This is a genomic window from Nonomuraea sp. NPDC051298, from assembly GCF_055586305.1.
Map to the genome: position 1 here is coordinate 336,071 of NZ_JBVJIM010000001.1, position 109,584 is coordinate 445,654.

General features: G+C 69.0%; 115 protein-coding genes, 6 tRNA genes, 1 pseudogene and 1 riboswitch (1 of these 123 running past the window's edge). Of the genes and pseudogenes, 53 read left to right on the top strand and 69 right to left on the bottom strand.

The window, feature by feature from the left end; all coding sequences use genetic code 11:
• The 18 genes from ACZ6S0_RS01635 to ACZ6S0_RS01720 all read left to right on the top strand — a co-directional run.
• Window positions 1-676, top strand: the end of a protein-coding gene (locus ACZ6S0_RS01635; protein WP_465912660.1) for a phage portal protein. Its footprint begins 707 nt before the window's first position; only the last 676 of its 1,383 coding nucleotides appear in the window; its start codon lies beyond the left edge, outside the window; the stop codon is at window positions 674-676.
• Window positions 676-1,410, top strand: a complete 735-nt coding sequence (locus ACZ6S0_RS01640) for a hypothetical protein (protein ID WP_465912661.1) — start codon at window positions 676-678, stop codon at window positions 1,408-1,410. Before ACZ6S0_RS01635 ends, ACZ6S0_RS01640 begins: the two co-directional genes overlap by 1 nt.
• 367 nt (window positions 1,411-1,777) lie before the next feature.
• Entirely contained in the window at window positions 1,778-2,362 is a 585-nt protein-coding gene (locus tag ACZ6S0_RS01645; RefSeq protein WP_465912662.1) for a hypothetical protein, read from the top strand.
• Between the two features lie 19 nt (window positions 2,363-2,381).
• Entirely contained in the window at window positions 2,382-3,254 is an 873-nt protein-coding gene (locus tag ACZ6S0_RS01650) for a phage major capsid protein (protein ID WP_465912663.1), read from the top strand.
• Window positions 3,255-3,314: 60 nt separating this feature from the next.
• Window positions 3,315-3,875, top strand: coding sequence for a hypothetical protein (locus ACZ6S0_RS01655; protein ID WP_465912664.1), 561 nt, complete (start codon window positions 3,315-3,317; stop codon window positions 3,873-3,875).
• Window positions 3,876-4,000: 125 nt separating this feature from the next.
• Entirely contained in the window at window positions 4,001-4,228 is a 228-nt protein-coding gene (locus tag ACZ6S0_RS01660; protein ID WP_465912665.1) for a hypothetical protein, read from the top strand.
• Window positions 4,221-4,529 carry a hypothetical protein gene (locus ACZ6S0_RS01665; protein ID WP_465912666.1) on the top strand — a complete coding sequence of 103 codons (309 nt, stop codon included), beginning with the start codon at window positions 4,221-4,223 and terminating at the stop codon, window positions 4,527-4,529. The genes ACZ6S0_RS01660 and ACZ6S0_RS01665 overlap by 8 nt, the downstream gene beginning before the upstream one ends.
• Window positions 4,526-4,927, top strand: a complete 402-nt coding sequence (locus ACZ6S0_RS01670) for a hypothetical protein (protein ID WP_465912667.1) — start codon at window positions 4,526-4,528, stop codon at window positions 4,925-4,927. Before ACZ6S0_RS01665 ends, ACZ6S0_RS01670 begins: the two co-directional genes overlap by 4 nt.
• Window positions 4,914-5,510, top strand: a complete 597-nt coding sequence (locus ACZ6S0_RS01675; protein ID WP_465912668.1) for a phage tail tube protein — start codon at window positions 4,914-4,916, stop codon at window positions 5,508-5,510. The genes ACZ6S0_RS01670 and ACZ6S0_RS01675 overlap by 14 nt, the downstream gene beginning before the upstream one ends.
• 143 nt (window positions 5,511-5,653) lie before the next feature.
• Window positions 5,654-5,929, top strand: a complete 276-nt coding sequence (locus tag ACZ6S0_RS01680) for a hypothetical protein (RefSeq protein WP_465912669.1) — start codon at window positions 5,654-5,656, stop codon at window positions 5,927-5,929.
• Window positions 5,930-6,346: 417 nt separating this feature from the next.
• Window positions 6,347-9,322, top strand: coding sequence for a phage tail protein (locus tag ACZ6S0_RS01685; RefSeq protein WP_465912670.1), 2,976 nt, complete (start codon window positions 6,347-6,349; stop codon window positions 9,320-9,322).
• Window positions 9,323-9,338: 16 nt separating this feature from the next.
• Window positions 9,339-10,277 carry a phage tail family protein gene (locus ACZ6S0_RS01690; protein WP_465912671.1) on the top strand — a complete coding sequence of 313 codons (939 nt, stop codon included), beginning with the start codon at window positions 9,339-9,341 and terminating at the stop codon, window positions 10,275-10,277.
• Entirely contained in the window at window positions 10,270-11,478 is a 1,209-nt protein-coding gene (locus ACZ6S0_RS01695; protein WP_465912672.1) for a siphovirus ReqiPepy6 Gp37-like family protein, read from the top strand. The genes ACZ6S0_RS01690 and ACZ6S0_RS01695 overlap by 8 nt, the downstream gene beginning before the upstream one ends.
• Window positions 11,479-11,482: 4 nt before the next feature.
• Window positions 11,483-12,670: a hypothetical protein gene (locus ACZ6S0_RS01700; protein WP_465912673.1), complete on the top strand. Its 1,188-nt coding sequence runs from the start codon at window positions 11,483-11,485 to the stop codon at window positions 12,668-12,670.
• 11 nt (window positions 12,671-12,681) lie between these two features.
• Window positions 12,682-13,746 (top strand): hypothetical protein, encoded by a 1,065-nt coding sequence (locus ACZ6S0_RS01705; protein WP_465912674.1) that lies wholly within the window; start codon window positions 12,682-12,684, stop codon window positions 13,744-13,746.
• A 235-nt stretch (window positions 13,747-13,981) separates the two neighbouring features.
• Window positions 13,982-14,713 carry a peptidoglycan-binding protein gene (locus ACZ6S0_RS01710; RefSeq protein ID WP_465912675.1) on the top strand — a complete coding sequence of 244 codons (732 nt, stop codon included), beginning with the start codon at window positions 13,982-13,984 and terminating at the stop codon, window positions 14,711-14,713.
• Complete coding sequence (locus ACZ6S0_RS01715; RefSeq protein ID WP_465912676.1) at window positions 14,713-14,835, top strand: hypothetical protein; 123 nt, start codon at window positions 14,713-14,715, stop codon at window positions 14,833-14,835. The genes ACZ6S0_RS01710 and ACZ6S0_RS01715 overlap by 1 nt, the downstream gene beginning before the upstream one ends.
• Window positions 14,836-14,966: 131 nt before the next feature.
• Window positions 14,967-15,185, top strand: a complete 219-nt coding sequence (locus ACZ6S0_RS01720) for a hypothetical protein (RefSeq protein ID WP_465912677.1) — start codon at window positions 14,967-14,969, stop codon at window positions 15,183-15,185.
• A gap of 209 nt (window positions 15,186-15,394) precedes the next feature.
• Here ACZ6S0_RS01720 and ACZ6S0_RS01725 read toward each other — a convergent pair whose 3' ends face one another.
• Window positions 15,395-16,102, bottom strand: a complete 708-nt coding sequence (locus tag ACZ6S0_RS01725) for a hypothetical protein (RefSeq protein WP_465912678.1) — start codon at window positions 16,100-16,102, stop codon at window positions 15,395-15,397.
• Window positions 16,093-16,497 (bottom strand): hypothetical protein, encoded by a 405-nt coding sequence (locus ACZ6S0_RS01730; RefSeq protein WP_465912679.1) that lies wholly within the window; start codon window positions 16,495-16,497, stop codon window positions 16,093-16,095. The genes ACZ6S0_RS01725 and ACZ6S0_RS01730 overlap by 10 nt, the downstream gene beginning before the upstream one ends.
• A 149-nt stretch (window positions 16,498-16,646) precedes the next feature.
• On the opposite strand from ACZ6S0_RS01730, the gene ACZ6S0_RS01735 reads away from it, so the two are divergent.
• A complete protein-coding gene (locus ACZ6S0_RS01735) occupies window positions 16,647-17,777 on the top strand; it encodes a helix-turn-helix domain-containing protein (RefSeq protein ID WP_465912680.1) in 1,131 nt (376 codons plus the stop codon).
• Window positions 17,778-17,856: 79 nt separating this feature from the next.
• Here the strand turns inward: ACZ6S0_RS01735 and ACZ6S0_RS01740 are convergent, their stop codons facing one another.
• Window positions 17,857-18,045 carry a hypothetical protein gene (locus ACZ6S0_RS01740; RefSeq protein WP_465912681.1) on the bottom strand — a complete coding sequence of 63 codons (189 nt, stop codon included), beginning with the start codon at window positions 18,043-18,045 and terminating at the stop codon, window positions 17,857-17,859.
• A 198-nt stretch (window positions 18,046-18,243) separates the two neighbouring features.
• On the opposite strand from ACZ6S0_RS01740, the gene ACZ6S0_RS01745 reads away from it, so the two are divergent.
• Window positions 18,244-18,459 carry a hypothetical protein gene (locus tag ACZ6S0_RS01745; RefSeq protein ID WP_465912682.1) on the top strand — a complete coding sequence of 72 codons (216 nt, stop codon included), beginning with the start codon at window positions 18,244-18,246 and terminating at the stop codon, window positions 18,457-18,459.
• A 41-nt stretch (window positions 18,460-18,500) separates the two neighbouring features.
• On the opposite strand, the gene ACZ6S0_RS01750 is transcribed toward ACZ6S0_RS01745, so the two are convergent.
• From ACZ6S0_RS01750 to ACZ6S0_RS01875, 26 genes and pseudogenes are all read right to left on the bottom strand, one after another.
• Entirely contained in the window at window positions 18,501-18,926 is a 426-nt protein-coding gene (locus ACZ6S0_RS01750; RefSeq protein WP_465912683.1) for a hypothetical protein, read from the bottom strand.
• Between the two features lie 123 nt (window positions 18,927-19,049).
• Complete coding sequence (locus ACZ6S0_RS01755) at window positions 19,050-19,358, bottom strand: hypothetical protein (RefSeq protein ID WP_465912684.1); 309 nt, start codon at window positions 19,356-19,358, stop codon at window positions 19,050-19,052.
• Window positions 19,359-19,502: 144 nt separating this feature from the next.
• On the bottom strand, window positions 19,503-20,240 hold the full coding sequence (locus ACZ6S0_RS01760; RefSeq protein WP_465912685.1) for a DUF2637 domain-containing protein: 738 nt from the start codon (window positions 20,238-20,240) through the stop codon (window positions 19,503-19,505).
• 123 nt (window positions 20,241-20,363) lie between these two features.
• Window positions 20,364-20,747: a hypothetical protein gene (locus tag ACZ6S0_RS01765; protein WP_465912686.1), complete on the bottom strand. Its 384-nt coding sequence runs from the start codon at window positions 20,745-20,747 to the stop codon at window positions 20,364-20,366.
• Window positions 20,748-20,841: 94 nt separating this feature from the next.
• Window positions 20,842-21,528 (bottom strand): hypothetical protein, encoded by a 687-nt coding sequence (locus ACZ6S0_RS01770; RefSeq protein ID WP_465912687.1) that lies wholly within the window; start codon window positions 21,526-21,528, stop codon window positions 20,842-20,844.
• 619 nt (window positions 21,529-22,147) lie between these two features.
• Window positions 22,148-22,402: a hypothetical protein gene (locus ACZ6S0_RS01775; protein ID WP_465912688.1), complete on the bottom strand. Its 255-nt coding sequence runs from the start codon at window positions 22,400-22,402 to the stop codon at window positions 22,148-22,150.
• A complete protein-coding gene (locus ACZ6S0_RS01780; RefSeq protein WP_465912689.1) occupies window positions 22,403-22,798 on the bottom strand; it encodes an SLOG family protein in 396 nt (131 codons plus the stop codon).
• 166 nt (window positions 22,799-22,964) lie between these two features.
• A complete protein-coding gene (locus tag ACZ6S0_RS01785) occupies window positions 22,965-23,177 on the bottom strand; it encodes a hypothetical protein (RefSeq protein WP_465912690.1) in 213 nt (70 codons plus the stop codon).
• A 251-nt stretch (window positions 23,178-23,428) separates the two neighbouring features.
• A complete protein-coding gene (locus ACZ6S0_RS01790) occupies window positions 23,429-23,638 on the bottom strand; it encodes a hypothetical protein (RefSeq protein WP_465912691.1) in 210 nt (69 codons plus the stop codon).
• Between the two features lie 363 nt (window positions 23,639-24,001).
• A complete protein-coding gene (locus ACZ6S0_RS01795; protein WP_465912692.1) occupies window positions 24,002-24,661 on the bottom strand; it encodes a hypothetical protein in 660 nt (219 codons plus the stop codon).
• Complete coding sequence (locus ACZ6S0_RS01800; protein WP_465912693.1) at window positions 24,658-25,464, bottom strand: metallophosphoesterase; 807 nt, start codon at window positions 25,462-25,464, stop codon at window positions 24,658-24,660. Before ACZ6S0_RS01800 ends, ACZ6S0_RS01795 begins: the two co-directional genes overlap by 4 nt.
• Window positions 25,465-25,551: 87 nt before the next feature.
• Complete coding sequence (locus tag ACZ6S0_RS01805) at window positions 25,552-25,839, bottom strand: hypothetical protein (protein WP_465912694.1); 288 nt, start codon at window positions 25,837-25,839, stop codon at window positions 25,552-25,554.
• Window positions 25,836-26,087, bottom strand: coding sequence for a hypothetical protein (locus ACZ6S0_RS01810; RefSeq protein ID WP_465912695.1), 252 nt, complete (start codon window positions 26,085-26,087; stop codon window positions 25,836-25,838). The genes ACZ6S0_RS01805 and ACZ6S0_RS01810 overlap by 4 nt, the downstream gene beginning before the upstream one ends.
• Window positions 26,068-26,316, bottom strand: a complete 249-nt coding sequence (locus ACZ6S0_RS01815) for a hypothetical protein (protein WP_465912696.1) — start codon at window positions 26,314-26,316, stop codon at window positions 26,068-26,070. The genes ACZ6S0_RS01810 and ACZ6S0_RS01815 overlap by 20 nt, the downstream gene beginning before the upstream one ends.
• Complete coding sequence (locus tag ACZ6S0_RS01820) at window positions 26,313-26,951, bottom strand: hypothetical protein (protein WP_465913398.1); 639 nt, start codon at window positions 26,949-26,951, stop codon at window positions 26,313-26,315. Before ACZ6S0_RS01820 ends, ACZ6S0_RS01815 begins: the two co-directional genes overlap by 4 nt.
• A gap of 13 nt (window positions 26,952-26,964) precedes the next feature.
• Window positions 26,965-27,162, bottom strand: a pseudogene (locus ACZ6S0_RS01825) (CHC2 zinc finger domain-containing protein); the annotation flags it as partial.
• Window positions 27,163-27,171: 9 nt separating this feature from the next.
• The gene (locus ACZ6S0_RS01830) at window positions 27,172-27,561 is read right to left on the bottom strand and encodes a hypothetical protein (RefSeq protein WP_465912697.1); all 390 of its coding nucleotides are present in this window, start codon (window positions 27,559-27,561) and stop codon (window positions 27,172-27,174) included.
• 103 nt (window positions 27,562-27,664) lie between these two features.
• Window positions 27,665-28,042: a hypothetical protein gene (locus ACZ6S0_RS01835; protein ID WP_465912698.1), complete on the bottom strand. Its 378-nt coding sequence runs from the start codon at window positions 28,040-28,042 to the stop codon at window positions 27,665-27,667.
• The gene (locus tag ACZ6S0_RS01840) at window positions 28,023-28,238 is read right to left on the bottom strand and encodes a hypothetical protein (RefSeq protein ID WP_465912699.1); all 216 of its coding nucleotides are present in this window, start codon (window positions 28,236-28,238) and stop codon (window positions 28,023-28,025) included. The genes ACZ6S0_RS01835 and ACZ6S0_RS01840 overlap by 20 nt, the downstream gene beginning before the upstream one ends.
• A gap of 255 nt (window positions 28,239-28,493) precedes the next feature.
• Window positions 28,494-29,273, bottom strand: a complete 780-nt coding sequence (locus ACZ6S0_RS01845) for a DnaB-like helicase C-terminal domain-containing protein (RefSeq protein ID WP_465912700.1) — start codon at window positions 29,271-29,273, stop codon at window positions 28,494-28,496.
• 3 nt (window positions 29,274-29,276) lie between these two features.
• Window positions 29,277-29,732 carry a hypothetical protein gene (locus ACZ6S0_RS01850; protein WP_465912701.1) on the bottom strand — a complete coding sequence of 152 codons (456 nt, stop codon included), beginning with the start codon at window positions 29,730-29,732 and terminating at the stop codon, window positions 29,277-29,279.
• Between the two features lie 37 nt (window positions 29,733-29,769).
• A complete protein-coding gene (locus ACZ6S0_RS01855; protein WP_465912702.1) occupies window positions 29,770-30,579 on the bottom strand; it encodes a PD-(D/E)XK nuclease family protein in 810 nt (269 codons plus the stop codon).
• Window positions 30,580-30,740: 161 nt separating this feature from the next.
• Window positions 30,741-31,070 carry a hypothetical protein gene (locus ACZ6S0_RS01860; protein ID WP_465912703.1) on the bottom strand — a complete coding sequence of 110 codons (330 nt, stop codon included), beginning with the start codon at window positions 31,068-31,070 and terminating at the stop codon, window positions 30,741-30,743.
• A 190-nt stretch (window positions 31,071-31,260) separates the two neighbouring features.
• The gene (locus ACZ6S0_RS01865; protein WP_465912704.1) at window positions 31,261-31,734 is read right to left on the bottom strand and encodes a hypothetical protein; all 474 of its coding nucleotides are present in this window, start codon (window positions 31,732-31,734) and stop codon (window positions 31,261-31,263) included.
• 167 nt (window positions 31,735-31,901) lie between these two features.
• The gene (locus ACZ6S0_RS01870) at window positions 31,902-32,831 is read right to left on the bottom strand and encodes a hypothetical protein (protein WP_465912705.1); all 930 of its coding nucleotides are present in this window, start codon (window positions 32,829-32,831) and stop codon (window positions 31,902-31,904) included.
• A 189-nt stretch (window positions 32,832-33,020) separates the two neighbouring features.
• The gene (locus ACZ6S0_RS01875) at window positions 33,021-33,206 is read right to left on the bottom strand and encodes a hypothetical protein (RefSeq protein ID WP_465912706.1); all 186 of its coding nucleotides are present in this window, start codon (window positions 33,204-33,206) and stop codon (window positions 33,021-33,023) included.
• Between the two features lie 233 nt (window positions 33,207-33,439).
• Here ACZ6S0_RS01875 and ACZ6S0_RS01880 point away from each other — a divergent pair, with 233 nt between their 5' ends.
• Entirely contained in the window at window positions 33,440-33,568 is a 129-nt protein-coding gene (locus tag ACZ6S0_RS01880) for a hypothetical protein (RefSeq protein ID WP_465912707.1), read from the top strand.
• A 62-nt stretch (window positions 33,569-33,630) separates the two neighbouring features.
• Window positions 33,631-34,365 carry a DUF998 domain-containing protein gene (locus tag ACZ6S0_RS01885; RefSeq protein ID WP_465912708.1) on the top strand — a complete coding sequence of 245 codons (735 nt, stop codon included), beginning with the start codon at window positions 33,631-33,633 and terminating at the stop codon, window positions 34,363-34,365.
• A gap of 52 nt (window positions 34,366-34,417) precedes the next feature.
• Here ACZ6S0_RS01885 and ACZ6S0_RS01890 read toward each other — a convergent pair whose 3' ends face one another.
• From ACZ6S0_RS01890 to ACZ6S0_RS01935, 10 genes are read right to left on the bottom strand one after another with little or no spacing between them, the layout of a single operon-like run.
• Window positions 34,418-36,511, bottom strand: coding sequence for a golvesin C-terminal-like domain-containing protein (locus ACZ6S0_RS01890; protein WP_465912709.1), 2,094 nt, complete (start codon window positions 36,509-36,511; stop codon window positions 34,418-34,420).
• Between the two features lie 3 nt (window positions 36,512-36,514).
• Window positions 36,515-37,432 (bottom strand): dihydrodipicolinate synthase family protein, encoded by a 918-nt coding sequence (locus ACZ6S0_RS01895; RefSeq protein WP_465912710.1) that lies wholly within the window; start codon window positions 37,430-37,432, stop codon window positions 36,515-36,517.
• On the bottom strand, window positions 37,432-39,045 hold the full coding sequence (locus tag ACZ6S0_RS01900; RefSeq protein WP_465912711.1) for an FAD-dependent oxidoreductase: 1,614 nt from the start codon (window positions 39,043-39,045) through the stop codon (window positions 37,432-37,434). Before ACZ6S0_RS01900 ends, ACZ6S0_RS01895 begins: the two co-directional genes overlap by 1 nt.
• Window positions 39,042-41,159: an MGH1-like glycoside hydrolase domain-containing protein gene (locus ACZ6S0_RS01905; protein WP_465912712.1), complete on the bottom strand. Its 2,118-nt coding sequence runs from the start codon at window positions 41,157-41,159 to the stop codon at window positions 39,042-39,044. The genes ACZ6S0_RS01900 and ACZ6S0_RS01905 overlap by 4 nt, the downstream gene beginning before the upstream one ends.
• Window positions 41,156-41,920 (bottom strand): ATP-binding cassette domain-containing protein, encoded by a 765-nt coding sequence (locus tag ACZ6S0_RS01910; protein WP_465913365.1) that lies wholly within the window; start codon window positions 41,918-41,920, stop codon window positions 41,156-41,158. The genes ACZ6S0_RS01905 and ACZ6S0_RS01910 overlap by 4 nt, the downstream gene beginning before the upstream one ends.
• A 5-nt stretch (window positions 41,921-41,925) precedes the next feature.
• Window positions 41,926-42,951 carry an ABC transporter ATP-binding protein gene (locus ACZ6S0_RS01915; protein WP_465912713.1) on the bottom strand — a complete coding sequence of 342 codons (1,026 nt, stop codon included), beginning with the start codon at window positions 42,949-42,951 and terminating at the stop codon, window positions 41,926-41,928.
• Window positions 42,952-42,962: 11 nt separating this feature from the next.
• Complete coding sequence (locus tag ACZ6S0_RS01920; RefSeq protein WP_465912714.1) at window positions 42,963-44,480, bottom strand: ABC transporter substrate-binding protein; 1,518 nt, start codon at window positions 44,478-44,480, stop codon at window positions 42,963-42,965.
• Window positions 44,481-44,506: 26 nt separating this feature from the next.
• Window positions 44,507-45,382, bottom strand: a complete 876-nt coding sequence (locus tag ACZ6S0_RS01925) for an ABC transporter permease (protein WP_465912715.1) — start codon at window positions 45,380-45,382, stop codon at window positions 44,507-44,509.
• A complete protein-coding gene (locus ACZ6S0_RS01930) occupies window positions 45,379-46,299 on the bottom strand; it encodes an ABC transporter permease (RefSeq protein WP_465912716.1) in 921 nt (306 codons plus the stop codon). Before ACZ6S0_RS01930 ends, ACZ6S0_RS01925 begins: the two co-directional genes overlap by 4 nt.
• Before the next feature lie 5 nt (window positions 46,300-46,304).
• Window positions 46,305-47,435: a LacI family DNA-binding transcriptional regulator gene (locus ACZ6S0_RS01935; RefSeq protein WP_465912717.1), complete on the bottom strand. Its 1,131-nt coding sequence runs from the start codon at window positions 47,433-47,435 to the stop codon at window positions 46,305-46,307.
• A 152-nt stretch (window positions 47,436-47,587) separates the two neighbouring features.
• Between ACZ6S0_RS01935 and ACZ6S0_RS01940 the strand changes: the two genes are divergently transcribed.
• Both ACZ6S0_RS01940 and ACZ6S0_RS01945 read left to right on the top strand, forming a co-directional pair.
• Entirely contained in the window at window positions 47,588-48,439 is an 852-nt protein-coding gene (locus ACZ6S0_RS01940) for a phytanoyl-CoA dioxygenase family protein (RefSeq protein ID WP_465912718.1), read from the top strand.
• The gene (locus tag ACZ6S0_RS01945; protein ID WP_465912719.1) at window positions 48,436-49,296 is read left to right on the top strand and encodes a helix-turn-helix domain-containing protein; all 861 of its coding nucleotides are present in this window, start codon (window positions 48,436-48,438) and stop codon (window positions 49,294-49,296) included. Before ACZ6S0_RS01940 ends, ACZ6S0_RS01945 begins: the two co-directional genes overlap by 4 nt.
• A gap of 15 nt (window positions 49,297-49,311) precedes the next feature.
• Here ACZ6S0_RS01945 and ACZ6S0_RS01950 read toward each other — a convergent pair whose 3' ends face one another.
• A complete protein-coding gene (locus tag ACZ6S0_RS01950) occupies window positions 49,312-50,757 on the bottom strand; it encodes an MFS transporter (RefSeq protein WP_465912720.1) in 1,446 nt (481 codons plus the stop codon).
• 88 nt (window positions 50,758-50,845) lie between these two features.
• Between ACZ6S0_RS01950 and ACZ6S0_RS01955 the strand changes: the two genes are divergently transcribed.
• The 3 genes from ACZ6S0_RS01955 (at window position 50,846) to ACZ6S0_RS01965 (ending at window position 52,401) form a co-directional block, all read left to right on the top strand.
• Complete coding sequence (locus ACZ6S0_RS01955; RefSeq protein ID WP_465912721.1) at window positions 50,846-51,319, top strand: MarR family winged helix-turn-helix transcriptional regulator; 474 nt, start codon at window positions 50,846-50,848, stop codon at window positions 51,317-51,319.
• Between the two features lie 266 nt (window positions 51,320-51,585).
• A complete protein-coding gene (locus ACZ6S0_RS01960; protein ID WP_465912722.1) occupies window positions 51,586-51,939 on the top strand; it encodes a DoxX family protein in 354 nt (117 codons plus the stop codon).
• Window positions 51,940-52,095: 156 nt separating this feature from the next.
• Window positions 52,096-52,401, top strand: a complete 306-nt coding sequence (locus tag ACZ6S0_RS01965) for a hypothetical protein (RefSeq protein WP_465912723.1) — start codon at window positions 52,096-52,098, stop codon at window positions 52,399-52,401.
• Window positions 52,402-52,434: 33 nt separating this feature from the next.
• Here the strand turns inward: ACZ6S0_RS01965 and ACZ6S0_RS01970 are convergent, their stop codons facing one another.
• Together ACZ6S0_RS01970 and ACZ6S0_RS01975 are read right to left on the bottom strand one after the other, a co-directional pair.
• Entirely contained in the window at window positions 52,435-53,808 is a 1,374-nt protein-coding gene (locus ACZ6S0_RS01970; RefSeq protein WP_465912724.1) for a ZIP family metal transporter, read from the bottom strand.
• Window positions 53,808-54,890 carry a multicopper oxidase domain-containing protein gene (locus tag ACZ6S0_RS01975; RefSeq protein WP_465912725.1) on the bottom strand — a complete coding sequence of 361 codons (1,083 nt, stop codon included), beginning with the start codon at window positions 54,888-54,890 and terminating at the stop codon, window positions 53,808-53,810. The genes ACZ6S0_RS01970 and ACZ6S0_RS01975 overlap by 1 nt, the downstream gene beginning before the upstream one ends.
• A gap of 260 nt (window positions 54,891-55,150) precedes the next feature.
• Between ACZ6S0_RS01975 and ACZ6S0_RS01980 the strand changes: the two genes are divergently transcribed.
• The 6 genes from ACZ6S0_RS01980 (at window position 55,151) to ACZ6S0_RS02005 (ending at window position 61,392) form a co-directional block, all read left to right on the top strand.
• Window positions 55,151-55,600, top strand: coding sequence for a cupin domain-containing protein (locus ACZ6S0_RS01980; RefSeq protein ID WP_465912726.1), 450 nt, complete (start codon window positions 55,151-55,153; stop codon window positions 55,598-55,600).
• Between the two features lie 372 nt (window positions 55,601-55,972).
• Entirely contained in the window at window positions 55,973-57,244 is a 1,272-nt protein-coding gene (locus ACZ6S0_RS01985; RefSeq protein ID WP_465912727.1) for an Nramp family divalent metal transporter, read from the top strand.
• Window positions 57,245-57,342: 98 nt separating this feature from the next.
• Entirely contained in the window at window positions 57,343-57,681 is a 339-nt protein-coding gene (locus ACZ6S0_RS01990) for a hypothetical protein (RefSeq protein ID WP_465912728.1), read from the top strand.
• Complete coding sequence (locus ACZ6S0_RS01995; RefSeq protein ID WP_465912729.1) at window positions 57,678-58,826, top strand: oxalate decarboxylase family bicupin; 1,149 nt, start codon at window positions 57,678-57,680, stop codon at window positions 58,824-58,826. Before ACZ6S0_RS01990 ends, ACZ6S0_RS01995 begins: the two co-directional genes overlap by 4 nt.
• A gap of 296 nt (window positions 58,827-59,122) precedes the next feature.
• The gene (locus tag ACZ6S0_RS02000) at window positions 59,123-60,190 is read left to right on the top strand and encodes a HesA/MoeB/ThiF family protein (protein ID WP_465912730.1); all 1,068 of its coding nucleotides are present in this window, start codon (window positions 59,123-59,125) and stop codon (window positions 60,188-60,190) included.
• Window positions 60,187-61,392 (top strand): hypothetical protein, encoded by a 1,206-nt coding sequence (locus ACZ6S0_RS02005; protein WP_465912731.1) that lies wholly within the window; start codon window positions 60,187-60,189, stop codon window positions 61,390-61,392. Before ACZ6S0_RS02000 ends, ACZ6S0_RS02005 begins: the two co-directional genes overlap by 4 nt.
• On the opposite strand, the gene ACZ6S0_RS02010 is transcribed toward ACZ6S0_RS02005, so the two are convergent.
• Both ACZ6S0_RS02010 and ACZ6S0_RS02015 read right to left on the bottom strand, forming a co-directional pair.
• Window positions 61,334-61,825: a cupin domain-containing protein gene (locus ACZ6S0_RS02010; RefSeq protein WP_465912732.1), complete on the bottom strand. Its 492-nt coding sequence runs from the start codon at window positions 61,823-61,825 to the stop codon at window positions 61,334-61,336. The two genes, ACZ6S0_RS02005 and ACZ6S0_RS02010, sit on opposite strands and share 59 nt — an antisense overlap.
• A 122-nt stretch (window positions 61,826-61,947) precedes the next feature.
• Entirely contained in the window at window positions 61,948-62,706 is a 759-nt protein-coding gene (locus ACZ6S0_RS02015; protein WP_465912733.1) for a thioesterase II family protein, read from the bottom strand.
• Window positions 62,707-62,954: 248 nt separating this feature from the next.
• Here ACZ6S0_RS02015 and ACZ6S0_RS02020 point away from each other — a divergent pair, with 248 nt between their 5' ends.
• The 3 genes from ACZ6S0_RS02020 (at window position 62,955) to ACZ6S0_RS02030 (ending at window position 66,132) form a co-directional block, all read left to right on the top strand.
• Window positions 62,955-63,929 carry an AraC-like ligand-binding domain-containing protein gene (locus ACZ6S0_RS02020; protein WP_465912734.1) on the top strand — a complete coding sequence of 325 codons (975 nt, stop codon included), beginning with the start codon at window positions 62,955-62,957 and terminating at the stop codon, window positions 63,927-63,929.
• Between the two features lie 167 nt (window positions 63,930-64,096).
• Entirely contained in the window at window positions 64,097-64,492 is a 396-nt protein-coding gene (locus ACZ6S0_RS02025) for a hypothetical protein (protein WP_465912735.1), read from the top strand.
• A 353-nt stretch (window positions 64,493-64,845) separates the two neighbouring features.
• Entirely contained in the window at window positions 64,846-66,132 is a 1,287-nt protein-coding gene (locus ACZ6S0_RS02030; RefSeq protein WP_465912736.1) for a HAMP domain-containing sensor histidine kinase, read from the top strand.
• An 11-nt stretch (window positions 66,133-66,143) separates the two neighbouring features.
• Here ACZ6S0_RS02030 and ACZ6S0_RS02035 read toward each other — a convergent pair whose 3' ends face one another.
• The 3 genes from ACZ6S0_RS02035 to ACZ6S0_RS02045 all read right to left on the bottom strand — a co-directional run bounded on the left by ACZ6S0_RS02035 (window position 66,144) and on the right by ACZ6S0_RS02045 (window position 70,399).
• Window positions 66,144-67,430 (bottom strand): ArsB/NhaD family transporter, encoded by a 1,287-nt coding sequence (locus tag ACZ6S0_RS02035; protein WP_465912737.1) that lies wholly within the window; start codon window positions 67,428-67,430, stop codon window positions 66,144-66,146.
• 220 nt (window positions 67,431-67,650) lie between these two features.
• Window positions 67,651-69,453, bottom strand: coding sequence for an alkyl/aryl-sulfatase (locus ACZ6S0_RS02040; RefSeq protein WP_465912738.1), 1,803 nt, complete (start codon window positions 69,451-69,453; stop codon window positions 67,651-67,653).
• Between the two features lie 97 nt (window positions 69,454-69,550).
• Entirely contained in the window at window positions 69,551-70,399 is an 849-nt protein-coding gene (locus tag ACZ6S0_RS02045) for an alpha/beta fold hydrolase (RefSeq protein ID WP_465912739.1), read from the bottom strand.
• Window positions 70,400-70,482: 83 nt separating this feature from the next.
• On the opposite strand from ACZ6S0_RS02045, the gene ACZ6S0_RS02050 reads away from it, so the two are divergent.
• Complete coding sequence (locus ACZ6S0_RS02050; protein ID WP_465912740.1) at window positions 70,483-70,824, top strand: ArsR/SmtB family transcription factor; 342 nt, start codon at window positions 70,483-70,485, stop codon at window positions 70,822-70,824.
• Window positions 70,821-71,210: a VOC family protein gene (locus tag ACZ6S0_RS02055; protein WP_465912741.1), complete on the top strand. Its 390-nt coding sequence runs from the start codon at window positions 70,821-70,823 to the stop codon at window positions 71,208-71,210. The genes ACZ6S0_RS02050 and ACZ6S0_RS02055 overlap by 4 nt, the downstream gene beginning before the upstream one ends.
• A 3-nt stretch (window positions 71,211-71,213) precedes the next feature.
• Here ACZ6S0_RS02055 and ACZ6S0_RS02060 read toward each other — a convergent pair whose 3' ends face one another.
• Window positions 71,214-71,834 (bottom strand): hypothetical protein, encoded by a 621-nt coding sequence (locus tag ACZ6S0_RS02060; protein ID WP_465912742.1) that lies wholly within the window; start codon window positions 71,832-71,834, stop codon window positions 71,214-71,216.
• Between the two features lie 319 nt (window positions 71,835-72,153).
• On the opposite strand from ACZ6S0_RS02060, the gene ACZ6S0_RS02065 reads away from it, so the two are divergent.
• Window positions 72,154-73,587: a serine hydrolase gene (locus tag ACZ6S0_RS02065; RefSeq protein WP_465912743.1), complete on the top strand. Its 1,434-nt coding sequence runs from the start codon at window positions 72,154-72,156 to the stop codon at window positions 73,585-73,587.
• 48 nt (window positions 73,588-73,635) lie between these two features.
• Here ACZ6S0_RS02065 and ACZ6S0_RS02070 read toward each other — a convergent pair.
• The 9 genes from ACZ6S0_RS02070 to ACZ6S0_RS02110 form a co-directional block, all read right to left on the bottom strand.
• Window positions 73,636-73,709 (bottom strand) — tRNA-Leu (locus ACZ6S0_RS02070).
• Between the two features lie 117 nt (window positions 73,710-73,826).
• Window positions 73,827-73,902, bottom strand: a tRNA-Pro gene (locus ACZ6S0_RS02075).
• Window positions 73,903-74,143: 241 nt separating this feature from the next.
• Window positions 74,144-75,214: a mechanosensitive ion channel family protein gene (locus tag ACZ6S0_RS02080; RefSeq protein ID WP_465912744.1), complete on the bottom strand. Its 1,071-nt coding sequence runs from the start codon at window positions 75,212-75,214 to the stop codon at window positions 74,144-74,146.
• Between the two features lie 18 nt (window positions 75,215-75,232).
• Complete coding sequence (locus tag ACZ6S0_RS02085) at window positions 75,233-76,228, bottom strand: ribonucleotide-diphosphate reductase subunit beta (RefSeq protein ID WP_465912745.1); 996 nt, start codon at window positions 76,226-76,228, stop codon at window positions 75,233-75,235.
• 15 nt (window positions 76,229-76,243) lie between these two features.
• Complete coding sequence (locus ACZ6S0_RS02090; protein WP_465912746.1) at window positions 76,244-78,412, bottom strand: ribonucleoside-diphosphate reductase subunit alpha; 2,169 nt, start codon at window positions 78,410-78,412, stop codon at window positions 76,244-76,246.
• A 122-nt stretch (window positions 78,413-78,534) separates the two neighbouring features.
• Window positions 78,535-78,732: riboswitch (cobalamin riboswitch) on the bottom strand.
• A gap of 4 nt (window positions 78,733-78,736) precedes the next feature.
• Complete coding sequence (locus tag ACZ6S0_RS02095) at window positions 78,737-79,678, bottom strand: Bug family tripartite tricarboxylate transporter substrate binding protein (RefSeq protein WP_465912747.1); 942 nt, start codon at window positions 79,676-79,678, stop codon at window positions 78,737-78,739.
• A gap of 137 nt (window positions 79,679-79,815) precedes the next feature.
• Window positions 79,816-80,598 carry an SAM-dependent methyltransferase gene (locus tag ACZ6S0_RS02100; protein WP_465912748.1) on the bottom strand — a complete coding sequence of 261 codons (783 nt, stop codon included), beginning with the start codon at window positions 80,596-80,598 and terminating at the stop codon, window positions 79,816-79,818.
• Window positions 80,599-80,658: 60 nt separating this feature from the next.
• Window positions 80,659-82,479, bottom strand: a complete 1,821-nt coding sequence (gene glmS, locus ACZ6S0_RS02105; RefSeq protein ID WP_465912749.1) for a glutamine--fructose-6-phosphate transaminase (isomerizing) — start codon at window positions 82,477-82,479, stop codon at window positions 80,659-80,661.
• A 12-nt stretch (window positions 82,480-82,491) separates the two neighbouring features.
• Window positions 82,492-82,767, bottom strand: coding sequence for a hypothetical protein (locus ACZ6S0_RS02110; protein WP_344873640.1), 276 nt, complete (start codon window positions 82,765-82,767; stop codon window positions 82,492-82,494).
• Between the two features lie 244 nt (window positions 82,768-83,011).
• On the opposite strand from ACZ6S0_RS02110, the gene ACZ6S0_RS02115 reads away from it, so the two are divergent.
• The 5 genes from ACZ6S0_RS02115 to ACZ6S0_RS02135 all read left to right on the top strand — a co-directional run bounded on the left by ACZ6S0_RS02115 (window position 83,012) and on the right by ACZ6S0_RS02135 (window position 85,596).
• Window positions 83,012-85,126, top strand: coding sequence for an N-acetylmuramoyl-L-alanine amidase (locus ACZ6S0_RS02115; RefSeq protein WP_465912750.1), 2,115 nt, complete (start codon window positions 83,012-83,014; stop codon window positions 85,124-85,126).
• Window positions 85,127-85,224: 98 nt separating this feature from the next.
• Window positions 85,225-85,296: transfer RNA gene (locus ACZ6S0_RS02120), tRNA-Gly, on the top strand.
• Between the two features lie 15 nt (window positions 85,297-85,311).
• Window positions 85,312-85,382, top strand: a tRNA-Cys gene (locus ACZ6S0_RS02125).
• Window positions 85,383-85,430: 48 nt separating this feature from the next.
• Window positions 85,431-85,502: transfer RNA gene (locus tag ACZ6S0_RS02130), tRNA-Gly, on the top strand.
• A 19-nt stretch (window positions 85,503-85,521) separates the two neighbouring features.
• Window positions 85,522-85,596, top strand: a tRNA-Val gene (locus ACZ6S0_RS02135).
• Window positions 85,597-85,829: 233 nt separating this feature from the next.
• Here ACZ6S0_RS02135 and ACZ6S0_RS02140 read toward each other — a convergent pair.
• Window positions 85,830-86,222 carry a nuclear transport factor 2 family protein gene (locus tag ACZ6S0_RS02140; protein WP_465912751.1) on the bottom strand — a complete coding sequence of 131 codons (393 nt, stop codon included), beginning with the start codon at window positions 86,220-86,222 and terminating at the stop codon, window positions 85,830-85,832.
• Between the two features lie 340 nt (window positions 86,223-86,562).
• Between ACZ6S0_RS02140 and ACZ6S0_RS02145 the strand changes: the two genes are divergently transcribed.
• The 3 genes from ACZ6S0_RS02145 to ACZ6S0_RS02155 all read left to right on the top strand — a co-directional run bounded on the left by ACZ6S0_RS02145 (window position 86,563) and on the right by ACZ6S0_RS02155 (window position 89,648).
• Window positions 86,563-88,083 carry an N-acyl homoserine lactonase family protein gene (locus ACZ6S0_RS02145; protein ID WP_465912752.1) on the top strand — a complete coding sequence of 507 codons (1,521 nt, stop codon included), beginning with the start codon at window positions 86,563-86,565 and terminating at the stop codon, window positions 88,081-88,083.
• Entirely contained in the window at window positions 88,080-88,745 is a 666-nt protein-coding gene (locus tag ACZ6S0_RS02150) for a TetR/AcrR family transcriptional regulator (RefSeq protein ID WP_465912753.1), read from the top strand. Before ACZ6S0_RS02145 ends, ACZ6S0_RS02150 begins: the two co-directional genes overlap by 4 nt.
• A gap of 93 nt (window positions 88,746-88,838) precedes the next feature.
• The gene (locus tag ACZ6S0_RS02155) at window positions 88,839-89,648 is read left to right on the top strand and encodes a membrane protein (protein WP_465913367.1); all 810 of its coding nucleotides are present in this window, start codon (window positions 88,839-88,841) and stop codon (window positions 89,646-89,648) included.
• A 219-nt stretch (window positions 89,649-89,867) separates the two neighbouring features.
• On the opposite strand, the gene ACZ6S0_RS02160 is transcribed toward ACZ6S0_RS02155, so the two are convergent.
• Window positions 89,868-90,179 (bottom strand): DUF6401 family natural product biosynthesis protein, encoded by a 312-nt coding sequence (locus tag ACZ6S0_RS02160; RefSeq protein ID WP_344873630.1) that lies wholly within the window; start codon window positions 90,177-90,179, stop codon window positions 89,868-89,870.
• A gap of 203 nt (window positions 90,180-90,382) precedes the next feature.
• Here ACZ6S0_RS02160 and ACZ6S0_RS02165 point away from each other — a divergent pair, with 203 nt between their 5' ends.
• Window positions 90,383-91,282: an SDR family oxidoreductase gene (locus tag ACZ6S0_RS02165; protein WP_465912754.1), complete on the top strand. Its 900-nt coding sequence runs from the start codon at window positions 90,383-90,385 to the stop codon at window positions 91,280-91,282.
• 60 nt (window positions 91,283-91,342) lie between these two features.
• Window positions 91,343-92,770, top strand: coding sequence for an NAD(P)/FAD-dependent oxidoreductase (locus tag ACZ6S0_RS02170; RefSeq protein ID WP_465912755.1), 1,428 nt, complete (start codon window positions 91,343-91,345; stop codon window positions 92,768-92,770).
• A gap of 67 nt (window positions 92,771-92,837) precedes the next feature.
• Here the strand turns inward: ACZ6S0_RS02170 and ligD are convergent, their stop codons facing one another.
• From ligD to ACZ6S0_RS02185, 3 genes are all read right to left on the bottom strand, one after another.
• The gene (ligD, locus tag ACZ6S0_RS02175) at window positions 92,838-94,028 is read right to left on the bottom strand and encodes a non-homologous end-joining DNA ligase (protein WP_465912756.1); all 1,191 of its coding nucleotides are present in this window, start codon (window positions 94,026-94,028) and stop codon (window positions 92,838-92,840) included.
• 71 nt (window positions 94,029-94,099) lie between these two features.
• Window positions 94,100-94,849 carry a crotonase/enoyl-CoA hydratase family protein gene (locus ACZ6S0_RS02180; protein WP_465912757.1) on the bottom strand — a complete coding sequence of 250 codons (750 nt, stop codon included), beginning with the start codon at window positions 94,847-94,849 and terminating at the stop codon, window positions 94,100-94,102.
• A gap of 96 nt (window positions 94,850-94,945) precedes the next feature.
• Window positions 94,946-96,619, bottom strand: coding sequence for an acyl-CoA dehydrogenase family protein (locus ACZ6S0_RS02185; protein ID WP_465912758.1), 1,674 nt, complete (start codon window positions 96,617-96,619; stop codon window positions 94,946-94,948).
• 31 nt (window positions 96,620-96,650) lie between these two features.
• Between ACZ6S0_RS02185 and ACZ6S0_RS02190 the strand changes: the two genes are divergently transcribed.
• Window positions 96,651-97,370: a PaaX family transcriptional regulator C-terminal domain-containing protein gene (locus ACZ6S0_RS02190; RefSeq protein WP_465912759.1), complete on the top strand. Its 720-nt coding sequence runs from the start codon at window positions 96,651-96,653 to the stop codon at window positions 97,368-97,370.
• A 33-nt stretch (window positions 97,371-97,403) separates the two neighbouring features.
• Here ACZ6S0_RS02190 and ACZ6S0_RS02195 read toward each other — a convergent pair whose 3' ends face one another.
• The 3 genes from ACZ6S0_RS02195 to ACZ6S0_RS02205 all read right to left on the bottom strand — a co-directional run bounded on the left by ACZ6S0_RS02195 (window position 97,404) and on the right by ACZ6S0_RS02205 (window position 100,761).
• Entirely contained in the window at window positions 97,404-98,432 is a 1,029-nt protein-coding gene (locus tag ACZ6S0_RS02195) for a hypothetical protein (RefSeq protein WP_465912760.1), read from the bottom strand.
• 185 nt (window positions 98,433-98,617) lie between these two features.
• Window positions 98,618-100,015 (bottom strand): glutamate-cysteine ligase family protein, encoded by a 1,398-nt coding sequence (locus ACZ6S0_RS02200; protein ID WP_465912761.1) that lies wholly within the window; start codon window positions 100,013-100,015, stop codon window positions 98,618-98,620.
• Between the two features lie 35 nt (window positions 100,016-100,050).
• Window positions 100,051-100,761: an SDR family oxidoreductase gene (locus ACZ6S0_RS02205; RefSeq protein WP_465912762.1), complete on the bottom strand. Its 711-nt coding sequence runs from the start codon at window positions 100,759-100,761 to the stop codon at window positions 100,051-100,053.
• Between the two features lie 103 nt (window positions 100,762-100,864).
• Here ACZ6S0_RS02205 and ACZ6S0_RS02210 point away from each other — a divergent pair, with 103 nt between their 5' ends.
• Window positions 100,865-101,695, top strand: a complete 831-nt coding sequence (locus ACZ6S0_RS02210; RefSeq protein ID WP_465912763.1) for a helix-turn-helix transcriptional regulator — start codon at window positions 100,865-100,867, stop codon at window positions 101,693-101,695.
• Between the two features lies 1 nt (window position 101,696).
• Window positions 101,697-102,734 carry a zinc-dependent alcohol dehydrogenase family protein gene (locus ACZ6S0_RS02215; protein WP_465912764.1) on the top strand — a complete coding sequence of 346 codons (1,038 nt, stop codon included), beginning with the start codon at window positions 101,697-101,699 and terminating at the stop codon, window positions 102,732-102,734.
• Between the two features lie 3 nt (window positions 102,735-102,737).
• Here the strand turns inward: ACZ6S0_RS02215 and ACZ6S0_RS02220 are convergent, their stop codons facing one another.
• Window positions 102,738-103,223 carry a carboxymuconolactone decarboxylase family protein gene (locus ACZ6S0_RS02220; RefSeq protein WP_465912765.1) on the bottom strand — a complete coding sequence of 162 codons (486 nt, stop codon included), beginning with the start codon at window positions 103,221-103,223 and terminating at the stop codon, window positions 102,738-102,740.
• Between the two features lie 174 nt (window positions 103,224-103,397).
• Here ACZ6S0_RS02220 and ACZ6S0_RS02225 point away from each other — a divergent pair, with 174 nt between their 5' ends.
• Window positions 103,398-104,003 (top strand): response regulator transcription factor, encoded by a 606-nt coding sequence (locus tag ACZ6S0_RS02225; protein ID WP_344873605.1) that lies wholly within the window; start codon window positions 103,398-103,400, stop codon window positions 104,001-104,003.
• A gap of 51 nt (window positions 104,004-104,054) precedes the next feature.
• On the opposite strand, the gene ACZ6S0_RS02230 is transcribed toward ACZ6S0_RS02225, so the two are convergent.
• From ACZ6S0_RS02230 to ACZ6S0_RS02240, 3 genes are read right to left on the bottom strand one after another with little or no spacing between them, the layout of a single operon-like run.
• Complete coding sequence (locus ACZ6S0_RS02230) at window positions 104,055-106,061, bottom strand: prolyl oligopeptidase family serine peptidase (RefSeq protein ID WP_465912766.1); 2,007 nt, start codon at window positions 106,059-106,061, stop codon at window positions 104,055-104,057.
• The gene (locus ACZ6S0_RS02235) at window positions 106,058-107,779 is read right to left on the bottom strand and encodes an ATP-binding cassette domain-containing protein (protein ID WP_465912767.1); all 1,722 of its coding nucleotides are present in this window, start codon (window positions 107,777-107,779) and stop codon (window positions 106,058-106,060) included. The genes ACZ6S0_RS02230 and ACZ6S0_RS02235 overlap by 4 nt, the downstream gene beginning before the upstream one ends.
• Entirely contained in the window at window positions 107,776-109,578 is a 1,803-nt protein-coding gene (locus ACZ6S0_RS02240; protein WP_465912768.1) for an ABC transporter ATP-binding protein, read from the bottom strand. Before ACZ6S0_RS02240 ends, ACZ6S0_RS02235 begins: the two co-directional genes overlap by 4 nt.
• Between the last annotated feature and the right edge of the window lie 6 nt (window positions 109,579-109,584).

Sequence of the window (109,584 nt, forward strand, 5' to 3'; positions counted from 1 at the left end):
GAAATGGGCGGTAGGGCTCCCGCTGGAAGAGGACGAGGACGGCAAGCCGAAGCCGCCACCGTTCGAGGTCGCGCTAGACAAGATGATCCATTCGGAGGACCCGAACACCAAGTTCGGACAGTTCTCGGTGGCGGACCTGTCGAACTACGTCAGGCTGATCGAGGCGCTGATCCAGCACATCGCCGCCGTGTCTCGGCTACCCATGCACATGATCTTGCAGCAGGCGGGACAGCCGCCGTCTGGCGCGAACATCAAGAGCGCCGAGGCGGGCTTGGTCGCGAAGGTGAAGCAGCGTCAGCGCTCTTATGGCGAAGGCTGGGAAGACGCTATGAGGCTGGGCTTCGCCGTTAAGGGCGACCCCCGGCAGAACGCTTACACGGCCGAGACGATTTGGCGTGATGCCGAGTACCGGTCTGAGGCTGAGCACATCGACGCGCTTCTGAAGCTGAAGACGCTCGGGGTTCCGCTGCGCCAACTCTGGCAGGACGCCGGTTACAGCCCGAGCCAGATCGAGCGGTTCGAGGCGATGAAGACTCAGGAACTACTAGACGAGCAACTACGCCGTGACCTGGGGATCTCTCCCTCTGGGGAACAGCCGGCCATCCCCGCGGGTGACGACTCCGACGCTCCTAGTGAGTCAGGGCAGTCACGTAAGGCAATCGCCGAGGCTGCCTGATGGCCATCGTTGATGACCTGGCGCGCGTCCGGTCGGCGCACAGTCGAGCACGCGCCACGCTGCGCACGAACCTTGTCCGGCGCATCGTCGATCTCTGGCGGAACCTGGGCTCGTGGGACCGCGCGGACATCCCGCGCTTCGCTCCCCCGGCCGCCCGGCTCGTGCGGGCCGGACAGCTCCAAGAGGGGCGGCTAGCTGTTGGCTACATGGACCGCGTCTCCCGCATTCGGACGGGCCGCCCCTCCCCTACCGTCCCTATCGATCGCGTGCCCGGCCGCCGTGGCGGCGTCGAGCTGGAGACCGTGTACACGCGCCCGTTCGTGTGGACATGGACAGAGATGGGGCAGGAACACACGCCCCTAGCTGAAGCCGTCGATCTGACGGCCTACCGGCTAGAGAGATCCGTCGAGGCAGATCTACAGATCGCATCCCGCAATACCGCCGATGCCGTCATGGAAGCCGACAGGCGAGTGACCGGTTACCGGCGCGTCCTATCCGACAAGCCGAATCATTGCGACCTCTGCGTCATCGCAGCCACGAACACGTATCGCAAGCGTGACCTCATGCCGATCCATCCGGCATGCGGCTGCACCGTCGAGCCGATCTATTCGAGCGACGACCAGGACGCGGAGCTAGACCGGCGCGTCGCCGAGGCATACGAACGCGCCTCGAAGGACACCAAGATTCGCGTGCTAGAACACGTCGAGTACGGCCCCTATTTGATCGCTTCGTAACCCCATCACGGAAACAGGGCACCGGAGACCCGGCGGGGGGACGGACCCGCTGCACTTCATCCCCAACTCTATGGTCCGTTTCGCCCGGATGGCCGCGTAGCTAGCCAGCTCCTCATCAGACGGCTCCGTCTGCGCGCTAGCCGAGACTTCGGGACGTGTGCCAACTGATGCAACTACGCCAGCGACGTCCGTAGCTGCCGATATTGCAGCAAGGCAGACGCCGATGACCGTGAGCACCGCCAACTGTTCCGGCACTAACGCAATGCCCCCGCGCTCGCTGCGGCGATGACGACCCATCCCCGCATTGTAGACGATTTCCTCCCCCGACATGGGGGTTTCTTCCCTTTCCGACATGGAGCACTTTCGCATGCCCGAAAACGACACCACCACCACGACCCCCGAGAACGACACCACGACCACGGCCCCCGACACGGGAACCGAGACCAGTGATGTTGCCGCGCTGACGGCAGACAGGGACAAGTGGAAGGCGATGGCCCGCAAGCATGAAGCGGGTTTCAAGGACATCACGAAGAAGTACGACCAGCTTTCGGCATCCCAGATGTCCGAGACCGAGAAGGCTATTGCCGAAGCGGAAGCCCGGGGCCGGAAGACCGCTTCCGACGACTTCGGCGTGCGGCTTACGACCGCCGAGCTTGAGAAGCGCGCGACTAAGGCCGGTGTCGAACTTCCGGATGCCCAGTACATCAACCTTCGGGCGTTCACGGGCGACGACGGCGAGCCGAACGGCGATGCTATCGACGGCTTTCTGAAGACGCTGCCGAAGAGCGGCAAGCCTGCTTTCGACCAGGACGTTTTTAACAAGACCGCCGGTAATCGCGAGGCGAGCAAGCCGCGACAGCTCACGTATGCCGACATGCAACGCATGACTCATGAAGAGATCAACGCGGCCCGCATCGCGGGTCAGTTCAACGACCTACTTGGAATCGAGTAACCCCTAGGAGGGCTTCCTTTTGGCTATTTTCCCTGAGCCGGGTAACCGCGAAAATCGCTTTATCCCGGAGATGTGGACCGCCGGCGTCTGGGTTGAGATGCGGTCCCGGCTTGTCCTTGGTTCGGACCTGGTTTGCAACCGGGACTGGGAAGGCACCATTCGTGATGCCGGTGACTCCGTTCGCATCCCGACTGTGACCGACCCGGAGATCGAGGACTACGATCCCACGGTCGGTTTCTCCGGCGATCCTCAGGAGATGTCCGGGGGTAAGCGGACTTTCGAGATCACGGAGTCTAAGGCTTTCCGCATCCGCGTAGACGACATCCACAAGGTGCAGTCGCTCATTGGCGGCAAGTACATGCACGAGGGTACCCAGCGCGCCGGTAGGCGCCTCGCCGAGGCTGCCGACTCGTACGTGGCCAACCTGCTGGTTGCGGCTGCGACCGCCCGGGGCGGCGCGCACCTACAGGACATCGATCTAGGCGTGACCACGGATGCCCTCTACGACCAGTGGATCGCCATCAAGGTCGCGCTCGACAAGACGGAGACCCCCGAGGAGGGGCGTTTCGCGGTCGTGTCGCCCGAGCTTCAGGGCCGACTACTGCGCGATGACAAGTTCATCGACGTGTCGCGTTTCGGCTCTGACGAGCCAATCCGGAACGGCGTCATCGGTAAGTTCCTGGGCTTCTACATCCACAAGACGAACGCGCTTCCGACCGGTGTTCACCTGGTCGCGGGTCACCGCATTGCGACGACTTTCGCCGACCAGATCGTAAAGACGGAGAACTACCGCAGCGAGAAGTTTTTCGCCGATGTGGTTCGCGGCCTCCACGTGTATGGAGCCAAGATCATGCGCAGTGAGCACATCGCCGTTGGCAAGATCCTTCCGTAACCAGCCGTCCCAAGGGCGCCCTTTCGGGGGCGCCCTTTCCGTCTCCTATCGGAGGTTAATTTGCTAGCTGAGCTAGCCGATATTGAGGCGCGGCTAGGGCGTGCGCTGTCGCCCGACGAGGCGAACGCGGTTACCGCGCTGATTGAAGATGTGTCCGGGCTTGTGACGGCCTATTGCCGTCGAGGCTGGGCGATCCACGTAGACGACGAAATCGAGCTGGAAGGCTGGGCAGAGCGGAAGTTGGAGCTTCCGGGCACCCCGGTAATCCAGGTGTCGCGCCTATCGATCGACGGCAGAGACGTTGCCGAATACAAGTTGGTCCGGAACACGCTGTGGCGGCGTTGGGGATGGCAGAAGTATCCCGGCAGTGCCCTGCCTTCCAAGGTGCTCGTGACGTACACGCACGGTACCGGGGCCGTTCCTGCGGACGTTAGGGCAGTGGTCTGCAATGAGGTTCTGAGGGTCCTTGGAGTGGAGCCCGGTAAGACTTCTGAAACAGTCGGCGATCACTCAATCGCGTATGAGGCTGGAAGCGGCTCTATTGGCCTCTCGCGGTCCGCGAAGGGTTCCCTAAATCGTTTCCGCCGCAAGGCCGGTTCGATCCCCCTGCGGGCAGCGTAGGGGCGGCTGTGGGGCTCTACAGAGATTCCGTCGCGGTGCTCCGAGCCGAGTTGGAGACAGACACGTACGGCGAAGCCCGGGATTGGGCGAACGCCCGAACCGTGTACACGGCTCTCCCCGCGAGTGTGCAGCCGGTCAACGACCGCCCGGCGCCGCCCGACCTCGATCTCGACCGGGAAACGGGCATCACCGCCTACCGCGTGTACACGCCCCGGCAAGCCGACATCCGCGTGTCCGATCGAGTGCGCTACGGCGGCCAGCTCCACGAGGTGACCGGCGTTTCGCTCGTCTGGCCTGCCGTCACGGGTCGCAACTCCTACACGATGGCGACGATTAGGCGGGTCGATGGCTGACGTAGATGTCGATGTGTGGGAGTTCAGACTCCCCCTACTTGCTCGCGATAGGCGTGTCGCGAAAGAGCTGCTGAAGGTCGCGAAGGACGTCGGGTTAGAGGCGTACGACATCGCCCCCAAGCGCTATCCCCTGCACGAATACGCGGCCAGCATCCGCGAGGAAATCGCGCTCGACGCCACGGGCGAACCTGTGGCGTACGTGTCCGCAGACAAGGACGCAATCAAGGTCGAGTTCGGCACCGAGGACACGCCCGCCTTTCGCCCCCTTGGTAAGGCCCTGGAGAACAAGCGCATCCCATGATTTACGACCCTTTGGCGGTCGCGTGCGCACTACTGAGGGCCGGTATCGCCGATGTTCCCGTGGCAGCCGATCTCATCGGCCACCAGGCCGGTACAGCTCGCGTGGTCGTGTCCCTGCTCAGCGTTAGCAACGTATGGCGGAACCGGCTCGATCGTATCCGCCTCGACGTGAGCGCCTACGGCTCGACGAAGGCCACGGCGCTTTCAACCGCGATGAGAGCCCGGCATGTGCTTCTGCACGACGGTCCGAACTTCAGCCATGACGGCGTCGCTATCGCCGACGCGAACAACGACGTTGGGCCGCAGGACATCAGCGACAAGACGAGCCGCGAACACCGCTTTGTGATGTCACTCGATCTCTACATGTATATGAGGAGCTTGCCTCTTGTCCAAGATTGATTCCGATTCCATCCGGTTCGCGCCGAACGGGCGCGTTCTCGCGACTGCGACCAATACCCCGATCCCCACGATTCCCCAGACCGTCGAGCTAGCGTTCGACGACGCTACCCCGATCAGCGGTTGGGATGACCTGGGTTATGTAACCGAAGACGGCGTAACCATTACGCCCACGCTCACGACGAGCGCTTTCCCGGTATGGCAGTCGAACGCCCCCGCGAAGATCACCGTTACCGGCGCCGGTCTGGATTTCCAGTTCGCTCTAGCCCAGTGGGACAAGGAAGCTACGGAGCTGTTTTTCGGCGGCACCTGGGGTGCTAAGGACGTCGCTACCGGCCTAACCAAGATGACCATTCCGTCGAACCCGGCACTACGGGAAAAGGCGTTCCTCATCCTGTGGGGCGACCTCGACACCGTGAACGGTCTCTACGTTCCGCGAGCGTCGATCTCCGATCGAGACGGCCTATCCATCGGCAAGACCGACCCGTCGATTCTGAACATGACGTTCCAGTCGCTAGACGCTTCCGGCAAGCTCGCCGACGTCGTGACTACTGCCGACATCAACGGCGTTGGCGGCGGCGCCTAACCTTCCCGTTCTCATCACTCTCCGCGCTGGCCGGCTGTCAGGCGCATCGCGCCCACCTGCGGTTCCTTGAACCGCGGCTCAACAGCCGGCGACTGCGGAGCGTGATCTCTACCCCCTCTTGTTGGCTATAAGGAGTTTCACGCATGACTACGGCTAAGGCCGCCACTGCTGACACAACCGGCGAGAGCATCCCGGTTGACTATGACGGCACCGTGTACACGGTTCCGGCCCCGATTGAGTGGGACATTGATGTCCTCGACGAGTTGGACGCGGGCCGCTTCACAAAGGCCCTGAAGCTCGTCCTGGGCGCCGATCAGTACGACGCTTTCAAGGCCGCGAAGCCCCGGAAGCTCTCCGACGCCGTGGCGCTCTGGCAGGAGATCTCGACCGCTTGCGGCGTGGGCAGCACGGGAAACTAGTCTGGCTCGCCCGCACCCTGGGCGAGCACTTCCCCGCCGTCGAGGCGGACCTACACCGGTACTACCGGATAGACGTCTTGGACCTGTACCGAGGAAAGCTAAGCGTTCGCAAGCTGCTCTCCCTCCTCCACGGCTTGCCCCGGGGTTCGGCTCTGCACATCGCCCTATCGGGCGATGAAGCGACGTGGAACCCCAGTGACTATCTGCTAGCCACAATGGTTGACCTACTCCAGGTAGCCAACTGGCTTTTTGTACAGGCGAATTCCAAGAAGGGAACACGGAACCCCTTCCCCGATCCGGTGGAGCGTCCCGGACGGAAGACAGCCGAAAAGGCATCCGATCAGACACCAAGGCGCTTCGCTTCCGCAGGGGAGGTGAGCGCCTTTATTGCGCGTGTGACTAGGGGGCACTGATACCTTGGCTCAGACCAAGGTCGGTGAGGCTTTCGTTGAAATCCGGCCGCGAATCGCGAAGGACTTCGGCAAGCAGCTTCGCGACCAGCTAGAAAGGCAGCTTAAGCCGGTTACCGGCGATCTGGGCCGGAACATCGGCGATTCGCTGGGCGACAGCATCGGCGAGAACTTCGCTTCCCGGTTCGGGGACCACGCCCTAGCGGCGTTCAACGATATTGAGTTCGCGGGCAAGGGCTCGATCATTGGCCAGCGGCTCGGCGACGAGTTCGGCGACGGCTTCAGCGATCAGGCCCGGGAGCGTATCTCGGGCTTCGGTCGTGACATCGAGGTTGACCTACGCGCGTCCTTCACGCGCGTCTCTGAGAGCGCTTCTAAGACCGGGCGGGATATCGAGGGGAACCTAACCAAGAACCTATCCGTGGCGCTCTCTGGCGCCCGGAGCCTCGCTACCGGCTTCGGCCAGCTCGCGTCTAGCGCTGTCCTGACGACGGGGAGCCTTGCCGCTACGGCGGGCGCTCTCGGCGCCGCCGCTCAGGCTGCGCTCTCGCTGGGTGCTGCGCTGGCTCCGGCCGGTGGCATCATCGCCGCCTTGCCGGGTGGGCTCGCCCTGGGCGCTGCCGCGCTTGGGACGCTCAACATCGCCCTTAATGGCGTCGCGAAGGGGTTTGCAGCCGCCGCTTCTGGCGACATGGATCGCTTTGTTGAAGACGGCAAGGATCTCTCCGTCGTCGCGTCCGCCGTGGCTTACGAGCTATTTCAGATGGCCCCTGCCTTCCAGGCGATCAAGAGCGAAGTTCAGGATTCGTTCTTCCGCCCGCTCGTCGGGGAGATGTGGGATCTCCTCCCCGCGATCAATGCCCTCAAGGCGGGCATGGTCGATGTGTCGAGCCTCTTCGGTGAGGCTGCCTTAGAAGTCGTCAAGTTCGGCCAAGACGTTCAAACCGTCTCGGCTATCGAAAACATCTTTCATTCCCTCCACGATTCCGTTTCCGAGGTCGTTCCTGAGCTAGACATCCTCCTCGCGGGTTTCCGCGATCTGAGCGTCGTTGGGGCCGGTTTTCTGTCCGGGCTTGCTCCAGGGATCGCCGATGGGGCTAACCAGCTTGGTTGGTTCGCGTACAACGCTGCCGCGTCCGGCGATGCCCTTGGGTGGATGGAGAACGCCCTTGTCGTCTTCCGGCAATTGGGTGCGATCGTGGGCGATGTCGGGGGCATCGTTTCGGGCGTATTCCGTGCCATGAGCTTGTCTGGAAATGACGCCCTGGGCGTCGTCGGCAGGCTCGTAGACGGGATTCATGGATTCGTTGATTCGGCCGAAGGCCAGCAGATCCTTGTTAACGTCTTCACTACGCTTTCGCAGATTGGCTCAGCGCTACTTCCGGTCGTTAAGGCTTTGGCGTCGGGTTTCGGGGCTCTGGCGCCGACCATAGGCCGGATTGCCGAGCTGGTAGGGCCGATCTTAACGACGGCCATCAACGCGCTTGTGCCTGGTCTTGAGGCGCTTGGGCCTGGCCTGGTTCGGCTCTTTCGGGAGCTGGGTGACGCGGTGTTCATTCTCGCGGAGTCCGGCGCGCTGGAGTCCGTTGGTAACGCCCTAGCTCTGTTGCTGGCGGCGATCTCGCCGATTCTTACGCCTCTTTCTCAGCTTGTCTCGCTGCTGCTCACGGGCTTGTCTTACGTCATCACGACGTGGGTAGCTCCCGCCCTGTCTAAGCTTGTCGGCTGGATTTCTAAGGCCGTCGAATGGCTAACCAGCGAAGGGCTTTCTGAGGACACATGGCTAAGCCGTGTGCTCAAGTTTTTGTATGAGACTGCGGCTCCGCTGGTCGACCAGGCGGGCGCGATCATTTCGCGCGTCTTCGGCGACATCATGGCTTGGGTTCAGGAAAACGGAGCGACCTTTGAAGAATGGGGCTCTAAGCTCCAGTCCATTGTGTCTCGCGTCGGCGAGATTATCGGCGGCGTCTTCGAGTTCATCGCATGGGCTTGGGACAATTTCGGCGGCCCGCTGCTCAACATCGTTTCCGGCGTCTTTGACGGCATTCTTGGCGTAGTCGATGGCGTACTACAGGCCGTGCATGGTGTCATCGAGTTCATCCTAGGCTTGATTACCGGCGACTGGGAACGCGTCTGGAACGGCGTTAAGGAATTCGCCGAAGGGCTTTGGAACGGCATCGTCGCCATTGCAGAAACCATCTGGAATTCCCTGGTCGAACTACTCAAGGGGATCTTTGACGCCTTCGGCCTCGACTGGGAAGACACATGGAACAGCGTCTCAGATTTCTTTGAGGACATCTGGAATGGGATCGTCGATTGGATTTCTGATCGGGTAGACGATATCGGAGGCATTCTCGACTGGTTCGGCTCGCTTCCAGGCAAGTTCTCGGACTGGTTTGGCGACGTCTACGACGGCATCAAGGACATCTGGAATGACGTAGTCGATTGGCTAGGTGGCGTTCCAGGCAGGATCACGGGCATTTTCCGAGATGCCGGAAATTGGCTGTACAACATCGGCCGAGACATCATTCAAGGTCTTTGGAGTGGTGTCACCGAAATCTGGAACACCTTTATCGGCTGGTGGAATGACGCGATCGGCGGCATTGAAGAACTAGCCCGGAAGATTCTCGACATGAACTCCCCGTCTCGCGTAATGCGCGAGATCGGTAAGGGTGTCGGCGAAGGTATGGCGCAAGGCATCGAGGCATCTACCGGCCTTGTGGACAAGGCCGTCACCGGGCTCGCCCAGGGCGTGACGGATGCGTGGGGCTCGCCCGAACTGGTCGTTCCGGCGTGGGAAGTACCTGATGCGGCATTGCGCCGACCTGCGGATACGCGCTCCGCGGGCGACGGACTGATCACGGAGGGTTCAGCCGGCCGCTACGGAGCGGTGAACGTGACCCTCAACGCTGCGCCGCAGATCCCGAGCGAACGCCAGATCGTCGATGCGCTCGGCTACGCCGATGCGCTCTACGCCACCTAGAAAGGGGTGAGCCACCTTGACCGATTGGCCGCGTACCACTGTCGAGCTGGCCACCCCTCAGGATGTGGCAGCCGGTACCGGGGGCGTGTACACGTCTTCGTACAACCTGACTTCCGGGGAACACGGGCTCTACGTGCTTCCCGGGATGAAGGGGTTCGACGCCCCCAACTACACGCTCAGCTCTGACGAGCTGCCCGCCCTCGACGGCGCGTACCCGCGCGCCGTCCGGGCGACGGCCCGTGAGCTGTTCCTGCCGGTCTATCTGGAGGCGCCCGATCGTCCTGGCCTGCTGGGGCTGAAGCGGACCCTCCTGGCGGCGCTCAACCCCAAGCGTGGCGCATGCCGCATCACCCTCACAGAGGGGGACGGTAGCCGCCGCTACATTGACGCCCACTACGTCGATGGCGCCCGAGGCGACGAGGGCACGGAGGTTGCCGGGTTCGCATGGCTCAAGTGGGGCTGGATCTTCAGGGCGTTTGATCCCTATTTCTACTCGGGAACGCCTCAAGTCATCCGGTTCACTGCCGGTGCCCTCGAACTGTATCCGTTCTTCGGCGAAACGTTCCTGGGCCGCCCCTTCATCAACAAGTCGCACAGCCTCAACGGCTCGTCGAACATAACCATTACCGGCGACGAAGACACGTGGCCTGTATGGACTATCCACGGCCCTGCAAGCGGAATGACGTTCACCCGGAAGGTTCCGGGGCAACCGGATCAGGCGTTCTCTATCAACACGAGCCTTTCCGCATCACAGGCGTTGATTGTCGATACGCGCCCGCGCTTCAAGTCCGTCAGAGACGCCGAGACGGGCGAAAACATGTGGCGGCATCTAGGCCCTTCCCCCCACTTGTGGCCCATCTCCCCCGGCCCTAACGAAGTCGTGATTCAGGTTGACGACGTGGGCGCCGAAACGTCGGTGAACCTCTCCTACTCTCCAAGGTATCTGAGTGCCTAGGTTCTACATCGAGGCGCGCGACCGCGTCTATAACCGTGTGGGCGTCGTCGAGCAATACACCAGTCTCGATCTGATCTCCCGCTTTAATGCCATCGGGTCTTGGACCCTTTCAGTACCCGCTGATTCGAACGAGGCGGCCGTCTTACAGCCGGGCGGGGGAATCATCGCCTGGATTGACGGTGTGGCCCTACCGGTCATGTCAGGGCCGATCACGAGCATCACGCGGGAGTGGTCCGCCGACCAGCCCGGCAAAGGCCAAGTCGTGTACACGGGCCTGTCAGACGAAACCCTGCTGTGGTCGCGGGTCACGCTGCCCGTGCCCGGTGCCTCCATCGGCAATCAGACGGCGGACCGCTACTCGTACACGGCCACGGCCGCCGACGCGCTTCGCCAACTCGTCAACGTCAACGCCGGTCCCGGCGCCCGGTCAGACCGGATCATCGCGAACCTCGACGTGCCACCACAGAGCTTCGGCCGATCGGTGAGCGTAAGCACACGGTTCGACGTGCTGGGCGTGGCACTTCAGGAGATCGCCGCGAGCGCGGGTATCGGTTGGCGGCTACGCCAGGGCACAACGAACCGGCTCAGCTTCGACGCCTACACGCCCACGGTCCACAGCGCCCCTGTGACCTTCAGCTCCGAGGCGGGCACGCTGGCCAGCTACAGCTATCGCCTGACTGCGCCGACTGCTAGCCGAATCGTTGTTGCCGCCCAGGGCGAAGGGCGCAACAGGTGGCTCGCCCAGTACGACGACACCAGCTCGGACCCTTTCGAGTGGTCGAGCACTCCCCTAGAGCGGTTCGTGGACAGGCGAGATATCCCCGTCGCCCGGGGCACGACCGGCGCCCCGGTCAATCCTGAAGACAACCAGCCTGCCGACGCGGAAGCGCTCGCCCAGCTCGACCAGGCGGCGGCGGAAGCCCTCACGGAGGGACGTGCGCTCGGCGAGCTGTCCGTGACGCCCATCGACACAGACACCCTTCGGTACGGCGTGCATTACCAGGTGGGCGACGTGGTCAACGTGGACGTTCAAGGCCAGGTCGTCACTGACGTTCTGCGGGAGGTTCGCCTTACCGATGGAACAGACGGCCCGCGCGTGCAGCCGGTCATCGGCACTGACGGCGCATCGGCAACCCCGGGGCTCTATAGGGAAGTTCGCCGTATCTGGAATTCAATTCGCAAGCTAGAGGCGAGAAGGTAGAGCGTTGGCAGAGCGTAGTTATCCATTTGATGGCGGTCAGGGGGCAATCCTCTCTGAGGCTGACTGGGAAGCCATGGCGTCGGCATGGCAGGATGACGGCATTATTGGCAATCCTGCTGACGGGCGCCTGCTGGTCTCCTCTGACGGTGTTTCCGGCAAGCTGAAGGTGACGGCAGGTCGAGCCGTCGTCCGAGGCTTCCACTACTCGCTAGATGCCGATGTGGAAATCAATTACGCCCTAAACACCGACGCCACGCTATCCAGGCCCGATCTCGTGGTGTTGCGCCTCGACCGTGGCGTAAACAAGGTCAGCATTGAAATCAAGCAAGGCGTTCCCGGGGGTTCGACGCCCACCCCGACGACGTCAGGACCGATCTATGAACTGATGTTGGCGGTCGTCACCGTCCCGGCTAATTCCGCCGTGGTTTCCCCGTCTGGCGTGACAGACCTCCGCGATTTCGTATCGAGGCGTATCCGTGTCGCCAGGAACGGCAGCGCGGCACTGTTCGAGGCGGGGACGCTGTACTACGACAGCTTGAATGGACGCCTACGCGTACGTACTCCCCAGCCGGGGAATTTCTCCATTATCGAGGACTACCCGCTTCCCCGGTCGGGGGAAGTCGTTCCGCTGGCGGTAGCGAACTCCAGCGGTTATCCGAGTGGGGTAGTCGCGGGCACAATCGTATGGGACCAAGCCCTAGGCAGCCTTGTTGTATTGACCGACGCGGGATGGGTGCCTGTAGGTGGCAGCGTAAAACTGGATGCGGCTAAGCGGAGATCGGCTGATCTCATCGTGGCTGCGGCTGCAACTACGACAGACACTTTGCTGACCATCCCGGTAGATAGGGGCGCTTACCGTTTTGAGGGCGTTGTCTTCTACCGTCTGACGGGGACAGCCCCGTTCACGTTCTCGGTGCGGGTCGACACCCCGTCTGCTGGTACGGGCGGCTACCTCAAGACGGCGTTTGAATACATCTCGACGTCTACGGCGGCGAACCGGACGACCTTCATTGTCGCTAGCCCGTCACAGTCGGTTGGTGCGCCAGCATCGGCAACCAATTACAGCCTCCGCGTTTCCGGCATGTTTTCTAACATTGCTGGCAGCGCCGGAAATGTGTCTCTCTCTTACGTGAACCCGAGCGCTGCGCTAACTATCGCGTCGGGCAGCTATCTAACCGTCCGCGAATTTTAGAAGGTAGCGCGATGGCAGAACGTTCATACCCGTTTGATGCCGGTGAGGGTGCCGCCCTTACCGAGGAACAATGGTCGTATATGGCATCTGCGTGGCAGAGCAACGGCGTTGACGCCCCCGGCCCTATCGGCTCGGCGTTGCAAGCCGTCGCTACCGGCCAGCCGTACACGCTGACGGTCCGCGCTGGACATGCGCTCCTGGCGGGCTTCCATTACCACTTGGACGCGGATAAGACGATCCTCTTTGACGAGAACACGACCACGAGCAGCCGCGTTGACCGACTGGTCTTGCGCCTCGACCGTGAGTCGAACACTGTCGCCCTGGTGGCGAAGAAGGGCGTCGGCGGGGGCTCTATCACTCCCCCGCCCATTGATCGCTCGTGGACATCGCCGGAGGTTCCTATTGCGATTTTCACGGTCCGCGCGTCGAGCAATGTGGTGGTGTCGGCGGACCTGACGGACGCCCGTGAATTCGTCTCCTCCGGCGTTCAGATGCTTTCCCCGGCGTCGGCCTCGACCGGCGCCCGCCAACTCGGTACCGGCGAGGTGGGCTATGACCCGGTGTCGGGCCGCTTCTACGCCAACAGCGCGACGCACGGCAGGCTGGAGTTCGGCCAGCCACAGCCCGCCCCGCCGACTATTGAGCAGCTTCTAGCACCCATGCCGCGCGTCAGCGTGACGGGATTCCTTAACACTCCCAATCAAATCGTTCCGTGGTTCAGTGAGACGTTCGACGTTGGGTCGATGTGGAGCGCCCTGAATTCTACGAAGTTCCGAATCCCTAAGGCTGGACTCTATGCGATCACGGTAAACGTTGATTTCACGGGCAGCAACCAAGAGGGGTACTGCGCAATTCAGGTTGACTTTACCCGGGCCGGACGGTCTACGCGGCTTATGGAGAATCCGTTTTGGAAGCCGGGCGCGACGGACCATTGGGGAGCAGTTCTCACGGGAGAGCATCAACTCATGGTTGGCGACGAGATCACCGTATTCACGTACGTTAGCAACCCCAGCGTCAATCCGTCGCCTAAGTACCTGACTATTCGCTGGGTCGCACCACAGGCCGGACAGGGGTAAGCATTGACCGACGAGCCGGGGTTCATGGTAACCCTGCGACACGTGTACGAGGAGATGCGCGATCTAACCTCAGAGGTCCGCATTCTCACATCGGAGTTGAAGGAATCCAGGCGAACCGACGAGGACCATGAGCGACGCCTACGGGTCGTTGAACGTTGGATGTGGGGTTTGCCTGTCGCATTCCTGACCGCTGTAGGCGGCCTGTTGATGGCCCTTTTGAAGTAAGGAGTTTTACGTGGCTACGGCTACCGAGGTACGCAAGATTGCCCGAGGCGAGATCGGCTATCGGGAGTCGGGCACGAATCGCCAAAAGTTCTCCCCAGCCGTTCCCGGCCTTGAGTGGAGCCAGAATCAGCCGTGGTGCCACACGTTCATCTCGTGGCTTTTCCTGCGGGCGAAGGATCCTGGCATCGCTCCGGTAACCGCCTCATGCCTCGCGGGCGTGCGCTGGTTTAAGGATCGCGGCCGGTGGCACACGTCGCCGAAGGTGGGCGATGTCGTGTATTACGGGCCGAATGGCGGAACGCATGTTGAGCTAGTCGTTGAAGTGTCCGACACGCACATTACGACCGTGGGCGGTAACACGTCGGGCAGCCTCGACGGCACCTATTACAACGGCGATGGCGTCTATGAGAAGGACGTTGAGCGGTCGTCGAGCCGTATCTACGGCTACGGGCGCCCGGCCTACGACGTGGGCACCTCGACGACCAAGCCGAAGCCCTCGACCTCGACGGCGGACGTTCCGAAGTATCCCGGCTTCTATCTGCGGCGCGGCTCTGTCGGTTCCGCCGTTCGGGTCTTCCAGGCCCAGATGCGGGCGCGTGGCTGGAACATCGACGTAGACGGCATCTATGGGGCCGACACGGAGAAGACCGTGCTCGCCTTCCAGCGGGAGAAGGGATTGGAGGCTGACGGCGTGGTTGGCCCTGCAACGTGGCGGGCCGCATGGCTCGCGGAGGTTACCTAATGGTTCATCGTTCCCCGGGCGGGCGCGTGCGGCAGCTCGTCATCGTGGGCGCCCTGGCGGGCGTCCTGGTGGGCGTCGCCCTGGCGGCGCTCGTATGGGCTCTCGTGTCGCTCGCGACTTAGCCCGTGTACACGCCTTTGATCACTGTGCGCATCAGCCGGCCTTTGGCCGCGGTTCGCAAAACCCCTGCTCCGCGCGATGCGGCAAACAGCCGGCCAGCGCGGAGAGTAACCAACAAAGGATGGATTGAGACATGACCGAGGACAACAAGCGCGCCCTCCGTACCGCCCTTCAGACGCTCCTAGGCGTGGCTGCGGCGCTCCCCCTGATCGTCGATGCGTCCGGCGTGCCCGAGGCGCTTCCGGGCGTTGCGGGCGCCCTGGCGGTCGCGGCCGGTATCTCCCGCGTGATGGCACTCCCGGCTGTACAGAAGCTGCTCCCCTCTTGGCTGCGCACCAACGCGGCCGAGTGAGCCTGTGAGCCCATAACAGAAGCCCCCTAAGGTCCAATGACCTTAGGGGGCTTTTCTGCGTTCTGGAGACATTAGGGAGCCCCCGACCAGAGCACCCTCTTGCGGCTGGGATGTGGGCCGCGAAAGGTGGGCAGGAACCGGGCACGCGGGGGCTCGTCTGCCTGTCTGGTCGGGGGCCGTCGGCACCCCAGCTAAGAGCGGCACCGTACTTAGCCGGGGGCGTCTGTGGTGGGTCTCATGCCGTGCAACTCGACCACTTGGGACGTGGCCAACGCGTATGCCTGGTAGCGAATGGCGTCCCACGCAACGAACACGTTGTGATCAGTCAAGACGGGCAGAATTGGATCGATCCCCGGCGCGTACAGATCCGCGAGCGCGCCCGCGCTCGCGGACGACGCGACGGTGTAAAGGGCGAAATTGTCGTTGAGCATGGGGCACTGTGCCAGAGCCTTCGGAATGCAACTCCAGCAGGTTGGCGGGGCGTTGGTACGCCCGCTGTCTGGGCCGGTGCGCTCGAACGCCGTCCTGGTCAACGCCCACGGGATTCGCCCTGTCTTCGGGTCCTTGGCCGGTTCACCACACACTTGACACAAGACCTTGTCCATGCACCGCCACTGGCGCAGCCTGTTCAGCTTCCGCATGCGCTCAGGGCCGCGCCGGTCAGGCTTGTCTCGCAGGTCCTTCACCCGGCCGAGGAGAATGCCATGCATCCAGTCACGATGGTGCGGCTTGCCGTAGGTCAGCCGGTATTCGTGGTTGCGCCACTCGAAGTAGATCGGATCTTCTACCAGCTCGTTGGCGTAGGCGATGGTGTACGGAACGATCGTGTAGCCGCGCACGTCTGAGCCTGCTCGCGGGGTTTCCTCGATCACCCCGCTCTCAACCGCGCGGTTAGGCGCCGATGCCGTCACGCGCATGCTTTTGCGTTCTGTGCGACGAGCAGGCCCACGCTTTGCGGCTGGGCTGCTGGGACGACTTCTACCCTGCTAGCCTGCGGCTCGTTGTCTGCCCCGACGCTCGGCAGCTCGACCATGTAGCTACCGGAACGCGGCCCGATGGACACCGTCGCCACCTTCCAACCAGCGTCGGCGAAGATGGTGAGCTGCGGCGGATGCCACAGCGTTTCGGCGCTGCCGTAGGGCTTGATCTCGCGCCGGTCGGCACGACGCCTGATCAGTTGCGCGTGGATACCGCGTGCCGTCAGATGCGTGATGACGCGGTTAAGGGCAGCGTTCTGCCCTGTGGCCTCTTCCTCGGTGATCGGCTGACAGAGCAGGTCAGCGTCCGATCCTGTTGTGTGTGTGCCCGCCATGCCCTCGACGGTAGGAACCGCGCAGGTCATTGCGGAGGAGCCAACATGTTGCCCCCCGTGGGGGCCAAGGGGGGGCCACCGCAGCCGCAATGCGCCATATGCGAGTTGTGCAAGCCTCCTGACCGGATCTTTGGATGCATACTCAGCTCATGGAGCTTGGCGAGCTAATTCGGGAACTGCGTGTGCTACACGGCTGGTCGCAGGCGCGGCTTGCGGGCAGACTGTGTGAGGTTTCGCGGGTCGCGACCGTCACCCGACACGAGGTGTCTCGCTACGAGAACGGGAAGCGCCACCCCGGTCCGTTCTGGCTGAAGCACCTAGCTACCGTGCTGGAGGTACCCCTCACAGCATTGGAGGCTGGCCCGGTGGAGCGTCGAGATTTTCTAACGAGCCTCGCAGGAGCTGCAATTGCCCCGGTCGCAGCATCGGATCTGATCGAGTTCGGTTTCGGCGCGGCCTTGGGTCCGCGCCCGGACCTCGACGCGTGGAAGGACAAGCTGGCTGTCTACGGCAGCGACTACATGTCCCAAGGCGCTGCCGACATCCAACGGCGCCTTGCCGGTGACCTTGTGGTTCTTCAGCAGCAGGTTGACAAGCCGGGCATGTGGGAAGTGGCTTCCCGCTTGATGACCTTGTACGGCAAGACGTTTCCTGGGGCAGACGGCTCCAAGGCTGTCAACTGGTACACGATGGCCGCGACCGCTGCGGACAGGTCTGGCGACATGGATTCCCGCGTGTGGGTCCGTGGACGCGCGGCGATCGCTCTCGGGTACGAGGGCGCGTCACTGGCTCTGGCCGACGCCTTCGCGAATCAGGCCCTATCCGTCTCTGACAAGCCTTCCCTTGGCCGTCTCAACGCGCTCATGGGCAAAGCCCATGTCGCGGCACTTCGAGGCGATCGCCGTACCGCGCTTGCCCTGGCGGAAGAAGGCCGCAGGGTCTTCGACCTTGCGGGCTCTCATGAACAAGAGTCGGACTACGCGGTTCCGCTCTGGCGCATGAACGTCTTCATGAGCTTGCTCGCTGCCCGGCTTGGAGACGAGCGTCTCGCCCTGACCGCTCAAGAGGTAGCGAACAAGAACCTACCGGCGTCACTGCCCCGGTTCAGAACGCATCTGGAGATGCACCAAGGACTCATGTTGGTACGGGCAGGGGACAAGGCCGGGGGCATCACGCACGCCCGGAAGGCCCTTGCCGAGTTGCCGCCCGAGAAGCACAGCCTGACCCTGCGCATGCTGCTACACGAGATCGAGGGACGCAGGTCAACTCCCGGAGGTTGATCACGCTCGGTGCTGGCCGGCTGTTTGGCGCCGAGTGGGCGACCAGGGCAAATACTTCCGCGGTCGCTACTGATCGTGTTCATGGCCGTTTGTGGCTCAGCCCGACGATCGTCAGCCCAACTCCCGCGACGGCTATGAACGTTGGCCCCGCCCAGGCTGCGGCGGCCAGCGCTTCGGCCTTGGTGTCTATGAGGACCAAGAGCGCAGCCAGCAAGGCCGCGATGGCCGCGATGCACAGCGAGATCCCGACATGCCAGCGAATACTCATTGCCATACCTCCGAGGGGGAACCCGCCCATTCCGGCGAACGGGTCTGCGAAGACTCTCAGGTGTAGACCCGCCGAAGGTCACCCGAGACGCGTTCTGTGGATAGCGCGCTGTGCTCACGGTAGGCCGCTGCCCGCCTAGGTTCGGTGCAAGGTCGGGTCTACCCGAAATGTACGGTTGGACCGGTACAGTCCCGGATCATGAGCTACCCACAGCATCCCCAGCACGGCCGGTACGGGCCGCCCCAGCCGCGCAAGAGCGTGACCAAGCATCGCGGCTTATCGGCCAAGAGCCACACGTTCCACCTGATGCTGACGATCTTTACCTGCGGCGTCTGGGGTCTGCTCGTCTGGCTCCCCCTCTGGATCTTCCGGCTGATCGTCCGCCGCAAGCAGGTCACGCGCTACAAATACTGACACGACAAAGCCCCCGCCGTAGCGGGGGCTTCTTTATGCCTCTATGCCTGGCGGCTCAGTTCCTGCCTGAAGTCCACCCAGAACGAGAACGGGGCGCGGCGCTCGCCCTTTGCCCGGAAGAGTGCCACGAGCGCATCTGTTGCTTGCGGGCGGGTTTCTGCGGCAATGCCGTAATTGGCTACCGCCCACGCGGTGAATTCCGCGTCTTCCTGTGCGTGGCGTTCGGCGCGCTTCCTTTCAGCCTCGCGACGCGCTTCTACCTGTGCAGCCTTAACGGCTTCCTTGACCTTCCGCTGGGTCCACCCGGTCGCCTTAGCGGAGCAGCCCTCGCCGAAGTATTCGGCATCCATGTCGTTGCCCTCCGCGTCGAGGGCGACCATGATGACGGTGTTCTTGAGTTCGACCCGCCCGCAAAGATCACAAGTGGTTACGTCGTCTGTGGTCCCCTGCACCCGGTAAACCTTCATTGCGCTTCCCTTCGGCCTTGCTTCCTGCTGACGAGAGAAAGCTATCAAAGCGTGTACACGTTTTGCAAGTTGGTTGCAGAAACAGGGAAGCCCCCGCCTGGATGGCGGGGGCTTCGAACGGGGCTAGTCGAGGATCGACATGATGGCCGCGTACCCGTGGAGCAAGCACAGGTTGCCCCTGTGCGGAATGTAGGTAGCGGCGCTCATGCGGCAGTCGAGCAAGGTCACGCCCCACTCGTCGATTTCGATGCGCTCGCCCTCGCACATGACGTGAGCGTTCGCGCGGCTCGTCTCGAATGCGTGTCCACATCCGAAGCAAACCTGAAACCACGAGTAGTGCCCGGCCGGAATCACGTATCGAGCGCGCGTTCCGCAGTCGATGTGATCGACCTCGATCGTGACCTGAATCCCGGTCGCGATGTTGCGAACCAACTTGGCTCCTTCCCTCGAATCGGCGCTTTCGCGCCGTTCCTGCTGACGAGAGAAAGCTATCAAAGCGTGTACACGCTTTGCAAGTTGGTTGTGATCGACACAAAGAAGCCCCCCGGGAAGCCCCGAGGGGTTTGTGAGCGGTTTCTAGGCAGCGCTGGCAGTCATGCCCGGAAGCATGTTCGGCGAGGCTTCAGCGGGCGTTGCGGGGTCGCTGAGACCCATTTCCAGCTTCGCCTTAGCTAGAGCCGCACGGCGCGTGCGGTCCACGAGGTTCGGGAGAATCGAGGCGAGGCTTTCCCCAGTAACCTCCGAGATGTCGTCGAGGGATTCGAGGTAGCTCTTGACCGCCTCGACATGCACGGCGGCAACGCCCACGGTTCCCGTACGCGGGGCGCGCGGCTTCCGCTGGGGCTTGGGCTCCTCGACCTCGACCGGCGCCGGTACCGGCGCCTCCTCCTCGACGGCCTGGCGCTCGTCGTCGAGCTGGGCCGCCTCGATCGATGCCCGACGAATCATGTGCATCAGAAGCTCGAAAGCGATTGTGAGCGTTACGGCCGGAAGGGCGGCGATGACCGCGCCGACAGGGCCGTTCTCGATGCCGTGAAGGACGTTCGCGCCGAGGGTGAGGGCGATGCCGACCACGAGCGCGACCCATGCCAGCCAACCGGCCTTACGACCGTTCCGGGCAGCGTCGAGCTGCACGACCGACGCGACGACCAGCAGGCCATCAGTCACAAGCGGCACGAGCCGGGCGACCATGCCGCTTTCCCCATAGCGGATGGCGACTTCGTAAGCGTGGCTGTAGGACACGACGGCGGCGATACCTGCCAGGACCGACACGCCGATGTATGCGGCGCCCCGGATGATTCGATCTACCCTCATTGCGCTTTCCCTTCCATGATCCTGCTGACGGAAGGGAAGCTATCGCGCGCACACCTGTATTGCAAGTTGGTTGTGTCGGATTCTCCGGTATCCCGCCCGAGACGAGGGCGGGGCCGGACATCGCTAAAGGCCGTGTGCGGCCTTGTAAGCGTCTATGACGGCCCTTCGCAGGCGAGAGTTACCGGCGACCACGTAACGCTGTTCCCCCGCCCGCTCGTTCTCGGCAAGAGCCCATGCGCGTATCTCTGTGGCGCTTGGTTCGCCCTGGCTATCCTGCGAGCCTCCTCGCGACCTACGCCGACCGATTGAAGGCGCCTCGACGACGCCCACGGGTTCGGCTACAGCGTCGAACGCGTCGAGCATCTTGCGGACAGGCTTCCCGTGTTTGTCGCAGGCAAGCGCCCTCTTTCCGTTGATCACGATTTCATCGGTTGACTCGACTTCTAGCCCATCCTTTTCTGCTGCGCAGTAGTCGCAGAACTTCAGCTCAACAACCCTGATCGGCATAACGGAACCTCGCTTCTCGTTGTGACTGGCACGCATCGTAGCCGACAAAATGGCCAAGCCCCCTGGTTTCCCAGAGGGCTTGGATAGAAGATATCTAGACGGCTTGCATCTCGTTCCCGAACGGGCACGAGGGGAGCCCGATCTCAATCCACTTCCGCGACGTACGAGCCTGGTAACCCTCACAGTCGCAGCCGGGCGCGATGCACCTCAGGAGTACGTGACGGTTCGTCTGCGCCTTAGGGGCCGACGACGCGGGCGGGAGAGGGATCTCCACACCCCCCGGCAACTCGATCCCGCCCGGGGCCGGAACCTTCGGCGCCGTCCGGCCGACCAGGATTTCGCGGTCAAGCTGGCCATGCGGATACTTGCCCAGCGTGTGAGCGATCAGCATCAACTCTGCGGCGAGCTGGAGCCCGGCGTGAGTCGCCGTCATCGGCCCTTCGAGCCCAAGGCGGGTAGCAGCTTCGGCAAACGGCCCCTTGTGCCCGTTCTTGCAGTCGTCGGCTGCGTGAATCAGCTCATGTACGAGCGTGGACAGAACCACGCCCGTGTCGCCAATCTCCGGAGAGACATAGATGTGGTTCACCCTGTCTGCGGAAACCCACGAGGCGTAGCAGACGCCCAGGATGTCAGCGTTCTCCGTGCCCCGGCCGTCCGCGCCGTACCCGACCGAAACGTGAACCTTCTTAGGGAGGGGGAAGCCGACCTGTTCAAAGCGGGGCCGGAAGACCTCGATGGCCTTGATCAGCCAGGCTTCGCGGGTCTTCGTAAGGTCCTTCATGGTGTTTCCCTTCGGGCTTTCCGAGGCTGCTTGCCCCGGTTCCTGCTGACACGGGAAACACTATCGGGCCGTGTACACGCTTTGCAAGTTGGTTGTTGATGGACGCCTGCACCGCACAACCAACCTGTCAATAGCTGGGCGTGGCCTTGACCTGCGGCGATGTCGGCCGCGGGGACAGCCGGCGGCCTGGGCACACCCACTTGCACCAGGGGCGGGGCTTATTGACGCGGGAAAGCAGAGAGCCCCCGGGGCGAATGGCTTTACCGGGGGCTCTCGGGTTGCGGTGTTCTAGTGTCAGCAGGAACACGCCCAAGGGAAGGGCTGCCGCAACGTGTTCAGGCTATCAGTCTTCGGGGTGTCCGGTCGGCTGTGCCGCAGGCCAGTTAGGCGGCGTTGGCCGTCGTCGAGGGGTCATGTACAACCTTCTGGAGCCCGTACTCCCTCACGAGGACATCCCAGGGAACATTCCGATATCTCTCCCCCAGCTCCGTGCATGCCCACCCGCCGCCGCCAGGGCGGCGCTGCCATGCATCCTCGTCATCGTCGAGGATCACGGCCCCCTCCGGGGGCTCTGGGGGCGTGATCGTGTCATGGCCGCACGTGGGACACGTCCCGGCTTTCATGCGCTTGCCTTCCTGTAGATCATGCCGACTAGGCCGTCATCGTGTACTAGCTCACGGAGAACCACGCTCATGTCGCCGACGCTGTGAGGGACGTGCATAAGAGCGGCGCTCGCCTCGACTGTGCGAGCCCCCTCGTGGAGCCACGCGGAGTATTCAACGGTGCCGTCCGAGTAGGTCACCAGTTCGACGCGGGCACGGCCGAGGGGGTGAGCGTAGAGAACCTCTTCGCTAACGACTTCCACGCGATCCACTTATGCGACTTCCTTGTCTGTGATGGTGTGCGGCTCGATCGGAATACCCGCCTCCCCCGCGAGGCGGACCGTTCCAGCGGTCCCCCGGCTGTTGTTTCGGTTGAACGCGATCACGAGATCGGCGCCTGCCGCGACCATGCGGGCGTTTCGCTCGGGACCGGCCTTCCGGCCTTGACTCCAGTCGGCTTCGAACATTTGTTCTACCACATGCAACCCGAGGTCGCGGGCGAGGCGGCACCAGATGGAGGCGATTGCGTCGGCCCCCGTGGGACAACCGCCATGAGCCACCGTGAGAGGTGCGCCGTCGAGCTGGGCGACGCGATAGGCACGATCGAGGGACTTGCACACGGCCTTGATGTCCGGCCAGTCACGCGAGCCGGTAACGATGACCTTCATCCTTCGCACGCCCACTCACTTGCGGTCACTTCGCGCCACATGAGAGTCAGGCCATAGCGGAGGCAGTAGATCTCTACGATCTCGCGGTCGTGACCCGCCACAACGACCAGACCACCCGGGCTTGCCGCCCCGTACTCGACCGTTTGCGTGTACGTCTTGAACGCGCTCACCGGATGCCCGCCGTCTCGGCTACCGCCGTGAGGTCGTCGATCAGCTTGTTCAGGTCGCCGAGGCGGATCATTTCCCGCTGGCGAGCCATGTACGACGGACCGTGAACGTACGTAAAGCGGACGACGACCACATGCGTTCCGTTGCGCGTCTGCCCGGTCGCCGACTCGACACGTTCGGCAGGGTCACCATAGAAATCGGATGAAGTCAAAGCGTGTACACGCCTTTCGAGACATGAGGAGAGAGGGGCCGCCGTTCGCAGCCGACATCGTCAACCAACTTGCAAAGAGACACTAGCAGAACCGGCCGACCAAAACGGGACTTTAGTGCCCTCATCCGAAAACGAGATGCCACAAGCAGCCGACGACCGCCAGGGCGGCAAGCACGGGCACCACGACAAACGCCAGACAGCCTGCCACCGGGCCTGGCTCCGGCTCGCGATCAAGCTGGTCCGGCAACGGCTCACTCATTGGCATCCTTCACGTACTCCGGCGTGACGTCTTCCCAGACCGTCACGGCTCGATAGACCCGAATCGGCATGACTTCCCACGGGTTCGCCTTCCGGTAGGCAACGGCCTTCCGGACGCTAGCGGGATCGTCATAGACGTTGCGATGATTGACCGCGTTCGGGAACACGCGGAATGTCTGGGCGGGCAGCTTGTGATCCGTCATCCGGCCTCACCTCTCGTCAGTTCCTTCGGACCCCAGGTAAGGGGGTTCATCCACCACGGCGGGTTATCCGTCGCGCCGCATGTGAGGCACATCGACGGCATCCATTCGCCGACGACTTCCGGGATATACCGGTCGGCGGTCGCGTAGTGCCCCGGCTCTATCAGGCAAGGGCTTCCCGGATGGCCTGGCTTCCACCATGCGTGATCCGGCATGCATGGCGGAATCACCACCATCGCGACCAACGGCGATTCCACCGACGCCATGCGTAGTGGATCGGAGGGAAGGCGAAGAACACGATCCCAGCCGGTACGGCACAAATCACGATGACGCCCAGGGCGACGGCAAGGCCGTCGAGAAGGCCGCTCATTCCCCGTCCCTATCCCCGTGCGTGATCGCCTGGGCGCGGGCGTTGCTGATCGCCCTCCGGGAGCCCGGCCCGTCATGCACGACAGCCGGCCGATTCACCACACGGTTTAGTACCTCTGTCAGGCGCTCTGTCGCGCGGCGCGCGGTGCGCTGCTCACTCTCGCTAAGCGGCGTCCATCCGGCCTCGACCAGCTTTCGGCGCTGCTCGGCGTCGAAGCTCTCGGATTCCGCTCGACGTATGAGGATGCGTCGCCAGCTATCCGGAATGCCGTCGAGCGCCGCGTGTAGATCCCACAGGGACACACAGACGTTCCCCCGATCCGGCGCCGACACATAGCCGTCCTTCGTGGGCGCATTAAACGTGATGCCCACGGATTCCACAGCGAGCGCTAGCAGGACCCGAACCTCTTCGGACGTGTACAGGTAGCGGGCGGTTCGGTAGACGTAGTCATTCCGCTCACGGGCGCAGTAGGCCACGGCCTTTCGAGTGAGGAATGACCTCAGCTCCTCTTCGGTCAACGCGTTGTAGTCGTCGGGCCGTGTACACGCGACGAGTAGTAGTTCCTGCTGGATGTCGTCGGCACCCATGAACGGCCAATCGCGGGCGACATTCCGCCCCACGGATTCCGCCGTAGCCGTGACTAGCTCATTGATCAACTCCAAACCTTTCCGTCCGCAATGAACGACCCATTGCCGTCCATCGGAATCACTTCCGGCCTAACCCGCTTGCCCTCGACGTAGAGCATTCCGAACCCCGATTGCCAGTTCGCGGTCACGAGTCCGAGGTATTCCGCCTTACGCATGTCCATCAAGTTGCCGACTTCCATGCCCCATCGAACGGAATTGCGCGACGTGGTACCGACCGTGTGAGGCATCAGCCCTAGCCGATGTGTGTGCCCCATCACAACGGACCGGTGCAGCCGGTCAACGAACTTCTTCGCGGTCCCTCCGGGAACCGTCACCGTTCGAATCTTGTCTAGGTGGCCGTGCATCGCCGTCCAACCGGGGGCGATGTTGAGGCTTCCCCGGATGATGTTGATTCCGTGGGAGTCGAAATCAAGTAGCGTCTCGACGTTGAAGGCGTTCGATTTCGCGAGCGCGGGCGCCCACCTGGCGTGGTATCGCCTTGGGTTGGCGTCGTGGTTTCCCTCGACGAAATCCACGGGGCCGTCATAGCCGCGTCGCAGGTCGCCCAGGAATCGCCTGCCTTGCTCGCTCTCGCGGAATACATCGCTCTCGTATTCCGCCCGTGTGTCTTTGCTCCAGCGTGACGGGCCTGCATAGTTCATGAAGTCGCCGATGATGACGAGCCGATCGGGCTTGCTCGCATGGATGTACCGGTGAAGGGAGTTGACCTGTCGCGGGTTGTGTAGCGGAATCTGGGCGTCGGGATAGATCAGGATGCGCTGAATGGTTAGCTCCGGTTGTTTCTCAAGGCGATGATGGCTAGGACCACGCACAGTGCAATCACGGTGGCCGTTACGTCGTTCATTCCGTCTTTCGGAGGGGAGCGCCGGGGGCGCCCGGAGGCGCCCCTCGACGGCGTGCTAGAAGCGCGGGAAGTGCCCGCGAGGGTCGGCGCCCGGGAACGGCGGCGTCTTCGGTGCGCCTTCAGCGGCGGCGCCAAGGGACAGAAGAACGAGGATCATCGCGACCAGGGCGTCAAGGCCGGTCTCGTCGGCGTCTTCCCACTTGTCGGCCGCGAGGTTCACGAGAGGCTCGATGTCGGCTGGAAGGTTCTCCAGCTCCGCCACGCCGATAGCGTCGGCAATGATGGCGTTCCTTATCAGCGCGGCAAGCGTGCCGGTGTGCTTGCCCATGGCCTCGAAGCTCACAGGTCGAATCCCTTCTTTAGTGCGCGCTTCACCCGCTTGATGCGGATGTCGAGCATGACGCCGTAAACGATGAGGTCTTGCGCCTCTTCGCCCGCCCAGTCGAGTAGTTGGGCGAGCGTCATTCCCTCGAATTGCTGGGTGTCGCCCTGGTCGTACTGCTCTTTGCCCGCGCTGAGAACGCGCGCCCGCGCGGAGCGAATGGCGTCTTCTACGGCTTCGGCTAGCTGGTCAGAGGTAATGCTTAACACCCTCTCCATTGGTCGCCTGAACGTGCTTCAGGGCCGCGTTCCAGCCCTCTTTGAAGGACTCTTCGCGGGCGGTCTCGAATAGTTCCGCCGTGAGGATCACGACGGCCGTTCGCTTGCTATCCATCGGCGCCCAATCAATACGTGCCTGCGTTCGCAGCAGGTCGAATACTTCGCCCCAGGCGGCGGACCACTTAGCTACACGAGCTTGATAGAACTCTTCGAAGGTCACGCCATGCCGACCTTCCGAAGTAGGGCATCCTGGCCTTCCGCCAGGAACAAGCTGTTTGCGTCGTGGCCGTCCGGCCAAAGGATCGTGCGGAGGTTCGGAAGGTCGCGCGCCATGCGCTCCCCCAATTCGGCGCCCTGGCCTTTGTCGTCGTTGTCCGCGAGGTGAAACACCGTGTCGTATTGGCGTAGCGGCAATGCCCATTCCGAACGCCACGAGCTGACGCCCGGTAGGCCGACAACGGGCAATCCGCACTGGGTGACTATCCACGTATCCGGCTCGCCCTCGACCGTGAACATGACGCTGTGGTCTTCTTCGAGTACCCGCGTGTTGTACGGTCTCGGGATGTCGCCCGGGACGGATAGGAACTTCGCCCCGTCGCCGTCGCCCAGCCTCCGGAATCGGAGCTGTAGTGTCATCGCGTCGGGGCTCAGGTACGGAATTGCGATGCGTCCGACGTATTTCTCATGCCCCGGCATCGAATCTGCGACGTAGCCCAGCCGAAAAGATCGAATGCTGTCCGGTGTCAACCCCCGTTGCATCAAATACTCTTCGGCGGGGCTTCCGCGCATTGCCCTTTGATACTGCCGGGTGCTCTGTGCCAAGAATTCCAGTGAGGATTTCGACGGCACCAGCAAAATCGCAACCCTCTTTCCACATCACTAGCGAATAGGTGTCGCCGTGCGCTTCGCACGCGTGGCATTTGAAAGACCCGCGCTCCGTCGAGACGGAGGCGGACGCGGATCTATCGTCATGAAATGGGCACTTCATCGGCGCCCATTTATAGCCCCCTGGTACGTAGTCCGCGCCGTAGTGCATGAGGACTTCCTCTATGGCTTGTTCAGCCATAACGGCCGGTTACTGCTCCTTGGCTTCTGCATACGCGAGAGCCACACTCCACGGCTTGCCAGAGTCCTGCCGCCCCTGCGCACGTCCGGCAAAAGCGCGAGTCTTCTCGGAAAGGTTGGGGAAAAGCCGGTAGATCACGCTCTCGGCATTATCATCCTCGTACTCCCTGAGCTTTTCCAAGGGAACCCCGAGGCGGTAAAGCGCAGCGCCGATCAAGCAGCCGGGAGAGAGCGTGCTCTCATCGTCGGCGTCCGTGTGGACGTAGAAGCACGTCGTCGAGCTGGCCGCCGTGGCGGCCATGTGCGCGGGAACCTCGTACACGCGATCGGGGGTCTCGGCTACAACCGCCTCAAGGGCGCCGATCACCAGAGCGTCGGTCACGATGGGAAGGGTGGTCATGGGGCTCTCCGATTCCAAGAGATGGTTACTCTCCGCGCTGGCCGGCTGTTTGCCGCATCGCGCGGAACAGGGGTTTTGTGAACCGCGGCCGAAAGGCCGGCGACTACTCAGCGTGTAGCCGATACTCGATCTCCTGCATGTGCAGGGCGATCGATGGGAGGATTGCTCGCCACTCCGCGAGCGTCAGAACGACGTACGCTTCGCTGATGTTCTTGCGTGGCGCCTTGACGATGACGGCGCCCAACTTGCGCCCGAGGCGGGCCTTTATCGCCTTGATCTGTTTGGCGTACTCGCTAAGCGTGATGCGCTTCTCTGCCTTGCATTCGTGGGGGATCGGGATGGACGATTTGAGGTCGCCCGCCCCGAAGTCCACGCTTCCGACCCGATCGAAATCCGGGATGGTCTCGGCTAGGTAGTCGGCTGCAAGCCGCTCGAAAGCCGTTCCCTTCTGTTTGCTCGGGTTACTCATCCTGTCCGTCATCCGGAAGCGGTATCAGCGCCATCGCGACCACGTCATGGTCGAAGACGTTGATCTGGTCGCCGTCGTTGTCGATGAACGCGTACGCGCCGCTAGGAAGCTCGGTAAAGCTTCCGTCCTCGACCGCCGTCCAGCCGATGTGCTTGATGTAGATGTGTGTGACATGCTCGTAGTCGGGTTCCGTGCGGATCTTAGGCACTCGCCAACTCCTCTTTCTTCTGCTTTCTCCGAAGGTCTGCGCGGTAGCACCGCTCACACAGACCGTGGGCTTTGTGGATGCCGTTGCATCCGGGGGTGTCGCATTCGCGCCATTCCTTCGGCTGCCCGTTCGACGACAACGGGAAGCATCTCCCGTACCGGGACATGTGCCGCTCGTGGGTTGTGCAGAAGCCTTTCCACTTGCGAGTGTTCATGCATTCGTCGTACGCGCAAAGCCGCATGGAATGGAACCGCCTTAGTCTGTGACTTGCATCCGCGCTAGATCGGAGTTGAGCACCACTCGATACCGCCCAGCCGGATCGGGCCGACCGTGGCGGTTCTTCCCGATGACCACGCCAAGCTTTCCCTCCTCGGGCCGAAACAGGTTCAGCACCAGAGAGGGTTTCTTACTGATCTTGCCTTTCAGGGCTGACAGTGGCGGCGGCTGCGCGCCGTCGTCGTATTCGCCGGTCAGGTGGTGAAGGGCGATAACACAGGCGCCGGTTTGCCTCGCGAGATCCGCGAGGTAATCCATCACGCTTTCGAGGGCGACGTGTCCGCGTTCCTCGACATCCGGCGTAACGTCGCCGACGTTATCGACGATTACGTTTTCCGGATAGCTGCCGTAGACGTACGCCCATGACTTCACTTGCGCCTCGATCAGGTCGAGGCTGGGCGATGAGTCGAAGCACCAACGAAGTTTTCGAAGCCCCGCCAACTTGCTATCGAGGTACCGGGTATTACCCGCCTCGACCATGGCGGCAATCTCGTGAACCTTCCGGCCGGACAGCATTGCCGCCGCTCGTTCGTACTGAGTTGCGGCGTCACTGTCGGCGCTGAAATACAGGGTCGGTACCTTGCTGGCTACTGCGAGCGTGAGCGACAGGGCGCTTTTGCCGACTCCCGGCCCCGCCGCGATCAGGTGCAACTGACCGCGACGGAACTCAACCCCTTCCCGCGAGAGTTTGCGGAACGGGTTCGGGAGTACGGCCCCAGCTTCCCCGGCTTTCGCTCGGGCGCGCTGGATCGTGTACACGGGTTAGGCGCTAACGCTCTTACACCGCGTCGGGTCGTCGCGTCGGGCGGGGCAGCCGTAGAACGCCGAGTAGTTATTGCCAGCCTGCGACACACCAGCCTTGACGTATCGCATGGTGCCGTGCTGGCAGGCGGGCGGGCCGTCGTTACCGGGGGGCGCCTCGTCCGGGAACGGGGCATCTTGACCCTCGTACGTGGGCGCCGGTCGAGCTGCGGGCCGCGCCGGTCGAGCCGGGGCGCCCTGGGCAACTCTCTCGGCCCCAAGCTCACTCTTCAGCAGAGCGAACATCCGGACGGTCCTCACGGCCTCACCAAGGGCGAGCCCAAAGTCTTCGTCCACCTCCCGAAGTTCAGCGAGGAAGTCCGGAGCCGAGTTCGCCCGGACATGGAATAGGCCGACCTTCCGGCCCTGGGTATCGGTCAGCTCCAGATCGAGGGCGTATGGGTAATCCTCAGCCATGTAATCCTTTCGTGACAACCAACTTGCAAAGGTTGGGCTAAAAAAAGGACCGGTCGCTGCCCATCACTGAGCAGTACCGGCGCACGCCGCATGTCTTACAGTGGTCGCCCGGGTTGGGCAGGTAGTTACCCGCCTTCTCCGATCGGTCCATCTGCACGAACCATCGTGCTACGTCTTCACGAGCGAAGTTGCGTAGCGAGATAGCGTCTGTCGGCGCATTGTTCTTGCACATGAAGTAGTCGCCCCACATCGGGCGTTCGCCAAGCAAGTCCTCGACAGCTACCGCGTAGACGGCTAGCTGTATCGGGCTCGTCGGCAACCTACTTCCGGTCTTGATGTCCCGAACGAGTAGGCGCCCGCGCCGGTCGGCAAGGATCAGGTCTATCGACCCGATCACGCGAACGCCGTTGAGATCGACGGAGAACGGAACCTCAGTGCTCGGCTCGCCCGGCTCGTACTCGATCGGCGTGAGCCGATCCTGTAGAGCGTAGGCGATGTACCCGGCAACCTGGTCGGCCCCGCGAACCATGCGGTTCTTCAGGTCCGTGTCCGGCTTCGTTCTGCCGGGCGCCTGCCACTGAGACACGTCCGGCTCGACGGCTAACGCCGCCTCGATCTCTCGTTCCCAAGCGTCGTAGTACCAGACTTGGGCCTGCTCGGGACTGTGCGTCCTGTAGGTGCGCTCCCAGTGGCTCACTGCCTCATGCACCGCGTTGCCTTGCGCGAACCAGGCAGCGGGCGTTTGAGGCGCTTTCGCGACCCGTTCGAGCCGGAAAGCCTCGCCGCATGAGGCGTATGAAGTGAGCTGGGAGACGGATCGATGATCTGTCGTTGTGCTTCCCCGCATTGTCCACTGTTGAGTTATCAAGCGACTGCCCAGCCGGGTACCGATACCAGGTGAGGGATAGTTTCCCCGGCCGGGCAAGTCCACCCTACGGGACAACCAACATGCAAAGTGGCGTTGTCACCCCCACATCCTTACGGGGGCGTTCATGCTGGTCACTCCTCTTAGGCACCCACTAGATCGCAGTAGCCAACCGCCAGTTGCGCACGCGCGACCGGACACGTGGAGCACGTCTGCGTACACATGAGCCACGCCTGGTAGTAGGCGTACGTGAAGCCGTCTTCTTCGTCGTCCGTGTGCGCCCCAGTCCAGAACGCATCAGGCGGCATGTGCTCAACGATCGTTTGCCCCGCCTCCCTCGATGCTGGCAGTCGCAGCCGATACTCAACCTCGACGCCATCGGGGTAGAAGACCTCAACACGGCGAACGCCACGGGGGAGCAAGGTTTCCCTCACTTTGAGGACATCTAGGGGGTTCTCTGGTCCCATCGGCATGCCTTAACTCTCGGTATCCCTGACTGAGGGTAATCACTGTAGCCCCAAACGCCCCATAAATGACCATTGCCCTCACAGGGTGTTTCCAGGAAGCACAGAACCGGCCCGCTAGGGCGACAGATGCAACCGCGCCAGGACACACAAAAGGCCAGGGTCGGCGGTCCCTGGCCCGTGTGCGTTTCCTCGATAGCTACTTGCGCGCGCGCCTCCGCACCGGCTCGCCCGTGGCCCTTCGCAGGGTCTTTCCAACGTGCGTCTCCTCCGGCGCCAGGTCCGTCGTAAAGGCATAGAATCCGCCATCCGGGGCGATGTCGGAAGGCCCCTCGTTAGGGTCGTATCCGACGTCCTTACCCGCGTCGATCAAGTCTTGCGCCCAACGAATCGCACCTACGCGCCGGTACGCGTCAACGGGGAGCTTCTGTGCCATCCGGGAAAGATCCCGCAACCGTTGCGCGGGCATCGTCAGCTTGTGCGCCTCCGCGAGTGTCCATGGAACCGCTTCGCCATGGTCAGCTTGCGTCTTTGCAAGCCCCAGCTTCTTTGCGTACAGGGCGACGGTGCGATACGAGCAGGGCACCTCCTTGGCTATGTCGCCGTAGTTGAGGCGTCCTTCCCTAAGCAATGCCTCCAGCCGCTCACGATTGAGCCCACTGTGGTACGCCATCGCTTCTCAGCCCTTCCAAACTCGCGGGAACCGCCACGGCCAGCGGGGGGAAGTTCCCATCTATGATCACGCATTACGTCTCTCTGTGTCTACCAACTTGCAAAGTGTATCCAGAGTTACGGGTGATCTAGCTCACGCCGTGACAACCCCCGCCGTGGCGGGGGCGTCTAACTCGCTTTACTCCATCCGTGACGGCGGCGAAGCTCAGCAGCGAGACGGCTCCCAACACCCTCGACGGCACCGGGCATTTGGTGCATCGGCGCGGTCTGACAGGACTTGCACAGTCCGGGCGTGCGACCGGGGCGCTGGCACGTGGGGCACTCCGTGAGAGGGCGGATGACAGTGACCGGCTTCACAGGGAGACGGGCGGGCATCCGCTTGGTGAGCCGGTCGCGCACGAACCCCACAGCAGTCCGGATGTCGTCAGGCACCCACGAGGTAACGGCGTGAATGATCTGGTCGTCGCTGGCGCCACGGTCGCGCCACTCGGCCACGAGCGGGAGGACTCTGCCCATCTCGGCGAGACCGATCGTGAGACGCGGCTCCATGCGTCCGATGCGCGCCACGAGGGGAGCGCAGGCAGCCTGCTTGTCCTTGATCGAGGCTTCATCCCCTCCCCCGTCCTTCGGCGCCTCGTTAGCGCTCTCGGAGACGTTGGCGGCCATCACTGGGGGAAGGGGGGAGGTTTCTTTCTCAGGAGTTTCTTTAACGGGGTTCGTTCCCGACGCACCGATGTGCGGCTGACCGATTCCCGGCAGACCGGGAATCGGTACGACCTGCGGCGATACGGTGGCCGGCGAATTCTGGGGGATGTCGAACACGGCGGTAGTGGTCCGGACGGCGCCCCGGTCGTCGCGGGCTGTCATGCGAACGTAGTAGCCGAGACTGACCAGTTCGTCGAGGGCGTCAGCGACGGCCTTCCGGCCCACGCCGGGGTTCTCGTCGGCCAGCTTGCGCACGTCGATCTTGTGCCCGTCTTCCAGCGACAGGAGGTAGACGAGGATTCCCCGGGCGGTGAAGCTCAGGCGCTTGTCCTGAATCACCTCGTTGCCAAGGACCGTGAAGAACCGATCACGGGGGGTACGATAAACGCGCATTCGGAGGTAGGCCCTTCGCGTGCGAGGGCCCCGGGGACCGGCCAAGGAACCGGGGCTCTCTCTGGTGGTACGCGGGCGAACCTACATTGCACGTTGGTCGCTTTGCAAGTTGGTCGCCATGGGCACACGACTTGCCTAAGGAACGCGGAAAGCCCCGACGTAGCAGGGCCTGAGCGGTGTTACCGCAGGTCAACAACTGGGTGTTTGACCTTGGATGTACCAGATGTTCCCCAGCGCCGGCAGGGTCAGCGCGGGCACCGCCACCGGCCACTGCCGCTTCAGCTCCAGGCAGTAGAACCGCAGCGCGAGCAGCACCGCCGACCTGCGGACGGACGAGGTGCCCGCGGAGACCTGTCGTGCACCGAACGCAGTCATCCGCCCTCCCGAACGCCGATACCCACCGTGGCCATGCTGCCGCAGGGAGTACGGACGGATCCAACGGTTTTCCGCCGCCCGCCGGGCCCGCCGTCACACCCGCCGCGGGTCCCGCCGCCGCGCCCGATCCCCGGCCTCCCGGAATAGGGCGTCGGCGGACGCTGTTGACGCCGGACAAGTTTAGATTTCAACTTTCGAGCGGAGTCGTCATGGCAATCGCCTTCATGTTGGTCATGAGTCTCATCGTCGGCGGCCTCATGACCGGCGCGGTGGCCGCCCTGGTGCTGACCGGCATCAGGGACCGGCAGTGGCCGGTGCTGCGGCGGCGGCGCGTCGTCTACCGCGGCTTCGTGCCCCGCTGACCCCGGGCACGTCTGTCAGGCTGGGTTGACAGCTCTCGTTCTGTCAGCCTAGCCTGACAGGCATGCGAACCATCCTGCCGCCCGCCCCCGAGCCCAGGGGTCCGGAGGCGGCCATCGACAGGACGACGAGGCGCCTGCTGCTGTGCGGTGTGGTCGCCGGCCCGCTCTTCGTCGTCATGTTCCTCGTCCACGGGGCGCTCAAGGCCCACTACGACCCGCTGCGGCATCCGGTCAGCTCGCTGGCCCTGGGCCCGTTCGGCTGGGCGCAGACGGCGAACTTCGTCGTCGCCGGCGTGCTGTCGCTCGCGTTCGCCGCCGGGATGCGGCGCGTGCTCAGAGGCTCTTCCCCGGTGAGGGGGGCGCGCTGGGGGCCGATCCTGATGGGGGTGTGGGGGGTGATGCTGGTCTGCGCGGGGGTGTTCACGACCGACCCGGTGAGCGGGTATCCGCCGGGGACGCCCGACCTGCTCGCCGAGTACAGCGACGTGCCCGCCCTGCTGCACGACCTGCTCTCCATGCCGGGCTTCGCGGCGCTGGCCTGCGCGTGCGTCGTGTTCGCGGTGCGCTTCGCGGGGACGCGGCAGCTCCTGTGGGCCTGCTACTCGGGCCTCAGCGCGGTGGCGTTCGCGGTGACGCTGGAGCTGTCCACGCTCGGGTTCGCCCAGACGGCGTCGCTGGTCGCGTACGGAGGGCTCTTCCAGAGGATCGCGGTCACCATCGGGTGGGCCTGGGTCACACTCCTCGCCGCGCACCTCCTCCGCCGCGAGCGGGACGGTCACGCGGCGGCGTCCGGCTGATCCGGGGTGGCGGCGTGCGCGCCACGCGCCGGATCAGCCGGACCGGCCGTCGTCAGGGCTTGCGGCGCAGCCTGACGGCGTCGGCGATGACGAACCCGTCGGCCGCGTTGCTCAGCTCGACCGAGCCCAGCCCCGCGGTCATGCGGAACGTGCCGAGCGACACCCACGAGCCACCGCGCGGCTCCGTCACCCCGGCCTTGCGCTGGTCGACCCGCACCACCTTGGTCCCGGTCGCGTGCTTGACGGTGAAGGGCGCGTTGCTCGCGCGGTTCTCGTGCGCGGTGTGCGAGACCTGGACCTCGTAGTTGCCGTCGCTCGGCACCACCGGCCGCCACCGGACGACGCTCCCGCCCGTACCCGCGGGCGCCGTACGGTAGTTGCCGCCGCGGTAGCCGGCCACGCCCGTCGCCGCCGACCAGACGCCGCTGACCACCTGATAGCCGAGTTCGTCGTTGTCGACCACCACCTCGCCGGACACGTCGGCCACCGAGGGCGCGTCGATGAGGCTCAGCGTGTCCAGCGAGACCACCCTGCCGCCGCCGCGACCGGCCCCGGACGCGGTGAACCGGACCTTGTGCTGCCCGACCGAGAGGTTGACCTCGCCGAGGTTGGCGACGTCGTAGCCGTCGGCCCGGTCCGCAGTCGTGTCCAGCACCGCGACCGGGGTGCGGGTGCCGTCGACCGTGACGGTGACCAGGCCGCCGTCGGCGGAGCGGAAGTAGCGCAGCAGCAGCTCCTGGGGGCGCGGGTTGACGACGTTCACGGTGTACTCGACGTAGGCGGTGGTCTGGGACGGGGTGAACACGACCCGGTTCCCCCCGCGCGCCACCGGGTCGGCGACGGTGGTCACGGCGCCGCCGGTGGCGACCGCGCCGGTCGACAGGTCCACGAGCTGCTCGCGGTAGTTCGCGCCGCCGGACAGGGTGTCCCGGCCGTTGGTCAGCCAGTCGAGGGAGAACCGGGCGACGACGACCTTGCGCGGGAAGCTCGGGTTGTCGCCGTCGCGGCCGTAGACGAGCACGATCGTGCCGTCCGAGAGGCGGGCCAGCTCGGAGTAGTACGACCGGCCCGGGTTGACCACCCGGCTGTAGCGGAACGAGTGCGCGTCGTCGTAGCTCACCGACACCGTCAGGTTGGTCCGCACCGGCGAGTCTGGGCGGCTGAACAGCACCCGGCCGACCTCCGACGAGCCCGGCCCGCCGCTGTAGCGCAGCAGGCTCGCGTCCACGGCGTTGAACGTGCCGGTGGACCCGTCCAGCCGCGGCGGCGACCAGGTCAGCCCGCGGTCGGAGCTGACCGACACGATCCGCTGCCGGTTCCCGCCCGCCGCGGCGCGGCCGTTGACCAGCACCGTGCCGTCGGAGCGCTGGATCACCCTGGCCTCGTTGATCGGGTACGCGACGGAGACCGGCACCTCGGCGGTCGCCTCCCAGGTCTGGCCGTGGTCGTCGCTGTAGATCGACGCCACGCCGTAGTACCGCTGCTCGACGGTGTTGCCGACGATCACCCGGCGATGGGAGCAGTTGAGCAGCAGCCGGCCGTTGTCGAGCTGGATGCCGTGGCCGGGCCCTGGGCCGTGCAGCGCCCAGTCGTACGGGAAGTGGTCGAACAGTCCGGACAGGGCGCGCGGCTGGCTCCAGGTGCTGCCGCCGTCCGCGCTGGAGACCATGTAGAGGTCGCCCTGGTCGCCGGAGCAGGTCGTGTTCTCCGGCAGCCGGGTGGAGAGCATGTAGAACAGGAAGACGCCGCCGGTGGTCCGGTCGACGACGAACGCCGGGTTGCCCCACGACTGGCCGCCCACCGAGGTCACCAGCGTCCGCGTCGCCTCCCACGTGTTGCCGCCGTCGGGGCTGCGGCGCAGCACCAGATCCCGGGGGCCGGCGTCGCACACCTCGTGCCGTCCCTCGGTGACGACCAGGATGGAGTCGTCGGGCAGCACCGTCAGCCCGTGGACGTGATAGCTCTCCAGGGGGTCCACGGTGTTGTCCCACAGCGTGGTCTCGTCGAAGGTGACCGGCGCGCGCCGCGCGGCCGCCGCGCTCGCCGGTAGGGCGGGGCCGAGCGCGGCGGCCAGTGACGCCGCGGCCATGCCCTTGCCGAACGCCCTGCGGCCGATGCTGATGGACCAGGATTCTGACGGTGCCACGTGCTACCTCCGGGGGAAGAGATGTGCTTCGTCGTTGGCGAGTAAGGCGTTCAGGTCGCGCCGTTCGGCCTCGGTGCAGGGCACGAGTGGCGCGGCCACGTGTGGGGGGCACAGCCCGCGGTCGTCGAGCAGCGCCTTGATCGCGGGCACTCCCGGCCGGATCGTGTGCAGGGCGAGCAGCCGGGTGAGCACGCGCTGCGCCTCCTCCGCGTCGCCGTCCCTGCCGCTCTCGTGGGCCGCGACGAGTTCGACCGACAGGCCCGGCGCCAGGTTCGCGATGCCGGGGACGATGCCGTCGGCGCCGAGGCGCAGCGCCGCGAGCAACTGGGTCTCCGCGCCCTGGCTCACGCCGAAGTCCGGCCGGCGCCTGGCGGCGGAGACGATGTGGCCCAGCAGGTCGAGGTCGCCTGAGCTGTCCTTGATGCCCACCACGTGCGGCATGGCCACCAGCCGGTCGATCGTGTCCTGGCCGAGCGGGTTGCTGTAGCGGGGGGCGTTGTAGGCGACCACCGGGGTGCCGAGGCCGGCCAGGGCCTCGTAGTGGGCGGCGATCTCGTCGTCGCGGTGCCGGAAGTAGATGGGCGGGCTGAGCACGAGCGCGTCGGGCTCGGCCGGAGCGACCGCCGCCGCGCGCTGCCGCGCCTCCGCCGTCCCGGCCGCCGTGACGTTGCACAGCACCGGCCCGCCGGTCAGCTCGCGCCACTGCCCGGCCACCTGGACGGCGAACTCCGTCAGCGCGGAGACCGGCAGCAACGGGCCCTCGCCGTTGCTGCCGAACAGCATCAAGCTGCGCGCGCCCGCCGCGGCGAGCCCGTGGAGCAGCGCCTTCGCCGCCTGTCCCGAGGGGAGGCCCGGCTCGCTCATCGGGGTGACGAGGGGGATCATCACGCCGCCGAGCAGCCGGCGGCCGTCGACCGCCATCAGTACCCCCTGATCTCGGGCCAGGCCAGCTCGACGCCGTCGGCGACCAGCTCGCTCCTGAACGCCCGCAGCCGCGCGCCGTCCGCGTGCACCTGCTCGGGCTCCAGCCCGTGCTCGAGGCAGTGGGCGGCGAGCGTCCCCGCCACCTCGCCGACGTTCCACTCCACCGGGTGCAGGCGGTAGCAGCCGTTGGTGATGTGGGTGGTCCCGATGTTCTTGGCCGCGGGCAGCAGGTTGCGCAGCCGGACCGGCAGGAGCGCGCCGAGCGGGATCTGGAACGGCGAACTGGCGACGTCGATGTACGTGTCACCGCCGGTCGAGGGGTGCAGGTCGATGCGGTACATGCCGATCCCGACCGAGTCGGGGTAGGCGACCGCGCCGGCCTCGCCGCGCACCGCCAGCGACAGGTCCTGTTCGACGATCCGGTAGCGGGCCTCGATGCGCCGCGACTCGCGGATGTAGGGGGCCTTGGCCAGCCCGTCGGTGGTGCCCAGCACGTCGCCGCGCAGCCGCAGCCCCGGCCAGCCGGTGCCGCCGTCCTCGCGCGGCGCCTCGGTCTGCAGCCAGTAGAGCATGCTCATGCTCAGCTCGCGGGCGCCGGCCAGGTGCTTGTCACGCTCCTCGGCGCTGACGCCGATCAGCGGGCCGGGCAGGTAGTCGATCATCGGCCAGTTGACGATCGTGACGTCGCTGGCGGCGAACCCCGGCCGGTACAGGTTGCGCGACAGCACCCGGCGGAACGCCCACAGCTCCTTGTCGCCCGGGTCCGCCCGCTGGTCGGCGACGAACGGGGCCGGCACCGGGTTCGGGGTGAAGGCGCGGGCCACCGTCTCCAGCGTCCTCGGGTCGGGCGCGCTCAGGCTGAGCAGCGGGTTCGGCCACTTCGGCGGCTGGTAGCGGGCCCAGTCCCGGTAGCCCGCGGGCCGGTCGATCGTGTGGTCCTCACCGGCCCGGTGCTCGATCGCGAACACCCAGGAGAACGCCTGCATGTTCGCCGGCTGCGCCTCGTCGGGGGCGCTGGGCTCGCCGGTGTCGTGCCGGGACTCGAAGCCGGTGACGTGCTCGGCGCCGGTGAGCGGCAGCAGGTCGCCCAGCTCCGTGGCGTCCAGCACGTACGGCGCCGCCACCTCCAGCCGGTGCCCGTCCGCCGCCTCGACGGTGACGGCGCGCACCCGGTCGCCGTCCACGGTGGCGCCGACGACCTTGTGGCCGTACAGGATGCGCAGCCGGCCCGCCGACACGTACGGCGCGACCATGGCGTCCAGCACGGCGGCGGCCACCCTGGGCTCGTGGCACAGCCGGGAGACCCGCCCCTCGCCAGGGTTGAGGTCGGGGCGGGCGCGGGCCTCGTCGGTCAGCGGGTACCAGGTCCGGTAGTGGTCCCGGATCGCGTCGCGGAGCCTGCGGTAGCTGCGGGTGCAGCCGAACTGCTCGATCCAGGTGTGCTCGTCCGGTGGCACGCCCTGGCTGGTGAGCTGCCCGCCTATCCAGTCGGTTTCCTCGACGAGAAGCACGGACCGGCCCCTGCGCAGCGCGGCCAGCGCGGCGGCCACGCCGCCGAGTCCGCCGCCGGCCACGAGGATGTCGGCCGTTGTCTCGGATTCCCTTGTCACGCGGGCATTCCCCCATCGTTGTCGTGTCGGTCGTCACGGGCTGTGCCGTCACGGGCTGTGCCGTCACGGGTCAGGTCGTCTCGGGTTATGCGGAAGGGCTTCGGCTCGGCGGAGACCGGCACCCGTACGGGGGGGCCGTCCCCCGGCGGGCTGACGTGGAGATCGCCGCTGCCACGGGCGATCCCAGTGACCTCGCCCGCGGTACGCCGGTAGGCGGTGACGACGACCCCCGGCGCGGCGTCGAGCAGCGGGCGGCCGTCGAGCGTCACGGTGAGCCGGTCGCCGGCGGTCACGGTGAGCCGGCCGTCGCCGAGCGGCAGGTCGGCCAGCTCCGCGGGCTCCCCTGGGTGCGCGAAGCGCCAGCCGTCCTCCCTGGCGTCGGCGAGTTCGCCGTACGCGAGGTAGGCGAGCAGCCCGCCCCAGGCCATCAGCCCGTCGGAGCGCGCCTGGAACGCCCGGACGTCCTCGCCGGAGGTGGCCGGGTAGTTCTCGCGGACGTGGCTGTGCTTGTCCCATTCGGACAGGAACAGCCGCAGCAGCGCGCCGACCAGCGGGCGGGTGGCCTCGGTCAGGTCGTAGCGGCGCAGGCCCTCGATCGCGAGGAACGCCATCGGCGCCCAGATGCGCCCGCGCCAGTACGTCGCCGCGTAGCCGGGGTCGTCGCGGGCCACGCTGGGCAGCGGCGGGTCGCCGCCGAGCGTCTGCGGACGCAGCAGCCGGGCGGCCAGGTCGGCGGCCCTGGCGGCGTCCGGCAGGCCGGCCAGCAGCGGGTAGAGCAGGGTGGGCGAGACATGCGGGTCGTGTGTCCCGTCGGCGTGCAGGTTCCGGTAGCCGCCGCGGCCGGCGTCCCACAGCAGCGGGTCGGCCTCCGCCCGCGCCTTCGCGGCCTGGTCGCGCAGCCGTCGCGCGACGTCGTCCGCGCCCAGCGTGCCGGCGATGGCGGCGAGCGCCTCGGCGTCGGCGATGTGCAGCGCGACCAGCCCGACGTCGGCCAGGTTCATCGTGCGGGTGGCGGGGTCGTAGGCCACCTCGTCGTACATGGGCGAGTCGTCCAGGCCGGACTCCCGTTTCGTCCGGTCGAGGGTGGCCGAGCCTGGGTCGCCTTCGACGGGGTCGGAGCCCCAGGCGAGCAGGCCGTACGGGCCGCGGCGGGCTCGGGGCCACCAGTCGTGCCAGGCCAGCAGCGCGGGGAACGTTCCGGCGAGCAGTTCCCGGTCGCGGGTCTCGTCCGACAGCCCACCCGCCAGGTACGCCTTGCGCACGGTCAGCGCGCCCACCGGGGGCTGCGAGCGGTCGGCGGTGACGCCCTTGTCGTCGGACACGCGGTTGGGGATCATGCCCGCGGCGTCGGCGAAGGGCAGGATCTGGCCGAAGATCTCGCGGGCGAGGTCGCGGTCGACGGTGGAGGCGACCAGGCCGGTGAAGAACGTGTCCCACGCGTGCAGCGCCCAGGTGCCGTAGAAGCCCCTGCGCCGCTCGGAGACGAAGTCCCTGGAGGTCGGCGTGAGCACCCGGCCGAGGTCGGGCGCGTAGATCCGGTTCCAGGTGACGGCCCTGGTGGCGGCGTCGGCGGCGGCGCCGAGCCAGCCGTCCGACCTCGGGGCGGCGCGCTCGGCCCCGGCCCTGCGCCGCGCGAGCAGGGCGGCCACGTCGGCGGCGCCGCCGGGCGTGCCGTGCGGGGCCACCCGCAGCTCGACCCCGGCGGCGAACTCCAGCACCAGGCCGTCGGCCGGCCACGGCTCCTCGCCCGTCCTGACGAGCCCGCCGCCGGTCTCCCGCCAGTCGATCCGCCAGTCGATCCACTGGGCACCGGTGTCGGTGTCGTCCCGGCCGTCCAGCGCCACGAGCACGCCCGCGGTCCCCTCCGCCCGTACGTACAGCTCGTCGGTGGACCCTCCGGCCATGACCAGGTGCAGGCGGCCGTCACCCGCCTCGACGGTGACCTCCGCGTAGTCGCCGCCCACGGTGTGGTGCCCGAGCCTGACCAGCCCGTCGCGCCAGGTGAACCCGTCGAGGGGAGCACCGGGCACGCCGAAGCGGACCCGCAGCCCCGACGGCAGGTGCACCATGCCGGTGTGGGTGGTGACGTCCCACGTGTTCCAGCCGGTGATCATGCTTCTACTCCGATGTCGAGTGCGGCGTCGAGCAGGGCCTGGGTGTACTCGTGCCGGGGCGCGCCGAGCACCTCTCCCGCCGGGCCCTCCTCGACGACGGCGCCGCGGCGCATCACCGCGACCCGGTCGGCGATCTGGTGGACCACGCCCAGGTCGTGGGTGATGAACAGCAGCGCGAGCCGGTGGCTGCGCCGCAGGTCCACGAGCAGCCGCAGGATCTGCGCCTGCACGGACACGTCGAGGGCCGAGACCGCCTCGTCGCACACGAGCAGCCGTGGCCCGACCGCCAGCGCGCGGGCGATGCTGACCCGCTGGCACTGGCCGCCCGAGAGGTCGCCCGCGCGCCGCCCGGCCACGTCGGCGTCGAGACCGACGTCGGCCAGCAGCCGGTGCAGCGCCTCGGTCCTGTCCCCCGGCGGCGCCGTGACCGGATGCGTACGCCACGCCTCGCCGATGAGTTCGGACACCGGCATCCGCGGGTTGAGCGACGACCGCGGATCCTGGAACACCATCTGGATGGCGCGCTGCGACTCCGGCGGGCGGCGACCGGCCGGGCCGAGCGTCCGCCCTTCGAACGTCACCGTCCCGGAGTCCGGCCGCTGCAACCCGACCACGCACCGGGCGACCGTGGTCTTGCCCGAGCCCGACTCGCCCACCACGGCGAGCGTCTCCTCCGGCGCGACCCGCAGGCTGACGCCGTCGACGGCGACCAGGCCGCCCCGGCCGCCGAAGGTGACCCGCAGGTCGGTCACTTCGAGCATCTCGCTCACGGGGTGAACACCTCCTCCGCGAAGTGGCAGGCACTCCACCTGCCCGGCGCGACCTCGCGCGCCTGCGGCACCTCTGTCCTGCACCGGTCCCTGGCCAGCGGGCACCGCGGGTGGAACGCGCACCCCGCCGGCCGGTTCGCGGGCGTCGCGGGCGAGCCGGGCAGCGGGTCGGCCAGCGCCGTCTTGGTACGCACCGCCGGGACGCTCGCCGCCAGCGCGCGCGTGTAGGGGTGCGCGGGACGGCGCAGCACCGCGCCGGCGGGGCCGCGTTCCGCGACGCGGCCCGCGTACATGACCACGACCTCGTCGGCGACGTGGGCGACCACCCGCAGGTCATGGGTGACCAGCAGCATGGCCAGCCCCTGCTCCCGCTGGATCGAGCGGAGCAGGCGCAGGATCCTGGCCTGTACGGTGACGTCGAGCGCGGTGGTCGGCTCGTCCGCGAGCAGCAGCGACGGGCTGCCGGCCAGAGCCAGGGCGATCATGGCGCGCTGGCGCAGCCCGCCGGAGAACTCGTGGGGATAGTTGTTCATCCGCCGCTCGGGGTCCGGCACCCCGGCGCGGTCGAGCAGGTCGATCACCGCGTGCCGCACCTCGGCGCGCGGCCGTCCGGCCCGCCGGAGGATCTCGCCCACCTGGCGGCCGATGGTGATGCTCGGGTTCAGCGCGGCCAGCGGGTCCTGGAAGATCATCGAGATCTGGTGGCCCCGTACGCGCCGCCAGTCGGTGTCGGGCCGCAGGAGGTTCTCCCCGCGCCACACCAGCTCACCGCCGGTGGCCGCGTGCTCGGGCAGCAGGCCGATCACCGAGAGCGCGGTCATCGTCTTGCCGCTGCCCGACTCGCCGATCAGGCCGACCGTGGTGCCCGCGGGCACGTCGAACGACACCCCGTCCACCACGCGGACCGCGCCACCGGCGCCGTCCGGATGGGGCAGGTCGACGACCAGCCCCTCGACCCGCAGCAGGGGTCCGTCCTGCGGCGGATCCGCCGTACCCGATCTGTCTGGTCGCTGCGCTGTCACCCGGCCACCCATCACGCGCCCGCGAGCCGTACGCGGGAGAAGTCGGGCAGTCCGCTCGGGTCGGGGGTGAACCCGGTGACCCGCGCCCGCCAGGAGTAGGCGAGCTGCACCGTCATCGGGTACATGCCGACCGCGTCGCCCCAGATGATCTTCCCGGCCTCGCCGTACAGTTCGGCGCGCTCGGCCTCGTCCGGGCTCTCGCCCGCCTTGGCCAGCAGCTCGTCGAGGTCCTTGTTGCAGTAGCCGGTACGCTTCGCCGCGCACGTGTAGAGCCGGCCCAGGTTGCTGGCCGCGTCGTAGGTGGGCGTGGCGAGCTGCTGGAAGTTGACGTCCCAGTTGAGCGCGAGCAGGTCCTCGGTGAAGACCGCCTTCTCCTTCTCCAGCACGTCCACCTGGACGCCGATCTCGGCCAGGTCGGAGGCCACCGCCTGCACGAACGGCCGGAACTCGGCGTCGGAGAACTGCAGCCGCAGCTTCTTACCGAAGTCGAAGCCGGCGGACTCCAGCGCGGCCTTGGCGGCCTTCGGGTCGTGGCCGACCGGCTGCTGCTTGGCGTAGCCGAGCACCGCGGGCGCCACCAGGCCGTCGGCGAGCGCGCCGGTCTGCGGGTAGAGCTGCTTGATGATCGTGCCGAAGTCGACCGCCTGCCACAGGGCGCGGCGCACCTCGGCGGTCTTGAGCGCCGGGATCGAGGAGTTGAACCACATGGTGAACACCGCGGTGCTCGGCACCGTCTTGACGGTCAGCCCGTCCGTCCCGCTCAGCACGGGGAGCTGGTCGTCGGGGATGCCCCAGACCACGTCCACCTCGCCGGTGCGCAGCGCGGTCAGCCGCGCCGACAGGTCGGGGATGGTGCGGATCTCCAGGTTGCCGAGCTGCGGCCGCTCGCCCCAGAACTTCGCGTTCGGGCTCATCGCCAGCACCTCGCCGGGCGCGAACCGGTTCACGGTGAACGGGCCGGAGCCGACGGGACGCTCGAAGAACGCGGTGTCCTGGGCCGTGACGGCGCGCGGGATGACGTAGAACAGGCCGAGCTTGCGCGGGATCGACGCGTCCGGGGTCGGCGCGGTCAGCTTGACCTGGTTGTCGGCGGCCGCGGTCATCTTGTAGTCGGGGAAGTTGGCGGCGTTCGGGCCGTCCAGCGTCATCATCCGCTCGAAGGAGGCGACCACGTCGGCGGCGGCCACCGGCTTGCCGTCGGAGAACGTGACGCCGGACCGCAGGTGGAACGTCCACTCCGCGGCGGTGGCGCCGGGCTCCCACTTCTCGGCCAGGTCGCCCTCGACCTTGCCGTCGGCGCCGGGACGCACGAGGCGGCTGAAGATCGCCTGCGCGGCGAGCTGCGTGCCGGTCGTGGCGCCCTGGGCCCCGTGCGGGTCGAGGCTCTCGATCGGGTACGTGCCCGCGGCCGTCAGCTTGCCGCCGGCCGGATCACCGCCGCCCCCGCTGCCGCCGGTCGTCGTGGCACAGCCGGCCAGCAGCAGGACGGCCGCCGCCGCGAACGCTGTCATCTTGCGGAACCCAGTCATCGAGTTCTCCTGTCAGGAAAGGGGGGTCAGGAACGGGTACGGCGCTGCCCGTAACGGGCGGTGAGCTGGTCGCCGAGGATGCCCATGTTGATGATCAGCAGGGACAGGGCGATGCCGGGCAGCGTGGAAATCCACCAGGCGGTCTCCAGGTACTGCTGACCGTTCGCGATCGTCTGCCCCCACGACACGGCCCCGGTCGGGAGCCCGATGCCGAGGAAGCTCAGGCCCGCCTCGGCCAGCACGACGAGGGCGAACTCCAGCGTCGCCAGCGCGACGACCGGGCCGACGGTGAAGGGCAGCACGTGCCGGACGATGATCGACCGGACCGGCACGCCCATCACCCGGGCCGCGTCGACCCAGGCCCGCTCACGCAGCGAGAGCGCGACGCCGCGGGTGACCCTGGCGAAGGAGATCCAGGCCGTCACCGACAGCGAGAGGACCACGACGGGGACGCTGCGCGCGAACACCCCGGCGATCACGATCGCGAGCAGGATCGCGGGGAACGCCTGCAGCACGTCGGTGATCCGGGCCAGCACCGCGTCCAGCCAGCCGCGCGCGTAGCCGGCGACGACGCCGATCGTGACGCCGACCAGGCACGCGACCAGCACGGTCGCCAGCCCGATGGTCAGCGAGGTACGGGCGCCGTAGACGACCTGGGCCAGGATGTCCCGCCCGAGCGCGTCGGTGCCGAGCCAGGCGACCCCGCCGGAGGCGAGCGGCGACCCGGGGGCGAGCAGCCGGTCCGTGAGCGGGGTGCGCACCGGGTCGTAGTCGATGACCAGCGGCCCGATCAGGGCCACCAGCGCGTACAGCGCGATCACCACGTACGGCACCCGGGCCAGCGCCCCCCTGCGCCACCGGCGCGTGGCCACCTGCTGGGGCAGAACCGCCGCCTGACTCATGACCTGGCCTCCGTCCGGATGCGGGGGTCCAATCGGATGTAGAGCACGTCGGCGACGATGTTGAGCACCATCACGATGCCCGCGATCAGCAGCGTCACCGCCTGGACGACCGCGTAGTCGCGGTTGGCGACCGCGTCCACGACCAGGGAGCCGAGGCCGGGCCAGGCGAAGACGTTCTCCACGATCACCGCGCCTCCCATGAGCGCGCCCATCTGCAGGCCGACGATCGTCACGACCGGGATGAGCGAGTTGCGCAGCGCGTGCCCGAGCAGGACCTGGCGTTCGCTGAGCCCCTTCGACCGCGCCGTCTGCACGTACGGCTCGCGCATCGACTCCGTGACGCTGCTCCTGGTGAGCCGGGCGACGATGGCGGTGAACGGGAAGGCCAGCGTCACCGCGGGCAGCACCAGGTGCGCGGGCGTGCCGACCCCGGCGCTGGGCAGCAGGCGCAGGCCGAGCGCGAAGGCCAGGACCAGCATGATCCCCACCCAGAACGTCGGGAAGGACTGCAGCGCGATCGTCGCCGCGGACACGACCCGGTCCACCGCGCCGCCGGGCCGGCTGCCCGCGACGAGGCCGAGGGCCAGACCGGCCACGACGGCGATGGCCGTCGCGGTGAGCGTCAGGTCGACCGTGGCGGGCAGGCGTTCGAACACCGCCTCCATGGCCGGCCGGCCGAGCCGGTAGGACTCGCCGAAGTCGAGCCTGAGCACGTCGCCGAGGTAGCGGAGGTACTGCTCGAACAGCGGCTTGTCGAGCCCGAGCGTGGCCGTCAGCCGGGCGATCTGCTCCTTGGTCGCGTCGGGGCCGAGGAACACCGCGGCCGGGTCGCCCGGCGCGGCGCGGACGATGACGAAGATCACCGAAGCCGCGCCCCACATCACGAACACGCCGATCAGCAGCCGACGCACCACCATGCGCGTCACCGTGACCCCGTCCGATCAGTAGAAGGGGTCCGATCAGCAGAAGGGGCCCGATCGGTGGACGGGGCCCGGTCGGGAGCGGGGCCGATCGAGTCGCCGGACACGTAGCTGCACGGCACCGTGACCTGCTGGGGCGTGCCGTGCGGCGGGTCCAGCAGGTCGATCAGGAGCTGTACGGCCGTGCGGGCCATCTCGACCCGGGGCAGGGAGAAACGGGTCCAGTTGCGCAGTTCGGGCGTCCACGACGGCGGGTCGCCGAGCAGCGCGATCGAGCAGTCGGCGGGGAAGCTCACCCGGCCGTCCGCGCTGGTCGCGTCGAGCGCGGTGGTCAGCCGGTTGTCCTCACTCGGCTCGACGAGGATCGCGGTGACGCCCGCCGTGCCCGTCCAGTGCTCGACGTACTCGGCCGTCAGGTCGGCGGGGTCGGCGAGCGCGCGGATCAGCGACTCGTCCACGGGGATCCCGGCCGCGGCCAGGCCCCGCCGGTAGCCGGTCTCGCGATCGCGGGTCGGCTCGGTGTCCTCGACCGCGCGCAGGTAGAGGATCCTGCGGTGGCCCAGTCGGACCAGCTCCGCGACCATGTCGCTGGTGGCCGTCACGTAGTCGGCCGCCACGTACGACAGCTCCGCGCCGTCCAGCTCGCGGCGGCCGATGAAGACGATCGGGAAGTCCTCCCTGACCAGCTCCGCCAGCTCCTCGCGACGCACGTTGCGGCCCAGCAGGACGCAGCCGTCCGCGAGCTTCAGCCGGTTCACCCCGCCGGTGTAGATCTCCCGCGCCCCCGAGCCGATCGAGGTGAACAGCAGCAGGTCGTAGCCCTGCCGCGAGGTCTCCTCCTCGACGCCCATCAGGAACGGGTAGTAGAAGTCGCGCTGGTCGGTCGGGAAGACGGGCTCGAACGTGTACAGGCCGAGCAGGTGGGTGCGGCCGCCTCTGAGACTCTTGGCGGCGACGTTGGCCGAGTAGCCCAGCTCCGCGGCCGCCTCGAGGACCGCCTGCCGCGTGGGCTCGGCGATCTGGGCGCCGGCCGCGCCGCCGCTGAGGACGAGCGACACGGTCGCCTGTGAGACACCCGCGCGTCTGGCGATGTCGAGCTGGGTCGCTCGCCGTTGCCGTGGAGGAGGAGTCATACCCACTCTCATTGAGGCCGTTAATACGTATTAGTAAGTAGCTCGGGATGTTAATTGCTTGTTTCCGGACACGTCAATAGGTGACAGAATTCGCCATCCCCGTGCGTGCTCGGGCCATGGCAGGACCGGGCCGCGACGGTGATGATGGGGCCATGACGAACTCCGGCCAGAAGACCTCGTTCGACCGCGACGGCTACGTCGTCCTCGACCGCGCGCTCGACCCCGGCGAGGTCGACAAGCTGCTCGAAGAGGCCGTCCGCATCTGCAGGGGCGAGCGCGGCGACATCAGCGGCGCGCTTCCCCCGGGCGCCGGCGACACCGACGACGAGGTGCTGCGCAAGTTCCTGTGCGTCCACTACCCGCACAAGCTCTCCGAACTGATGCTCGCCACGATGCGCCATCCCGCGATTGTTTCGGCGCTCACGTCGGTGATCGGCCCCAACGTCAAGGCGATGCAGTCGATGCTGTTCATCAAGTCCGAGGGCGAGCCGGGTCAGGCGTGGCACCAGGACGAGCTGTTCATCCCCACCCGCGACCGCTCGCTCACGGCGGCCTGGATCGCGCTCGACGACGCCACCGTGACGAACGGCTGCCTCTGGGTGCTGCCCGGATCGCACCGGCGTGGCGTGCTCTACCCCAACCGCGAGCACGACGACCCCCGCTACGACTGCACGGCGGAGTCGTACGGCTTCCCGTTCCGCGACTCCGACGCGGTGCCCGTCGAGGTCCCCGCGGGCAGCGTGGTGGTCTTCAACGGCTACCTGCTGCACAAGTCGCTGCCCAACACCGCCGCGCACGGCTACCGGCGGGCGCTGGTCAACCACTACATGAGCGCCGAGTCCCTGCTGCCCTGGGCGGCCCCGCCGGAGGGGACGGGCATGGCGCAGGCCGACTTCCGTGACGTCGTCCTCGTCGCCGGTGAGGACCCGTACGCGTACAAGGGGTTCGAGGACGTGCGCAAGCCGCGGATCCGTCCGAACCGCGACGGCGGCTGTGACAGATGACGATCTCCGTCGACCTGGTGGCCCGGCTCGGGCCGAGCGTCGCGGGCTATCCGCCGGGCTCGGCGTTCGGCCCGCGGGTGGCCAGGTCGTACCAGTTCGTCTGGCTGCTCGGCGGCAGCGCCACCTGGCTGTGCGACGACGTCGCGCTGCCGCTGACCCCGGGCAAGCTGCTGCTCATCCGGCCGGGGATGCGTGACGCGTTCCGCTGGGATCCGCGCGGCCCGACCCGGCACGCGTACGTGCACTTCACGCTCACCGGTCAGGCGCCGTCCAGTTGGCCGCTGGTACGTGACCTGACCGGGCGGCACGACCCGATGGGCGCCCTGTGCCGGTACCTGCTGCGACTGGGCTCCGAGTGCCCGCCGGGGTGGCGGGACCTGGCCCGCGAGACGCTGCGCCTGCTGGTGTTGACGTTCCTGGCCGACCCCACCCCCGCGCACCGCGCACCGTCGGCCCTGCCCGCGCCGCTGACGGCGATGCTGGGCGCGGTGCGCGAGCACTGGTCCGACGGGGTGGCCAGGCCGATCCCGATGCGCGACCTCGCCTCGGCGGCCCAGGTCTCGCCGAGCACGCTGTCGCGTACGTTCCGTCGCGCGTTCGGGATCGGCCCGGTCGCCGCCGTCGAGCTGCTCCGGCTGACCAGGGCGGAACCGCTGCTGTGGCAGAGCAACCTGTCCATGCGGGCGATCGCCGTGCAGTGCGGGTTCGCCGACGCCTACCACTTCTCCCGTCGGTTCCGGGCGGTCTACGGGATGGCGCCGTCCACGTTCCGCGACACCGCGCCGGAGGCCGCTCCCCCGTCTCCCGCCGAGTCCTGCGGCCTCACCGTGCTGGAAGCGCTGCTCAACGCCCCCTGACCGCTCGGCGGGCCGTCAGGACCTGCGGGGCAGCAGGAAGCTGACCGCGACGGTGACCGCGAGCAGGGCGAGGCTGCCCCAGATCGTGACGCCGAAGGCCGTGCCGTACCCGTGCGTGGCCTCCGCGGAACGCCCGGTCAGCAGCGGGAAGAAGACCGTCCCGATCACGGCGACCCCGACCGAGGCGGCGACCTGGGCGACCGTGTTGAACAGGCCGGAGCCCGACCCCGCCTGCTCGGCGGGGACCTTCTCCAAGGTCAACTGGGCGAGGGGGGCGACCGTCAGCCCCATGCCCAGCCCGCCGACGACGACGCCGGGCAGGAAGGCGAGCGATCCGGTGCCGGGCGTGGCCGCGGTCGCCGTCACGGCCAGGACGGCGAACCCCACGGCCAGCACGACCAGCCCGAGCTGCACCGTCACCCGGCCCAGCCGGGGAAGCAGCACCGCCGCGCCCAGACCGGCGGCGACGGTCGTGGCGACCGGCCAGGGCAGCATCGTCAGCCCGGCCTCCATCGGCGCCATGCCGAGACCGGACTGCAGCAGTTGCATGAAGGTGAGGAAGAACCCCATCACCGGCACGAAGAACAGGAACTGCACGAGCAGCCCGCCACCCACCGAGCGCACCCGGAACAGGGACACCTCCACCAGCGGCAGGCGTCCGCGCTCGCCGAGCCGCCGCTGGTGGCGGTGGAAACCGGCCAGCACCCCCACCCCCGCCACCAGGCAGAGGTACGTCCAGATCGGCCAGGGACGTCCCTCGCTGCCCGCGATGAGCGGGAAGAGGATCAGCAGCAGGCCGGCCGCGCAGATGCCCATGCCCGCCAGGTCCAGCCGCGGCCGGGCGGCGCCGCGCCCCTGAGGCAGGACCCGGGCGGCCACGACCAGGGCCACGAGCCCGACGGGCACGTTGAGCCAGAACACGCTGCGCCAGCCCAGCCCGGAGACGTCCGCCTCCAGCAGGGCCGCGCCGAGGATCGGCCCGGCGGCCGCCGCCAGGCCGGACAGCGACGAGAAGGCGGCCATCGCGCCGCCGCGCTCGTGGGGCCGGTACATGAGCTGGATCTGCGAGAGCACCTGCGGGACCATCGCCGCGGCGAAGACTCCCTGGACGACGCGGGCCGCCACCAGCGCGTCGGCCGTCGGGGCGGCGCCGCACAGCGCCGAGGCCGCGACGAACCCGGCGATGCCGACCAGGAAGACGCGACGGTAGCCGTAGAGGTCGCCGAGCCTGGCGCCGGTGATGATCCCGAGCGCGAAGGCCAGGGTGTAGCCCGCGAGCATCCACTGCACCTGCGCGGGCGAGGCGCCAAGGTCGGCCCTGATGGCGGGCACGGTGACGTTGACGATGGTGACGTCGAGCAGGTCCATGAAACTGGCCAGCAGGATCACGACCAGGGCGATCGTACGGGTCCGGCCGCCGGCGGCCGGGGCGGTGGTCAGGTGGGATGTCTCAGCGGACACCGGAGCCTCCGGATGAGCTAGAGTTGTCTTAGTAGATAAGTATCTGACTCACTAAGTATCTTAGCCGCGAAGATATTAGGGGATGCCTGTGAACGTCAAACCGCGCCACGACGGGCAGGTCTCGCTCGCCGACCAGATCGTGCTCGCCATGACCGACCTGGTCGGCGCGATGGGGCGGATGAACGACCTGGTCGCCCAGCGGGTGGGAGTCGGGCCCACGGACCTGCTCTGCCTGCACACGCTGAACCGTGAGGGCCCCAGCACCGCCGGCGCGCTGAGCGTCCGCCTCGGCCGTACGACCGGCGCCATCACCCAGATGATCGACCGGCTGCAGAAGGCGGGGTTCGTCCGGCGCCGGCCGCATCCGGAGGATCGCCGCAGCGTACTGGTCGAGGCCGTGCCCGACGCGCTCGGCAAGGTCGCCGCCCTCTACGCCGGGCTCGACGCGCGCGCCCGCGAGTCGATGGGCGAGTTCAGCCCGGAACAGCTCGCGGCCGTCCACGCCTTCCTGGTCGCCAGCCACCAGAACGCCGTCAAGGAGTCCGACCTGCTGGCCGAGTGATCACCGGGCCGCCAGGGCTCCGATGATCATGTTCGGTGTTCGATACGGGCACCTGGACCTTGGCCATTCAGCAGCTTCCACGGCTGCTGACCTAAAAGTGATCTCTGACGAGAAGGGCGCTCGCCGCGCGGTTCCATGGCCGTCCACCGGCCGCCGCCGTGTCACATCCGTGCCGCCGCGATCCGTCCGAGCACGTGTCGGGCCCCGGCCCGCTCTCGTCCACCCGACGTCCTCCCGACGTCTTCGACCGAACGGAGGCCAGGCGCGTGTCCATCGCCTATCTGGTCGTCACCGTCATCACGATCGCGGTCAACTCCTGGGCCGCCGTCGCGGACTTCGCCCGCGCCAGGATCGTCCTCGCCAACTCGGACGCGGTGGGTGTCCCGCACTCCTGGATCCCGCTGCTGGCCGCCCTCAAGGCCGCCGGAGCCGCCGGGCTCCTGCTCGGGCTCCTGGGCCTGCGGCTCGTCGGCGTCGCGGCGGCCGCCGGGCTCGTGCTGTTCTTCGTCGGCGCCATCGCCACCCACGTCCGCGCCCGCGTGTACTTCCCCAACATGGCCTTTCCCGGGGTGTTCCTGGCGCTGGCCGTCGCGTCGCTCGTCCTGGCCGCCTCGTCGTGACGCGAGCGCCACACCACCGGCGACGGGAGGCACTCAGAAGGCTGGCTTCCCGGCCAGTTTCACGCCCTGACGGCCGGGCATTCCCACCTCGCGTCACGGCTCGTATCCGGACCACTACCCACGTACAGATGGATCTCCCCCCGAAAGGAACGGCCCTTGGAGACCGGCGCACACCGGCCGCAGGTGATCGACGTTCCGATCTGCCTGGTGCGTACGCGGATCAAGCTGGGCGCGTTCGTGGTGCTGACCATCGCCGCGGCCGCGTACGGCGGGTCTCCCCGGGTCACGCTCGCCCTGGCGGGCACCTGCGTGGGCATCCTGCTCGCGGTGGTGGCGCTGGGCGGCCCGCGCCTGGTACGGGCCCTGCTCCTCGGCGCGGCCCGCGCGACCGGCGCGACCGGCACGACCGGCACGACCGGCGCATCCGGCACGACCGGCGGCCAGGAGCACCGGTCTACCTGACCCGCCGGGCTCACCCGGCCCAGCCGGGAGAGGTCAGGCCAGCAGTCCCGTCGCCCACATGAGGACCATCCCGGCCAGCACCCCACCGACGCTCATCGGGTGCAGCGCCCGCCCGGCGCGGTCGCGTACCGCCGGGGCCAGTTGCAGGATCACCTGCGCGATCGCCCCGACGCCGAACCCGAGCAGTAACGCCCCGACCGCGGGCTGGACCGCGGCGGCGCCGAGCCAGGCGCCCGCGATCGCCGGTGCGCCCGCGACCAGGCCGAGCAGGATCAGGGTGCCGGGCGCGACGCGGCGGTCGGCGGCCGGGGCCACGATCGCCAGGCCCTCGGTGGTGTTGTGCACGGCGAACCCGACGACGAGCGTGGCGCCGAGTGCCAGCGCGCCCACCGCGTACGCCGAGCCGATCGCCAGCCCCTCCCCCAGGTTGTGCAGGCCGATGCCGACCGCGACGAGCAGCGCCAGGCGATGCCCGTCGGGCCGGGCGGCCAGCCAGACCCCCACGCCGGACAGCAGCAGGTACGCCGCCACGGCCCCGAACAACACCAGCCCCGCGCCGCCGAACGCCCCCGCGGACTCGCCCGCGATCTCCAGTCCCTCGACGCCCGCGTCGATCGCCAGCCAGGCCAGCAGGCCGACGGTCACCGCCATCAGCGCCTGGATCCAGCGCGGCGGGATCCGGCGCAACCACGGCAGCCAGAGCATGCCGATGGCGACGGGGATGACGCCGACGTACGTGCCGAGCAGCGCCATCAGCCCGAGGAACCCGGCCGGGTCCGGCGTGGTGACGGCGACGGGGATCTCGTGGCCGATCAGGCCGCCGGTGGAGGTGAGCAGGCCGACCTCGTACGCCTCCCCCTCGACCCAGGGGTAGGTGATCCTCACCGTGGTGGCGCGCAACCGGCCGAGTTCCGACTCCTCGGCGCTGAAGTCGGAGAACGCGTCGTTCACCGAGACCTGGGCGATGGCGACCGGGTCCTGGCCCTGGTTGCGGACGACCAGCTCGATCGCACCCGGGCCGAGCACCGTGCGCTCGACGGTCAGCTCCTCGGCGGGCGGTCCGGCCCGCCCGGTGAGGCCGGGCACGTCGAGGAGGGAGAAGGCGGCCACGGCGAGCGCCACGATGCACAGCGGGAGCAGGCCGAACACCCACGTGCCGAACCGCCCCCCAGCCGGTCCTGGCACGGGGTCGCGGGATCCGGGCGCGGGACGTTCAGGGTCGTGGGGTGCGGTGTCGTGCGGGACGGTGTCGTGGGTGACGGTCTCGTTGAGGACGGTCTCGTGGGGGACGGTCTCGCCCGGTGTGGGAGCGGTGTCGCCGGGCGTGGGGTCGTCGTGGGGCGTGGAGTCGCCGGGCGTGTGGTCGTGAGGTGGGGGGTCATGGGGCGTGGGGTCGCGGGGCGGCATCAGAGCCCTCCTTCGTGCGGGGCGTCCGAAGGGGTGGCCTCGGAGCCGACGTCGAAGAAGCCCATCCAGCCGAGTTCGGCGAACTCCGACTGGTGGGCGTGGAACATGAAACGTCCGCGGCTGCCGAACCGCAGCTCGAGAATGCCGCGCTGGCCCTGGCAGAGCATCACCGTGTCGGTGTACTCGGCGGGCCGCAGCGACGTGCCGGTGGGATACCAGTCGAAGAAATTGCCGTGCACGTGGAAGGAATTGATCAGATCGTATTCGAGGATGTTGACGAGATAAATCCTGACCAGCTCGCCCAGTTTCACCCGGACGGGCTCGGTCATATACGCGAAGGGAATGCTGTTGACGGCGTACAGTTCGTTGGTGCGGTCGAAATTGGTGTCGAATCCGTTCATCACCATCACGAGTTCGTCCGCCGCGGGGCGGCCGGCCTTCGGGTCGATGAGCAGGGTGCCGTACAGACCTTTGGCGATGTGCGCGGCGAGCGGCGTGACGTGGCAGTGGTACGGGTGGAGGCCGAACGGCAGGGCGTCGAACTCGTAGACCGTCCGCCCGCCCGGCTGGATCAGCCCCGGTCCGAGCCCCGCGACGCCGTCGACCTCCGGGGCGTGTACCCCGTGGAAGTGGATGGTGTGCGGGTGGGACGACTCGTTGACCAGGGTGATCCGCAGCCGGTCGCCCTCGGTCGCGCGCAGGGTGGGGCCGGGCACCCTGCCGTTGTAGGTCCAGGCCGGCATCGTCACGCCCGGCGCCACCTCGATGTTCTTCTCCGTGGCCGTCAGGGTCCATTCGCGGAGAGTCCGCCCATCGGGCAGGCGTGAGATCTTTCCCCCGTCGAAGTCCCGGAGCAGGGCGGTCGGGTGAAAACCGTTCGCCGCATTGTCGACGCGCGTCCCGGATCGAAATCCGGCGTGCGCCGATCCGGCCGTGTGCGCGGGCTCGTGCTGGTGATGATCGGGTTCGTCCGTGCGGGTTGCCGATTTTCCGGCCAGATTTGCGGCGACTGCGCCGCCGACCACGGGAGCCAGCGCGGCGATCGCCAGACGTCGCGAGATTTCTGACACGATCAATACCATAAATTGTCAATCCTGCCGAGGCAATACGTAAATTAAAATCACGCAAACACCGTCCATTTCTTAGCAAATCCGCTTTTATCCCCATTTGCCCTGACTGAACGAGCCTTGTCCGCGAGCCCCGACATCAATCCGGATATAATTACACAAAGTGGACTCGGATTCATGTGATCGTACGACCGCCCCGCCCAATGGCCCGAGGTCGGCCCCGGCGGGCGGTCACGGAAGCGAACAGCACACCTTGACGCTGGAGAACCACGGCCATGAGTGACACCTTCGACGGCAAACAAGTCAGGATCGCGCGCCGCGGCACTCTCGACGACGACACGGCGCAGACCCCCGGACTCATCCGCAACGTCGCCTTCAACGGACGCAACCCGGATGCCGAACACCTGTCGGCGTTCCTGAGCGTCGTCAGGCCCGGCGCGGTGACCGCCGCCCACCATCACGGCGACCAGGAGACCGTCCTCTACGTCGTCAGCGGTACGTCCCGGTTCAGATGGGGAGAACGGCTGGAGCACGTGGCCGAGGCGGGCCCCGGAGACTTCGTGTTCGTCCCCTCCCACCTCATTCACCAGGAGATCAACGCCTCCGCCAAGTTCGAGACGGTCTGGGCCGTGGTGCGCTCAGGTGTGATCCCGGTGGTGGTCAATCTCCCCGAGCTTGACGCCTATATCGAGCATGCCGCGATCGAGTACACCAGCCCTCAATAGACCGCCCCTCAGCAGACCACTCCCCAGTTGAGCGCCCCCCAGCAGGGCGTCATGCCCGGCGGCCCTCTCCGCCCGACCGCCGCCGACCCGTTCGGGGCGAGCCCTGATTTGCGAGTCACGCCATTTGTCGGATTTTGCCTGCTTGCCTGACTCGTTAGCCCTGTAGGTATTTGCAGGGAATTACACATTAGAGATAGCTCGTGTAATTGATTGATGTTTCTGGGGAAATCGTCCTCCGGTAAGGGGATTTTGGCGTGAACTTAGTTTCATGCCTCTCTTTGCGGGGGTATTCCTCGCCCACATCGCCACTTTCGACGGATCGCGTCGTAGGTGCAGTGATCCGTCGTGTTCAGGCGATTTGGGGAGAGGGCAGTGATCGTTCCTGGTGCGGTCTCCGACAGACCGACAGGCAGGCGTGCGCCCGTCTGGCCGGGCGTCCGGATCGTGCCCCTGCTCGGACCCGCATTCGTCGCGGCGATCGCGTACGTGGATCCCGGCAACATCGCCACCAACCTGACCGCGGGCGCGACCCTCGGCTACACCCTGGTGTGGGTGGTCGTGATGGCCAGTCTGGTGGCGATCCTCGTGCAGTTCCAGGCGGCCAAACTGGGCATGGCGACCGGGCGGAGCCTGTCGGAGCTGTGCCGCCAGAGGTTCGGCCGATGGGGCAACCGCGTGCTGTGGCTGCAGGCGGAGATCGTGGTGCTGGCCACGGACCTGGCCGAGTTCGTGGGGGCCGCGATCGGCCTGCGACTGCTGTTCGGCATGCCGGTCGCGGCGTCGGCCGGGGTGACCGCCGTGCTCTCCCTCCTGCTGCTCGAGCTGCGGCGGCACGGGCGGACCCGCCCCTTCGAACTCGCCAGCGCGGCGGCCCTGGTCCTGGTCGGCGCGGGAGTCGGCTACGACGTCGTGTTCGCCGGTCACCAGTCCGCCGAGGGCCTGGTCGCCGGGTTGGTGCCCAGCCTGGCCGACGACGGGGCGCTGCTGCTGGCCATGGGCATCGTCGGCGCCACGGTCATGCCGCACGCCGTCTACCTGCACTCGGCGCTCGTACAGGGGCGCGGCATCTCCACCGAGGCCGCCGGGCAGCATCCGGCTCTGGTCCGCCGGATCCTGCGGCTGGACTGCTCGCTCGCACTGGGCCTGGCCACGGTGATCAACGTCTCGATGATCGCCCTGGGCGCCGGGCTGGGGGCGGCGACCGGCGGCGCCTGGACCGGCGACCTCGTGGCCGCGCACGGCGAACTGGCCACGCGGATCGGCGGGGCCGCCGCCCTGGCGTTCGCCATCGCGCTGCTGTCGTCGGGGGTGTCGTCGGCCGGGATCGGCACGCTGGCCGGCGACGTCGTGATGCAGGGCTTCCTGGGCCGGCGGGTGCCCGTGCACGTACGGCGGATCGTCACCATGGCCCCGGCGGTGCTCGCCCTGCTGGCCGGCGCGCCCTTGACCGGCCTGCTGGTCCTCAGCCAGGTGGTCATCTCCCTCGGCGTGCCCGTCGCGCTGTTCCTGCTCGTCCACTTCTGCCGGGACCGTACGCTCATGGGCCCGCTGACCAACGCCCCGCTCACCACCGCGATCGCGGCCACGGCCGCGGCGGTGGTCGCCCTGCTGGCCTGTTCCCTGCCCCTCACCCTGCTGCTGTGAGGCCGCTGTGTGCTTGCCGAGCCGTTCGAAGGCCGTTGAGGGCCGTCGAGAGCCGTTGAGAAGCCTTTTGTGACCCGATCCCGCCACCGAGGTGACCGATGCCAGCGCCGAGCGACCACTACCGGACCGTTTTCCCCCGGACCGGCCTCACCCAGACCGGCCCCGACCGCGAGCCGGAGCGCGGGCCCGCGGGCCCGGTGGGCCTGCCGGTCCCGGTGGCGCGGATCCGGATCAAGCTCGTCGCGACGGTGCTGCTGACCGCGGCGGCACCCGTCTTCGATGCCCCGGTGTGGCTCACGTCGGCACTGACGCTCACGTGCCTGGCCATACCGCCGGCCGTGGCGGCACTGGGCGGCGCGGACCTCGTCCGCGAGCTGCTCCTGCTGCCACCACGACCGAACCCATCCGCAACCATCCGAAAGGACGATCACCCATGACCAAGCCCATGGAACAGCGCATCCCGCATCCGAAGCGCAACGGCAAGGGCGGCCTGGACACCGGGCCCCGCAACATCGAGCTGGACCTGCAGAACCCCGACATGCTCACGCCGCCGGAGACCGACCACGGCACCGTTCCCAACATGAAGTTCTCCTTCTCGATGGCGCACACCCGCATCGAGGAGGGCGGCTGGACGCGCGAGGTCACCCAGCGGGAGCTGCCGATCGCCACCACGCTGGCCGGTGTGGACATGAAGCTCAACCCCGGCGCCTACCGCGAGCTGCACTGGCACCAGGAGGCCGAGTGGGCGTACGTGCTGGAGGGGAGCTGCCGCATCGGCGCCGTCGACCAGGAGGGCCGCAACTTCCTCGACGACGTGCAGAAGGGTGACCTGTGGTTCTTCCCCAAGGGGGTGCCGCACTACATCCAGGCGTTGGAGGAGGGCGTGGAGTTCCTGCTGGTGTTCGACGACGGCAACTTCTCCGAGAACTCCACCTTCATGATCAGCGACTGGTTCGCGCACACCCCGAAGAGCATCCTGGCCAAGAACTTCGGCTGGACGCCGCAGCAGATGGCCAAGATGCCGGAGAAGGAGAAGTACATCTTCAAGGGCCAGGTGCCGCCTCGCCTGGACTCCGACCGGGTCGTCAGCCCCACCGGCGACGTGCCCCGTACCTTCAAGCACCGGATGCTCGCCGGGAAACCGCAGCGGTTCTCCGGCGGGACCGTGCGCATCGTCGACTCCACGACCTTCAAGGCGGCCACCACCATCTCCGCCGCGCTCGTGGAGATCGAGCCCGGCGGCCTGCGTGAGCTGCACTGGCACCCGACCGACGACGAGTGGCAGTACTACATCTCCGGTCAGGGCCGGATGGGGGTGTTCGCCAGCTCGGGGCTGAACCGCACCTTCGACTTCCGGGCGGGCGACGTCGGGTACGTGCCGTTCGCCTTCGGGCACTACGTCGAGAACACAGGCAAGGAGCCGCTGATCTTCCTGGAGATGTTCCGCAATCCGCGGTTCGAGGACATCTCGGCCACCCAGTGGATGGCCAACCTGCCGCCTCAGGTCAGCTCGGACACCATCAACATGCCCCGCTCCATGATCGAGGCGCTCCCGAAGGACAAGCGTCCCGTCGTCGCCTGAGCCGACGCCCGGAGGCGCTGACGTCGCGCCCGGCCCAGCATGCGTGCCCTGGGCCGGGCGCGCGCATTTTGCCCCTTTTGATAGATCATGCCCGAGTCTGTAGCGGGCTTGTAGCGGCTCTATGGCGCGGACGGTACATCATTCCTTGATCGCAGATCGCAGGAGAGGAGGATCAACATGAAGATCGAGATTCGCAAGGTCGAGGCCATCAAGGCCACCATCAACGGCCCCCACTAGACAGTGTGCCGGGGTGGGGGCGGCCACCCTCGCCTCCACCCCGTTCACAAGGAGTCGCAATGCGGATCGTGCTGAAGGAATGCCTGTGGGAGTCGATGGGCGACGAACTGCTCGTCCTCTTCGACCCACGCGAGGTGATCACTCTGGGAGATCCGGACGGCCGCGTGGCCGCCCTCTTCACGGAGCTGCGCCGCGCACCGCAGACCGCGGAGTCCCTGGCCCGCACCCTGTCCGTGCCCGAGGAGGACGTGACAGAGGCCCTGGCCGCACTGGACTCGCTGGGCCTGGTCGAGGACGCCGACTCCCGCACGCTGGGCGATCCCGCCCTGGACGCGCGCCACTTCTCCAACCTCGCCTTCTTCGGCACCTTCGCCAGGCTCGACCGGCCGCGGACAGAGTACGTGCGCCGGTTGCGCGAGGCCCACGTCCTCGTGCTGGGAGTCGGCGGCGGCGGCTCGTCCCTGGTGCAGTCCCTGGCAGGGCTGGGCATCGGCACCCTGACGCTCGTCGACCGGGACGACGTCGAGCCGCGCAACTTCGCCAGGCAGTTCCTCTACCGGCACGCCGACCTCGGCCGCTCCAAGGTGGAACGGGCGGCCGAGTGGGTACGCGAGTACGACCCCGCCATCTCGGTCCGCGCCGTCGACCGCTGGATCAACGGCCCCGACGACCTCAAAGACCTCCTCGACGGCGTCGACCTGGTCGCGGGCGGGCTCGACGGGGACCCCGAGGCGCACCTGTGGGTCAACGAGGCGGCCGCCCGCGCGGGCGTGCCCATCGTGGTGGGCGGCATGACGCGTACCCAGGTGATGTACTACTCCGTCGACCCGGGCAAGAGCGCCTGCGTGCAGTGCGACTGGGAGAACCGCGCCGATCTCGGCGAGGCGTCGGCGGGCGGCTTCTTCGAGCGCAACAGGGCCGGCGTCACGGTCACGAACACGCTCATCGGCCCGCTGGCCATGCAGATCGGCTCGCTGGTGGCGTACGAGGCGCTGCGCTACCTCACGGGGCTGGAGCCGCCGGTCGCGGCCGGCGCCTACATCAAGCTCGACCTGCGCGACGGCCTCCAGCCGGTGCGGCAGCCGTTCGCCACGACCCCCGACTGTCCCGTGTGCGGCGGATCATGACCGTTCGGCTGCGACCGCTCAGTGTGGTGCCGGAGGGCGACGACGAGGTGCTGGTCGGGGATCCGGCGACGGGCACGTTCGTCGCCATCCCCGCGGTCGGCGGGGTGGTGATCAACGCGCTCCAGGACGGCGCGACCGTCGAGGAGACGGCCAGGCGGGCTGCGGAGTTCGCCGGGGAGCCCGTCGACGTGCCCGCCTTCGTGGACGCGCTGCGCGAACTGGGCTTCGTCGAGGACCCGTCCGATGGCACAGCCCAGGCCACGGCCGAGGCCACGGCGCCGGAGCCCGCCGGGGAACGGGCCCCGGTGGCGACCGCGCCCATCCAGGGCAGGCGCTGGCTGCGTGGCGTACGCGCCGACCTCGCCCGCCCGCTGTTCGGCCGGGTCGCCTGGACGGTGTACGCGCTGGCCGCCGGGTTCAACGTGGTGGCCCTGCTGTTCGTACCCGGGCTGCGGCCCGACCCCGCCCACGACGTCTTCTTCGCCGACGTCGGGCTCAGCACGATCCTGCTCTACCTGATGTTCCTGGCCGTGGCCGCGTCGCACGAAAGCTGGCACTGGCTGGCGGCCCGCGCGCTCGGGATCCCGGCCCGGTTCGGCGTGGACCGGCGGATGGTGTTCGTGGTCTTCGAGACCGACCTGTCGCAGTTGTGGTCCGTGCCCCGGCGCCGGCGCTACGGCCCCCTCCTCGCGGGTCTGGCCGTCGACTCGCTCCTGCTGGCCCTCTCCCTCGCCCTCCAGTGGGTGACGGACCTGGCGCTGCTGCCCGCCCTGGCGTACGTCCTGGTCTTCCAGATCGGCTGGCAGTGCATGATCTTCCTGCGTACCGACCTGTACGCCGTGCTGGTCACCTGGCTGAGGTGCAAGAACCTGTGGCGCGTGCAGGCCCTGCTCCGCCGCCGGGCCTTCGGCCGCCTCAGCGCGGCGGAGGCGGAGGAGCTGGCCGCGGCCGACCCGCACGACCTTCGCGTGGGCCGCTGGTTCCGCTGGCTCTGGCTGGCCGGAGTGGCGGTCGTGGCGGCCTGGCTCGGCTTCTTCGTGCTGCCCGTCATCGCCGGGCTCGCCCAGTGGGCGGCGACCGGCCTCGCGGCCGGGCCAGGCGCGTGGGCCTTCTGGTACGCGCTCTGCTGCCTGGCCGTCGTGATCACGCCGTGGGTGGTTGCGGGCTGGCTGGCCGTACGCGAGCGGGTCCATCGTCCGTAGGCCCGCGGGGCGCCTCTTCCATCCGGGTGCCCGGTGGCAGGGTGACGGCCATGACGGCGCTGGGGATGTCCAACTCGACGCGGTGCCATCGGCCACGCGGGACGATGGCGGCGGTCCCGGCCGTCAGCTTGACCTCCTCCTCCCGCTGCCCCGGCCGTTGCGGGCGCAGGTGCAGGCGGATCTTCCCGACCAGGCAGCAGACGACCCGCTCGGCCCCGGGGTGCACCTGCCAGTGACCGGCGTGGACGTCGGCGCCGGTCTTGGCGTGCAGCGCCGTCAACTGCCAGCCGTCCTGGCCGGAGCCCGCCGGTCGGGTGCCCGCGTGGATCGTGCCGTCGGGGTGGAGGTGGAGGACGGAGGCGAAGAGATCGAACGGGGTCACGGTCAGGCCGGGACGGCCCTTTTCGCGCGAATCCTTGGGGATCGTGCTCATGACCACCATCGTCGTCCTTCCGCCGCCCAAGGGCGTCCTGCGAGCGGAGTCATCCACCCCTACCGCGCGGGGACCGGCGACCGGCCGGACTACGACCCGGGGAGTAGGTGACGTGAGCGGCCTCAGCGCTCGCGGGGCGGCCCCTGGACGGCCTTGACGAGGAGCCCGGCCAGGTCGTTCAGCCGGGTGTCGAGGTAGAAGTGCCCGCCGGGCATGACCTGCAGGTCGAACGGCCCGGTGGTGTGCCGGGCCCACGCCGACGCCTCGGCGATCGTGGTGTTCGGGTCGCGGTCGCCGACGACGGCGGTGATCGGGCAACTCAGAGGCTCGCCCGGCGTCCACAGGTAACTCTCCACGGCCTTGTAGTCGTTGCGGACGATCTGCAGCACCATGGCGAGCAGTTCCTCGTCTTCGAGCACGCGCGGATCGGTGCCGCCCACCCTGCGCATCTCGGCCACCAGGCCCGCGTCGTCGAGCAGGTGGACCTCGCCGCGACGGTGTTCGGCGGGCGCGCGCCGCCCGGACGCGAACAGCCAGGAGGGGCCGTCCGCACCGAGGCGGCGGGCCACCTCGTACGCGACGACCGAGCCCATGCTGTGCCCGAAGAAGACCCGCCGGCGGCCCGGCTCGTGCCCGGACAGGGCCTCGGCGAGCCGGTCGGCCAACTCGGCGAGGTCGTCGATGAGCGGCTCCAGCCGCCGGTCCTGCCTGCCGGGGTACTGCGCCGTGAGGACGTCGGCGTACGGGCTCAGCAGCCCGGAGAGCTGGTGGAAGTAGCTGGCCGAGCCGCCCGCGTGGGGGAAGCAGACGAGCTGCGGGTCGCCGACGCCGTCGTGGAAGCGCCGCAGCCACATGCCGGCCGGGCCGTTGGGCGATGTCACGTGTTCACCTCTCGCGTTCCGTGGTCGCCGCCGGACGGGGGTCGCCGGCGACGGCGACATGCCGGAGGGAGACCGCCGCCGGCACGCCTGTGATCGTCAGGATCGCACAGCTCGTGAACGCCGCCGCGGGCCTGCCGGTGACGTACGCCCTCGGGACGGCGAGGCCGACCGGCCTCTCTTGCGGCCAGGAACACGGCGGCTATCTTCGGTCTCAGGGGACGTGCTGGAGTGACGGCCAGGTGATCGGGGTGTCCGTGGAGACGGTGGTCCGCACGGCGGTGTTACCCGCCAGGGAGCGGTTCGACTTCTGGCGGGAGATGGTCTGCCAACTGGTGGTCCCGGTAGAGGTGCGCAGTGACGACACCACCGACTTCGACGCCACGATCCGGGTGATCGACCTGGCGCGGATGCAGGCGTCGATGCTGGACTTCCCGCAGGTGGAGGGGCACCGGAGCACCCGGCTGATCCGGCGTTCCGATCCGGAGATCTACTACTTCGCCGTCTGCCTGCGGGGCATCACCCACATCTCCCAGCGGGGACGGACGGTCTCCCTGCAACCCCACCAGATGACGCTGTACGACAGCTCGCACCCGCACCACAGCCTCGTCGGGAACGGCGTTCACCGTGGCCAGGGGCTCATGATGCACATCCCCCGCGCCCTGCTGCCCCTGCCGCCGGCCCGGGTCGAACCCGTCCTGGTCCGGCCGCTGTCCGGGTGGCACGGGATCGGCGCCCTGACCGTCGACTACCTGTGCCGTCTCTTCCGGCACGCCCCCGGCTACACCGCCGCCGACGCCACCAGGCTCCTCACGGTCACGCTCGACCTGATCGCGGCCATGCTCGCCCACGAGAACGGCGTGGACCACCCGCTCCCGGCGGAGACCGTCCAGCGCTCGCTGCTCGCGCGGGTGCAGGCGTTCATCCGCCGGCACCTGCACGATCCCTGCCTGTCGCCCGCGATGATCGCCGACGCGCACCACATCTCGCTGCGTTCGCTGCACCGGCTGTTCAGCACGCAGGACACGACGGTCGCGGCCTGGATCCGGCGGCAACGGCTGGAGCGGTGCCGGTACGACCTGGCCGACCCGCTGCTGAGCGACCGGCCCATCCACGCCATCGCCCGCAGATGGGGCTTCGCCGGCCACGCGCACTTCACCAGCGCCTTCCGCGCCGCCTACGGCCTCTCCCCGCGCGAGTACCGGCGCCAGACGCTCGGACGCTGACCGGGCGGACGCCGCCTGGCACTCCTCGGCAAGAGGCTGGCACCCGCGCACAACGACGGCGGCCACCCCGCGCGGCGACCATGGGAACGCGCCTCGCGAGTGCCGACCCCAGTTGAGCCGACCCAGCCCGGCATGCCGACTCCGGCAATGCCGACGAAGGGAGCACGATGGCCATTCTCCGACGCCTACGGCCGGCCGCGGCAGCGGCAGGTCTGGGCGTGGCGCTCCTGGTGATCACCTCATCAGGCCCCGCGAACGCCCACTACTCCACCTACAACGTACGCGCCTGCGGCCCCGTCTCCATCCAGGAATGTGGCTACGGGTGGGTGTCGTCGGACCACCGTCAAGCGGGGGCCTGTGACAGCTACGCCGACAGCTACGGGTTCTACCTGGTGTTCGAGAAGCACGACGGCGGGACGGGAGTCGTCCGCGACCCCAACGGTTCGGCGTCGGGGTGCGGCCTGGGGCCGCCAGGACTGGCGACCCCGGCGATAGCCCGCTACTACGTGTGCTCGGACCGTGGCGGCTCGGCCCACATCTGCCGTCCCTGGAAGACCAGCTAAGCGGTACGGCGCGGCCGTCGGACGCTCCGTCATGGTCTTGTGACGGCCGGTGAGGCGCTTCCGGTGACGGCCCGGTCGCCGGAAGCGCGGCCTGTCGCGGCGGTCCCACGCGTACCTCGCGCACCTCAGGCCCGACCGGCCCCGCCCGCCACCGCACCGCACAGCGGCCCCGGCCCGGGTCAAGTCCTGGCCGCTTCACACCTCACTTGTCATTTCTTGGGACAGGCTTTCCCTCACTGTTGGCGGGACCGGGGCCTGGTCTTCATTACCGTGAAGGAGTGGGCAGTCTCCTGAGACGATTTCGTCCACGGTCGATCCGCGGGCGGCTCACGCTGCTGAGTATCGTGTGTACATTGCTGATCCTCGTCCCCACGGCCGTGGCCGTGAGCGTCATCGTCTCCCAGACCATTTCCGATGTCATGTGGGAAGCGACCCAGCAACAGGTGGTCCTGGTCGCGGCCGCCGTCCGCAAGGGCGCCCTGTCCAGCAGGATCGTGCCCTCGGTGCCGGGGGTCGACCTGGTCCAGGTCGTCGAGCCGAACGGGCACGTGCTGGCCGCGTCCGACGCCGCGGGAAAGACGGCGCCGATGGTCAGCGCGCGTCCCTCCGGCGACGGCATCCAGGACCTGCAGACCTGCACCGGCGGCAAGCTGGGGTGTCTGCGCGTCAGCGCGCTCCGGGTGAATCCCGCGGACGGCTCTCCTCTGGTCTATGCCGCCGCCCGTACCGCGGTGATGACGTCGACCACCATGGACGACACCATCCTGGCGGTCCAGGCGGCCCTGCTCGCCGCCGCCGTCGGCGGGATCACCTGGTACGTGACCGGCCGCATGCTGCGCCCTGTGGAGGCGATCCGATCGGAGCTGGCCACCACCACTCTCAGCGATCTCAGCCACCGCATCGCGCAGCCGAGCGGAAACGACGAGATCGCCAAGCTGATCCGTACGCTCAACCACACGCTGCTCCGCCTGGAGCGCGCCACGCACGCCCAGCGGCGGTTCGTCGCCGACGCCTCGCACGAGCTGCGCACCCCGCTGGCCGGGCTGCGGCTCAAGCTGGAGGAGGCCGAGATGCACCCGCAGGACGTCGACGTGGGCGAACTCATCCACGAGGGGCTCTTCGACATCGACCGGCTGCAGGCGATCACGACCGACCTGCTCCTCTTGACCGGGCTCGAATCCAGCGCCGCCGGAGCACGCCAGACGATCGACCTGGCCGACCTGTCGTACACGGAGCTGAACCGGCGGACCGACCCCATCCCGGTCACGCCCAACCTGCTCGACGGCGTCATCGTGGAGGCCGTGCCCGGGCAGCTCGGCCGGGTGCTGACCAACCTGCTGGACAACGCCCAGCGCTACGCCAGGGGCCGGGTGGAGCTACGGGTCTCCCGCGACGGCACCTACGCCCTCATGGCGGTCTCCGACGACGGCCCAGGAGTCCCCGAGGCCGACCGCGAACGGGTCTTCGAACGCTTCACCCGCCTCGACGCCGCCCGCAGCCGCGACCACGGCGGCACGGGCCTCGGGCTCGCGATCGCCGACGACATCGTCCGGGCCCACTCGGGGACCATCACCATCCGCGACAGCGTCCACGGCGGCGCCTGCTTCGAGGTACGCCTCCCCCTCTCGTCCCCGGCGTAGCCGGGCGCGGGTCACGGCAGGTAGCGCAGCCACAGGTACGGGGCGACGAGCGCGACGGTGACCACGGTGACGATCAGGCCGTACTTGGTGAACTGCCAGAAGCTGATCGGGGTGCCGTTGCGGGCGGCGATCCCGAGCACGACCACGTTGGCGGCGGCGCCGACTGCGGTGGCGTTGCCGCCGAGGTCGGCGCCGAAGGCCAGCGCCCACCACAGCACCCGCGCGCCCTCGCCGCCCGCCTGCACGAGCTGCTCGACGATCGGGCTCATGGTGGCGACGTACGGGATGTTGTCCACGACGGCCGACAGCACGGCCGAGCCGCCCAGCACCCCCATCGTGGCCACCGTGAGCTGCCCGGCGGTGGCCTCGACCGCCGCCCGCGACAGCTCCTCGATGACACCGGTCTCCACCAGGGCGCCGACCATGACGAACAGCCCCGCGAAGAACACCAGCGTGGGCCACTCCACCTCGGCGAGGGCCTGCTCGGTGGTCACCTTGGTCGCCGCCACCAGCACCCCCGCGCCCAGCAGCGCGACCACCGACGGCTCGTAGTGCAGCACCGGATGCAGCACGAACGCGGCCAGCACCAGCGCGAGCACGGCCAGCGACTGCCACAGCAGCCTGCGGTCGGCGATGGCCTCCCGCTCGTTCAGCGCCATGACCTCGGCCGCCCGCTCGGGGTCGTACCGGAACGTCCGCCCGAACATCAGCCAGCACAACCCGACGAACACCACCATCAGCACGATGACCATCGGCGCCATGTGGACCAGGAAGTCGTTGAAGCTCAGGCCCGCCCGGCTGGCGATGATGATGTTCGGCGGGTCGCCGACCAGCGTGGACGCGCCGCCGATGTTGGACGCCATCGCCTCGGCGATCAGGAACGGCACGGGGTTCACCGCCAGCCGCTCGCACACCAGGAACGTCACCGGCGCGATCAGCAGCACCGTCGTGACGTTGTCGAGCAGCGCCGAGGCCCCCGCGGTGATCAGCACCAGCAGCACCATCAGCCGGAACGGCCGCCCCCTGGCCCGTTTGGCGGCCCAGATCGCCAGGTACTCGAAGACCCCGGTCTCCTTCAGCACCCCCACGATGATCATCATGCCGAGCAGCAGGAAGACGACGTTCCAGTCGATGCCCGAGTGCTCGGAGAAGAACGCCGCCTTCGCACCGGTGGCATGGATCAACAGCATGATCCCCGCACCGCCGAGCGCCGCGGCCACCCGGTGGATCCGCTCGGTGGCGATCAGCGCGTACGCGGTCAGGAACACCGCCACGCTCACCCACGACAGCACGCTCACGCCGCGAGCACCCGATCCAGCGGCGGGGCGGTGATCGTGGGCGGGTCGGCGATCAGGTCACGGGCGCGCACCGGCACATCCTTCGCACGTCAACGGGACAACAACCTGCCGACCAGACTTCCCGGCACACCTATAGAGAACCTATCAAGTACCGTCAAGATCGCATATACCGCCGCAGACGACGGTCGGGGTGATCGGCCGAGAGTCCCGCGTCCTCCTCTCAGGGTGTGACGACGGCGAAGTCCCGCACGGGGTTCTCCAGTACGTCGGTCAGCCGGCGCAGGACGGACAGGTCGCCCTCGTGGTCGATGCCGTCGGCGTCGCCCCCGCCGAGCAGGCCCAGCAGGCGCTGCCTGGTCAGGCGCAGGGTCAGGTCCGCTCCCCCGCCCGACGGTGACCGCTCGTGGATCAGCGCGCCGTTGGACATCGTGGTGCGGTGGTGCTCGTCCAGGTCGGTGAGGTGCCAGTCGATGGCGAAGCGCTCGTTCCACGCCCTCGGCCCGAGCACGCGGATGGCGAGGGAGCCGAAGATCTGCTCGGCGGTGAGCGCGCCGAGCAGGTCGGGCGAGGCGGTGTCGGTCGTGCCCGCCGAGGGGTGGCCGGTCAGTTCGGTGGCGCCGGTGAGGTAGAAGTTGCGCCAGGTGGCGTTCTCGGCCCCGTGGCCCATCCGGGTGTAGACCTGGGCCAGCAGCCTGCGGGCCGCGGAGTCGCCCTCGTCGGCGAAGACCGCGTGGTTGAGCAAGGAGGCCGCGAAGCGCAGGTCGCCCTCCCCCACGTAGCGTTCGGCCAGGGCGACCACGGCGGAGGTGCCGCCGAGGCATTCGACGTAGCGGCGGGCCTGCTCGACGGGCGGGTGCTCCCACAGGTGGGCCGGGTTCCCGTCGAACCAGCCCAGGTAGCGCTGGTAGATCGCCTTGACGTTGTGGCTGACCGAGCCGTAGTAGCCGTGGGTGTGCCAGACCTGTTCCAGGGCCGGCGGCATCTGCATGGCCTCGGCGATCTCGGCGCCGGTCAGGCCGCGGTTCAGCAGGCGTACGGTCTGGTCGTGCAGGTAGGCGTACATGTCGCGCTGCTGGGACAGGAAGGTGACGATGTTCTCCTTGCCCCAGGTGGGCCAGTGGTGGGAGGCGAAGGCCACGTCCGCCTCGTCGCCGAACAGCGCGATGGCCTCGGTCAGGTAGTGCGCCCAGATCCGGGTGTCGCGGACCAGCGCGCCGCGCAGGGTGAGCACGTTGTGCAGGTTGTGGGTGGCGTTCTCGGCCAGGCACAGGGCGCGGCGCTCCGGGAACAGGAAGTTCATCTCCGCCGGGGCCTCGGTGCCGGGGGTGAGCTGGAAGACGATGCGTACGCCGTCGACCGTCTCCTCCTGGCCGGTCCTGGTGATGTCGTGGGTGGGCGGGAGGAGGGAGACGGTGCCGGCCGAGGTGCCCATGCCGAGCCCGCAGCCGAGCTGGCCCTCCGAGGAGTGCGGCAGGAGCTGGCCGTACATGTAGAGGGCACGGCGGTTCATGGCGGTGCCGGCGTAGACGTTCTCGGAGACGGCGTGCTCCATGAAATGGGCGGGCGCGATGATCGGGATGCCGTCGCCGTCGGTGACGCCGCGCGCGCCGCCGAAGTGGTCGACGTGGGAGTGGGTGTAGATCAGGCCGGTGACCGGGCGGTCGCCCCGGTGCTCGCGGTAGAGCCGCAGCGCGGCGGCGGCGCACTCGGTGGAGATCAGCGGGTCGATGACGATGACGCCGCGCTCGCCCTCGACGAGGGTCATGTTGGACAGGTCGAGGCCGCGCACCTGGTAGATGCCGTCGGTCACCTCGAACAGCCCCTGCTTGGCACAGAGCTGCGCCTGCCGCCACAGGCTCGGATGCGCGGTCTGCGGGCAGTCGCCGTCGAGGAAGTCGTACGAGTCGTTGTCCCAGACGACCCGGCCATCGGTGGCGTTGACCACTCCCGGCGTCAGTTTCGCGATGAAGCCGCGCTCGGCGTTGTCGAAGTCGGCACGGTCGTGAAAAGGAAGGTCCGCCATAGGAACAGAGGTGCCCGGAATCGTCTTCGACAAGGGCCAGCAAAGCCCCAAGAAAGGACATATAGGCATATGACCCACTTAGGGCCACCAATTCAGGTCAGCGTCGGCTGAAGAACCGTCTCAGCTCCGCCGCCACCCGCCCCGGTGAGCCGCGGCCGTCGAGCGGCGCCTCGTGCCCGACGCCGTCCAGGACGACGCGCTCCGCCCGCGGCAGGGTCGCCTGCAGCGCGTCGAGGGCCCGGTGGATCGGCGGCGGGGTGCGTTCGCCGTCCATGAGCAGGGCGTCCGCGCGCAGGCCGGCGTAGCCGTCACTGGTGGACAGCTCGGCGAAGATCTGGACGTCGAGACGCTGCAGGGGAATCAGCTCGGCCACGGACTCCTCGTCGGAGCCGGGCGCCCTGCGCTGTCGGCGGAGGTACCAGCGGAGCGCGGGCTCGAACAGCCAGCGGGGCATCGCGGCGGACAGGCGTTCGGCCCGTACGCCCTTGGCGAAGGTGACCATGGCCGCGGCGACGTCGCCCCGGTCCATCTCGCGTTCGAAGCGCGGGATCCAGGACAGGTCGAAGGCGCCGTACATGGACAGGGCGGGCTCGTACACCGCGACCGCGCTGATGGCGGGCACGGTCAGCGCGGCCTGCAGCGCGATGAGCCCGCCCGAGCTGTGCCCGAACACCAGGCGGGCGCCGGTCCCGGCGACGAGCGCCTCGACGTCCTCGCATTCCCTGGCCATGCGGTACCTCTCACCGGGCGGCCCGCTGCGGCCGCGCCCCCGCCGGTCCTGCACGTGAACGGTGAACTCGTCCGACAGCGCCCGCGCCAGCCCCATGTAGTGCTGGGCGGCGAGGTAGCCGCCGCTGATCAGCAGGATCCCCGGCCCTTCGCCCAGACGCCGGTAGCCGATCGTCGTGCCGTCGGCCGAGGTGACCTTAGCACTGCTAAATTCCATACTCACCAGAGTGGCTTAGCAGCGCTAAGGAGTCAAGCGGGCGCGATGGCCACCCGATTTGACATGCAAGCATGGGCTTGCCTATGGTGCGGCGTGTGGGTGATGTCTTCAAGGCCCTGGCCGATTCCACCCGGCGGACGATCCTCGACGAGCTGACCGACTACGACGGACAGACGCTCTTCGAGATCTGCGCCCGGCTGGCGACCAGGCACGGGCTCGGTTCGTCACGGCAGGCGATCTCGCAGCACCTCGACGTCCTCGAGCAGGCCGGGCTGGTCGAGACCAGGCGCGAGGGCCGGTACAAGCTCCACTACATCAACACAGAACCGCTCGAACCGATCGTCGAGCGGTGGCTCGGCAGGCCCCGGCACGACGACCGCCCTGAGAGCCGCACCGACCCGGACGGGGAGAGGAAACCGACATGAGAATCCACCTGACGAGCGTGCTCGTCGACGACCAGGAGAGGGCGCTGCGCTTCTACACCGAGGTGCTGGGCTTCGTGAAGAAGCACGACGTCCCCCTCGGCGAGGACCGGTGGATCACCGTGGTGTCCCCGCAGGACCCCGACGGCACCGAGCTGGTGCTCGAACCCAGCGGCCATCCGGCGGTGAAGCCGTTCAAGGACGCGCTGGTCGCCGATGGCATCCCGATCACCTCGTTCGCCGTCGACGACGTCAGGGCCGAGTACGAACGCCTGCGCGGCCTCGGCGTGCACTTCACCCAGGAGCCCACGGAAATGGGCCCGGTCACCACCGCCGTGCTCGACGACACCTGCGGCAACCTGATCCAGATCGCCCAGCAGCCGAACTAGCCATCAGCGGGCCTGGCCGGGCGGGGTGTGCGGGGCCTGGGTGGGCAGGCCGTTCGTCTCGGGCTCCTGGACCGGCTTCTTCTCCTGTCCAGGCGGTTGCCTGGTCTGCCCGGGAGGGGTGTGGTCGCGGCTCGTCTCGGGTGAGGCGCCCGGCGGTGTCGGCCGCGGGGCCGTCGTGCTGGGCCGGGCGGTGGGCCGGGCGGTGGGTCTCGCCGACGCGGGGGCGTCAGGTGTCGCTGTCGTGGCCTGCGGCCGAGGCCGTGGCGGTGCGACCCGGGTGGGGGCGGGTGGTCCGGTGCGGTTCCTGCGTGCGGTGGGGGTGGCCTGCCGGGTGGGCGCCGGGGCGGCGGCGCCGGGCGCGGTGGGTGCGGCGGTCCTGATCGGACGCGGGGTGGGGCTCGCCGGGGTGGCCTGGGACCGGGCGGCGAGGACGGCCGGCGGCGGGCTGGTGGCGTCGTTCTCCTGGGCCGGGACCTCGTTGAGAATGGGCCAACTCGACGGGACGCCGATCAGCAGCGCGGCCAGGACGAGTTGGAGTACGCCCGCCAGGACGGTGGCGATGCGGATCGCCCGCCCGCGTAGGTGCCGCTGCTCGTCGGCGGCTTGGTGAGGGTGATCCGTCACCGTGGGGGCGTTCTGGTCGCTGTCATGGGTTCCTCCCAGGGCTGCGAGGACGGGAACGGCGGGCCTTTTCGATCTAGACATGGATGGTGACGGCGGTCAAGGCCGCGAGCGAAGATTCCCCTCTGACCAGGCCCGCCGAACGCGGGTCAGACATCCCTGGAGCTTGGATGTCAAGCGGTGAGCCCACGCCATTCCGGACGATCACCGGTCTCACTCCGGATAGGGTGGCGCCGTTCGATTTTTCGATCATGGCGGTGCGGGTCCGCCGGGCTTCGCCACGACCGCTGAAAAGCTCGTCTACCGATAGGAACCAACTCTCTTGCCCATTTTCCACGCCAGGACGCGGCGATTCGCCGTGGCCGCCTTGACCACCGTGTCGTTACTGCTGGCTGCCGCCCCGGCCCAGGCCGACGGCGAGGACGCGGGCGCCGTGGCCGCCTTCCTCCGGCAGGCCATGGCCGCCGCCCGCTTCGAGCAGGTGCTCGACCTGGCTCCGCCGGGCTCGCCACAGGCACGTACGCTGTCGAAGGAGGTGGACAAGGAGGCGAGAACGCCCGCCGACCACGCCCGGTTGTTCGCCTCGGCCGCCGATCCCCAGCCGATCGTCCAGCAGCCGCAGCTCGACGTGACGGTGCTGGAGCTGGACCGGTACGGCAAGCCGGTGTCGTCCGGAACCGTGCTGATGAGCCCGCAGCATCCGCAGGGGATCGTCGTGCCGGTGGACCGCGACTTTCACACCACCCAGGTGCGCTGGCGGCAGTGGGACGACTCCGGTTGGTACGCCAACCAGGGCAAGGGCACCATCGACATCGTGCCGGGCAGGGAGAACGCCCCCATCGACTTCATGTCGCCCTACCCCGCGTCCGTGCTGAAGCTGATGGTGGCCTTCGGCGTGCTCCGCCTGGCCGACCAGGGTGGCATCGGCCTCGACGACACCTACGCCTACGAGCCCACGGTCGTCAGCTCGCTGTGCGGCGGCCCCACCAGCAACACCGTCCGCGCCTACCTGGACGCCGCCATCACCTCCTCCGCCAACAGCGCCACCTGTGCCCTGGTCAAGCTGCTGCACGACCGCGGCGCGGTCGACGGGCTCAACCAGACGTTCCAGGACCTGGGCCTGGAGACCATGCAGCTCAAGAACACCAACCCGGCCAACGGCGGCCGCTGGTCCAACCCGGTCACGATGAGCTCGCTGGACACCGCCAAGCTCCTGGCGCTGGTCAACGGCGTACCCGGCAAGGCGTGGACGGCTCCCGACGGCACGCCCGTGACCTCCGCCGTGCTGAGCCCGGCCGCCCGCCAGGTGTTCAAGAAGCTGCTCGCCGAGCAGGGCTTCAACGACATGCTCTCCACGACCAACCGGTGCGGCGCCGGCTATCCGGCCCCCGGCCTGCCGCAACAGGTGGCGGAGCGCTGGGTGGCCGCCGACGGCACGGTGACCGTCGGGGGCAACAAGTACGGCCGGGACGTGCGCCCCTGCAACCAGCAGGCGCAGGTCACGTTCGCGCACAAGACCGGCTGGGTCGGCAACTCCGGGGCCGACGCCGGCATCGTCAGGTCGCTGCCCGGCAAGGCCGGCCGCCACTACATCGTCGTCGCCCTCACCAACCTCGGCACCCAGTACGTCGACGCCGACCGCCCGCCCGCCGAGCCCGGCGTCCTGCCCGTCCTCTACACCGAGAAGCTCGCCCAGCTCGGCGCCGCGATCGACCGCTACGAAACCACCCGCCACGCCCGGCTCTCCAAGCGCTGAGCCAGGCGGGCGGCCAGGTGGGACGGCCGGGGGACGGCCGGTTGGTCGTGCCGCTCCAGGGATTCGAACCCTGAACCTCCGCCTCCTGAAGACGGCGCCTCTGCCAGTTGGGCCAGAGCGGCTGGACCCCGGGCCCGGCCGGCGTGAGCCGGCCCGGGGTGAGGGCGAGGTCCGGCCGGGGGACGCCACTCCCGTCGGCCAGGCCATCGGCCCGCGGCCCCTTCCGTTCGGGGCCGTCGTCCGAGTGGCAGGATTCGAACCTGCGGTGCTCCTGCTCCCAAGGCAGGCGGGCTGACCAAACTGCCCCACACTCGGTTTCTCATGAAATGTTCTCAACAAGAAGGAAGCCGCCTCGAACAGTGCTCGAGGCGGCTTCCCGGAAATTCCGTCGAAACGTTTATCCGGAAAGCCTGCGGCACGGCCCGGGCAGCGGCTCGGACAGCCGTGAGGTGCTCAGTCGGCACTGGTGACGCACGTCGCCGCCCTCCTTTTCCTGCCTTTTGCCGTGCTGGACGATGTCCACGTTAAACGGATGATCCAGCCGGGTGCCACTTATTTATCGCGGGTCTTTCCCGGCCTCCACGCGGGACTCCGGGGTTTCGACGCGGAAACGGGGCAGCGATTCGGGGTGGTGCTCCCGTACGTACTCGACCAGGAATTCGCGGACGTCGCACTTGAGGTCCCACGAGGACGGCGCGTCCGCGGCGCTCATCAGGGCCCGCACCTCCACCAGGCCGTTCGGCAGCACGTCGGTGACCTGGAGCGTCCAGTCCTTCTGGTCCCACAGCGGGTTGCCCTGGAGGAACTCGTACAGGGCCTCGCGCAGTTTCGGGACCGGCACCGACCAGTCCACGCGCAGGAACACCACGGCGAGCACCCGGCTGCCGTGGCGGGTCCAGTTCTCGAACGGGTTCTGGGTGAAGTACGACACCGGGAGCACGAGCCGGCGCTCGTCCCACAGCCGCAGCACCACGTACGTGAGCGTCAGCTCCTCGATCCGGCCCCACTCCTTCTCGACCACGACCACGTCGTCCAGGCGGAGCGCGTCGCTGAAGGCGAGCTGGAGCCCGGCCAGCGCGTTGCCGAGGGTGGGCTGGGCGGCGATGCCGACGACCGCCCCGGCGATCCCGGCCGAGGCCAGCAGCCCGGCCCCGAGCGCGCGTACCTGGGGGAAGGAGAAGAGCATGGCGCCGAGCGCGATCACGATGATGGCGGCGGCGGCGATCCGGCGGACCAGCGCGATCTGCGTCATGATGCGCCGCGCCCGGCGGTTGTCGTCGCCCTTGATCAGCACCAGCCGGTCGAGGACGACGTCCGTCAGCGCGTACGTGGCCTGCACGATCAGCCAGGTGACGGCGGCGATCGTGACCAGGCCGAGGACCCGCTCGATCGTGGCGGCCAGGGCCCGGTCGCCGGGCGAGTCGCCCAGCATCCCCGGCCCGAAGACCAGGTTGGCCGCCACGACGGCGGCCACCCAGTACGCCGACCACGTGCAGTGCTCCACCAGATGCCGGGCGAGCGCCCAGTTGCGCCCCACCCTGTTCAGCACCCGCCTGGCCAGCTCCACCAGGAGGATCGCCCCGACCACGGAGATCGCCAGGATCGGCCAGTCTGCCGGAGACTGCACGTTTATGCCCCCAATGTCCTAGAAAGTCTCATCAAAGGTGACATTGCCCTCCACCGCAACCTGGTAGGCGGAGACCCGCCGTTCAAAGAAGTTGGCCAGCTCTTGGACGTCCTGCAACTCCATGAAGGCGAACGGGTTGGCCGAAGCGTACCTTCTGGGCAGGCCCAGGCGGACCAGCCGCTGGTCGGCGACGTACTCCAGGTACTCGCGCATCTGCGCGACCCCCATGCCCGGCAGGCCGTCGCCGCACAGGTCCTCGGCGAAGGCCAGCTCGGCGGCGACGGCCTCCTCGATCATGAGCGTGACCTGCTTGCCGAGTTCGTCGTCGAACAACGACGGCTCCTCGGCCCGCACGGTGTCGACCACGCTGAACGCGAACTCCATGTGCATGGACTCGTCCCTGAACACCCAGTTCGTCCCGGTGGCCAGGCCGCCGAGCAGGCCCCGGGAGCGGAACCAGTACACGTACGCGAACGCGCCGTAGAAGAACAGGCCCTCGATGCAGGCCGCGAAGCAGATGAGGTTGAGCAGGAACCGCCGGCGCTCGTCGGCGGTCTCCAGCCGGTCCAGCCCGTTGATCGAGTCGATCCACCTGAAGCAGAACTCCGCCTTGTCGCGGATCGACGGGATGTGCTCGATCGCGGCGAACGCCTTGACCCGCTCGTCCGGATCGGGCAGGTACGTGTCGAGCAGCGTCAGGTAGAACTGCACGTGCACGGCCTCCTCGAAGAGCTGCCTGCTCAGGTACAGGCGGGCCTCGGGGGCGTTGACGTGCTGGTAGAGGTTGAGCACGAGGTTGTTGGCCACGATGGAGTCGCCGGTGGCGAAGAAGGCGACCAGCCGGTTGATCAGGTGGCGCTCCTGCGGGGTCATCCTGGCCAGGTCGGCGAGGTCGGAGTGCAGCTCCACCTCCTCGACGGTCCACGTGTTGCGGATGGCCGCACGGAACCGTTCGTAGAAGCCGGAGTAGCGCATCGGCCGGAGGGTGAGGTCCATTCCGGGGTCGAGCAGCATGGGCGGGTCTCCTTATTACTGGCAGGCTTCGCAGGTTTCCGGGTTCTCGAGGGAGCAGGCGATCGCCGCCGCAGTGTCCGACGCGGGCGCCGCCACCGTGGTCTGGGCGATCCTGGTGGCGGGGCGCGAGCGCAGGTAGTACGTCGTCTTCAGCCCCTGCTTCCAGGCGTAGGCGTACATCGAGGAGAGCTTGCCGATGGTCGGGCTGGCCATGAAGAGGTTGAGCGACTGCGACTGGTCGATGTACGGCTGCCGCGCCGCGGCCAGGTCGATGAGCGCCTTCTGCGGCAACTCCCAGGCCGTCCGGTAGAGCACCTTGAGGTCGTCGGGGATGCCGGGCACCTGCTGCACGGAGCCGTCGGCGCGCTTGAGGTCGTCGCGCAGGTGCCGCGTCCACAGCCCGCGCGCCTGCAGGTCGGCCACCAGATACCGGTTGACCTGCAAGAACTCGCCCGACAGGGTCTCCCGCTTGAACACGTTGGACACCTGCGGCTCGATGCACTCGTAGCAGCCCGCGATCGAGGCGATGGTGGCGGTGGGCGCGATGGCGACCATGAGCGAGTTCCGCAGGCCGGTGGCCGCGATCTTGTCGCGGAGCGCGTCCCAGCGCGGCGTGCCGCCGGCGCCGTAGTGGTCGGGGTGCAGCACTCCCCCGGCCGCCCGCGTGTCGGCGTACGAGGGGTGCCGGCCGCGCTCGACCGCGAGGTCGGCCGAGGTGTCGTACGCGGCCAGCGCGATCTCCTCGGCGATCCGGGTGGACAGCTCCAGCGCCCGCGGCGAGTCGAACGGCAGCCGCAGCGTGAAGAACACGTCGGCCAGCCCCATCACGCCGAGCCCGATGGGCCGCCAGCGCCTGTTGGCCGCCTCGGCCTCGGGCGTCGGGTAGAAGCCCAGGTCGATGGTGCGGTCGAGGAACCGGACGGCCGTGCGCACGGTGCGGCCCAGCCGCTCCCAGTCGACGTCGTCCCCGGCCAGGTGCGCGGCCAGGTTGATCGAGCCGAGATTGCACACGGCGGTCTCACCGTCGCTGGTGACCTCGAGGATCTCGGTGCACAGGTTGGACAGGTGGATGACGTTCTCGGGGCGGGCGGTCTGGTTGGAGGTGCGGTTGGCGGCGTCCTTGAACGTCATCCAGCCGTTGCCGGTCTGCGCGAGCGTGCGCATCATGCGGCCGTACAGGGTCCTGGCGGGGATCTGGCGGGTGAAGCGACCGGCCGCCTCGTAGGCCCGGTAGGCGGCGGTGAACGCCTCGCCGTACAGGTCGGTGAGGTCGGGCGTCTCCTTCGGGTCGAACAGCGACCACGGCTCGTCGGCCTCCACCCGGCGCATGAACTCGTCCGGCACCCAGTTGGCCAGGTTGAGGTTGTGGGTGCGGCGGGCGTCCTCGCCGGTGTTGTCGCGCAGTTCGAGGAACTCCTCGATGTCGGCGTGCCAGGTCTCCAGATAGACGCAGGCCGCCCCCTTGCGCCGCCCTCCCTGGTTGACCGCGGCCACCGAGGAGTCGAGCGTACGCAGCCACGGCACGATGCCGTTGGAGTGGCCGTTGGTGCCCCTGATCAGCGAGCCGCGCGAGCGCACCCTGGTCCACGAGATGCCGATGCCTCCGGCGTACTTCGACAGCCGGGCCACCTGGCCGTACCTGTCGTAGATGCCCTCCAGCTCGTCGCGCGGCGAGTCGAGCAGGAAGCAGGACGAGAGCTGCGGGCGGCGGGCCCCGGAGTTGAACAGCGTGGGCGAGCTGGGCAGGTACGCCAGCGTGGACATCAGCCCGTACAGCTCGGCCGCCTCGGCCACGGTCTGCGACAGCCCGCAGGCCACGCGCAGGAAGAAGTGCTGGGGCCGCTCCAGCACCGCCCGCGTCTCGGGGTCACGCAGCAGGTAGCGGTCGTAGACCGTGCGCAGCCCGAAATACTCGAACCGGTCGTCCGCCTCGGCCGAGACCAGCGCGTCCAGCTCGGCGGCGTGCGCGGCGACGAACTCCGCGAGCCCGTCCTGGACCAGCCCGGCCGCGTGGGTGGCGGCGACGGACTCGGAGAACGAGCGCACGCCGTGCCCGGCGGCCTCGTCGGCGATCTCCTCGGCCAGCAGCCGGGCGGCGACGCGCGAGTTGGCCGGGTCGGTGATCACCCGGGCGGCGGCCTCCTCGATGGCCAGCCGGCGGTCAACCTCAACGATCTGCGTCACGTGCTCTCTCTCCTCGCGAGCTCATCCCCGTGAGGGCACGCGAGAGCACGGCGGCGCGCGTGTGTACGGCCGCGTCGTGCCCTGGCCCGCCCTCGAGACCCTGAACACTTCCCGCCGGGCACACGCCCGGCACGCCACTGGCAGGTCTTCGGGCTCGCGGGCACGCGCAAAGGCGCCTACTGGCCGTCGCTTCCCGGATCTCTCCAGTGCGTCAATGACGGCGGTCGTTCCCGCTCACCGCTGCGGGGCAGCCCCGGAATCTCACCGGGTTCCCTTTTGCTCCGCCTCCGCAGAGGCGAACCAGCGACGACCAGGATCCTACATCTAGTGGCCGTTCCCGCAACTACCCCAGCATGTTGTGGCTTTGGTGGTGTCGAGCAGGCCGAGATCGTGCAGGACGGCCCGCGTTCTGGCGATCTCGGTGCCGAGCCAGCGGCTGAAGTCGTCTCCGGTCAGCGGGATCGTCAGCCACCCCGCGCCGTGGCAGGCCGCCTCCCAGACGCCGGATCGCAGCACCTGGTCGCACATGCGCACGGCCCGGTCGCGGCTCCCCTGGGACATGTGCTCGGGACCGAACGCGGCCGCCCAGTCCGCGAAGTCCACCCGCACCCCGCACTCCAGCAGGGTCGGCACGTCGAGGTCCGGCACGCGCTGGGCCGAGGAGACCGCGAGCGCCCTGACCCGGCCGCGGCCGATGGCGGTGCGCCAGTCCGACAGCGGGCCCGCCGCGGCGATCGCCTGGCCGGACAGCAGCGCGGCGGCGGCCTCGCCCCTGCTGGGGTAGCCGGTGTAGTAGACCTGCCTGGTGTCCGCGCCGAGCGCCCTGGCGATCAGGCCGAAGAGCAGGTGGTCGGGCTCGCCCTGCGGCCCGCCCACCAACTGCGTCTGGCCGGGGCGGGAGAGGAGCCGCGCGCCGAGTTCGCCAAAGTCCTGCACCGGGGAGCGGCCGGGCACGACCACGACCTCGGCCTCGCCGGTGAGCCTGGCCAGCGGGGTGGCGGTGTCGAGCACACTCCGGCCGTTGTTCAGCTCGTCGGCGGCCAGCGCGGGCAGGCCGCTCACCGTGATCCTGGAACCCGGCCCCAGCTCGAACCCGGCCGCCCGGACCGCGTCGGTGAACACCTGCCCCGCCCTGGCCCAGCGGTCGCCGCCGGACACGATGGAGAACCGGGTGTGCGGCAGCTCTCCGCCGACGTACTGCGTGCCGCAGCCGGTCACGCAGGCGGCCAGGCCCGCCCCCCAGGCGAAGAATCGCCGACGCCGCATGGTGCCTCTCCCCCGAATTTCCCCCTTACCTCAGGTTATTGACACATTACGCGGCGTTACACATTTCGATCGCGGCCAGCCACGGTCTTTTCCCGTGTTTTGCTGGATTTAATAGGCCAATAGGGTTTTTGGGCGTTTTATCGTCTGTCGAGAGTTCCCGGCGGCTTCCGTCCGACTCCGGCCATGAGCGACGACGGCAGGGACCAGTCGCCCACCAGCTTGGGACGGTCGGGACGCCAGTCGGTGGCCTGGACGAGCCCCGGGGGCTCCAGCGGGAAGTCACCGAAGAACGACCTGATCCGGGACGGGGTGCGATCGGCCCCGCCGCCGGGCGAGCCGCCTCCTGGCGGCTCGTCGCCGTCCACGTGCGCCAGGGTCGTGGCGTGCGAGACCACCAGGAAACCGCCGGGCGCCATGCGCTCGCGCAGCACGGCCACCGCCCGCTGCGGATCGGCCGAGTCGGGCAGGAAGTGCAGGATCGAGACCAGCAGCACGCCGATCGGCCGGTCGAGATCGAGGAACTCACCCGCCCTGGCCAGCACGTCCTCCGGGTCGAGCAGGTCGCCCTGAACGAAGAAGGCCCTGCCCGGCGAGCGCCGGAGCAGGACCTTGGCGTGCGCACCGACCACCGGATCGTGGTCGACGTAGACGACCCGCGCCTCTGGGGCGATCTCGTGGGCGCAGCCCTGGGTGGGCAGCCCGCTGCCGAGATCGAGGAACTGGCCGACCCCGGCGCGGGCCACGTAGCGCACGGCACGCTGAAGGAAGGCCCGGTTCGCGTGGGCCAGCGGGACCGCCTCCGGGATCAGCTCGGTGAGCTGGTCGAGGGCCAGGCGATCGACCGCGAAGTTGTCCTTCCCGCCGAGCATGTAGTCATACATGCGTGCGGGATTGGGCCTCTGATGGTCGAACTGCCGCACAGTATTGAATTTATGTCGTCAGCACCGAGATAACGATACTTTGCGACGAATTTGGCACAGCTACTCGACTGTAACGCTCTTGGCAAGGTTGCGAGGCTTGTCGACATCCCGGCCGAGCGCCACCGCCGCGTAGTACGCCAGGAGCTGAAGCGGGATCGTCAGCAGGATCGGGTCCAGCTCGATCTCGTTCTTCGGGATCACGATGACGTCGTCGGCCAGCTTCACGCCGGGCTCGCGGTGGCCCACCATGAGCACCTGGCCGCCCCTGGCCCGGATCTCGCCGAGCGTGGTGAGGTTCTTGTCGAGCAGCTCGTCGTCGGGCACGACCGCGACCGTCGGCATGTCGGGGCCGATCAGCGCGAGCGGGCCGTGCTTCAGCTCGCTGGCCGGATACGCCTCGGCGTGGACGTAGGAGATCTCCTTGAGCTTCTGCGCGCCCTCGCGGGCCACCGGGTAGCCGCGCACCCGGCCGACGAACATCATGCTCGGGTGGTGGGCGTACTTCTTGGCCAGCTCGGCGATCTTGTCGCCCTGCTGGAGGATCTGCTCGATCTGCCCCGGCAGCCGGCGCAGGCCCTCCACGACGCGCCGCCCGTCGGCGGGCGACAGGTCGCGCACCCGGCCCAGGTGCAGCGCGAGCAGCGCGAACGCCAGCGAGGTCGAGGTGAACGCCTTGGTCGAGGCGACCGACACCTCTGGCCCCGCGTGCAGGTAGATGCCGCCGTCGACCTCGCGGGCGATGGCGCTGCCGACGGCGTTGACGATGCCGATGACCCGGCCGCCCTTGCGCTTCAGCTCCTGCACGGCGGCGAGCGTGTCGTACGTCTCGCCCGACTGGCTGATCGCGACGTAGAGCGTGTCGGGGTCGACGACGGGGTTGCGGTAGCGGAACTCGCTGGCCGGCTCGGCGTCGGACGGGATGCGCGCCAGCTCCTCGATGAGCTGCGCCCCGATCTGCCCCGAGTAGTACGCCGAGCCACACCCGATGATCTTCACCCGGCGGAACGAGCGCGTCTCGCGGGCGTCCATGTTGAGACCGCCGAGATGGGCGACGTGGAACCGCTCGTCGAGCCGCCCGCTCATCGTCCTGGTGATCGTCTCGGGCTGCTCGGAGATCTCCTTGAGCAGGTAGTGCTCATAGCCGCCGGTGTCGTAGTGGCCGGCGTCCCAGTCGACGGTCAACGGCTCCTTGGCCGTCTCGCGGGCGTCGCTGGCGAAGGTGTGGAAACCGTCGGCCTTGAGCACGGCCAGCTCGCCGTCCTCCAGGTGCACGACCTGGCGCGTGTAGCGGACCAACGCGGCCACGTCGGAGGCGGCGAACATCTCCTTCTCGCCGATGCCCAGCACGATCGGGCTGCCGTTGCGGGCCACGACCACCTCGCCCTGCCGCTCGGAGTCGATCACGGCGATGCCGTACGTGCCCACGACGGCCTTGAGCGTCTTCCTGACGGCCTCCTCCAGCGAGTCGTTCTCGTCGACCGCGTGGGCGATCAGGTGCGCGAGCACCTCGGTGTCGGTCTCCGAGGCGAACACCACCCCGTCGGCCTCCAGCTTGGCGCGCAACTCCCCGGCGTTCTCGATGATGCCGTTGTGCACGACCGCGACGCGCCCGTCGGCGGACAGATGCGGATGGGCGTTGGCGTCGCTCGGCACGCCGTGCGTGGCCCACCTGGTGTGCCCGATGCCGAGGTTGCCCTTGAACCTGCCCGGCACGACCTTGGCCAGATCGGCCACCCGGCCCTTGACCTTGCGTACCTTGAGGCCCTTGTTGGACACCACGACCCCGGCCGAGTCATAGCCCCGGTATTCCAGCCGCTGCAGGCCCTCCAGCAGGATGGGGGCGGCGTCCTTGGGGCCGACGTAGGCCACGATTCCACACATCGAGGTCTCCTCTTATCCGTAAACGATCCTGCGTAGCTGCCTCAGAGACAGCTCGGGGGCCGCCACGCGGCGGCCCCGTAATTCGCCGGCGATCCGGGGGAAGATCTCGTCGTTGGTGAAGCCGCGCGTCTTCAGCTCGCCGTGACGGCGGCGGACGAACTCCTCGACGGACTCGGAGAAGTACGCCAGCACGTCGGCGACCACGCGGGCCGCTTCGCCGGGACCGAGGGGGCTCGTCCTGGTGAGGTGGGTGATGAGATCTTCGTACGGATGCCGCGCCGTGGACACAGACGAGGACCCTACGACTCTGGAACGAGGCACGCCAACATCCTGCCCGAAATCGGGCAGGATTTAACGCTTCGGGGAGAGGGTGGGGCGTGGCGGCAGGCGAGGGCGGGGCTTCCGGGCTGACGGGCCGAATTCGCCGGGGATCTGTTGGATCTCATCTGTAACATCCGACCCGTCTGACACATCCCTTTCTGGGAATGGTTACGGTGAGTAGTCGCATCGTGACGTTCCTGGGGAGATGTTCATGCAGCTCTGGCTCGCCGCCGTCCTGGCCGCCGGCGCCCTCGCCGTACCCGCCGACGTCCTGCCCGCAGCCTTCACCCTTCCGGCGACCGCGACGGTCTCGGCGGTCCCCTCGGCCTCCGGGCGGCAGGGTGACTTCGCCGCCGCCGCCCGCGAGTACGGGGTGCCGGAGAGCGTGCTGCTGGCGGTCTCGTACCTGGAGTCGCGGTGGGACGCGAACGGGGGACGGCCCAGCACGGCGGGCGGGTACGGCCCGATGCACCTGGTGGACGCCTTCCCCGCCGACGCGCTCGGGCACGACCACGCCCTCATCGGGGACGCCCTGGGGGATCCTCGGGGCGACGACTCCCGTCCGATGTCCCAGGCGCGCGTCGAGGAGGTGACCCACTCGGCGGCGCACGCGTCCGGGTCGGCGCCTCGGACGACCCTGCCCGAGGCCGGTCGCCTGACCGGGCTGGCGGCCGCCCGGCTACGGCACGACCCGGCCGCGAACATCCGGGCCGGAGCCGCCCTCCTCGCCTCCTACCAGGAGAGCCCCAGCGCCGACCCCGCCGCCTGGCGCGAGGCCGTCGCGCGGTACGCGGGGGCGGACGACCCGGCGGCGTCCCGGGCGTTCGCGGACGAGGTGTTCTCGGTGATGCGGGAGGGGGCGCAGCGGCGTACCGACGACGGCCACCTGGTACGGCTCGCCCCCGTCCCCGGCCTGCGCGAGCTGCGCGACGAGGACGCCGAGGCGGTCACGCGGCACGACCCGGACGCCGCGCCCGTCCAGAACGAGCAGGCCGTGGACGACGACAACCCGTCCGCCGGCGACGAATCGGCCGACACCGGCACCGACCTCGACCCCCTGGCGGACGAGGAGGCCGAACCCGTCACGTGGACCGGCTCCCCCGGGCCGAAGGGGCACTCGGGGGGCCGGCAGGCGGAGTGCCCCTCCTCCCTCACCTGCGAATGGATGCCCGCCGCCCACAAGCAGTTCGGCAAGAAGAAGAGCCGCGACTACGGCAACCACGACCGCCTGTCACGCGCCCGTGCCGTCGACTACATCGTCGTTCACGACACCGAGGGCACCTACCAGGGCATCCCGTCCATGATCCGCAACCCGAAGTACGTGAGCTGGCACTACACGATCCGCTCCCGCGACGGACATGTCGCCCAGCACGTGGCGACGAACGACATCGCCTGGCATGCGGGGAACTGGGATGTCAACACCCGTTCGATCGGCATCGAGCACGAGGGCTACCTGGCCAAGGGCGGCGCCTGGTACACGGAGGCGATGTACCGGTCGTCGGCGCGGCTGGTCAAGTACCTGGCCGGGAAGTACGACATCCCGCTCAACCGGGCCCACATCCTGGGCCACGACAACGTGCCGGGGACGACCCCGCAGACGGTCGCGGGGATGCACGAGGACCCGGGGCCGTACTGGGACTGGGCGCACTACTTCGAGCTGATGAACAAGCCGTTCAAGGCGGCCAAGGACGGCGACTCCGTCATCATCCGCCCGTCGTACGCCACCCACCGGCCACGCTTCACCGGCTGCGAGTCCACCAAGCCCAGCAAGGCGTGTCCCGCGCACGGGGCCTCCACGGTGTGGCTGCACAAGTCGCCGAGCGACACCGCTCCCCTCGTCACCGACCTGGGCAAACACCCGGGCAAGCCGAGCACGCACAGCGTGTACGACCACAGCGCCCGCGCCTCGACCGGCCAGCGCTTCGCGGTCGCGGAGCGGCAGGGGGACTGGACGGCGATCTGGTACCTGGGCCAGAAGGCGTGGTTCCGCAACCCGGCCTCGAACCCGACCGCCGTCCCGGCCAAGGGGCCCATCGCGACGCCGGTGTCGGCCGACGTGAAAGTGTACGGGCGGGCCTATCCGGAGAAGTCCGCCTACAAGGGGGCGGCGTACCAGGCGTTGACGCCGCTCAAGTACAAGATCGAGCCGGGGCAGACGTACGCGGTGGGTGACACGATCACCGGGTCGTACTACGCGGCGAACGCGCACAGCGCCGCCAGGCACGTGACCACCACGGGCGAGACGCGTTACTACCAGATCCAGTTCGGTCACCGTGTGATGTTCGTGATGACCAAGGACATGCGCCTGGTGCACCCGTCCGCGTGACGCGCCGATTTCGCCCCTTGGGCGTCGCGGTGCGCACGGGCACTCTCCGGAGACGATATGGTTTTCCCGTAGCCCGGTGTGCACAGCCGGGCCTTCACGCGGAAGTGGCTCAGTGGTAGAGCATCACCTTGCCAAGGTGAGGGTCGCGGGTTCGAATCCCGTCTTCCGCTCGGAGTGAGGCTCCTGGTGGAGTGGCCGAGAGGCGAGGCAGCGGCCTGCAAAGCCGTCTACACGGGTTCAAATCCCGTCTCCACCTCGATGATCGGCGGCCCTCCCGGATCCGCTAAGGTAAGTGCACCGCCACGCGGAAGTGGCTCAGTGGTAGAGCATCACCTTGCCAAGGTGAGGGTCGCGGGTTCGAATCCCGTCTTCCGCTCTGGTTTCCAGCTCGACAAGGACGATTAGCTCAGCGGGAGAGCGCTTCCCTGACACGGAAGAGGTCACTGGTTCAATCCCAGTATCGTCCACCAGACCAGATCTGATCTGGTCATGTGCACGACAAAGCCCCAGCTCATGGCCTATGCCGGGAGTCTGGGGCTTTCTGTTGTCCCGGGCTGTTCGCCGTTCTCGTCAGCACGAGCACTGACGTTGTGCCAGCCCTCGTGATACTTCCCTTGCGCTCCCAATCCCTGAACTGCTCGCGTCCTGTACCGCGTCGCAACGTCGGGCAGTCCCACCCATACAAGTTCACCACGACTATCGATCAACCGGGCCAGACAGACTCGGCGGGATCAACCAGATTGAGGATGTCGTGGCTGACGTAGTATGAGCCGCTGTCCGACCTGAGCACGAATGTCTGAGCGAAATTCAAAAGCGCCGGTGAATCGTCCACCTTGAGCGCTCCTGTCACCATGACGATTATGGCGCCGTCCGCCAAGGGCTGCGCGTCCCTGGTCGCGACCTGGTGCTCGACCTTTTTGAAGGGAAGACTGGCCAGCCTCTCTACGATGTCGCTCCCGCCTTCGGTCTGGCTGGAGTCGAAAGTCAGGATCGAGCTGTCACGGTAAAAGCTCCCAAGGCCCTGGCGATCTGTATCGAACGTCGAGTAGTAGTACCTGATGACCTCTTCGGCAACGATTGCATAGTTTTCACACACAGGCTTTCCTTTCAATTGCGCATGCTCGACGGGCTGGAGAATTCTGACAACACAGCCTCGGCGGGAGGCTACTCCGCCTCCATCAATGTTAACGATCATCCTCCGGCACTCCAGTCGCCCGCAAGCTCAGTCCCCGCCGCGCCGACGACCGCAAGACCGCTGATCGCTGATCGCTGATCGCTGACCGCTGAGCCCGCCTGGGGCCGTCTGGGGCCGCTGCGGACACTCCGGCTCACGGTCCGCTTCGTGAGCCTGCGGCTTTCGTTGTTGGTCTCCGCCCGGTGACCCTGGTTATTATGCAAACGCATCCGTTTGCGTTTACCAAATCGGGGTGAGCCTGGTGTTGAAGGTCTTGGGCAGGGTCGGGGTGGTCGTTCCCGGCCTTGCGATCGTGGCCGTCTGGCTGGTCGTGCTGCGGTTGAAGGGCGTGCCGGTGCCGGTGCTGGTGGCGTACGGGCTGGTGCTGACCGGGCTGGGATGCGTTCTGCTCTGGCCGAGGGCGCTCGGCGGGCGGGCCGGGCGGCGTCGGGCACTGGCGTTCTTCGGCGTCGCGGCCGGTCTGGGCACGCTGGGGCTCTACCTCGCGGTCGTCTACCACGTCACGGACCTGCCGGTGCTGCTCGCCCTGGCCGCCGGGGCGTGCCTGGCCGGAGCGGTGGTCGCCGTCCTGCGTGGCCGCCGGAGCGCGAACGGCCGTCCCGCGCGGCAGGCCAGGCGGGCCTTCCTGATGGGCGGCGCGGGACTGGTGCTGGGTGCGGCGAGCGGGCTGTCGGGCGGCCACGTGGACCGGCAGCGCCGCGCGTCGCTGGCCAGGGGCGAGCGGGAGCGGCAGGCGGCGGCACGCGCCCCCGGCGCACGGCGGCGGATCACGGACGGAGCCGTCCGGGTGTTCCCGATCCACACCGGCGACACGATCGTCACGTACGGCCAGTTCTACGGCGGCCTGGACGGCTGGGAAGGGCTGAACGGCTACGTGCGCACCCTGGTCGACAAGGCGCAGATCGCGGTGCCGGTCCACGCCTACCTCATCGACCACCCCCGGCACGGCCTCATGCTGGTCGACACCGGCGTCAACTGGGAGCAGGCGCACGACCACGACGGCTACTACGACCTGACCTCGCGGCTGCTGACCGAGCGCGACGAGTACCGGATGGCCGCCGGGCAGGATCTACGCGTCCGGCTGGCCCGGCTCGGCTACGCCGCCGAGGAGATCACCACGGTCTTCCTCACCCACGTCCACGACGACCACGCGGGAGGGCTGCGCCACCTGCCGCAGGCGACGGTGGTGCTGGATCGGCGTGACTGGGAGCACGGCGTGCTCTATCCGCACTCCTTCGGCCTGGTCGAGGAGAACCTGTCGTTCCCCGCCTTCGACTCCGGCGCGTTCGGGCCCTTTCCCGGCAGTCAGGACCACTTCGGCGACGGCAGCGTTATCCTGCTGCCCACGCCGGGCCACTCCCCCGGCCACATGTGCGTGCTGCTGCGCCTGGACTCCGGAGGCGTGCTGTTCATGGGCGACACCCTCTACACGCTGCCCCACCTGGCCACGGACCAGGTCCGGCAGATGACCATCGGCGGCCAGGACACCGTCCGCCAGATCGAGGCCGCCCGGCGCGTCCAGCGGCTGCTGGCCTCGGATCCCGGAGTGGTACCGCTGTTCGCGCACGACAACACCCGCTACCAGTTCGATCTGGTCGCCTCCGCGTTCGCCGACGGGGCACCCGGCGAGGCGGGGCTGCGGGAGCTGCGCCGGGGCATGGAGACCGTACTCACCGCTGATTGGCGGCTGCGCCCCGGGCACGCACCTCGCTTCGTCGCGCCCGCCTCGGGGGCGGGCTTGGGAAAGGTGGCGTTCGGATGACCTCTGTACGGCGCACGCGGGGCAGGCCGCGCGACCCCGAGGCGGATGAGGCGATCATGCGGGCGGCGCTGGAGTTGTTCGTGGAGCGCGGCCTGGAGGGCGCGAACTTCGAGCAGATCGCCAAGCGCGCGAGGGTGGCCAAGGTGACGGTCTACCGGCGCTGGTCGTCGAAGGAGGAACTGCTCACCCAGGCCATCGAGCAGGCCCGCACCCTCGTCCCCGAGGAGGAGATCTGGGCCACGGCCGACGTCGCGGCCCGGCCGGCCGACGAGCGGCTCATGGACTCCTGGGTACGCACGCTCGGTGACACCCGCTTCCGTACGGTCCTCGCCCAGCTCATCGGCTCCAGCACCAGCCACCCCGCGCTGCTGGCCACCTACCGCGAGCAGTACATCCAGCCCCGCCGCCGGGTGATCCGCGCCGCGCTGGAGCGCGCCCGCGGCGAAGGGCTGCTGGCCGAGGACGCCGACCTCGACATCGACACCGTGATCGACATGGTCGTGGGCGCGGCGATGTACCGCATGCTCCTCGACCCGGCCGACCCGGCCGACCCGGCCGATCCCGCCGCCACCCGCCAGTACCTGACGGCCGTCCTCCGCCAGGCCGACCGGCTGCTGCGGAATCCCGGCAGCCACGACGGGCAACAGGAGCCGGATATATAGCTTTCTGCGAAGTTTTGGATGCACTGCGTGTATATACGGTTTCTGTCCGGGTAGCGCCGAGGCATTGGCTCCTCGGAGGAGGGAACCGTGGACATCAACATTGGCCAAGGCATATCGGATGCCTGGCGGGGGATAGCGACGTTCGTTCCGAAGCTGGTCGCGTTCCTGGTGATTCTCTTCATCGGGTGGCTCGTGGCCAAGGCGCTCGAGAAGATCGTCGACAAGGTGCTCGAACGGGTCGGCTTCGACCGGGCGGTGGAGCGCAGCGGCGTACGGAACTGGCTGGCACGCAGCAGGTACGACGCCAGCAGCCTGCTCGCCAGGATCGTCTTCTACGCGATCCTGCTGGTCACCCTGCAGATAGCCTTCAACGTCTTCGGGCCCAACCCGGTCTCCGGCCTGCTGGCCTCGGTGGTGGGCTGGCTGCCCAAGGCCATCGTGGCCATCGTGATCATCGTGGTGGCCGGTGCCGTGGCCAGGGCGGTCAAGGACATCCTGAGCGGCATGCTCGGCGGTCTGTCGTACGGACGCTGGGTGGCCATCGTGGCGGCGGTGTTCATCTGGGCGCTGGGCATCATCGCGGCGCTCAACCAGATCGGCGTGGCCACGTCCGTCACGATGCCGGTGCTGATCACGGTGCTCGCCACCCTCGGGGCGATCGCGGCCATCGGCATCGGGGGCGGGCTCATCCGGCCCATGCAGCAGCGCTGGGAACGGTGGCTGGGGCGCATCGAGCAGGAGGCTCCGCAGGCCAGGGCGCACGCGGAGGCGTACCAGCGGGGGCGGGAGGACGCCCGGTCGATGACCGAGGAGGAGGCTGCCCGGATCCACACGATGCCCGGCGGCGGCACGACGACGACCGGCGGCGGCACGACGACGGGCTCGGACCAGCCGCCGAGCTGACATCCGCCCGAGCCCCGAGCCCGGCACCCTACCCGGGCGGCTCCGCGCGACGCGCAGGACCCGGGTGGCCTCTCCCCGCGACGGGGAGGCCCGCCCGGGACGCCGCCGCCCCGCGCGGAAAGCAGGCAGACGTCCGAGACGCCGCCGTCACGCGCGGGCAGAGGTCCGGGACGACGCTGCCACGCGCGGAAAGCGGGCAGATGCCCGGGACGACGTCGTTCAGGCCGGGTGGCCGTCTTCCAGGAGGCCGAGTTCGCGAGTCAGCCAGCAGACCGCCGTCAGCCGCAGGGACGGCGGGTCGGGCTCGCCGGTGAAGGCCCAGCCCCGGTGCCGCAACTCGTCGAGGAAGCCCAGCAGGTAGTCGCCCAGCGTCTCGCGGTCGAGCGGGATCGCGTCGCGCAGCACCGCCGCGTGCTGGTCGACCGCGGCCACCAGCCCCGGATCCCCGCCCATCCTGGCGAGTTGGGTGTCACCCAGGGCGTCCATCAGCCAGCGCAGGGGCGAAACCGCCCAACCATCCTCAAACACCACCCACCAACCTTAAAGCATTTCCCAAGGTCAACGGCTGTTTTCTCATGACAGACCCATACGGTTCCCTGCCGACGCCCTGGCCGCCGCCTCCTTCTCCGGCATCGCCCCTCCGGCGACCCAAGCCGACTCCTGGGCGCTCGGCTCGCCGGCACCGAAATGAGATTCATTGGCATTTCTCGGGATTGACGGGTAGGAGAGGTGACATGCGCATTCTGGTCACGGGGGCCACCGGCACGCTGGGCGGTGCGGTGATTCCAGCCCTGCTCAAAGCGGGTCACGAGGTACGCGCGCTCAGCCGTACCAAGCGGAACGGCCGCGGCAACGTCGAGTGGATGTGGGGCGACCTCGTCTCGGGCAACGGCGTCAGGGAGGCCGTTGACGGGGTGGACGCGATCGCCCACCTGGCCACGAGCGGCCGCAAGGGACGCGGCGCCGTGGACGTACCCGGCACCAGGACCCTGCTCACGCTGGCCCGCGCGGCCGGGGTGCCGCATGTGCTGTTCACCTCGATGGTCGGGGCCGATCGGGCCGCCCACGGCCACCTCAGGCACAAGCTGGCGGCCGAGCGGCTGGTCACCGAGAGCGGTCTGGGCTGGACGATTCTCCGCGCCACCCCGTTCCACCAGTGGCTGCACGCGCGGCTGGGCGAGTTCGCGGCGCTGCCGGTGCTGCCGGTGGACCGTTCGCTGCCGTGGCAGCCGGTGCACACGGGCGAGGTGGCCACGCGGGCGGCCGCGCTGCTGAGCGCCGGTCCGGCGGGCAGGGAGATCGAGTTCGGCGGGCCGCACGTGATCAACACCGAGGAGCTGGTGCGGACCTGGCTGCGGGCCGCCGGGCTGCGCCGCGCGTGCGTGTTCGTCCGCTATCCGGGCCGTCTGTACGCGGCGCAGCGGGCGGGCGACCTGACCACGGACGCCGTACCGAGGGGCGAGATCACCTGGCACGACTACCTGCTCCCGCCGCCGGCCCTGTCGGACGAGTCGGACGACTTCGCCTCCGAGCACACCGCCTCGCCCACCAGCCCGGCCACCCAGCCGGAGTGCGATCCTGACCTGCACGTATACGGGGGCGACGAGGGTTACGAACGTCCGACACGAAGCTAGCCGAGCGCCCGGTCCCCTTACACTTCGCCGACTTGGCGGGCACCTGTCCGCTACTAGACAATGTGTTCGGTGAGCAACGGCATCCCGCTGACCAAAGACTTCGCCAACGGCGACGTCTCCTTCTGGTACCGGCAGATCGGCCTGCCCGGCCCCCGACCGGCGCTGCCCGGCCCGCGTGACTACGACGTCGCCATCGTGGGCGGCGGCTACACCGGCCTGTGGACCGCCTACTACCTCAAGCGGGCCGAGCCGGGGCTGCGGATCGCGATCCTGGAGAGGGAGTTCGCCGGGTTCGGCGCGTCGGGGCGCAACGGCGGGTGGCTGTCGGCCGAGTTCGCCGGGTCGCGCAAGCGGTACGCCAAGGCGCGCGGCCGGCAGGCCATGATCGATCTGCAGCACGCGATGTTCCGGTCCGTGGACGAGGTCATCGACGTGGCGCGGGCCGAGGGCATCGACGCCGACGTGCACAAGGGCGGGCTGATCCACGTCGCGACGAACCCGGCCCAGCGGCGCCGCCTGCGCGCCGGGGTCGCCGACCTGCGCGGGTGGGGCTACGGCGAGGACGACGTACGCCTCCTGGAACGTGCCGAGCAGCGCGAGCGGGTGCAGGTGGCGGGTGCCCTGGAGGCGTCGTACTCGCCGCACTGCGCCCGCATCCAGCCCGCCAAGCTGGCCGTCGGGCTGGCCGCAGCGGTGGTCCGGCTGGGCGTCGACCTCTTCGAGGACACGACGGTGACCGAGATCCTGCCCCGGCGGAACGGCAGGGCCGCCGCGGTCACGACGCGGGGTGCGGTCACGGCCGAGTACGTCATCCGCGCCACCGAGGGCTTCACCGCGAGCCTGTCCGGGCAGCACCGGCAGTGGCTGCCGATGAACAGCTCCATGATCGTCACCGAGCCGCTGCCCCCCGACGTGTGGCGGCACATCGGCTGGCAGGGCAGCGAACTGCTGGAGGATCACGCGCACGCCTACGTCTACGCGCAGCGCACGGCCGACGACCGGATCGCGATCGGCGGACGGGGGGTGCCGTACCGGTACGGGTCGCGTACCGACCGGCGGGGTGCCACGCAGCGCCGGACGGTCGCGCTGCTGTGGCGGATGCTGGTCAAGCTGTTCCCCGCGACGATCGACGCGCGCGTGGCGCACGCCTGGTGCGGGGTGCTCGCGGTGCCGCGCGACTGGTGCTCGACGGTGCACCTCGACCACGCCAGCGGCCTGGGCTGGGCGGGCGGCTATGTCGGCAGCGGGGTCACGACGACGAACCTGGCCGGGCGTACGCTGCGCGACCTGGTGCTGCGCCGGGAGACCGCGCTGACGGGGCTGCCCTGGGTGGGGCGGCAGGTGCGCCAGTGGGAGCCGGAGCCGCTGCGCTGGGCCGGGGTGCAGCTCATCTACGCGCTCTTCCGGGCCGCCGACCGGCACGAGAACGAGCGCGGGACGTCGACCTCGGCCTACGCCCGCCTGGCGAACCTCATCTCGGGCCGCTGAGCCGTCACCCGCCCCGCCACCCCCCTCACCCGCTCGGCCGCCGCCATCGCCTGCCTCGCTGTCGCTGTCAGCCGCTTCGCTGCCAGGGGTCGTAGTCGACCTCCAGCGGCTCCTGTGCGGGCCGCTCGGCCTCCGGGACGTGCTGGAGGTTGACCCGGATGCGATACCACACGCTGCTGCGCCCGCGCATCCCGTCGACCAGCACGTCGGCGGGCTCCAGCCGGGCGGCGACGCCGGGGTGGCGGGCCTTCCAGCGATCGAGGCCCGCCATCGCCTCGTCTTTGTGCTCGGCCCTGGCGATCTCGATGACCGGCACGGTCTGCTGCCTGCGCCCGCTGCCCTTGGGCGGCTTGGGCGCGGGGCCCAGCTCCTCCGCCAGTGCGAGCAGGCCGTCGAGCGAACCCGCGTGCAGGTCGATGTCCTCCCACGGGTCGCCCCGCTCGGCCAGCCGCTCGGGCACGGTGTCGATCGTGTAGGAATCGGGGCGGCAGCCGGGCACCTCGTCCCAGCTCAGCGGGGTGGACACGCGGGCGTCCTGCACCGCGCGGACGGAGTAGGCGCTGGCCACCGTGCGGTCGTAGGCGTTCTGGTTGAAGTCGACGAACACGCCGTGCCGCTCTTCCTTCCACCACCGGCTGGTGGCCAGGTCGGGGGCGCGCCGCTCGACCTCGCGCGCCACCGTCTCGGCGGCCCTGCGCACCTTCGCGAACGGCCAGCGGCGCTCGATGCGGGCGTAGACATGGAAGCCGCGCGAGCCGGACGTCTTGGGCCAGGCCACCAGCCCGTGATCGGCCAGCACCTCGCGGGCGACCTCGGCGGTGCGCAGCACGTCGGCCCACTCCACACCGGGCACCGGGTCGAGGTCGATGCGCAGCTCGTCGGGCCTGGACAGGTCGTCGGAGCGGACGGGGTGGGGGTTGAGGTCGACGCAGCCCAGGTTGACCACCCACAGGAGCTGCGCCAGATCGGTGCAGACCACCTCTTCCGCGCTGAGGCCAGAACGGTATTTCAGCTCGGCCACCTCGATCCAGTCGGGCCGCTTGGCCGGGGCCCGCTTCTGGAAGAACGCCTCCTGCTCGATGCCGTGCACGAACCGCTTGAGCACCATCGGCCGCCCGTGGACGCCCCGCAGCGCCGCCTCGCCCACCCGCTGGTAGAACCTGACCAGGTCGAGCTTGGTGTGGCCGGACCGCGGGAAGACCACCTTGTCGGGGCTGGTGATGCGGACCTCGCGCCCGGCGACCTCGATGTCTGGCATAGGGCCCACCATACGTGGACCGACCGACAACCCCCCGGGACCGCCTGCACGTCCAGGAGGGCCCCTCGCGGTCAGATGTCCTCGAAGGTTCCGTGGCGGCCGGCTCCGGCGGCGAAGCGGGCCGCGCCCTCCGCCGCGCCGGGCAGCGAGACCAGGCCGTGGCGCAGTTCGTTTCGCATCGCCTCCGCCTCCCCCAGCCCGCTCTGCTCCAGCGCCGACAGCCGGTCGCCGCGCAGGCACGCCTGCGGGAAGGCGGCCAGCTCACGGGCGAGCGCCTCGGCGTGCCGGCGGGCGGTGCCGGTGGGGACGAGGCGGTTGGCCAGCCCCCACGCGTACGCCTCCGGCCCCTCGACCGGCCGGCCCGTGAGGATCATGTCCATGGCCCGGGACTCGCCGATGAGCCGCTGCAGCCGTACGGTGCCGCCGTCGATCAGCGGCACCCCCCACCTGCGGCAGAACACCCCGAACACGGCGTCCTCCTCGGCCACCCGAAGGTCGCACCAGAGGGCCAGCTCCAGCCCGCCCGCCACCGCGTGCCCGGCGACAGCGGCCACCACCGGCTTGGTCAGGCGTATCCGGGTCGGGCCCATCGGCCCGTCGCCCTCCTCGCAGACGCGGTTGTCGAGCGCCTTGAGGTCGGCTCCGGAGCAGAACGTGCCGCCCTCGCCCCACAGCACGGCCACGTCTGCGTCGGAGTCCTCGAAGTCACGGAACGCCCCGGCCAGCGCGTCGGCGGTCTCGCGGTCGACGGCGTTGCGCGCCTCCGGCCTGCTGATCACCACGGTGACGACGGGGCCTTGGCGCTCCACGCGTACGGTCATGCGACCCTCCTCGGGAAGCGTGCGAATCTCCGGGCTCTCCTCGTGGACCGTGCCCGAGCCTACGCTCCCGTCCCGGCCTGGGCCGGGAAGCGCGCGTCAGGAAAGCGTGACGGCCCCCGACAGGAGCGTGTCGAAGTCGGACGGCTCCCCGGCCGGGCGGTCGATGCCGCGCAGCGGCCCCTGGTCGGCGAGGTGCGACTCGGCGTACCGGCGGGCCACGAGCGACTTGCGGCCGTCGTCGAGACCCCACGTGGCCTGGTCCTCCAGCAGGGCGGCGGCGTAGACGTCGGCCATGAACTGCGCCAGCGGGTACAGCCGTGCCTCGGCCACCGAGTGCTCCAGCGCGGACCACGCCTCGATGGCCTTGGCCAGGTCCTCGACGCGGGTGCGTACCAGGTCGGAGGTGGCCAGGGCGCGCAGGCGGTCGAGGAAGGGCAGGTGGGCCCGCTCCCTGACCATGGCGCGGCGCACGTCGAGGCAGAGGATGTTGTCGCCGCCCTCCCAGATCGGGTTGACCTGCGCGTCGCGCAGCAGCCGGGCCACCGGCCACTGCTCGATGTAGCCGTTGCCGCCGTGCACCTCGATCGCGTCGCTGGCCGCGGTCACGCCGAGCCGGGCGGCGCGCAGCTTGACCAGGGCGGGCGCGAGGCGCAGCCGGGGACCGGCGTACCAGTCGAACACCAGCGCCTGCGCGGCCTCGACCTCGACGACCAGCTCGGCCAGCTTGCGCCGCATCAGCGGCTGCTCGGCGAGCGGCCGGCCGAACGCCTCGCGCGCCCCCGCGTAGCAGACGGCCTCGACCAGCGCCCGCCTGGCCACGCCCAGGCCCATCATGGCCACGCCGAGCCGGGAGGCGTTGGTGAGCCGCATCATCGTGCCGAGCCCCGAGCCGGAACCCGTTCCGGCCAGGAGGAACGCCTCCGCCCCTGTCAGCTCCACCTCGGCGGCGGCGACGGACCTGGTGCCGAGCTTGTCCTTCAGCCGGCGGATGCGCACGCCGTTGCGGCTCCCGTCGCGCCGCTCCCACAGCACCAGGAACGGCGCCACCGCCCCCTCCGGCAGCCGGGCCAGCACCACGAACGCCGAGCCGTTGGCGTTGGAGGCGAACCACTTGAACCCGGACAGCAGCCACGCGTCACCGGCGGGCACGGCCTCGGTCTCGAGCGCGGCCAGGTCGGAGCCGCCGGACCGCTCGGTGAACATCTGGGCGGCCTCGCCGGAGTAGAAGCCGTGGGCGAAGATCTCGCGTACCCGGTCGCGTACGTCCGGCGGCGCGTGCTTCTCGGCGAGCGAGACCACCATGTCCCCGCCCGTGCCGAGCGCACAGCCCATCCCGATGTCGGCCTGGTCGAGCAGGTACGTCCACGCGGCACCGAGCACGGCCGGATCCGCCCCGTTCGCACGGGCCTGTTCGGCGAAGTCAGGAGAGGTGAAGTTGTCGGCCATCAGCGCCTCGCGGGCGGCGTGGAACGACGGCGGCATGACGACCTGGCTGACGTCCCTGCCCCACTTGTCGTACTTCTCCAGTCGCGGCGGGTTGCGGTCGCTCTCCTCGGCGCACTCGGCGACGAGGCCGCCCGTCAGCTCGCCCAGCCGGTCGAGGCGCGGCTGCGCCCAGGCGAAGCCGTCGCCCAGGTGCCGCCGCATGAGCAGGCGGAGCGTCGGATCGCAGCGCCACCAGTTCCGCCCGGCCGCCCCCTGGTAACGCTCGGTGGCGTAGCGGTCACCGCGGTCGCCGTGATCGAAAGGTTCGATGAGATACCGGCCCATACTCCCGAGTGTTACATATACTCGACACGCGATGGAAGAGCGTAATAACACGTTGAGCGCCCGATCGGCCGTGCTGAGCGCGCTGCTCGGCAGCCACCCGCCCCGCCTCTCCGCCCGCCATCTGGTGCGCATCGGGGCGTTGTTCGGCATCGCGGAGGGCACGGTGCGGGTGGCGCTGTCACGGATGGTCGCGACCGGCGACCTGCTGCAGTCAGGCGGGCGGTACACGCTGTCGGAGCGGCTCGTCGAACGCCAGGCCAGGCAGGACGAGAGCCGCGACCCCCACACCAGGCCCTGGGACGGCACGTGGGAGGTGGCCGTGGTCACCGCCGAGCGCCGCGCCCCCGCCGACCGGGCCGCGCTGCGGCACACGATGACCGCGCTGCGCCTGGCCGAGCTGCGCGAGGGCACCTGGATGCGGCCGGCCAACCTGGTGCGGGCCTGGCCGGAGATCGTCACCGCGCAGTGCACGCTGATCGACGGCCGCCCGCACGACGATCCCACTCCCCTGCTGTGGGATCTGGACGGCTGGGCCGCCGAGGCGCGGCGGCTGGAGGACGCGCTCGGCCGCGCGGCGGGCCTGGCGGAGGGGTTCCTGGTCTCGGCGGCGGTGCTGCGCCACCTGCTGGCCGACCCGCTGCTACCCGCGGAGCTGCTGCCGGAGGACTGGCCGGGCGCGGAGCTGCGGGCCCTTTACGACGACTTCGACCGCCGCTACCGCGACGTGCTCAGTAAGCACCTCCGCGGCTGAGCCGAGCAGGACGGCCGAGGCTGGGGTGGCGCGTCAGAGGCCGACGCCGAAGATCGTCCGCTTGTTCCTGAACTCGGTGACGCTCCACAGCCTGCCGCCCTGCACGGTCAGGTCCTCGGGCCCGATCGGGAACGGCCTGGTCTCCAGCTTCTCCCCATCGAGCACCAGCAGACTGCCGTTGGCGGTGGACCCGGCGCCCTGGCTCAGATACCACCTGTCCCCCTGCGACACCGCGCCCTGGATGTCGGCGTGCCCCATGACGAACGCGTCGGCGGGCTCGCCGCCCGCCAGCTCCAGATCCCAGCGCCCGACCCACCCGCCGGGGTCGTTGTCGCGGTATTCGCCCGTGACGAGCCGGGGTGTGGCTCCGCTGCGGTCGATCGACACGAACGAGAAGCGCGGGCCCGCCTGCGCCACCTTCCAGAAGTCGGTCTGGGGGACGAGGTAGCGGTAGCCGAAGGCGTTCAGCCGGCCGCCGTGCCGGCCGATGCGGTTGCCGTCGCCCAGGTCGGGCTGCGCGGTGCGCAGGTCGAGCAGGTTGTTCAGGTCGAAGACGCGCAGGCCGCGGGCGGTGTCGGCGACGTAGAGCAGGTCGCCGTGGCAGGCGATGCCGCCCGCGTGGATGTCGATCGGCCCGTACGAGCCGTCGGGCCTGGCCACGACCAGCAGCGCGTGCTGGTAGCGCAGCGACGTGGGGCTGAGGAACGACACCCGGATCCCCCGTTCGCCCGCCCGCGGCTTGAAGTACCAGCTCACCAGGAACGCCGGCACCCCGAGGTTGCCCGAGTCGTCGCTGCCGGTCAGGCCCTGCGGGTACCAGTCGGTGGTGTCCTGGTCTTTGGCGTCGAAGGCGTACCACTCGGCCGGCCTGGGGCGCATGGAGCCCATCGCCGCGCCGGCCCCCTTGCTCCTGGCGGTCCTGTTGGCCTGCGCGAGGAGCGCCTCGACCGCCGTGCTCCCGACCTCGCCCGCCAGTTTGGCCGCGCCCTCCGCCAGGTCCCCCGTCTCCCGCTTCAGGACAAATGCCGACTTATCCGCAGGAACCATCCCCGTTGCCGCCATACCTACCTCACCTTTTCCGTCTCTTGACCAGTTTGACGGACGGACAGGGCTTGAGGTTGTCGATTCATCCCACAAAATGCTCCCTGGGAGAATTGTCCGGCGAAAATCACCCAGCGAGATCCGGGGCACAAGATTCTCCCGACCGGAATCACCGCGCAGGAATCACCCGGCAAAAGGCTGAGTGGCTACGTCCACAAATGGACGGGCATGCCCGACAGCGCCAGCTCCCGATAACGGCGCACCATCCGCCGCCGGTCACCGCCGAAGCGCGCCAGCGCCTCGCGCTGCCAGACCGAGCCGGTACGCCGCCGCCGGGTGCGCTCCGCGATCACGCCCAGCGCCCGGTCGGCGTCCGACGGCGTCACCCCCGCCTCGATCAGCCCCTCCCGCGCCTCGGGCAGCAGGTAGAGCACCAGCTCCGCGGCCTCGTGGTCGCCCTCCCTGCCGGGCCACGACAAGGTGGCGTCCAGCCCGTCCATGGCCGCGCGGTAGAAGTTCTGGTACGCCTGCCCGAACCGGTACCCGGTCAGGTCCCGCTCGGCCTGCGACAACGTCAGCCCGAGCAGGAAGGCCGTGTTCGCCGCCATGTCCGCGCACGAGGGCCCGGCGGGCAGCGCGCGCATCTCGACCCGCAGGTGGCCGCCGTCGGCCGGATCGTAGACGGGGCGGTTCCACTGCCAGATCGTGCTCTGGTGCAGCCGCAGCTCCGGCACCTCGTACGGCCGCGCCTCCTCGGCGAGGTCGGGCACGATCGGGTCGTAGTCGCGCACGTACCGCTCGAACAGCTCGTGCGCGCCCTCGCGCACCCAGTCCGAGCCGAACGTCACCCGCCCGTCCCTGCGCTCGCGCCGCTGCACGTCCCGGTCGTCCACGGCCTCCTCCATCAGCGCGATGCGGGTCTCCTCCCACAGCTCACGCCCCAGGAAGCACGGGGAGTTGCCGCACGCCGCCAGCACCGGCCCGATGGCGAGCTGGGCGGCGTTGAAGAGCCGCGCGAAGCGCTCCGGCGGCGTGCGGATGTGCACCTGCCACGAGGTGTTGGCGCTTTCGAGGATCACGTCCTCGACCGAGAGCTCCAGCTCCCCGATCCTCACCAGGAACGGCTCCAGCCGCAGCCTCCTGAAGCCCCTGCTCAAGGCGCGGAAACGGTTCTGGTCGCTCATCGCGCCCAGCGTGAAGTCCCCGGCGTCGAGCGTGGGCAGGATGCCGATCGGCAGCGCGCCGCCGCCCTCCACCGCCCGGTCCACCTTGGTGATCGTCTCCTGCACCTCCGCGGCCAGCGCCTCGAAGGGCCTGCCCGCAAGGAGCGTCGGGGTCAGGTTGACCTCGATGTTGTAGCGGCCCAGCTCCAGCACCACGCGGGGGTCGTCCAGGCTGTCGCGCACCTCGCTGTTGCGCGGCAGCGGCCGTCCTTCCTCGTCGATCAGGAACAGTTCCAGCTCGGCCCCGATCGTCACGGGGCCCTGGCCGAAGCCGGGGATGTCGAGCAGCTTGCGCAGCACGCCGAGCTGCTCCTGGATGCGCTCTCCGAAGCGCACGTACTCCGCTTCGGTGAAACGTTCCTTCTCCAGATCTCTGCCCATCACCCCCCTATGTCCGATCTGTCAGCTTTGACACCTCACCAGCGGACGACGCCGTCATCGTCCATGTAGGCCCCGGTAGGGCCGTCCGCGTCCAGGGTCGCCAGCCGCACCGCGATCGCCGCGCCCTGCTCGGCCGTACGGGGCCCGGTGTGCCCGTTGAGGTCGGTGGCGCAGTAGCCAGGGGCGGCCGCGTTCACCTTGATCGGGGTGTCCTTCAGCTCCTTGGCGTAACAGACGGTGACCATGTTGAGCGCGGACTTGGAGGAGTTGTACGCCAGGCCGTTGAACGCGAGGAAGGGACTCTCCGGGTCCGCCGCCATGGCCAGCGAGCCCAGCTCGCTCGACATGTTGACGATCCGGCCCGCCTCCGACCTGCGCAGCAGCGGCAGCATGGCGTTGGTCACCGTGACCACGCCGAACACGTTGGTCTCGTAGACCTCCCTGACCTGCTCGGCGGTGGTGGCGCTGGGCTGGTGGGCGGCCGAGCCGCCGAGGACCCCGGCGTTGTTGACCAGGATGTCGAGCCTGCCGTACTCGGTCTCGATCCACTTGGCCGCCGCCGCGACGCTCGCCTCGTCGGTCACGTCGATCCGCACGTACGGCTGCCCGAGCCGCTCCCCCGCGGCCCGGCCGCGCTCCTCGTCCCGCGCCCCCACGATCGCGGTGACGCCCTGCCCGGCCAGCAGCCGGACGGTCTCGTGGCCGATTCCCTTGTTGGCACCCGTGATAAGGGCGATCTTCGTCATGGCTCCACGTTCGCGCAGGTCAACGAGGGTGCGGGAGAGACCTGGGGAGGCTGGTATCAGGGGTGCCACCCAGGCGGCGGCGCCCGTCCGCGAGGATGAAGGCATGCACCGCGACGAACTCGCCGAATTCCTCCGTGCCAGGCGCGCCCGCGTCACCCCCGCCGAGGTCGGGCTGCCGAGCGGCGAGCGCCGCCGTACGCCGGGCCTGCGCAGGCAGGAGATCGCGCAGCTCGCGGGCATGTCGATCGACTACTACATCCGGCTGGAGCAGGGCCGGGGCCCGCACCCGTCCAGGCAGGTGCTCAACGCGCTGGCCCGGGCGCTCATCCTCGACCAGGACGAGCGCACCCACCTGTTCCACCTGGCCGGGCAGCCGCTCGATCCGCCGCGCATCCGCGAGGACGTGCCGGACAGCCTGCTGCACCTGATCTCGTTCCTGGAGGAGGTTCCCGCCTTCGTCCTGGACGCCCGCTACGACATCCGCGCCTGGAACCCGCTGGCGAACCTGCTCATGGGAAACCTCGACGCCATGCCGCCCGACCAGCGCAACGTCATCCGCTGGATCTTCATGGAGCCCGACCTCGCCGAGCACCTGAGCGACGAGGAGAAGGGCCGCTTCGCCCGCGCCTCGGTCGCCGACCTGCGCGCCGCCGCCGGCCGCTACCCCGACGACCGGCCCCTTCAGGCGCTGGTGGCCGAGATGCTCGGGCTCAGCCCCGAGTTCGCCGAGCTGTGGGCCAGGCACGAGGTCCAGGTGCGCAGGGAGCAGCGCAAACGCGTCACCCACCCGATCGTCGGCGTCATCGACGCGATCTGCCAGGTCATGCCGGTGCCCGACCGCGAGGACCTGCGTCTGGTGCTCTACACGACCGAACCCGGTTCACCCTCCCACCGGGCCTTGCGCGACCTGCGGCAACAGACCCTAAGCTCATGAGATGCGAGCGGTTGCCTTTGACATCTTCGGTGGAGAGCTCGACGTGCGCGAGCTGCCCGACCCGTCCCCCGCCCCGCACGGTGCGGTGATCCGCGTCGAGGCGACGGGGCTGTGCCGGTCCGACTGGCACGGCTGGAAGGGGCACGACCCCGACATCAAGGCGCTGCCCCACGTGCCCGGCCACGAGCTGGCGGGCGTGGTCGAGGCGGTCGGCCCCGACGTGCGGGGCTGGCGGCCGGGGGCGCGCGTGACGGTGCCGTTCATCTGCGCGTGCGGCACCTGCGCCGCCTGCGCGACCGGTGACCAGCAGGTCTGCGAACGGCAGACGCAGCCGGGGTTCACGCACTGGGGCTCGTTCGCCGAGTACGTCGCCATCGACCACGCCGACGTCAACCTGGTCGCCATCCCCGAGGACATGGCCTACGCCACGGCGGCCGGGCTCGGCTGCCGCTTCGCCACCGCCTTCCGCGCCGTCGCCCAGGTGGGCGAGGTACGTCCAGGCGAATGGGTGGCCGTGCACGGGTGCGGCGGCGTGGGCCTGTCGGCCGTGATGATCGCCACCGCGGCCGGGGCCCGGGTCGTGGCCGTCGACATCAGCACCGACGCCCTGCACCTGGCGGAGCTGGCGGGCGCCACGCACTTCGTCAACGGCTCGGCCGGCGACGCGGCGGCCCAGGTCAGAGAGCTGACCAGGGGCGGCGCGCACGTGTCGATCGACGCGCTGGGCAGCCCCCGCACCTGCGCCGCCTCCGTCGAGAGCCTGCGCCGCCGGGGCCGGCACGTGCAGGTGGGGCTGCTGCCCGGCGGCGCCACGCCGGTGCCGATGGACCGGGTGATCGGCCACGAGCTGCGGCTGCTGGGCAGCCACGGCATGGCCGCGCACGCGTACCCGCCGATGCTGGAGCTGATCAGGGCAGGAGTGCTCCACCCCGACCAGCTCGTCACCCGCACGATCGGCCTGGCGGACGCCGGCAAGGCGCTGGCCTCGATCGGCTCGGTGCCGGGCGTCACGATGATCACCCCCAGGCAGGGGACGTGATCACTACTCGATCTGCACCCGCAGCGTCCTGAGCACCAGCGCCAGCATGCTGTGGTGGGCCACGAGCATGACCAGCTCGATCCTGCTGACCTCGTCGTAGCGGTCGCACAGCGCCGCCCAGGTCGCGTCGGTCAGGTCGCCCGCGTAGTGCAGGTCGTCGGCCACCTGGAGCACGAGTTGGTCCTCGACCGGCCAGAGGGCGTGCGGCTGGCGCACCGACTCGATCTCCTGGTCGGTGAGGCCGGCCGCACGGGCCGGCATGGTGTGCTGGGCCCACTCGTACGCGCTGCCGCAGTGGTAGGCCGTGCGCAGGATCGCCAGCTCGCGATCGCGGGCGGGCAGGACGCCGTCGAGCAGCGCGCCTTCGAAACGCCGATACGCCGGATACAGACCGGGATGGCGGGCCAGGGTGGCGAACACGTGGTACGGATTGGCCTTGGTGAAGGCGTCCCATTCCTCAGGGGGAAGGGGCTGCACGCGGGGTCTCATGGTCGTTACATTCCCAAATCACCGCGCGTTCGGCGGGTTTTCTGTCATCCGTAACACGCGCGGATCGAAAAGTGCTTGACCCCAAAACAAAGGGACTATTCACCATGAGGTCAATACGGCAGGATTGGGGGGCCCGCAGACGTTGCCAGCCTGGTCGACCGCAAGGACGCATTGGTGATTCGAACGTTGCTCGCTGAGGACATGCACCTGGTACGAGGGGCACTCATCGCACTGCTGGCCTACGAAGAGGACATCGAGATCGTGGCCGAGGTCGAACGAGGCGACCGGATCCTGGCCGCGGCCAGCGCCTGCCGCCCCGACGTCGCGGTGCTCGACATCTCACTCCCCGGTAAGGACGGGCTCACCGCCGCGGGCGAGCTGCACCGCGAACTGCCCGAGTGCGGGGTGCTCATCCTGACCGGGGTCGGCACGCCGGGGCTGCTCAAGAAGGCGCTCGAGGTGCACGTACGCGGCTTCATGGCCAAGGACGCGCCACCGGGGAGGCTGGCCGACGGCATCAGGAGGGTGGCCGCGGGCGAGCGGGTCATCGACTCGGAGCTGGCCATCGCGGCCATGCGCCCGGCGGAGGCCCCGCTCACGCCGCGCGAGCTGGACGTGATCGGGGCCGCCGCCGACGGCGCCTCGATCGGCGAGATCGCGGCCTCGCTGTACCTGGCCGAGGGCACGGTACGGAACTACCTGGCCAAGACCACGGCCAAGCTGGGGGCGCGCAGCCGGATCGACGCCATCCGCATCGCCAGGGAGTCGGGCTGGATCTGACGGCCTGGGCCCCTCAGGCAAACCCCGAGCTGCACAGGCAGGCTCCGGCCCTCAGGCAGGCTCCGGGTCGTCGGCCGGGCAGCCGGTGTGGGCGGCGAGGAAGGCGAGCACGTCGGCGGCCAGCGCCACCGAACGGCTGACCGCCCGCGCCCCGTGGCCCACGTCCGGCTCGTGCCGGAGCAGGATCGGCCGGTCAGCGCCGCTCGCCCACTGCAGCGCGGCGCACATCTTGCGGGCGTGCATCGGGTCCACGCGCGTGTCAGCCGCCGACACCGTGAACAGCGTCGCGGGGTAGCCGGTTCCCTTGGCGACCCGGTGGTAGGGCGAGTAGCCGAGCAGCCAGCCCAGGTGCTCGGCGTCGTCGGGGTCGCCGTACTCGCCGGTCCAGGAGGGGCCGAGGCCGCTCAGGTGGTAGCGGGCCATGTCGAGCAGCCCGGCCGAGCACACCGCGGCGGCGAACAGGTCCGGCCGCTGCGTGACGACCGCGCCGACGAGCAGGCCGCCGTTCGACTCGCCCCAGATGCCCAGTTGCTCCGGAGTCGTCCAGCCGTCGGCGACGAGTTTCTCGGCGGCGGCCACGAAGTCGTCGAACACGTTCTGCTTGCGGTCCAGCATGCCGTCCCGGTGCCACGCCTCGCCCTCCTCGCCGCCGCCGCGCAGGTTGGCGATGGCCAGCACGCCGCCCGCCTCCACCCAGGCCAGGGAGTCGGCGGCGTAGCCGGGCATCAGGGGGATGCCGAAGCCGCCGTACCCGCTGAGGATCGCCGGGCGCGGGCCGCCGTCCCACGGGCGGGCGACGACGACCATGCGGATGGGGGTGCCGTCGGCGGAGGCGTACTCGATGTGGTGGCTGCTCACCGAGGGCAGCGTGACGCGGCCGGGCGCGACCGCCCACGGCGTCGTGGCGGCGGTGCGGGCGTCGTAGCGCCAGATCTCGGCGGGGGTGACGGCGTCGGTGTAGGTGAACCACGCCTCGGAGCCGCCCTCCGGACGCGAGGTGAGCGTGGCGATCGAGCCGCTGCCGGGGAGCGGCACCGTGCCCAGCCGCTCCCCCGTACGGGCGTGGTGCACGGCGATCTCCCCCACCGCGTGCCGCGTCCTGGACACCAGCAGCCGGTCACCGTCGAGCACGGTGAACGTCCCCAGCACCGCCTCCCGGTCCTCCGGCACCAGCTCGCGCCAGACCTCCGGCTCGCCGGGGTCGGCCACGCACAGCCTGCGCCTGGGCGCGTCGCGGTCGGTCAGCAGGTAGAGGCGGCCGTCACAGGCCACCGCACCCGCCGTACGGGCGTGCGCCCCCTCTTGTACGGCGCGGGGCCGCGGGTTCGCCGGATCCCCGAGTGACAGGTCGGCCAGCCAGAGCCCGTTGCCCGACGCGGTGCCGGCGGAGATCGTCAGCCAGCGGCCGTCGGCGCTGATCTGCACGCCGTACGCGATCGGGCCCCTGGTGAAGACCGGGACGTCCGCGCCCGGGTCGCCGATCCGGTGCAGGAACACGCCCCGGCGGAAACGGACGTAGTAGAACGCCGCGCCGCCGGGCAGCCAGGCCACCGCCGAGTAGCGGCAGCCCCCGATCGGGCCGTCGGCGAGGGCTCCCGTTTCGAGGTCCAGGACGAACAGCTCGGCCTTCTCGTCGCCGCTGCGCGAGATCTGGTACGCCAGGCGGCGTCCCTCCAGATCGGGCTGCCAGTCGTCGAGCGTCGTGAGCCCGGAGGGGTCGAGCGCCATGGGATCCAGCACCACGCGGTCGTCGCAGCAGAGCACCGGGTGCTCCTGGTCGGTGGACTGGCGCAGGTGGAAGCGGCGCGGGCCGCGCCACACGGGCGCGGTCACCAGCCCGGTCTCCGTGAGTTCGGTCAGCCGCCGGGTGAACCGCTCCCGCCACGGCAGCCGGGCGGCGCTGTCGCGCCACAGCCGGTCCTGGGCCGAGAGCCAGGCTCGGGTGCGGGAGTCGAGGGGGTCCTCCAGCCAGCGGTACGGGTCGTCGATCGGGTGGCCGTGGCGGTGCTCGGTGAGGGGGAGACGGTCGGCGGAGGGGTAATCATCGGGAAATCTCATGAAACGGGCTCCGGATGCCAGTGGCCGGCCAGGTCGGCGTACAAGGGAGAGGTCCTGACCAGCTCGTCGTGGGTGCCGATCGAGACGTGAGCGCCGTCCATGAGCAGGATGCGGCGGGCACGCAGGGCGGAGGTGAGGCGGTGGGCGATCACGATGAGCGTGCCGCCGCGGCTCGCGAACGCGCTCTCGGCGCGCGCCTCGGCGGCGGGGTCGAGGTGACAGGTGGCCTCGTCGAGGATGACGAGGGGCGCGGGGGCGAGATAGGCGCGGACGAGGGCGACGAGCTGGCGCTGCCCGGCCGAGAGCGCGCCCGGCTCGACCCGCGCCCCGTAGCCGCCCAGCCCGGCCACCAGCTCGGCGGCTCCGACGGCCTCCACGGCGTCCTCCACGGCGTCCTCCACGGCGGCCGCCACCTCGTCGCCGGTGGCACCGCCGTAGTAGGCCAGGTTCTCCATCAGCGTGCCGCGGAAGACGTACGCCTCCTGCGGGATGAGCACCCGCACGGCCGGGTCGAGCCGCCCGGCGGGGACGCCGCCGACCGTCACCTCTCCCTCGCCCGGCCGCAACAGGCCGCTGACCAGCGCGGCGAGCGTGGACTTGCCCGCCCCGCTGGGCCCCACGACCGCCAGGTGGTCGCCCTCGGGGATGACGAGGTCGAGGCGGTCCACGACGGGCGCGGAGCGGGGGCCGTAGGCGAAGGTGACGGCGTCGAGCCTGACCTCCGAGGCGAAGGGGCGGATCAGCGGCACGGCGGGCGGCGCGGGCGGGGCCATGGCGCGGATGCGGGCGAGCGAGGCCGAGAGCCGGACGCCGCTGACGCCCAGACCCTGCACCAGGCCGCCGAGCGCGGGGGCCAGCGACTGGGTGACGTACGCGAGCGTCCCCACGATCACGCCCGGCCCCGCCCCGCCGTCCAGCAGCCACGGGGCACCGGCCAGGACGAGCACCACGGGCAGCCAGCCCCCGGCCGCCAGCGCGGCGGTGCGCACGGCGGTGACCCCGGCCAGCGAACGCGCGGCGGCGGCCTGCGCCCCCACCCGGCCGTCCAGCCGCCTGGCCACCCGGTCCCGCAGGCCGCACGCCTCGATGTCGCGCAACCCGGCCGCCGTCTCGGTCATCGCCTCGGCCAACTGCTCGTCCGCCACCAGGAACGCGCGCTGCCGCCGGGCCAGGGCGGGCAGCGACGCCAGGAACAGCCCCAGTCCCAGCAGGAACGGCGGCAGCACCAGCACGAGCGTCCCCGGGGCCAGCGTCAGCAGCCCGAGCACGACGCCGGCGACCGTGAACACGAACCCGCGCACGGTCGTGACCACGGCCGCGAAGGCGTCCCTGGCCAGCTCCACCTGGAGCCCGGCGCGGGCCACGGCGGCGCTGTCCCGGCCCGTGGCGGGCTCGCGGCGCAGGGCGCCCTCGACCACGTACGTCATGAGGTCGTCCCTGAACGGCTCCGCCACCGCCGCCACGGCCAGCACGACCTGCCGCGCGGCGACCGCCCCCGCCGCCCAGGCCAGGCCCAGCGCCGCCAGCCAGGCGAGCCCGACCAGCGGCTCGGCCGGGGCGAAGCCGTCCTCGACGGCGCGCGCGACGGCGTGCCCGATGAGGAACGCGGGCGCCGCCTCCACCAGCGACCAGAGCCCGATCGTGACGAGGCGGCGCGGCTCGCGCCGCAGCGCCTGCCGCAAGCCCGGCCGCCGCGCGTCCTGCCGGGAGCCGCTCATGAGGCCGCTCCCCGGGCTCCCCGGGCTTCCTGAGCGTCCTGGACTCCTTGTGCGTCCTGGACTCCTGGGGCTTCCTGGAAGACCGCCCGGTAGGCCGGATCCCGCCAGAGTTCGTGGTGGGGCCCGTACCCGCGGACGGCCCCGTCGTCGAGCCAGACGACCCGGTCGGCGCGGGCGGCCGTGGCGACCCGATGGGCCGCGATCAGCCGGGTACGGCCCAGGGGGTCGGTGGTGAGGGCGTTCCCTACCTGGCGTTCGGTCACCGTGTCGAGGCTCGAGGTGGCGTCGTCGAGCACCAGCAGCCGCTCCCCCTGGGCGAAGGCCCTGGCCAGGCCGAGGCGCTGGCGTTCGCCGCCGGACATGGGCGCGTCGCTCAGCGGGGTGGCGTAGCCGAGCGGCAGCCGCCGTACGAACCCGTCCGCGCACGCCCCCCTCACCGCCTCCCGCACCCGCTCCGGCACCTCGCCGCCACCCGCGAGCGCGCCACCGCGCGCCGCTCCAAGCGCGGGCGCAGGCGGCTCAAGCTCAGGGGTGGCGGGTTCGGGGGTGAGGGCGTCGGCGAGGGTGTGGCCGATCAGGGTCGGGCGTTCGAAGGCGTACCCGATGGCCCGCCGCAGTTCCTCCGCCCGCAGTTCCTCCAGCGGGACCCCGTCGAGCAGCACGCTCCCGCGTCCCGGCGCGGCCAGTCGCCCCGCCAGCGCCGCCAGCAGGGACTTCCCCGCCCCCGACCGGCCCACCACGGCGGTCACCGACCCGCCGGGGAGCGTGAGGTCGCCGACCGTGAGGCCGTGCGCGGCGACGTCGCGGAACTCGACCGTCCCCGGTCCTGGCGGCAGCGTACGCGTGCCGTGCGCGACAGGCGTCAGGTCGAGCACCTCCGCCACCCGCCCGGCGGCGGCCCGCGCCCTGGCCAGGCCGCCCACGTGCCCGAGCGCCGTGCTGAGCGCGGCCCCGAGCACGGCGTAGCGGGCGGCGGCGTACAGCTCCCCGACCGTGAGGTCACCGGCGGCGAGCATGAAGCCGCCCACGGCCAGCACGGCGACCTCCAGCAGCGGTACGACCAGCCCTGATCGGACGGCGGCCGAGGCGCCCGCGCGCCACAGCTCCATCCCGTGCGCGCGCAGCCGGGGCAGCGGCGCCAGCACCCGCCGCGCCTCCTGGGCGGCGGTGCCCGCGGCGGCGATCGTGCGCGCGCCCTCCATGGCGTCCACGAGCCGGGCGGCGATCTCGCCCTGCACCTCCTGGTAGCCGCCCGCGATGGCCGTCGTCGTCCGCAGGAACGCCCGCAGCACGAGGACGATGACGACGATGCCCGCGCCGAGCGTCAGCGTCAGGACGGGGGCGATGAGGGTGAGCACGACCAGGGCGCCGACGGTGGGCACGAGCAGGGCGAGCGCGCTGGTCACCGTCTCGGGTGCGCGGCCGACCTCCTCGGCGTTCAGGCCCGCCCGGGTGACGAGTTCGCCCTCGGGGAAGCGGCGGGTGGCGGCGGGCCCGGCGCCGAGCATGTGGCGCAGCAGGCCGGTGCGGAGGGCGGCGGCGGCGTACGCGCCGCTCGCGCCGCGGGCCCACACGCCGAGGCTCTCGCAGAGCATGACGACGGCCACCGCGCCCACGCAGAGCGCGAGCCAGGGGGCGTCGTCCGGCTGGGGCGTGACGAAGGCGTCGACGGTACGGCCGATCAGGTACGGGACCGCCAGCTCACCGGCCGCGCCCGCGACGGCGGTGGCGGCCAGCACGGCGGGCCAGGGTCCGCCGCGTCGTACCGCGCCGAGCACCAGCCGGTCTCCTGCCCGCACGCCGTG

What these genes read in the sequence shown, in the direction of transcription:
- ACZ6S0_RS01640 (WP_465912661.1), top strand. Translation starts at nt 676, where the DNA reads ATGGCCATCGTTGATGACCTGGCGCGCGTCCGGTCGGCGCACAGTCGA.
- ACZ6S0_RS01645 (WP_465912662.1), top strand. Translation starts at nt 1,778, where the DNA reads ATGCCCGAAAACGACACCACCACCACGACCCCCGAGAACGACACCACG.
- ACZ6S0_RS01665 (WP_465912666.1), top strand. Translation starts at nt 4,221, where the DNA reads ATGGCTGACGTAGATGTCGATGTGTGGGAGTTCAGACTCCCCCTACTT.
- ACZ6S0_RS01670 (WP_465912667.1), top strand. Translation starts at nt 4,526, where the DNA reads ATGATTTACGACCCTTTGGCGGTCGCGTGCGCACTACTGAGGGCCGGT.
- ACZ6S0_RS01680 (WP_465912669.1), top strand. Translation starts at nt 5,654, where the DNA reads ATGACTACGGCTAAGGCCGCCACTGCTGACACAACCGGCGAGAGCATC.
- ACZ6S0_RS01705 (WP_465912674.1), top strand. Translation starts at nt 12,682, where the DNA reads ATGGCAGAACGTTCATACCCGTTTGATGCCGGTGAGGGTGCCGCCCTT.
- ACZ6S0_RS01715 (WP_465912676.1), top strand. Translation starts at nt 14,713, where the DNA reads ATGGTTCATCGTTCCCCGGGCGGGCGCGTGCGGCAGCTCGTCATCGTG.
- ACZ6S0_RS01720 (WP_465912677.1), top strand. Translation starts at nt 14,967, where the DNA reads ATGACCGAGGACAACAAGCGCGCCCTCCGTACCGCCCTTCAGACGCTC.
- ACZ6S0_RS01725 (WP_465912678.1), bottom strand. Translation starts at nt 16,102, where the DNA reads ATGCGCGTGACGGCATCGGCGCCTAACCGCGCGGTTGAGAGCGGGGTG.
- ACZ6S0_RS01730 (WP_465912679.1), bottom strand. Translation starts at nt 16,497, where the DNA reads ATGGCGGGCACACACACAACAGGATCGGACGCTGACCTGCTCTGTCAG.
- ACZ6S0_RS01735 (WP_465912680.1), top strand. Translation starts at nt 16,647, where the DNA reads ATGGAGCTTGGCGAGCTAATTCGGGAACTGCGTGTGCTACACGGCTGG.
- ACZ6S0_RS01740 (WP_465912681.1), bottom strand. Translation starts at nt 18,045, where the DNA reads ATGAGTATTCGCTGGCATGTCGGGATCTCGCTGTGCATCGCGGCCATC.
- ACZ6S0_RS01745 (WP_465912682.1), top strand. Translation starts at nt 18,244, where the DNA reads ATGAGCTACCCACAGCATCCCCAGCACGGCCGGTACGGGCCGCCCCAG.
- ACZ6S0_RS01750 (WP_465912683.1), bottom strand. Translation starts at nt 18,926, where the DNA reads ATGAAGGTTTACCGGGTGCAGGGGACCACAGACGACGTAACCACTTGT.
- ACZ6S0_RS01760 (WP_465912685.1), bottom strand. Translation starts at nt 20,240, where the DNA reads ATGAGGGTAGATCGAATCATCCGGGGCGCCGCATACATCGGCGTGTCG.
- ACZ6S0_RS01765 (WP_465912686.1), bottom strand. Translation starts at nt 20,747, where the DNA reads ATGCCGATCAGGGTTGTTGAGCTGAAGTTCTGCGACTACTGCGCAGCA.
- ACZ6S0_RS01770 (WP_465912687.1), bottom strand. Translation starts at nt 21,528, where the DNA reads ATGAAGGACCTTACGAAGACCCGCGAAGCCTGGCTGATCAAGGCCATC.
- ACZ6S0_RS01780 (WP_465912689.1), bottom strand. Translation starts at nt 22,798, where the DNA reads ATGAAGGTCATCGTTACCGGCTCGCGTGACTGGCCGGACATCAAGGCC.
- ACZ6S0_RS01790 (WP_465912691.1), bottom strand. Translation starts at nt 23,638, where the DNA reads ATGACGGATCACAAGCTGCCCGCCCAGACATTCCGCGTGTTCCCGAAC.
- ACZ6S0_RS01830 (WP_465912697.1), bottom strand. Translation starts at nt 27,561, where the DNA reads ATGACCACCCTTCCCATCGTGACCGACGCTCTGGTGATCGGCGCCCTT.
- ACZ6S0_RS01835 (WP_465912698.1), bottom strand. Translation starts at nt 28,042, where the DNA reads ATGACGGACAGGATGAGTAACCCGAGCAAACAGAAGGGAACGGCTTTC.
- ACZ6S0_RS01850 (WP_465912701.1), bottom strand. Translation starts at nt 29,732, where the DNA reads ATGGCTGAGGATTACCCATACGCCCTCGATCTGGAGCTGACCGATACC.
- ACZ6S0_RS01855 (WP_465912702.1), bottom strand. Translation starts at nt 30,579, where the DNA reads ATGCGGGGAAGCACAACGACAGATCATCGATCCGTCTCCCAGCTCACT.
- ACZ6S0_RS01860 (WP_465912703.1), bottom strand. Translation starts at nt 31,070, where the DNA reads ATGCCGATGGGACCAGAGAACCCCCTAGATGTCCTCAAAGTGAGGGAA.
- ACZ6S0_RS01865 (WP_465912704.1), bottom strand. Translation starts at nt 31,734, where the DNA reads ATGGCGTACCACAGTGGGCTCAATCGTGAGCGGCTGGAGGCATTGCTT.
- ACZ6S0_RS01870 (WP_465912705.1), bottom strand. Translation starts at nt 32,831, where the DNA reads ATGCGCGTTTATCGTACCCCCCGTGATCGGTTCTTCACGGTCCTTGGC.
- ACZ6S0_RS01875 (WP_465912706.1), bottom strand. Translation starts at nt 33,206, where the DNA reads ATGACTGCGTTCGGTGCACGACAGGTCTCCGCGGGCACCTCGTCCGTC.
- ACZ6S0_RS01880 (WP_465912707.1), top strand. Translation starts at nt 33,440, where the DNA reads ATGAGTCTCATCGTCGGCGGCCTCATGACCGGCGCGGTGGCCGCCCTG.
- ACZ6S0_RS01885 (WP_465912708.1), top strand. Translation starts at nt 33,631, where the DNA reads ATGCGAACCATCCTGCCGCCCGCCCCCGAGCCCAGGGGTCCGGAGGCG.
- ACZ6S0_RS01895 (WP_465912710.1), bottom strand. Translation starts at nt 37,432, where the DNA reads ATGGCGGTCGACGGCCGCCGGCTGCTCGGCGGCGTGATGATCCCCCTC.
- ACZ6S0_RS01905 (WP_465912712.1), bottom strand. Translation starts at nt 41,159, where the DNA reads ATGATCACCGGCTGGAACACGTGGGACGTCACCACCCACACCGGCATG.
- ACZ6S0_RS01910 (WP_465913365.1), bottom strand. Translation starts at nt 41,920, where the DNA reads ATGCTCGAAGTGACCGACCTGCGGGTCACCTTCGGCGGCCGGGGCGGC.
- ACZ6S0_RS01920 (WP_465912714.1), bottom strand. Translation starts at nt 44,480, where the DNA reads ATGACTGGGTTCCGCAAGATGACAGCGTTCGCGGCGGCGGCCGTCCTG.
- ACZ6S0_RS01925 (WP_465912715.1), bottom strand. Translation starts at nt 45,382, where the DNA reads ATGAGTCAGGCGGCGGTTCTGCCCCAGCAGGTGGCCACGCGCCGGTGG.
- ACZ6S0_RS01930 (WP_465912716.1), bottom strand. Translation starts at nt 46,299, where the DNA reads ATGGTGGTGCGTCGGCTGCTGATCGGCGTGTTCGTGATGTGGGGCGCG.
- ACZ6S0_RS01935 (WP_465912717.1), bottom strand. Translation starts at nt 47,435, where the DNA reads ATGACTCCTCCTCCACGGCAACGGCGAGCGACCCAGCTCGACATCGCC.
- ACZ6S0_RS01940 (WP_465912718.1), top strand. Translation starts at nt 47,588, where the DNA reads ATGACGAACTCCGGCCAGAAGACCTCGTTCGACCGCGACGGCTACGTC.
- ACZ6S0_RS01945 (WP_465912719.1), top strand. Translation starts at nt 48,436, where the DNA reads ATGACGATCTCCGTCGACCTGGTGGCCCGGCTCGGGCCGAGCGTCGCG.
- ACZ6S0_RS01970 (WP_465912724.1), bottom strand. Translation starts at nt 53,808, where the DNA reads ATGCCGCCCCGCGACCCCACGCCCCATGACCCCCCACCTCACGACCAC.
- ACZ6S0_RS01975 (WP_465912725.1), bottom strand. Translation starts at nt 54,890, where the DNA reads ATGGTATTGATCGTGTCAGAAATCTCGCGACGTCTGGCGATCGCCGCG.
- ACZ6S0_RS01980 (WP_465912726.1), top strand. Translation starts at nt 55,151, where the DNA reads ATGAGTGACACCTTCGACGGCAAACAAGTCAGGATCGCGCGCCGCGGC.
- ACZ6S0_RS01990 (WP_465912728.1), top strand. Translation starts at nt 57,343, where the DNA reads ATGCCAGCGCCGAGCGACCACTACCGGACCGTTTTCCCCCGGACCGGC.
- ACZ6S0_RS01995 (WP_465912729.1), top strand. Translation starts at nt 57,678, where the DNA reads ATGACCAAGCCCATGGAACAGCGCATCCCGCATCCGAAGCGCAACGGC.
- ACZ6S0_RS02000 (WP_465912730.1), top strand. Translation starts at nt 59,123, where the DNA reads ATGCGGATCGTGCTGAAGGAATGCCTGTGGGAGTCGATGGGCGACGAA.
- ACZ6S0_RS02005 (WP_465912731.1), top strand. Translation starts at nt 60,187, where the DNA reads ATGACCGTTCGGCTGCGACCGCTCAGTGTGGTGCCGGAGGGCGACGAC.
- ACZ6S0_RS02010 (WP_465912732.1), bottom strand. Translation starts at nt 61,825, where the DNA reads ATGAGCACGATCCCCAAGGATTCGCGCGAAAAGGGCCGTCCCGGCCTG.
- ACZ6S0_RS02025 (WP_465912735.1), top strand. Translation starts at nt 64,097, where the DNA reads ATGGCCATTCTCCGACGCCTACGGCCGGCCGCGGCAGCGGCAGGTCTG.
- ACZ6S0_RS02040 (WP_465912738.1), bottom strand. Translation starts at nt 69,453, where the DNA reads ATGGCGGACCTTCCTTTTCACGACCGTGCCGACTTCGACAACGCCGAG.
- ACZ6S0_RS02045 (WP_465912739.1), bottom strand. Translation starts at nt 70,399, where the DNA reads ATGGAATTTAGCAGTGCTAAGGTCACCTCGGCCGACGGCACGACGATC.
- ACZ6S0_RS02050 (WP_465912740.1), top strand. Translation starts at nt 70,483, where the DNA reads ATGGTGCGGCGTGTGGGTGATGTCTTCAAGGCCCTGGCCGATTCCACC.
- ACZ6S0_RS02055 (WP_465912741.1), top strand. Translation starts at nt 70,821, where the DNA reads ATGAGAATCCACCTGACGAGCGTGCTCGTCGACGACCAGGAGAGGGCG.
- ACZ6S0_RS02085 (WP_465912745.1), bottom strand. Translation starts at nt 76,228, where the DNA reads ATGCTGCTCGACCCCGGAATGGACCTCACCCTCCGGCCGATGCGCTAC.
- ACZ6S0_RS02095 (WP_465912747.1), bottom strand. Translation starts at nt 79,678, where the DNA reads ATGCGGCGTCGGCGATTCTTCGCCTGGGGGGCGGGCCTGGCCGCCTGC.
- glmS (WP_465912749.1), bottom strand. Translation starts at nt 82,479, where the DNA reads ATGTGTGGAATCGTGGCCTACGTCGGCCCCAAGGACGCCGCCCCCATC.
- ACZ6S0_RS02115 (WP_465912750.1), top strand. Translation starts at nt 83,012, where the DNA reads ATGCAGCTCTGGCTCGCCGCCGTCCTGGCCGCCGGCGCCCTCGCCGTA.
- ACZ6S0_RS02150 (WP_465912753.1), top strand. Translation starts at nt 88,080, where the DNA reads ATGACCTCTGTACGGCGCACGCGGGGCAGGCCGCGCGACCCCGAGGCG.
- ACZ6S0_RS02165 (WP_465912754.1), top strand. Translation starts at nt 90,383, where the DNA reads ATGCGCATTCTGGTCACGGGGGCCACCGGCACGCTGGGCGGTGCGGTG.
- ACZ6S0_RS02170 (WP_465912755.1), top strand. Translation starts at nt 91,343, where the DNA reads ATGTGTTCGGTGAGCAACGGCATCCCGCTGACCAAAGACTTCGCCAAC.
- ligD (WP_465912756.1), bottom strand. Translation starts at nt 94,028, where the DNA reads ATGCCAGACATCGAGGTCGCCGGGCGCGAGGTCCGCATCACCAGCCCC.
- ACZ6S0_RS02180 (WP_465912757.1), bottom strand. Translation starts at nt 94,849, where the DNA reads ATGACCGTACGCGTGGAGCGCCAAGGCCCCGTCGTCACCGTGGTGATC.
- ACZ6S0_RS02185 (WP_465912758.1), bottom strand. Translation starts at nt 96,619, where the DNA reads ATGGGCCGGTATCTCATCGAACCTTTCGATCACGGCGACCGCGGTGAC.
- ACZ6S0_RS02190 (WP_465912759.1), top strand. Translation starts at nt 96,651, where the DNA reads ATGGAAGAGCGTAATAACACGTTGAGCGCCCGATCGGCCGTGCTGAGC.
- ACZ6S0_RS02195 (WP_465912760.1), bottom strand. Translation starts at nt 98,432, where the DNA reads ATGGCGGCAACGGGGATGGTTCCTGCGGATAAGTCGGCATTTGTCCTG.
- ACZ6S0_RS02200 (WP_465912761.1), bottom strand. Translation starts at nt 100,015, where the DNA reads ATGGGCAGAGATCTGGAGAAGGAACGTTTCACCGAAGCGGAGTACGTG.
- ACZ6S0_RS02205 (WP_465912762.1), bottom strand. Translation starts at nt 100,761, where the DNA reads ATGACGAAGATCGCCCTTATCACGGGTGCCAACAAGGGAATCGGCCAC.
- ACZ6S0_RS02210 (WP_465912763.1), top strand. Translation starts at nt 100,865, where the DNA reads ATGCACCGCGACGAACTCGCCGAATTCCTCCGTGCCAGGCGCGCCCGC.
- ACZ6S0_RS02215 (WP_465912764.1), top strand. Translation starts at nt 101,697, where the DNA reads ATGCGAGCGGTTGCCTTTGACATCTTCGGTGGAGAGCTCGACGTGCGC.
- ACZ6S0_RS02220 (WP_465912765.1), bottom strand. Translation starts at nt 103,223, where the DNA reads ATGAGACCCCGCGTGCAGCCCCTTCCCCCTGAGGAATGGGACGCCTTC.
- ACZ6S0_RS02230 (WP_465912766.1), bottom strand. Translation starts at nt 106,061, where the DNA reads ATGAGATTTCCCGATGATTACCCCTCCGCCGACCGTCTCCCCCTCACC.
- ACZ6S0_RS02235 (WP_465912767.1), bottom strand. Translation starts at nt 107,779, where the DNA reads ATGAGCGGCTCCCGGCAGGACGCGCGGCGGCCGGGCTTGCGGCAGGCG.